The 115,343-nt window shown below is 70.7% G+C and carries 68 protein-coding genes and 2 pseudogenes (1 of these 70 cut by a window edge); 41 read left to right on the forward strand and 29 right to left on the reverse strand.

The features are described 5' to 3' along the window. Window position 1: 1 nt before the first annotated feature. A complete protein-coding gene (locus OG892_RS38450) occupies window positions 2-3,400 on the forward strand; it encodes a CARDB domain-containing protein (RefSeq protein ID WP_371631497.1) in 3,399 nt (1,132 codons plus the stop codon). A 104-nt stretch (window positions 3,401-3,504) separates the two neighbouring features. Here OG892_RS38450 and OG892_RS38455 read toward each other — a convergent pair whose 3' ends face one another. After that, on the reverse strand, window positions 3,505-4,341 hold the full coding sequence (locus OG892_RS38455) for an alpha/beta fold hydrolase (RefSeq protein WP_371631498.1): 837 nt from the start codon (window positions 4,339-4,341) through the stop codon (window positions 3,505-3,507). Further along, on the reverse strand, window positions 4,338-4,931 hold the full coding sequence (locus OG892_RS38460; protein WP_073733845.1) for a TetR/AcrR family transcriptional regulator: 594 nt from the start codon (window positions 4,929-4,931) through the stop codon (window positions 4,338-4,340). The genes OG892_RS38455 and OG892_RS38460 overlap by 4 nt, the downstream gene beginning before the upstream one ends. A 578-nt stretch (window positions 4,932-5,509) precedes the next feature. Between OG892_RS38460 and OG892_RS38465 the strand changes: the two genes are divergently transcribed. The 6 genes from OG892_RS38465 (at window position 5,510) to OG892_RS38490 (ending at window position 21,660) form a co-directional block, all read left to right on the forward strand. Next, window positions 5,510-6,343 (forward strand): sterol desaturase family protein, encoded by an 834-nt coding sequence (locus OG892_RS38465; RefSeq protein ID WP_371631757.1) that lies wholly within the window; start codon window positions 5,510-5,512, stop codon window positions 6,341-6,343. Between the two features lie 93 nt (window positions 6,344-6,436). Next, entirely contained in the window at window positions 6,437-15,862 is a 9,426-nt protein-coding gene (locus OG892_RS38470) for an amino acid adenylation domain-containing protein (protein WP_371631499.1), read from the forward strand. Then, the gene (locus tag OG892_RS38475; RefSeq protein WP_073733843.1) at window positions 15,852-17,528 is read left to right on the forward strand and encodes an NAD(P)/FAD-dependent oxidoreductase; all 1,677 of its coding nucleotides are present in this window, start codon (window positions 15,852-15,854) and stop codon (window positions 17,526-17,528) included. The genes OG892_RS38470 and OG892_RS38475 overlap by 11 nt, the downstream gene beginning before the upstream one ends. A 59-nt stretch (window positions 17,529-17,587) precedes the next feature. After that, complete coding sequence (locus OG892_RS38480; protein WP_371631758.1) at window positions 17,588-19,279, forward strand: phytoene desaturase family protein; 1,692 nt, start codon at window positions 17,588-17,590, stop codon at window positions 19,277-19,279. Then, a complete protein-coding gene (locus OG892_RS38485) occupies window positions 19,276-20,331 on the forward strand; it encodes an NADP-dependent oxidoreductase (protein WP_073733841.1) in 1,056 nt (351 codons plus the stop codon). Before OG892_RS38480 ends, OG892_RS38485 begins: the two co-directional genes overlap by 4 nt. Window positions 20,332-20,508: 177 nt before the next feature. Next, window positions 20,509-21,660: a cytochrome P450 gene (locus OG892_RS38490; RefSeq protein WP_371631759.1), complete on the forward strand. Its 1,152-nt coding sequence runs from the start codon at window positions 20,509-20,511 to the stop codon at window positions 21,658-21,660. Between the two features lie 39 nt (window positions 21,661-21,699). Here the strand turns inward: OG892_RS38490 and OG892_RS38495 are convergent, their stop codons facing one another. Beyond that, a complete protein-coding gene (locus OG892_RS38495; RefSeq protein WP_242436573.1) occupies window positions 21,700-22,629 on the reverse strand; it encodes a hypothetical protein in 930 nt (309 codons plus the stop codon). A gap of 232 nt (window positions 22,630-22,861) precedes the next feature. Here OG892_RS38495 and OG892_RS38500 point away from each other — a divergent pair, with 232 nt between their 5' ends. Further along, window positions 22,862-30,988, forward strand: a complete 8,127-nt coding sequence (locus OG892_RS38500) for a type I polyketide synthase (RefSeq protein WP_371631500.1) — start codon at window positions 22,862-22,864, stop codon at window positions 30,986-30,988. Here the strand turns inward: OG892_RS38500 and OG892_RS38505 are convergent. From OG892_RS38505 to OG892_RS38515, 3 genes are all read right to left on the reverse strand, one after another. Further along, window positions 30,963-33,257 (reverse strand): FAD-dependent oxidoreductase, encoded by a 2,295-nt coding sequence (locus OG892_RS38505; RefSeq protein WP_371631501.1) that lies wholly within the window; start codon window positions 33,255-33,257, stop codon window positions 30,963-30,965. The genes OG892_RS38500 and OG892_RS38505 overlap by 26 nt on opposite strands. 67 nt (window positions 33,258-33,324) lie before the next feature. After that, window positions 33,325-34,284 (reverse strand): aldo/keto reductase, encoded by a 960-nt coding sequence (locus tag OG892_RS38510; protein ID WP_371631502.1) that lies wholly within the window; start codon window positions 34,282-34,284, stop codon window positions 33,325-33,327. Beyond that, the gene (locus tag OG892_RS38515) at window positions 34,281-36,194 is read right to left on the reverse strand and encodes a hypothetical protein (RefSeq protein WP_371631503.1); all 1,914 of its coding nucleotides are present in this window, start codon (window positions 36,192-36,194) and stop codon (window positions 34,281-34,283) included. Before OG892_RS38515 ends, OG892_RS38510 begins: the two co-directional genes overlap by 4 nt. A 136-nt stretch (window positions 36,195-36,330) precedes the next feature. Here OG892_RS38515 and OG892_RS38520 point away from each other — a divergent pair, with 136 nt between their 5' ends. The 3 genes from OG892_RS38520 to OG892_RS38530 all read left to right on the forward strand — a co-directional run bounded on the left by OG892_RS38520 (window position 36,331) and on the right by OG892_RS38530 (window position 39,045). Next, window positions 36,331-37,155 (forward strand): amidohydrolase, encoded by an 825-nt coding sequence (locus OG892_RS38520; RefSeq protein WP_371631504.1) that lies wholly within the window; start codon window positions 36,331-36,333, stop codon window positions 37,153-37,155. Between the two features lie 100 nt (window positions 37,156-37,255). Then, window positions 37,256-38,254, forward strand: a complete 999-nt coding sequence (locus OG892_RS38525) for an acetylxylan esterase (RefSeq protein WP_371631505.1) — start codon at window positions 37,256-37,258, stop codon at window positions 38,252-38,254. Window positions 38,255-38,310: 56 nt separating this feature from the next. After that, window positions 38,311-39,045, forward strand: coding sequence for a GntR family transcriptional regulator (locus OG892_RS38530; protein WP_371631506.1), 735 nt, complete (start codon window positions 38,311-38,313; stop codon window positions 39,043-39,045). 61 nt (window positions 39,046-39,106) lie between these two features. Here the strand turns inward: OG892_RS38530 and OG892_RS38535 are convergent, their stop codons facing one another. The 6 genes from OG892_RS38535 to OG892_RS38560 form a co-directional block, all read right to left on the reverse strand. Beyond that, window positions 39,107-41,029 carry a right-handed parallel beta-helix repeat-containing protein gene (locus OG892_RS38535; RefSeq protein WP_371631507.1) on the reverse strand — a complete coding sequence of 641 codons (1,923 nt, stop codon included), beginning with the start codon at window positions 41,027-41,029 and terminating at the stop codon, window positions 39,107-39,109. Window positions 41,030-41,196: 167 nt separating this feature from the next. After that, window positions 41,197-42,117: a carbohydrate ABC transporter permease gene (locus tag OG892_RS38540; RefSeq protein ID WP_328694683.1), complete on the reverse strand. Its 921-nt coding sequence runs from the start codon at window positions 42,115-42,117 to the stop codon at window positions 41,197-41,199. Between the two features lie 18 nt (window positions 42,118-42,135). After that, window positions 42,136-43,101 (reverse strand): carbohydrate ABC transporter permease, encoded by a 966-nt coding sequence (locus OG892_RS38545; protein ID WP_371631508.1) that lies wholly within the window; start codon window positions 43,099-43,101, stop codon window positions 42,136-42,138. Continuing rightward, a complete protein-coding gene (locus OG892_RS38550) occupies window positions 43,080-44,330 on the reverse strand; it encodes an ABC transporter substrate-binding protein (protein WP_079193258.1) in 1,251 nt (416 codons plus the stop codon). The genes OG892_RS38545 and OG892_RS38550 overlap by 22 nt, the downstream gene beginning before the upstream one ends. Window positions 44,331-44,589: 259 nt before the next feature. Beyond that, the gene (locus OG892_RS38555) at window positions 44,590-46,527 is read right to left on the reverse strand and encodes a heparinase II/III family protein (RefSeq protein ID WP_371631509.1); all 1,938 of its coding nucleotides are present in this window, start codon (window positions 46,525-46,527) and stop codon (window positions 44,590-44,592) included. A 4-nt stretch (window positions 46,528-46,531) separates the two neighbouring features. Beyond that, window positions 46,532-47,806: an alpha-L-fucosidase gene (locus OG892_RS38560; protein WP_328864211.1), complete on the reverse strand. Its 1,275-nt coding sequence runs from the start codon at window positions 47,804-47,806 to the stop codon at window positions 46,532-46,534. A gap of 97 nt (window positions 47,807-47,903) precedes the next feature. Between OG892_RS38560 and OG892_RS38565 the strand changes: the two genes are divergently transcribed. Together OG892_RS38565 and OG892_RS38570 are read left to right on the forward strand one after the other, a co-directional pair. Beyond that, a complete protein-coding gene (locus tag OG892_RS38565) occupies window positions 47,904-48,713 on the forward strand; it encodes a ribonuclease activity regulator RraA (RefSeq protein ID WP_328864210.1) in 810 nt (269 codons plus the stop codon). A gap of 182 nt (window positions 48,714-48,895) precedes the next feature. Further along, window positions 48,896-49,990, forward strand: a complete 1,095-nt coding sequence (locus tag OG892_RS38570) for a DUF5954 family protein (RefSeq protein WP_371631510.1) — start codon at window positions 48,896-48,898, stop codon at window positions 49,988-49,990. 17 nt (window positions 49,991-50,007) lie between these two features. On the opposite strand, the gene OG892_RS38575 is transcribed toward OG892_RS38570, so the two are convergent. After that, window positions 50,008-50,529, reverse strand: coding sequence for a GNAT family N-acetyltransferase (locus tag OG892_RS38575; protein WP_371631511.1), 522 nt, complete (start codon window positions 50,527-50,529; stop codon window positions 50,008-50,010). A 135-nt stretch (window positions 50,530-50,664) separates the two neighbouring features. Between OG892_RS38575 and OG892_RS38580 the strand changes: the two genes are divergently transcribed. Genes OG892_RS38580 through OG892_RS38590 form a run of 3 tightly spaced genes read left to right on the forward strand, consistent with a single transcriptional unit; the run spans window position 50,665 to window position 53,188 of the window. Beyond that, window positions 50,665-51,135, forward strand: coding sequence for a MarR family winged helix-turn-helix transcriptional regulator (locus OG892_RS38580; protein WP_073733831.1), 471 nt, complete (start codon window positions 50,665-50,667; stop codon window positions 51,133-51,135). Continuing rightward, entirely contained in the window at window positions 51,132-52,550 is a 1,419-nt protein-coding gene (locus OG892_RS38585) for an MFS transporter (RefSeq protein ID WP_371631512.1), read from the forward strand. The genes OG892_RS38580 and OG892_RS38585 overlap by 4 nt, the downstream gene beginning before the upstream one ends. Before the next feature lie 47 nt (window positions 52,551-52,597). Then, window positions 52,598-53,188, forward strand: coding sequence for a cysteine hydrolase family protein (locus OG892_RS38590; RefSeq protein WP_371631513.1), 591 nt, complete (start codon window positions 52,598-52,600; stop codon window positions 53,186-53,188). A 173-nt stretch (window positions 53,189-53,361) separates the two neighbouring features. On the opposite strand, the gene OG892_RS38595 is transcribed toward OG892_RS38590, so the two are convergent. Next, a complete protein-coding gene (locus OG892_RS38595; protein WP_371631514.1) occupies window positions 53,362-54,201 on the reverse strand; it encodes an SDR family oxidoreductase in 840 nt (279 codons plus the stop codon). 92 nt (window positions 54,202-54,293) lie between these two features. Between OG892_RS38595 and OG892_RS38600 the strand changes: the two genes are divergently transcribed. After that, entirely contained in the window at window positions 54,294-54,713 is a 420-nt protein-coding gene (locus OG892_RS38600) for a helix-turn-helix domain-containing protein (RefSeq protein ID WP_328864207.1), read from the forward strand. A gap of 118 nt (window positions 54,714-54,831) precedes the next feature. Here OG892_RS38600 and OG892_RS38605 read toward each other — a convergent pair whose 3' ends face one another. Then, the gene (locus OG892_RS38605) at window positions 54,832-56,106 is read right to left on the reverse strand and encodes an RICIN domain-containing protein (protein ID WP_371631760.1); all 1,275 of its coding nucleotides are present in this window, start codon (window positions 56,104-56,106) and stop codon (window positions 54,832-54,834) included. 635 nt (window positions 56,107-56,741) lie between these two features. Here OG892_RS38605 and OG892_RS38610 point away from each other — a divergent pair. Together OG892_RS38610 and OG892_RS38615 are read left to right on the forward strand one after the other, a co-directional pair. Beyond that, window positions 56,742-57,122, forward strand: a complete 381-nt coding sequence (locus tag OG892_RS38610; protein ID WP_073733825.1) for an RNHCP domain-containing protein — start codon at window positions 56,742-56,744, stop codon at window positions 57,120-57,122. A 21-nt stretch (window positions 57,123-57,143) separates the two neighbouring features. After that, complete coding sequence (locus tag OG892_RS38615; RefSeq protein WP_371631515.1) at window positions 57,144-57,575, forward strand: RNHCP domain-containing protein; 432 nt, start codon at window positions 57,144-57,146, stop codon at window positions 57,573-57,575. Window positions 57,576-57,650: 75 nt separating this feature from the next. Here the strand turns inward: OG892_RS38615 and OG892_RS38620 are convergent, their stop codons facing one another. The 4 genes from OG892_RS38620 to OG892_RS38635 form a co-directional block, all read right to left on the reverse strand. Further along, window positions 57,651-59,936, reverse strand: coding sequence for a protein kinase (locus OG892_RS38620; protein WP_371631516.1), 2,286 nt, complete (start codon window positions 59,934-59,936; stop codon window positions 57,651-57,653). A gap of 294 nt (window positions 59,937-60,230) precedes the next feature. Beyond that, window positions 60,231-60,758, reverse strand: coding sequence for a DinB family protein (locus OG892_RS38625; RefSeq protein ID WP_328864203.1), 528 nt, complete (start codon window positions 60,756-60,758; stop codon window positions 60,231-60,233). 139 nt (window positions 60,759-60,897) lie between these two features. Beyond that, a complete protein-coding gene (locus OG892_RS38630; RefSeq protein ID WP_328864202.1) occupies window positions 60,898-61,572 on the reverse strand; it encodes an NUDIX domain-containing protein in 675 nt (224 codons plus the stop codon). Further along, window positions 61,569-61,952, reverse strand: a complete 384-nt coding sequence (locus OG892_RS38635; RefSeq protein ID WP_073733820.1) for a DUF4406 domain-containing protein — start codon at window positions 61,950-61,952, stop codon at window positions 61,569-61,571. The genes OG892_RS38630 and OG892_RS38635 overlap by 4 nt, the downstream gene beginning before the upstream one ends. Window positions 61,953-62,000: 48 nt before the next feature. Here OG892_RS38635 and OG892_RS38640 point away from each other — a divergent pair, with 48 nt between their 5' ends. The 4 genes from OG892_RS38640 to OG892_RS38655 all read left to right on the forward strand — a co-directional run bounded on the left by OG892_RS38640 (window position 62,001) and on the right by OG892_RS38655 (window position 64,767). Continuing rightward, window positions 62,001-62,759, forward strand: a complete 759-nt coding sequence (locus OG892_RS38640; protein WP_073733819.1) for a DeoR/GlpR family DNA-binding transcription regulator — start codon at window positions 62,001-62,003, stop codon at window positions 62,757-62,759. A gap of 351 nt (window positions 62,760-63,110) precedes the next feature. Next, complete coding sequence (locus OG892_RS38645; protein ID WP_143195049.1) at window positions 63,111-63,515, forward strand: hypothetical protein; 405 nt, start codon at window positions 63,111-63,113, stop codon at window positions 63,513-63,515. Window positions 63,516-63,817: 302 nt separating this feature from the next. Beyond that, the gene (locus tag OG892_RS38650; RefSeq protein WP_371631517.1) at window positions 63,818-64,321 is read left to right on the forward strand and encodes a hypothetical protein; all 504 of its coding nucleotides are present in this window, start codon (window positions 63,818-63,820) and stop codon (window positions 64,319-64,321) included. Window positions 64,322-64,635: 314 nt separating this feature from the next. Then, on the forward strand, window positions 64,636-64,767 hold the full coding sequence (locus OG892_RS38655; RefSeq protein ID WP_371631518.1) for a hypothetical protein: 132 nt from the start codon (window positions 64,636-64,638) through the stop codon (window positions 64,765-64,767). Here OG892_RS38655 and OG892_RS38660 read toward each other — a convergent pair. After that, window positions 64,764-65,177, reverse strand: coding sequence for a hypothetical protein (locus OG892_RS38660; RefSeq protein WP_371631761.1), 414 nt, complete (start codon window positions 65,175-65,177; stop codon window positions 64,764-64,766). The genes OG892_RS38655 and OG892_RS38660 overlap by 4 nt on opposite strands. Window positions 65,178-65,912: 735 nt before the next feature. Here OG892_RS38660 and OG892_RS38665 point away from each other — a divergent pair. The 3 genes and pseudogenes from OG892_RS38665 to OG892_RS38675 all read left to right on the forward strand — a co-directional run. After that, entirely contained in the window at window positions 65,913-66,773 is an 861-nt protein-coding gene (locus OG892_RS38665) for a heparin lyase I family protein (protein ID WP_328864201.1), read from the forward strand. 97 nt (window positions 66,774-66,870) lie between these two features. Continuing rightward, complete coding sequence (locus OG892_RS38670) at window positions 66,871-68,892, forward strand: PQQ-binding-like beta-propeller repeat protein (RefSeq protein WP_371631519.1); 2,022 nt, start codon at window positions 66,871-66,873, stop codon at window positions 68,890-68,892. 140 nt (window positions 68,893-69,032) lie between these two features. Beyond that, window positions 69,033-69,489, forward strand: a pseudogene (locus OG892_RS38675) (transposase); the annotation flags it as partial. Window positions 69,490-69,537: 48 nt separating this feature from the next. Here the strand turns inward: OG892_RS38675 and OG892_RS38680 are convergent. Next, window positions 69,538-69,915 (reverse strand): nuclear transport factor 2 family protein, encoded by a 378-nt coding sequence (locus OG892_RS38680; protein WP_024757633.1) that lies wholly within the window; start codon window positions 69,913-69,915, stop codon window positions 69,538-69,540. 84 nt (window positions 69,916-69,999) lie between these two features. After that, on the reverse strand, window positions 70,000-70,371 hold the full coding sequence (locus OG892_RS38685) for a hypothetical protein (protein WP_371631520.1): 372 nt from the start codon (window positions 70,369-70,371) through the stop codon (window positions 70,000-70,002). A 361-nt stretch (window positions 70,372-70,732) separates the two neighbouring features. On the opposite strand from OG892_RS38685, the gene OG892_RS38690 reads away from it, so the two are divergent. The 3 genes from OG892_RS38690 (at window position 70,733) to OG892_RS38700 (ending at window position 75,181) form a co-directional block, all read left to right on the forward strand. After that, complete coding sequence (locus OG892_RS38690; RefSeq protein WP_073733814.1) at window positions 70,733-72,256, forward strand: NAD(P)/FAD-dependent oxidoreductase; 1,524 nt, start codon at window positions 70,733-70,735, stop codon at window positions 72,254-72,256. After that, a complete protein-coding gene (locus OG892_RS38695) occupies window positions 72,253-73,638 on the forward strand; it encodes a glutamate-cysteine ligase family protein (RefSeq protein ID WP_371631521.1) in 1,386 nt (461 codons plus the stop codon). The genes OG892_RS38690 and OG892_RS38695 overlap by 4 nt, the downstream gene beginning before the upstream one ends. Window positions 73,639-73,831: 193 nt before the next feature. Beyond that, a complete protein-coding gene (locus tag OG892_RS38700) occupies window positions 73,832-75,181 on the forward strand; it encodes an FG-GAP and VCBS repeat-containing protein (protein ID WP_371631522.1) in 1,350 nt (449 codons plus the stop codon). Window positions 75,182-75,295: 114 nt separating this feature from the next. Here OG892_RS38700 and OG892_RS38705 read toward each other — a convergent pair whose 3' ends face one another. The 3 genes from OG892_RS38705 to OG892_RS38715 are packed head-to-tail and all read right to left on the reverse strand — an operon-like array spanning window position 75,296 to window position 79,000. Beyond that, window positions 75,296-76,312 carry a LacI family DNA-binding transcriptional regulator gene (locus OG892_RS38705; RefSeq protein ID WP_328864195.1) on the reverse strand — a complete coding sequence of 339 codons (1,017 nt, stop codon included), beginning with the start codon at window positions 76,310-76,312 and terminating at the stop codon, window positions 75,296-75,298. 55 nt (window positions 76,313-76,367) lie between these two features. Further along, entirely contained in the window at window positions 76,368-77,291 is a 924-nt protein-coding gene (locus tag OG892_RS38710; protein ID WP_371631523.1) for an ROK family protein, read from the reverse strand. Then, window positions 77,288-79,000 carry a class I mannose-6-phosphate isomerase gene (locus OG892_RS38715; RefSeq protein WP_371631524.1) on the reverse strand — a complete coding sequence of 571 codons (1,713 nt, stop codon included), beginning with the start codon at window positions 78,998-79,000 and terminating at the stop codon, window positions 77,288-77,290. The genes OG892_RS38710 and OG892_RS38715 overlap by 4 nt, the downstream gene beginning before the upstream one ends. Window positions 79,001-79,270: 270 nt before the next feature. Here OG892_RS38715 and OG892_RS38720 point away from each other — a divergent pair, with 270 nt between their 5' ends. The 5 genes from OG892_RS38720 to OG892_RS38740 all read left to right on the forward strand — a co-directional run bounded on the left by OG892_RS38720 (window position 79,271) and on the right by OG892_RS38740 (window position 86,797). Next, the gene (locus OG892_RS38720) at window positions 79,271-80,587 is read left to right on the forward strand and encodes an ABC transporter substrate-binding protein (RefSeq protein ID WP_371631525.1); all 1,317 of its coding nucleotides are present in this window, start codon (window positions 79,271-79,273) and stop codon (window positions 80,585-80,587) included. Continuing rightward, the gene (locus tag OG892_RS38725; protein WP_328864191.1) at window positions 80,584-81,525 is read left to right on the forward strand and encodes a sugar ABC transporter permease; all 942 of its coding nucleotides are present in this window, start codon (window positions 80,584-80,586) and stop codon (window positions 81,523-81,525) included. The genes OG892_RS38720 and OG892_RS38725 overlap by 4 nt, the downstream gene beginning before the upstream one ends. Window positions 81,526-81,527: 2 nt before the next feature. Beyond that, window positions 81,528-82,358 (forward strand): carbohydrate ABC transporter permease, encoded by an 831-nt coding sequence (locus tag OG892_RS38730; protein ID WP_371631526.1) that lies wholly within the window; start codon window positions 81,528-81,530, stop codon window positions 82,356-82,358. 95 nt (window positions 82,359-82,453) lie between these two features. After that, complete coding sequence (locus tag OG892_RS38735) at window positions 82,454-83,629, forward strand: glycoside hydrolase family 76 protein (RefSeq protein ID WP_242436567.1); 1,176 nt, start codon at window positions 82,454-82,456, stop codon at window positions 83,627-83,629. Window positions 83,630-83,707: 78 nt separating this feature from the next. Then, window positions 83,708-86,797 carry an alpha-mannosidase gene (locus OG892_RS38740; protein ID WP_371631527.1) on the forward strand — a complete coding sequence of 1,030 codons (3,090 nt, stop codon included), beginning with the start codon at window positions 83,708-83,710 and terminating at the stop codon, window positions 86,795-86,797. Here OG892_RS38740 and OG892_RS38745 read toward each other — a convergent pair. Together OG892_RS38745 and OG892_RS38750 are read right to left on the reverse strand one after the other, a co-directional pair. Then, window positions 86,695-87,607 (reverse strand): annotated as a pseudogene (locus OG892_RS38745) (SDR family NAD(P)-dependent oxidoreductase). The gene OG892_RS38740 and the pseudogene OG892_RS38745 sit on opposite strands and share 103 nt — an antisense overlap. Before the next feature lie 210 nt (window positions 87,608-87,817). Next, the gene (locus OG892_RS38750) at window positions 87,818-89,722 is read right to left on the reverse strand and encodes an RICIN domain-containing protein (RefSeq protein WP_371631528.1); all 1,905 of its coding nucleotides are present in this window, start codon (window positions 89,720-89,722) and stop codon (window positions 87,818-87,820) included. 291 nt (window positions 89,723-90,013) lie between these two features. Here OG892_RS38750 and OG892_RS38755 point away from each other — a divergent pair, with 291 nt between their 5' ends. Together OG892_RS38755 and OG892_RS38760 are read left to right on the forward strand one after the other, a co-directional pair. Continuing rightward, window positions 90,014-90,697 carry a TetR/AcrR family transcriptional regulator gene (locus OG892_RS38755; RefSeq protein WP_371631529.1) on the forward strand — a complete coding sequence of 228 codons (684 nt, stop codon included), beginning with the start codon at window positions 90,014-90,016 and terminating at the stop codon, window positions 90,695-90,697. Between the two features lie 117 nt (window positions 90,698-90,814). Further along, on the forward strand, window positions 90,815-91,357 hold the full coding sequence (locus tag OG892_RS38760) for a hypothetical protein (protein ID WP_371631530.1): 543 nt from the start codon (window positions 90,815-90,817) through the stop codon (window positions 91,355-91,357). Window positions 91,358-91,528: 171 nt separating this feature from the next. Here the strand turns inward: OG892_RS38760 and OG892_RS38765 are convergent, their stop codons facing one another. Next, window positions 91,529-92,260: an SDR family NAD(P)-dependent oxidoreductase gene (locus OG892_RS38765; protein ID WP_371631531.1), complete on the reverse strand. Its 732-nt coding sequence runs from the start codon at window positions 92,258-92,260 to the stop codon at window positions 91,529-91,531. A 94-nt stretch (window positions 92,261-92,354) separates the two neighbouring features. On the opposite strand from OG892_RS38765, the gene OG892_RS38770 reads away from it, so the two are divergent. Beyond that, window positions 92,355-93,203, forward strand: coding sequence for a LysR family transcriptional regulator (locus tag OG892_RS38770; RefSeq protein WP_371631532.1), 849 nt, complete (start codon window positions 92,355-92,357; stop codon window positions 93,201-93,203). 199 nt (window positions 93,204-93,402) lie between these two features. Continuing rightward, window positions 93,403-93,942 (forward strand): hypothetical protein, encoded by a 540-nt coding sequence (locus OG892_RS38775; RefSeq protein ID WP_371631533.1) that lies wholly within the window; start codon window positions 93,403-93,405, stop codon window positions 93,940-93,942. Window positions 93,943-94,031: 89 nt separating this feature from the next. On the opposite strand, the gene OG892_RS38780 is transcribed toward OG892_RS38775, so the two are convergent. After that, complete coding sequence (locus tag OG892_RS38780; protein ID WP_073733800.1) at window positions 94,032-94,856, reverse strand: SDR family oxidoreductase; 825 nt, start codon at window positions 94,854-94,856, stop codon at window positions 94,032-94,034. 685 nt (window positions 94,857-95,541) lie between these two features. Here OG892_RS38780 and OG892_RS38785 point away from each other — a divergent pair. From OG892_RS38785 to OG892_RS38795, 3 genes are all read left to right on the forward strand, one after another. Then, window positions 95,542-95,781: an MbtH family protein gene (locus OG892_RS38785; RefSeq protein ID WP_073733799.1), complete on the forward strand. Its 240-nt coding sequence runs from the start codon at window positions 95,542-95,544 to the stop codon at window positions 95,779-95,781. A 395-nt stretch (window positions 95,782-96,176) separates the two neighbouring features. Further along, entirely contained in the window at window positions 96,177-110,711 is a 14,535-nt protein-coding gene (locus OG892_RS38790; RefSeq protein WP_371631534.1) for an amino acid adenylation domain-containing protein, read from the forward strand. Continuing rightward, on the forward strand, window positions 110,708-115,343 hold the 5' portion of the coding sequence (locus OG892_RS38795) for an amino acid adenylation domain-containing protein (protein WP_371631535.1). It continues 2,933 nt past the right edge of the window; the window shows 4,636 of its 7,569 coding nt (coding positions 1-4,636); its start codon is at window positions 110,708-110,710; its stop codon lies off the right edge, out of view. Before OG892_RS38790 ends, OG892_RS38795 begins: the two co-directional genes overlap by 4 nt.

The following is a 115,343-nucleotide window of genomic DNA, read 5'->3' on the forward strand; positions in this document are numbered from 1 at the left end:
CATGAGATGGAAGCAATTCAGCTGGCGGCTCCTCATCGGCGCGGTGACAGCCGCACTGATGACGGTCGGAATCCTGCCGGTCACGGCCTCGGCGGCCGTATCGGGTCCCGACCTCGCCCTCGGTAAGCAGGCGACAGCCAGCGCATCGAGCGGTGCCTACTCGGCGTCGAACGTCACCGACGGCAGCCAGCAGACGTACTGGGAGAGCCCGGGGACGTTCCCGCAGTGGGTGCGGATCGACCTCGGGGCCCGGTTCGACGTGGACCAGGTGGTGCTGAAGCTGCCGAACACCTGGGAGGCGCGGACCCAGACGCTCGCCGTCCAGGGCAGCGGCGACGGCAGCAGCTACAGCACGCTGTCCGCGTCGGCCGCGCGGGTGTTCACACCATCGGCGGGCAACACCGTCACCATCGGCCTCACCGCGAAGCAGACGCGCTACATCCGGGTGCAGGTGACGGCGAACACCGGCTGGAACGCCGCACAGCTCTCCCAGGTGGAGGTCTACGGGACGAGCGGGGGCGACGACCCCGGCCCGCCGGTGACCGTCGGTTCCAATCTGGCACTGAACAAGCCGATCGCGGCCTCCTCGTCCACGCAGAACTTCGTGGCGGCCAACGCCAATGACGACAAGACCGGCACGTACTGGGAGTCGAACGGCTACCCCTCGACGCTCACGGTGAAGCTCGGCGCGGACGCCGACCTCGAAGCCGTCGTCGTCAAGCTCTCCCCGGACCAGGCCTGGGCGGCCCGCACCCAGGGTCTCCAGGTCCTCGGCCGCTCCCAGTCCGCCACCGGCTTCACCTCGCTGAAGGACCGGGCCGACTACGCGTTCAGTCCCACCGGCAACGAGAACACGGTGACGATCCCGGTGACCGGCCGGTACGCCGACGTCCAGCTCAAGTTCTTCTCCAACACCGGCGCTCCCGGTGCCCAGGTCGCCGAGATCCAGGTCGTCGGCACCGCCGCGCCCAACCCGGACCTGACCGTCTCCGAACTGAAGTGGTCGCCTGCCTCGCCCTCCGAGGGCGACGACGTCACCGTGACCGCCACCGTACGCAACACGGGTACGGCGCCGGCCGCAGCGACGACGGTCGATGTCAGCCTGGAAGGCGTGGTGGCCGGCAGCGCACCGGTGAGCGCCCTCGCAGCCGGTGCGTCGGACACCGTCTCCGTCGATGTCGGCAAGCGGCCGATGGGCACGTACAGCGTCTCGGCCGCGGTCGACCCGACCGACACGGTCATCGAGCAGGACAACACCAACAACAGCCGTACCGCTGCTTCGAAGCTCGTGGTCTCGCAGAGCCCCGGCCCCGACCTGGAGGTCGTCGGCATCACCTCCAGCCCGACTAATCCCGCGGTGGGCTCCGCCGTCACGTTCACCGTGTCCGTACACAACCGCGGAACCACCGCTGTGAGCGCGCCGACGGTCACCCGTCTTCTCGTCGAGAGCACCACGCTGAACGGTACGACCGGCGCGGTCCCCGCCGGATCCACGGTCACCGTGCCGATCAGCGGGAGCTGGACCGCGAAGAGCGGTGGCGCGAACCTGACCGCGACCGCGGACGCGACCGGCACGGTCGCCGAGACGAACGAGAACAACAACGTCTACTCCCGCTCCATCGTCGTCGGTCGGGGCGCCGCGGTTCCGTACACCGAGTACGAGGCGGAGAAGGGCGACTACCGGGGCACGTTGCTGACCTCTGACAAGAAGCGCACCTTCGGCCACACCAACTTCGCCACCGAGTCCTCCGGCCGCCAGTCCGTGCGGCTCAACACCACCGGAGAGTACGTCGAGGTCACCTCGACCGTCCCGTCCAACTCCATCGTGGTCCGCAACTCCATCCCCGACGCCGCGGGCGGCGGCGGGTCGGAGGCCACGCTCAGCCTGTACGTCAACGGCACCTTCGCCCGCAAGCTGACCCTCTCCTCCAAGCACAGCTGGCTCTACGGCGACACGGACAGCCCCGAGGGCCTGACCAACCGGCCCGGCGGTGACGCCCGCCGGATGTTCGACGAGTCCAACGCACTGCTGGGCCAGACCTACCCCGCGGGGACGAAGTTCCGGCTCCAGCGTGACGCGGGCGACTCGGCGTCCTTCTACATCGTTGACCTCGTCGACCTGGAGCAGGTGGCACCGGCGATCGCACAGCCGGCCGGATGCACCTCGATCACCACCTACGGAGCCGTCCCGAACGACGGGATCGATGACACGGACGCCATCCAGCGGGCCGTGACGGCGAACCAGAACGGTGACATCGGCTGCGTGTGGATTCCGCCGGGGCAGTGGCGGCAGGAGCAGAAGATCCTCACCGACGACCCGTTGAACCGGGGCCAGTACAACCAGGTGGGCATCAGTGACGTCACGATCCGCGGTGCCGGGATGTGGCACTCGCAGCTGTACACGCTGACCGCGCCGCAGGACGCGGGCGGCATCAACCACCCGCACGAGGGGAACTTCGGCTTCGACATCGACGACAACACCAAGATCTCGGACATCGCGATCTTCGGTTCCGGCACCATCCGGGGCGGTGACGGCAACGCCGAGGGCGGCGTCGGTCTCAACGGCCGCTTCGGCAAGGACACCAAGATCACCAATGTGTGGCTGGAGCACGCGAACGTCGGCGTGTGGGTCGGCCGCGACTACGACAACATCCCGGACCTCTGGGGACCCGGTGACGGTGTCGAGTTCACCGGGATGCGGATTCGCAACACCTACGCGGACGGCATCAACTTCGCCAACGGGACCCGCAACTCTACGGTGTTCAACTCCTCCTTCAGGAACACCGGGGACGACTCGCTCGCCGTGTGGTCGAGCAAGTACGTGAAGAACCCGTCGGTGGACGTCGGCCACGACAACCACTTCCGCAACAACACGATCCAGCTGCCCTGGCGGGCCAACGGCATCGCGGTCTACGGCGGCTACGGCAACACGATCGAGAACAACATCGTCTCCGACACCATGAACTACCCCGGCATCATGCTGGCGACGGACCACGATCCGCTGCCGTTCTCCGGGGAGACGCTGATCGCCAACAACGAGCTCTTCCGTACGGGCGGCGCGTTCTGGGGCGAGGCCCAGGAGTTCGGGGCCATCACACTGTTCGCGTCCGGTCAGGACATTCCGGGCGTCACGATCCGGGACACCGACATCCACGACTCGACCTACGACGGCATCCAGTTCAAGTCGGGCGGCGGGTCCGTGCCCGGCGCGAAGATCTCGAACGTCCACATCGACAATTCCGTCAACGGGTCGGGAATCCTGGCCATGGGAGGGGCCAGGGGAAGTGCGACTCTGACCGATGTGACCATCAGCGGCTCGGCCGACGGCGATGTCGTGGTCGAACCCGGTTCACAGTTCGTCATCAACGGCAGCGCCGGTGAGGCGTCCGCCAAGAAGTAGCTCCGGTCCCGTACCGGACACGACCCGGCCTCCGGCCGGCACGCCGTCGGCGCGTGCCGGCCGCAGGCGCGTGTGTCCGCAGCCATCACCCCCTGCCCCTGCCTTCAGGCGCGGAGGGCCTCGCGGAGGTGTTCGCCGAACTCGGCGGGATGCGTGCTGAGCCCGGTGTGCCCGCCCGGGAAGTGCCGGAGTTCCGTGCCGAGGCGCTCGGCCAGCAAGGCGGCCGGACGGTAGGGCAGCTCGCCGCGTGAGTCCCGGCCGCACGCCAGCACCAGCCGGTCCGACAGCGCTTCGAGCCGGTGGACGTCCGGTACGTAGGACATGAACGCGGGCACGATGCGTCCGACGAAGTACGGGAGGTCCGCCATCGTCCGCTCGGCCCGCGCCGCCGCTTGCGGTGGCAGCTCGACCGCGGCGACCGGCTCGTCGGTGGCACCGGCCTTCTTCAGCCCCGCAGAGAAGGCCGCCATCGCCGGACCGATCCCGTCCACGCGGAACGTCTCGGTGACGCGCGCGACGAGTGCGCGATGCGCGGGAGCGTCGGGGAGGACCTCCACCATCGGCGGCTCGTGCGCCACGACCCGCTCGACGGCCGCGGGACGGGCGGTGAGCAGATGCACGGCGGCGATCGCGCCGGAACTGCAGCCGAAGACACGGGCGGGCCCACCGGGGGAGAGCAGCCGCAGCAGGCGGAAGGCGTCGTCGGCGTGCTCGGCCACGCACTGCCCGGCCCCGGGGTCGTCCAGGGTGCTGCGCGACATGCCGCGGGGGTCGTAGGTCGCGACGGTGTATTCGGCGGCCAGCTCGCCGGCGATCGGGTCGAAGGACGCCGCGCCGCCCGTCCCGCCGGGGATCAGCAGCAGGAGCGGCCCGTGCCCGCGCACCTCGTAGTGCAGGGTCGCGCCGTCCACGCGAAGGCTGCCCACGGTCGGTTCGGTCATGCGGCGTCCCCTTCCCGGGACGGGGGCCAGTGCTCCAGCAGGGTGTCCAGGGCGTCGAGTGCCCGCACCCAGGACTGCTGAGGTGAACGCGCGTGCCCGAAGCCGCCCGCCGCCTCAAGGGCGACGAAGCCGTGGAACGTGCTGCGCAGCAACCGGACCGCGTCGGTCAGGTCGGGCTCCGCGAGTCCGTAGCCGCGCAGCATGCCGTAGGTCAGCTCGACCGCGCGCCGCGGTCCGGGTGCCTTCGCGGCCAGTTCGGGATCGATCTCGATGGGGGTCTGCGTCGCCATGTAGCGGCCCGGATGCTCGTGGGCGTACTCCCGCCAGGCGTCCGCGAACGCGACCAGCGCGTCCCGGCCCGCCCGCCCGGCCGTCGCCTCCGCGATCCGCATGGTCTTCTCGTCCGCCGCGAGCAGGGCGATCCGCCCGCGCAGATCCTCGAGACCGCGGACATGCGTGTAGAGGCTCGCGTCCTTCACCCCGAGCCGCCGCGCCACCTGAGACATGGTCACCCGGTCGAGACCGACCTCGTCGGCCAGTTCCGCGCCCGCGATCGTCACCCGTTCGACTGTCAGCCCGGCCCGCACCATGTGTCCTCCCCAAGGTCCTAATGGGTCTAGATATAGCCTAGGGCCCCTAGGTTCGGCAACCCGGGTTCCGTGTCGCCGGGGTCGGTCGCCGTGAGTCCGCCGGTGAGTCTGAAAGAAACGAAAAGAATACTAAGTAACCCACATTGGCGACAGCGGGGCCTCTCCCTATTTCTTCCGGACCGAACGTCCGGTTCAATGAGTTGAAGATCAGTCGAGGCGCTCGGGGGGAATCTCATCAAGTCACCGGTCGAGGATTGAAGCCGCTGCAGGCGGACAAGGATGTATCGGGTTCGTGCGGGACGCCTCATAAGAGGTCACCTCATCGAACCAGTTGAAATTCTCGGCTACCCACTTTCGCCCTCAAGGGTGCGTGGGTGCTTGCCATTCATTTTCCGTACGCCCCTGGGGATTTCGGCTTCCGCGCGAAGTCGAAAGCCCTGGTTCCCCTTGCGGCGGCGCAGGTGGCGCGGTCGGTCAGCATTTCCACGGAGGTGTTTCGGGTGTACGAATACGAACGGCGCGCCGACGGCTGCATCCGGCCCGCGCGACGATTATCGACGAGGGTCCATCCCCAGGAGATTCTCCGTTCCCTCGCTTATCCGCTGCTCCTTGCGGCCACCCTCTGCGTGGCCGCGAGTTCGCTGATCCTGGACTGGGATCCCGGCCGGGTCAGCCCGCTCTTCCTGGTGGGCACCCTCATCTACCTGGCCGCCCTGGAAAGGCTCATCCCGCACCGGCGCGACTGGCATCCAAGCCGGGCGGAATGGCGCTGGTACGGCGTCTACTTCCTCCTCACCATGGCCGCGAGCGCGCTGGCACAGCTCGGCGTGACGACCGCGGTCGGGAGGATCTCACCCGCCGATCCGGCGCTCCCGCTGTGGGCCGAGATCCCGGCCGCCCTGCTGAGCGGTTCGCTGGCCAGCTACCTGGTACACCGACTGGGGCACGCCAACCCGCTGCTGTGGCGGCTCCACGGGGTGCACCACGTACCGCAGAAGGTCAACGTCGCGAACAACGGCGTCAATCACGTACTGGACATCGTCCTCGCCCAGGGCGCCGTCCAGCTCACCCTGGCACTGGCCGGATTCTCCAGTCGCTCCGTGCTCGCCACCGGTCTGTTCGTGGCCGCACAGGGCTACTTCGTCCACGCCAACATCGACGTGCGCATCGGCAGGCTCAACCACATTCTGGCCAGCCCCGAACAGCACCGTCTGCACCACAGCACGGAGTTGTCCGAGGCAGGCCACTACGGCTCCGACCTGTCGTGCTGGGACCACCTCTTCGGGAGCTTCACCTGGCGGCCGGGGCGCGAGCCGGCCGCGGTCGGTCTCTGCGATCCCGCCTCCTTCCCCGGAACCGGCGAGATCCTCGGAAGCCTTCTCCATCCGTGGCGCCGTGCGAAGGGGGCCTGAGACGAGACCGTCCGACCCCGGGGCCCGGCCCCGCACCACAGACTTCGGCGCTGCCTCCCGGCAGCGTGACCACCTGATGAGGAGTGTGCGAACTTGGCTGACGCGATCAATGACGCTTCTACGGGCAAAGTAGCGATCATCGGTATCGGCTGCCGCTTTCCCGGCGAGGCATCGGACCACCGCGCCTTCTGGCAGAACCTGCTGGACGGCAAGGACTGCGTCATCCCGACACCCGCGGACCGCTACGACGTCACCACCCTCAGGAGCGGCCACCGGGACAAGCCCGGCCGCCTCGTGGGCGGCAGGGGCGGATACATCGAGGGCTTCGACGAGTTCGAACCGGCCTTCTTCGGCATCAGCCCGCGCGAGGCCGACCACATGGACCCCCAGCAGCGCAAGCTCCTGGAGGTGGCCTGGGAGGCCCTGGAGGACGGCGGCCAACGGCCCGCCGAACTGGCAGGCAGTGACACGGCCGTATACGTGGGTGCGTTCACGCTGGACTACAAGATCCTGCAGTTCGCCGACCTGAGCTTCCAGACACTCGCCGCTCACACCGCGACCGGCACCATGATGACGATGGTGTCGAACCGCATCTCGCACTCCTTCGACTTCCGCGGCCCCAGCCTCTCGGTCGACACCGCGTGCAGCTCGTCCCTGGTTGCCGTCCACCTGGCGTGCCAGAGCCTGAACAGAAGAGAGAGCGGTCTCGCGCTCGCGGGCGGAGTGCTCCTGCACATGGCACCGCAGTACACCATCGCCGAGACGAAGGGCGGATTCCTGTCGCCCGAAGGGCGTTCACGTACCTTCGACGCCTCGGCCGACGGCTACGTACGTGCCGAGGGCGTCGGCCTCGTCGCGCTCAAGCGGCTGGAGGACGCGCTGCGGGACGGGGACCCGATCCACGCGGTGATCGCCGGCACCGGAGTCAACCAGGACGGCCGGACCAACGGCATAACCGTTCCCAACGGGGAGGCCCAGGTCTCCCTCGTGCGCCGGGTCTGCGCCGAGGCGGGCATCACCCCCGGCGACCTGCAGTACATGGAGGCGCACGGCACCTCCACGCCGGTGGGCGACCCGATCGAGGCCAACGCCCTGTCCCGGGCACTCGCCATCGGGCGCGCCCCGGGCGCCGCCTGCTACGTCGGCTCGGTGAAGGCGAACATCGGGCACACGGAATCAGCCGCCGGCATCGCCGGGCTGATCAAGACCGCCCTCGCTCTCAAGCACCGCCGGATCCCGCCCCACATCAACCTCGAAAGGATCAACCCGGCCATCGACCGCGGCTCCTCGCCGTACGACATCCCCACCACGGTGACGGACTGGCCCGAACACGAGGGCCCCGCGCGGGCGGGAGTGAACGCCTTCGGCTTCGGCGGGACCAACGCCCACGCCGTCCTGGAGGAGGCACCCGCGCACACGGCGCGCGCAGAGACCGCCCGGCCCTCGCCGGCTGCCCGGCCCGTCCTGCCGCCGCAGGAGCGCGGCTGGAGCATCCTGCCCCTGACCACACGTCACCCGGACGCCCTCCCGCAGCTGGCGCGGGGCATCAGCCGCGAGCTTGCCGGAGAGCACGGCCCCGCCGTCGCACTCGACGACCTCGGCCACACACTCGCCCACCGGCGCCAGCACCTGGAATCACGTCTCTCCGTCGTCTACTCCTCCAGGGAATCCCTGGAGGAGGCGCTGGACACCTGTCTGCGGGGCGAACCGCATCCCCGGGTGGTGCAGGGGCGACAGCTGGATACCCCGGACCGCCGCCTGGTCTGGGTGTTCACCGGTATGGGCCCGCAGTGGTGGGCCATGGGACGCGGCCTGCTGGCCAGTGAGCCGGTCTTCCGGGACGCGGTCACCGCGTGCGACCGGGAGATCCGGAAGATCGCCGGATGGTCCCTGATGGACGAGATGGCGGCCGACGAGAGCCGGTCGCGGATGGCGGAGACCTGGCTCGCGCAGCCCGCCAACTTCGCCGTGCAGATCGGACTGGCGGCCCTGTGGCGTTCGTACGGCATCCACCCGGACGCCGTGGTCGGGCACAGCACCGGCGAGATCGCCGCCTTCTACGAGGCGGGCGTCTACTCGCTGGAGGACGCGGTCAGGATCGCCGTCCACCGCAGCCGGCTCCAGCACACCCTGTCCGGAACAGGCACCATGCTGGCCGTCGGGCTGCCGGAGGCCGAGGCCGATCGCCGGGTGCGCCCCTACGGAGACCTGATCTCCGTGGCCGCCGTCAACAGCCCCGCCTCGGTCACCCTGGCAGGGGACGGGACGGCACTGGCCGCGCTGGCCGACGAGCTGCGCACCGAACTGGTCTTCACCAAGTTCCTTGCGGTGGAGGTCCCTTACCACAGTGCCGCCATGGACCGGATCAAGGACGAACTCCTCACCGCGCTCGCCGGAATCGAGCCCCGCCCGGCGACGGTTCCGGTTCACCTGACGGGTCAGGAGGGCGTCGCGGAAGGCGTCGAGCTGGACGCCGGGTACTGGTGGAAGAACGTCCGCGACCGGGTGCGCTTCCACGCGGCCGTGGACCGGCTGGCCGACGACGGCCACCGGCTGTTCCTCGAAATCGGCCCCCATCCGGTCCTCGGACACGCCATCCGCGAATGCCTGGAGGCGAAGGGCCGCACGGGCGTCTCGGTACCGTCGGTGCGCCGCGCGGAGGACGAACCCGAGCGCTTCGCCGTGTCCCTGGCGACCCTGCACAACAACGGGTTCGACATCGCGTGGGACGTACTCCAGCCCGTGGGGCGCACAGTCCCGCTGCCCCGCTACCCCTGGCGTCGTGACCGGCACTGGACAGAGCCGGGAGCCGTCGCGCAGATCCGCCTCGGCCGGCTCGATCACCCTCTGCTGGGCCGCCGCACGGACCACACAGAACCGACCTGGCAGGCCCGGCTCGACACCGAGAGGCTGCCGTACCTGGCCGACCACCGCATCCAGGACTCCGTGGTCTTCCCCGCGGCCGGATACCTGGAGATGGCCGCACAGGCCGTGCGGGAGCTGACCGGGGGCACGGACGTCGTGCTGGCCGACATCGATCTGCGCAAGGCGCTCTTCCTGGCAGAGGACGACGCCCGCACGGTCCACCTCTCCGTGTCGCTGGAGGACGGCGGCTTCGTCGTCGCGTCCGCGGCGGCCGGACCGGAGACGGAGCGGGTGGTGCACGCCAGTGGGGTGGTCCGTACCGCGCAGCGCCGCTCGGCCGGAGCACCGCTGCACGCGGACCCGATCAGGGAACGGTGCCCGCGCCGGCTGGACAACCAGGAGTGCTACACCGCGCTGGCCGCGCTGGGCTACCAGTACGGTCCCGCCTTCCAGGCCATCGAGGAGGTCTGGATCGGCGCCGACGAGGTGCTGGCCCGGATCACTCCGCCCGCGGCGATCGGGGGCGGGGCCGCGGATCACCACATCCACCCGGTGCTGCTGGACGCCTGTTTCCAGGCTCTGCTGACGCCGCAGCTCCTGACCGGGGAGACACCGGCGCCGGGCACCGGCATCCGGTTACCTCTGTCGCTCGACGAGATGAGCGTTTCCCCCGTGGGCGACCGCACCTTGTGGGTGCACGGCACGGTGCGCCGCCACGACGGGGACGCGCTGGTGGGTGATCTCGCGCTGTACGCCGAGGACGGGACGGCGCTGGGCCGCATGCGGGGATTCCGCGCGGCCGACGTGGAGAAGGCCTCGGGGGCCGTCTCCCGCAGCACCATCGACTCCTGGCTCGCGGAGCCCGTCTGGACCGACCGCCCCTGGGCGGCGGCCTCCGGGGTGGCGGCCGAGGGATCCGGCACGGGCGAGCCGCAGGACTGGCTGGTCCTGGCGGACAACGGGGGAGTGGGGGACGCCTTCGCGGAGCTGGTGACCGCGCGCGGCGACCGCTGCCGCACCGTATGGCTGGACGACGCCGGCGACGGGCCGGAGCGGGGCGGAGAACTGCCCGCCGCACCGGACTGCGCCGCCCGGCTGGAACAGCTCTTCACCGAACTGGACCGCGAAGGTGAGGCCTTCCGCGGCACGGTCGTGCATCTGTGGAACCTGGATCAGCCCGGCATCGACGCCGCCGGGCGCCAGGATGTGGTGCGGGCCGCGGACACCGGGGCCTACTCCCTGGTCGCGCTCGCCAGGATCCTGCTGGCCCGGCAGACCGGCGGACGGCTGCACGTGGTCACCCGAGGAGCCCAGCCCGTCTCACCGGGCGAGCCGACCGAACCGCTCGGTACGCCCGCCTGGGGCGTCACGCGCGTACTCAGGCACCAGGAGCTGGCAGGCCATCGGGGCAAACTGGTCGACCTCGACCCCGCACGGGAGCCCGGCGCACCCGGCGTCCGGGCGGACGCCGAGGCACTCCTGCGCGAGTTCCTCGTTGACGACGAGGAAGAGATCGGGCTGCGCGGCGACCGCCGGGCGACCAGCCGCATCCGGCCCGCCGAAGGACTGACCAGGCCACTGCCGCTGCGCCTGCGGGCGGACGGAAGCTATCTCGTCACCGGGGCGTTCGGCGCCCTGGGCCGACTGTTGTGCCGGACGCTGGTGAAGCGCGGCGCCCGACGGCTCATCCTGATGAGCCGGACCCCCGTACCGGACCGCCACACCTGGCAGGAGACCGACCCGGCAACGGCGCAGGGCAGGGCCGTGGCCCTCCTCAAGGAGCTGGAGGCCGCCGGCGCGCAGACGGTCCTCGCGCCGGTCGACGTGACCGACGAACACGCGCTGACCGGCTGGCTCGACGCGCACCGGCGGGACGGGGCACCGCCCGTACGCGGCGTGTTCCACCTCGCGGGCCAGGTGCGGGACAGGCTGGTCCCCGACATGGACCGCACCACGTTCGACGCGGTGCTCGACCCGAAGGCCGTGGGGGCGTACCTGCTGGACAAGCACCTGCGCGACGAACCGCTCGAACACTTCGTCCTCTTCGCCTCGATCGCCTCACTGCTGACGACCGCGGGCCAGACCAACTACGCCGCGGGCAACGCCTTTCTGGACGCGCTGGCCCATCGGCGGCGCGCGCAGGGCCTGCCGGCGCTGAGCCTCGACTGGGGCCCCTGGGCCACCGGAATGATCGAGGAACTGGGCCTGGTCGACCACTACCTCCACAGCCGGGGCATGAGCTCGCTGTCCCCGGAAGCCGGGATGAGCGTCCTGGAACGCGTCATCGGACAGGACCGGGCGCAACTGCTCGTCGCCACCGTCGTCGACTGGCAGACCTTCCTGGCCTGGTACGACTCCCCGCCGCCGCTGGTCACCGAACTGGCCGCGGCCGCTCAGGAACACACCGCGGAGGAGGGAGGCGGAATCCTCGACGCCTTCCGCGACGCGGGAGAGGCGGACCGCCGCCGACTGGTCATCGACCGGTTCACGGCGATCACCGCCACGGTCCTTCGCTCCGCGGCGCACGAGATCGACCCCGCGGCCGGGCTCACCGGACTGGGGCTCGACTCGCTGCTCGCGATGGAGCTGCGCGCCAGGACACAGGCCGATCTCGGAATCGCCCTGCCGGTGGTCGCCCTGCTGAGCGGCACCTCCGTGGAGGAACTGGCCGGCCGGCTGTACGACGGCCTGACCGAACGGGTCGCGGCCGGTGGCGCGGGGGAGAGCGACGCGACGGCCGTCGAGGTGTTCACCGACGAGCTGAACCACCCCCTGACCCAGAACCAGAAGGCGCTCTGGTTCCTCAAGCAGCTCAACCCCGACGGCTACGCCTACAACATCGGCGGCGCGGTGGAGGTGCGCGCCGAGATCGAACCCGAGCTGATGTTCGAGGCGGTGCGCAGGCTCGTCGCGCGCCATCCGGCGCTGCGCGCCAACTTCCACCTGGAGGAAGGCCTGCCGGTGCAGCGCACGACCTCGGGCACGGAGCCCGACCTCGGCCTGTTCGACGTCCAGGGCCAGGGCTGGGAGGACATCCGGCGCACGATCATCCGCGAGTACCGCAAGCCGTACGACCTCGAACGCGACCCGCTCGTGCGGTTCAGGCTGTTCAAGCGCGGGCCGAGCCGCTGGGTCATCATGAAGGCCGTCCACCACATCGTCTCGGACGCGATCTCGACGTTCACCTTCATCGAGGAACTGCTCGCCGTGTACGAGGCGCTGAAGCAGGGCCGGGAACCCGCCCTGCCGCCCGTCGGCGCCCGGTACCTGGACTTCCTCAACCAGCAGAACCGGTTCCTGGCAGGACCCGAGGCCGGCGGAATGCTCGAGTACTGGCGCTCCCACCTGCCCGCGGAGGTCCCGCTCCTGGACCTGCCGGTGGACCGCCCCCGGCCCGCCGTGCAGACGCACAACGGCGCCTCGGAGTTCTTCGTGCTCGATACGGAGCTCAGCGCCCGGGTCCACGCGCTGGCACAGGAGCACGGCGTGACGCCGTTCATGGTGCTGCTCAGCACCTACTACATCCTGCTGCACCGCTACTCCGGCCAGGACCATGTCATCGTCGGCAGTCCGGTGACCGGCCGTACCCACCAGGAGTTCTCCTCGGTCTACGGCTACTTCGTCAACCCGTTGCCGCTGCACGCGGACCTGTCCGCGGGCCCCACCGTCGCGGAGCTGCTGGAGCAGGTCCGCAGGACGGTCCTCAACGGCCTGGACAACCAGGAGTACCCGTTCGTCCTGCTGGTCGAGGAGCTGGGCCTCCAGCACGACCCCAGCCGTTCGGCCGTGTTCCAGGCGATGTTCATCCTGCTCACCCACAAGGTGGCCACCGAGCAGTACGGCTACCGCCTGGAGTACATCGAACTCCCCGAAGAGGAAGGACAGTTCGACATCACCCTGTCGGTCTACGAGGACGAGGCGGAGGGGTGCTTCCACTGCGTCCTCAAGTACAACACCGACCTCTTCCTGCCCCGGACCGTCCGCCGCATGGCCGAGCACTACGTCCAGCTGCTGGACAGCATGACGCGGGCGCCCGCCGGACTGCCCACTCCGAGGCTGGAGATGCTCGGCGCCCAGGAGCGCGAGCAACTGGTCACCGAGTGGAGCGGATCCTCCCGGCTGCCGGCCGTCGCGGGACGGGAACCCGGCCGTGACCGGACCGTCCACCAGCTGATCGGGGACATCGCCCGCGCCCACCCCGAGGCCGTCGCCGTCTCCGTGCCCGACCTTCGGGGCCCCACGGAACACCTCACATACGGAGAGCTCGACCGCAGGGCCGATACCAGGGCCCGGCGGCTGCGCGAGCTGGGCGTGACCCAGGGTTCCGTCGTGGGGCTCTGCCTCGACAAGTCACCGGAACTGGTCGTCACCCTCCTCGCGGTGCTCAGGGCGGGCGGCGCCTACCTGCCGGTCCACCCCGACCAGCCCGCGGAGCGCGTCGCCCACGTACTGGGCATCGCGCAGGCCGCCCTCATCGTCGTCGACGACACGCGCGCCGCGTGGGCCGAGGGCCTGCCCGCCACCGTGCTGACCCCGGCGAGGCTGGGCGCCACGGAGACCGAGGGGCCCGCGCCGCAGGGGAGCACCGACCTCGACGCGCCCGCCTACGTCATCAACACCTCGGGGTCCACCGGCCGTCCCAAGGCCGTGCGGGTCAGCCATCGCAGCCTCGTCTCGGCGTACGCGGCATGGTCCGGGGAGTACCGGCTGGCGGACGCGGCACGCGTCCACCTCCAGATGGCCGAGCCCTCGTTCGACGTGTTCACCGGCGACCTGGTCCGCGCACTCTGCTCCGGCGGCCGGCTGGTCCTGGCCGACCGGGACCTGATCTTCGACACGAGCCGCCTGTACCGCACCATGCGGACGGAACGGGTCGACAGCGCGGAGTTCGTCCCCGCCGTCGTACGGGGCCTGATGGACCACTGCGAGCGCGCTGGCGAACGGCTCGACTTCATGAGCCTGCTGGTGGTCGGTTCCGATGCGTGGAAGGTGGCGGAGTACGAGCGGCTGCGCGGTCTGTGCGGTCCCGGTACCAGGGTGATCAACTCCTACGGCGTCACCGAGGCCACCATCGACAGCGCCTTCTTCGAAGGGCCCGCGGACGGTCTTGAGCCAGGTCTCATGGTGCCGATCGGCCGCCCGCTGGCCAACAGCACACTCCATGTCCTGGACGAACACGGCGAACCCGTCCCGCCAGGCGTGCCGGGCGAGCTGTGGATCGGCGGCGAGGGCGTCGCGATCGGCTACGCCGGTGACCCGGAACAGACGGCGCAACGCTTCGTGACGCGGCAACTGAGCCGCGAGCCGGGCGCCGCACCGGTACGGCTGTACCGGACGGGCGACGTGGCGCGCTGGGACACGCACGGCCGGATGCACCTGCTCGGACGCAGCGACCACCAGGTCAAGCTGCGCGGCCACCGGATCGAGGTCGCCGAGATCGAATCGCACCTGGCGGGCTGGCCGGGCCTCGCCCGCGCCGTGGTGGCCGTCCGCCCCGACGCGGCCGGAGAACCGATCCTCTGCGCGTACTGCGTGGCGGAGCCGGGACGGACACTGGACCGGCGGGCCGTGCGCCGCCATCTCGCGGGAGCGGTACCGGCCTTCATGGTGCCGTCCCATGTCGTCGAGCTGCCGGAGCTGCCGCTCACCGCGCACGGAAAGGTGGATGTCGCCGCGCTCCCGGTACCGGCCGGCACGGACCGGCAGCAGTCGTACGAAGCACCGGTGACCCTCTACGAACTCAGCATGGCCCGGCACTGGGAGGCGCTGCTCGGGATGGACCGGGCGGGGCTCGGGGACGACTTCTTCGAATCCGGCGGCAGCTCGATCAAGCTGATCGAGCTGATCCACCACCTGCGGACGGAGTTCGGCATCGGCGTCCCGGTCAGCCGCCTGTACCAGGCCACGACCCTGCACGGCATGGCCGCGGCCGTGGCGGACCTCGTCAACAACACGACCTCGGAGGAGCTGCCGTACCTCACCTTCAACCCCGGGCCGGGACAGCCCGTCTTCTGCTTCCCCCCGGCCGGCGGCCACGCGCTCGTCTACCGCGGTTTCGCGGCGCAGCTCCTGACGTACCCGATCGTCGCGTTCAACTATGTGCCCGGTGACGACAAGGTCGCCCGGTACGCGGATCTGGTGGAGTCCGTCGGGCCGGAGGGCCCCTGCCGGCTGCTCGGGTACTCGCTGGGCGGCAACCTCGCGTTCGAGGTGGCCAAGGAGCTCGAATCACGCGGGCGCGAGGTCTCCCACGTCGTGGTGCTGGACTCCCGCCGCATCCTGGAGACGTACGAGCCGGGCGAGGAGGGCGTAAGGATCTTCGAGGAGGAGCTGGGCCGGCATCTGTACCAGCACACCGGCTCGGAGATCGTCGCCAAGACCGTCCTCGAACACGCGGCCGAGTATGTGGGTTTCTGCGGCAGAACCCCCAACACCGGGACGGTGGCGGCCTCGGTCGGCGTCGTCACCGACGAGGAGAAGGCGGGCCTCTACGCCCCCGGCGCCCCCGGAACCTGGCACGGCAGCTCAACCGGCGGGACCCACGTCCTGCGGGGCTCCGGGACCCACGCCGACATGCTCGACCCCAAACACCTCCCGCGCAACGCCGCCCTGGTACGCGCCCTTCTCACGGGGGACGCCGACCATGCCGGATGAGGACGACTGGGACAGCCCGCACCGGACACCCGGCAGCGCGCCCCGCGTCATCGTCATCGGCGCGGGAGTGGCAGGCCTGTCCACCGGCTGCTACGCGCAGATGAGCGGGATGCGGACCCGCATCTTCGAGAAACACGTGCTGCCCGGTGGATGCTGCACGGCCTGGTCCCGCGACGGCTACCTCTTCGACTACTGCATCGAGTGGCTGATCGGCACCGCCGCGGGCAACGACGCCAACCAGGTCTGGCGCGAGCTGGGCGCGCTCGACGGCAAGACCGTCAGGAACTTCGACCTGTTCAACAAGGTCGTCGACGAGGACGGCAGGTCGGTGACCTTCTGGAACGACCCGGCCCGGCTGGAGGAACACCTGCTGCGCGTATCGCCCGCCGACGCGCGCCTGATCCGTTCCTTCTGCCGTGACCTGAGGAGGTTCACGGAGATCGAGCTGTACCCGTTCCTGACCGCGCCGGCCCTGCGGACCGTACGGGAACGGGCGGCGACACTGCGCACCGTACTGCCGGCGTTCCGCCTCTTCTGGCGCACCGCCGCCACCCCGATGCACCGGTTCGCGGACCGGTTCGAGGACCCGCTGCTGCGCAGAGCCTTCCGGAACATCTTCTTCCAGGACCCGGAGGGCTTCCCCCTGCTCCCGTACCTCTTCAACATGGCCAGCGCCTACCACGGCAACGCGGGCTTCCCGCAGGGCGGTTCGCTCGGCCTCGCCCGCTCCGTCGAGGAGCGGTACACCGGGCTCGGCGGGACGGTCACCTACCGCGCCCGTACCGAGAGGGTGCTGGTGGACAGCGGGCGGGCCGTCGGAATCGAGCTGCGCAACGGCAGGAGGTACTACGCGGATCACATCGTCTCCGCCGCCGACGGGCACACCACCGTCTACGAGCTGCTGGGAGGCAGATACACCGGCCCGAGGATCGACAAGCTCTACACCGAACTTCTGGAGCGCCCCGGAACGCTGTTCCCCGCCGTCGTCTCCGCGTTCGTCGGCGTCCATGGCGATCTCCCCGCCGGGGACGCTCACAGCACCACCTACCTGCTGGCGCCGGAGGAGGCCGCCGAACTGCCCGGCGCACTCCAGAACAGCCTGGTGGTCCAGCTGCGCTCGCGCTACTCGGACGGCTTCGCACCGCCGGGCAAGTCCGTGGTCCACTGCACCTACTTCAGCGACTACACCTACTGGAAGGCGCTGCGCCAGAGCGACCGCAAGGCCTACTGGGCGCAGAAACGCAAGGTGGCCGACTTCGTACGGCGGTTCCTGGGGCGGCTCTGGCCGGGCACGGCCGAGCGGATCGACCTGGTGGACGTGGCCTCACCGGCGACGACCCGGCGCTACACCGGAAACCACAACGGCTCGATCCTCGCCTGGAAGGCGTTCTCCGAAGCCGACGACGTGTCCGCCGGCCTGGTCGGCAAGGACCGGATGCGGCTGCCCGGACTCAGCGGCTTCTCCATGGCCGGCCAGTGGGTCGGCATGGGCGGACTGATCCGTGCCGCCTCCACCGGCCGCTTCGCCACCCAGTACCTGTGCGAGGAACTGGGTCTCCCGTTCAAGGCGTGGGAGAGCGGCGGCACCACCCCCTGGCACCCGGACAGACTGGGCAAGCTGCCCCAGCTCGACCGGTGGTCCTCCAAGGAGGGAACCGGCTCGTGAGGACAGACAGGAGTGAGACGAAGACGTCTGCGGCGGAGGCACCGCGCGACAGACAGACCATGATCATCATCGGCGCCGGGCTCGGCGGCCTCTCCACCGGCTGCTACGCGCAGATGAACGGCTACCGCTCCCAGGTGCTGGAGATGCACGAGATCCCGGGAGGGTGCTGCACCGCCTGGGAACGCGGCGACTTCACCCTGGACGCCTGTGTCAGCTGGATGCTCGGCAGCGGCCCCGGCAACGAGATGCACCAGATCTGGCTGGAGCTCGGCGCGCTCCAGGGCAAGGAGGTGCGCCACTTCGACGTCTTCAACATCGTGCGGGGGCAGGACGGCAGAGCGGTCTACTTCTACTCCGACCCGGACCGGCTGCAGGACCACCTCACCGAACTCTCGCCCGCCGACGCGAAGCAGATCCGGGAGTTCTGCCGCCAGCTGCGCTCCTTCCGCAAGGCGCTGGCCGTCTACCCGTTCCTCAAACCCGTGGGACTGATGGGGCGGGTGGAGCGATGGCGCATGCTGGCGTCGTTCGTCCCCTACTTCAACGCCGTACGCAAGTCGATCTCGGTGCTGATGTCGGAGTACTCGGCCCGGTTCAAGGACCCGCTGCTGCGGGAGGCGTTCAACTTCGTCCTGTACGAGAAGCACCCGGCGTTCCCCGTACTGCCGACCCACTTCCAGCTCGCCTCGCACGCCAACCTCTCGGCGGGCGTTCCCGAAGGCGGCTCGCTCGGCCTGGCCGAGTCGATCGAGCAGCGCTACCGCAGGCTCGGCGGCCGGGTCACGTACAACACCAAGGTCGAGGAGGTACTCATCGAGGACGACCGGGCGGTCGGTGTCCGGCTCAGCGACGGCCGGGAACTGCGCGCGGACATCATTGTGTCCGCCTGCGACGGACCCACCACGATGATGAAGCTCCTGGGAGGCCGCTACCTGAACGACGCCTACCGACGGCTCTACACCGAGACCCTCAACGAACCGGGCATGGTGTTCCCCGGCTACTTCACTCTCTTCCTGGGCCTGAAACGGCCCTTCCCCGAGGGCGAACCGTGCACGACCTATCTGCTGGACGAGGCGCAGGCGGCAGAACTGACCGGCATCCGCCACCGCAGCATCAACGTCCAGTTCCGCAGCCGCCACTACCCCGAGCTCTCGCCGGACGGGACGACCATCGTCTACGCCACCTACTTCTGCGACATCGCCCCCTGGCGAGCCCTGGACGAAGGCCCGGAACAGATCACCCGGAGCCGCGGCGGCCAGGAGCTCCACACCCTCCCCGTTCGGCACGGCCGCGGCTACTACGCGGCCAAACGGCGAGCACGCACGGCGCTCGTGAAGTTCCTGGAGGAGCGGTACCCGGGCCTGGAGGACGCCATCGCGGTACGTGACGTGTCCAGCCCCCTCACCCAGGTCAGATACACCGGCAACCACGACGGGACGGTCCTGGGATGGCAGCCGTTCGTGGAGAGCGGCGAAACCCTGGAGGAGCTCGTCAAGAAGCACGGCCCCGGGCTCCCGGGCCTGGAGAACTTCTACCTGTCCGGCGTCTGGGCGACCACGGGCGGGCTGATCCGCGCGGCCGCGGCGGGCCGGCACGTCATGCAGTTCGTCTGCCGCGACGACGGCAGGGCGTTCACCGCCTCCCTCGACGAGACCCGGCCGCCGCCGACCCATCTCGTCATTCCGGTCGGGGGGCTCCCCGCCGCCCGATCCGGATCCACCGGTGTGGAACAGGAACAGGAGCAGAAGTGAAGATCAAGGAATGGGTCGTCCGCGAACACGTCGAGGGCACTCCCGACGTCGACCGGATCTACGAGAAGGTCGTCCGCGACATCGACGTGGACCTCGCACCCGACGAGATGCTGCTCAAGACGCTCTACGTCTCGGTCGACCCCTACCTCCAGGGCATCGCCCTGGACACCCCACTGGGCCGGCACATGGGCGCCGACTCGATCATGGAAGTGCTGGATGCGGGTCCGCGGGCCGCACACCGGCCGGGTGACCTGGTGCAGGGGTTCGGCGGCTGGCGGTCCCACCTGGTCAGCTCCGGCGAGGAATCCCTGTGGCAGACGGGGACCTTCCCGATGGTGTTCCCCGCCTTCCGCCGGCTCGACCCGGGCTGGTACGACGACACGCTGCCCCTGGCGACGGCACTGAGCGCGATGGGCGGTCCGGGCATGACCGCCTGGGGCACGCTCGCGACGTTCCTCGACGCCGGACCGGGGGACACCCTGGTGATCAGCGGCGCGTCCGGCGCGGTGGGGACGCTGATCGGCCAGCTGGCCCGGCTCGCGGGCGCCCGAGTGATCGGCACCACGTCCAGCCCGCAGAAGGCGGAGTACCTCTCCCGGCTGGGGTTCGACGAGGTCGTCCTCTACCGGCAGGGCGACAGCGCCGACAGCGTGCGCGACGCGCTCGTCCGTGCCGCTCCGGACGGCGTGGACCGCTACTTCGACAACCTCGGCGGTGCCGTGACCGACGCGGTCTTCTCCATGCTCAACATCGACAGCCGGGTGGCCGTGTGCTGGCAGTGGGCGACCCAGGTCGGCCAGGACGCCGTGGGACCCCGGCTCCTGCCGTACATCATGTTCCCGCGGACCACCGTGCGCGGGATCTTCTCCCTGGAGTGGTTCACCGACGAGAACTGGCAGGCGCTCCGCACCGAGCTGGGCGACCGCGTCCGGCGGGGCGAGGTGGTCTGTGACCACACCCTCCACCACGGCTTCGACCGCATCCCCGCGGCCTACGGGAGCCTCTACCACGACCGCGGGGCCAACCTGGGGAAGGTGCTGGTCGAGTTGTGACGGGTCGAGTCGTGACCGTCCGGCCCAGCCCCTCCACGCCATTTCGGCCGCCCCTCCGCGCCATCTCGGTCCGGCCGTCCGCCGGTCCGCTTTCCTGTCGAACCAGCACAGCCAGGAGGTACTTTGTCCACCGCAGTCAGTGCCGGTCCCGAACCGCTGTCGGCGCCGCTCCACCGCATGGAGTTCGGCGTCCCGGGCCCGCCCCGGCTCACCGAGCTCACGGACGGGTCGCCGGCCTGGCTGGTCAGCCGGTATCCCGATGTCAAACAGGTGCTCAGCGACAGCCGGTTCGGCCGCGCCGAGCTGTACGCGCCGGACGGTCCGTCCGTCACCCAGGCACCGGGGCTGGTCAACGACCCGGACCTGATGTTCAACCAGGACGGCCCCGACCACCTGCGGCTGCGCCGCACCCTGCGCCGCGCGTTCACTCCGCGCGCGGTCGCCAGGTGGCAGCCCTGGATCGCGGCGATCGTGGAGCAGCTGCTCGACGGACTCGCGCAGGGGGAAGGGCAGGCGGACATCGTCGCGGAGTTCACCCTGCCGTTGCCGGTGGCCGTGATCAGCCGGCTGATGGGGCTGGACGAGTCCGCGCGTGAGCGGATGCGCCACTGGAGCGATCACGCCTTCACGGACGGCTCCCGCAGCGGTGACGAGGTGGGCCCCGCCATGGCCGAGTTCTCCGAGTTCGGCGCACAGCTCCTGGCGGCACGGCGGCGCGATCCCGGGGCCGATCTGGTGAGCGGACTGGTACGGGCCGCCGACGAGGAGGGAGACATTCCCGAGGCGCAACTGGTCAGCCTGGTCTGCGGGCTGGTGGTCGGCGGACACGACAGCACGATGACCATGCTCGGCAACTCGCTCCTCTACCTGCTCACCGAGAGGCTGGAGGCCTGGCCGCTCCTCGCGGCCTCCGAGGAGGAGGCCGGCACGGTGGCCGACCGCCTGCTCCACCTGATCCCCCTGGGCGACGACCGGGGAAGCACCCGCCGCGCCACCGAGGGCGTCGAGGTCGGGGGCGTGCTGATCCCGGCCGGGGCGGTGGTCCTGGCGGACTGCGGAATGGCCAACCGCGACCCCGCCGTCTTCCCGCCCAGCACCGCGGACGACCTGTTCGCACCCATGGAGGCACCCACCCTGTCGTTCGGCGCCGGACCGCACTACTGCCTGGGTGCCTGGCTGGCCAGGACGGAACTCCAGCTGGCCCTGCACCGTCTGGCGGCAAGGTTCCCGGGGCTCAGGCTGTCCCAACCGCCGGAATCCGTCCGCTGGCGGATGGGGACCACCTCGCGCAGCCCGGAACGCCTTGAGGTGAGCTGGCCACGGAAGTAGCCGGCCGGCTTCCATCACACCCTCATGTAAGTGAGTTGCTCAGGAGGGGCGCACGAGGTCCGTGACCGGGAACGAAACGGTGTCCCGGGCGGGACGGGAGAGATGGGCAGCGGTGTGGAAATGGCCGTCCGTCTCCTTCCCCCGAGGGTCCTCGCCGGCCGAGGTCACCGACTCGACGGCGAACTGCCGCTCCTGCGGACTGGTGAAGCGGCGCTGCACGAAGGTGTGGGGGGTGGCCTTCTCCGTGACCAGTCCGAAGGACTCCAGACACTCCGCGATGGGCCGATAGGAGCCGGTACGCAGCACCAGCGACGCCACCCAGACCGGAGCTTCGGCCGATTCCAGAAGTGGCCGGAAGGTGCGCGAGGACAGGAAGCTGGCGCCGCCGGTGACCGTGATCAGACGGATGCGCCGTGCCGCGCGCAGCAAGGCGGCCGACGGCGGCGCGACCTCCAGATTCTCCCCGAAGGCCTCGTCCAGCAGGCCCACCTCGCGTGCGTAGGCGACGGCGTTGGACGCCGCGTCGATGCCGAACACCGGGACCGCGTCCGGACGCCGCCTGGCTCGGTAGAACTCGCGGTCCCAGGAGGTCAGTTCGCCGGTGGTCATCGCGCATGCCCGGGGCGAGGTGTAGTGGTCGTAGAGGTCGTCCAGCGTCAGATCGTGGTTCAGCAGGGCCGCGTTGATGCCGTAGGAACAGCAGATGTCCAGCACCGCCCCGGCCCCCGTCGCGCACACACCGGTCGCGACCAGCCGGCGGTGGATCTGCTGGGCATGGTGCGGCGTCCGGTAGCCCAGCGGCCGGAAGGCGCCGAAAAAGGCCCGTGGATCTGGCCGGTCGTAGATCTCGTCGAAGGGCGTCATCGACTCCTGAGCCGCGCCCGGGGCGGCGGTACCGGCCGCCCCGCCTCCCGGCTCGGCGCCCTGCCCCTGGTCGTTGCCCGCTCCGTCCGATGCCCTGACCGTCACACGCGCTCCTCTGTCGGCCCGCCCCGCCCGCACCCGTCCCGGCCAGCATCGGTCCGAACCGCGGTAAACGGAACAGGCACCGGGCAGGCACGGACGGGAACGAGCCATCCGCCGGCCGACCGCCCCCGCGACCCGCCAACACGCCTGTTTCGAACGGGTGATGGGTTCACCCGGCTGCCGATCCATACTGGACCAACATCAACTACCGTCCGAAGAGGATGTGTTCGTCCCGGTGACTCCACGCGTAGCCCAGATCCGGCCACTGCCCGAGCTGCTCAGGGAGCATGCGCGCAACATCGGCTCCAAGGTCGCCTTCCAGGACTCCGTGTCCCGGGTGACCTACGAGGAGCTGGAGCTGCGGACCGGCCGACTGGCCGGCCGGCTGACCGGACTGGGACTGCTGCACGGCGAGCGGGCGGCGGTCCTCCTCGGCAACCGTGTCGAAGCCGTGGAGAGCGTTCTCGCTGTCACCAGAGCGGGCGCGGTCGGCGTGCCGATGGACTCGCGGAGCACCCGGGCCGAGCTCGCCCACATGCTGGACGACAGCGGATCCAGGGTCGTCTTCACCGACCGGCCCCATCTGGGCACGCTGCGGCCGCTCCTGCCGGAGCGCCCTCATCTGACCGTGGTACTCGTCGACGCGGGCGTTGACGACGCGGCGGCCGATACCGCGGGCACGCTCTCCTACGAGGACATGGCCGGCACCGGACCATCCGTCCCCGCTCCGGACGACCTCGGGCTCGACGAGTCGGCATGGCTGCTCTACACCTCCGGCTCGACCGGCAGCCCCAAGGGCGTGCTGTCCACACAGCGCAACCGCCTGTCCACCGTGGCCTCCGGTCTCGTCGGCGTCCTCGGGATGTCGAGCGAAGACCGGCTGCTCTGGCCGTTACCCCTCCACCACGCCATGGGCCAGATCCTCTGTGTCATCGGGGTGGCCACGACCGGTGCCTCCGCCGTGCTACTGCCGAGGTTCTCCGTGCCGGACGTGCTGGGTGAACTGCGCCGGACGGACGACCCGTTCACGCTGCTCGCCGGCGTGCCGACGACGTACGGCAAGCTCCTCGACGCCGTACGCGACGAGGGGCTGAGGGCCCCCGCGCTGCGTGGCTGTGTCAGCGGAGGCATGGCGGCCGCGCCCGCCTTCCGGCGCGACTTCGAGGAGACCTGCGGAGTCCCGTTCCTCGAGCACTACGGGAGCACGGAGGCGGGGCCCGTCACCATGCCGGTGCCGGGCGCCGCCCGGCCGGAAGGCTCGTGCGGCCGGGTGCTCCCGGGCACCCGGGCACGTATCGGCGACGGCGGCGCGAGCAGCGGCGAAGCCTTGGGGGAGGGCGAGCTGTGGGTTTCCGGGCCCGGGGTCATGACCGGGTACCACGGCCGGCCCGACGACACCGCGGAGGTCCTGCGCGACGGGTGGTACCGCACCGGTGACCTCGTCCGGATCGACGCCGACGGCGAAGTCACCGTCACGGGCCGGGTCAGCGAGCTGATCATCCGCGCCGCCGAGAACATCCACCCCTCCGAGGTGGAGGCGGTTTTGCTGGCCCTGCCGGGGATCAAGGACGCCGCCGTGGCCGGCCGGCCCGACGACGTACTCGGTGAGGTGCCGGTCGGCTACCTCGTGCCGCAGACGCCCGGCGCGCTCGACAGACGAGCGGTCCTGGCCGCCTGCCGCGAGCACCTGTCACCGTTCAAGGTCCCCGCCGCCCTCTACGAGGTGGCCGGGATCCCGCGGACCGCGTCCGGGAAGACCAAGCGGTACGCGCTCACCGACCTGCCGGCCAGGCCCCTGGAGGCGGCGGCCGGCGCCACCTCGCCCGCGGGGACGGGAGCGGTGGATCTGCCGGCCCTGGTGCGGGCCGAGGTCGCCGCCGTACTGGGCTGCGCCGTCGAGGAGGTGGAGCCGGGGACCGCCTTCCGCGACCTCGGCCTCGACTCGTTGACGTCCACCGTGCTGGCCGGTCGTCTCTCCGCGGCGACCGGCCTCTCCCTCTCGGAGGCCGTCGCCTTCGAGTTCCCCACCGCGCGGGACATGGCCGCCCACCTCGGGGCGCGGCTCACCGGCGAACCGGCCGGCGGACCGGCCACCCGCACCCACGGGGCCGGTACGGACGACGACCCCGTGGTCATCGTCGGGATGGCCTGCCGTTTCCCGGGCGGAGTGGAGTCCCCGCAGGACCTGTGGCGGCTCGTCGACGACGGAGTCGACGCCATCACCCCGTTCCCCACCGACCGGGGATGGGACATCGAGGGGCTGTTCGACCCGGACCCCGGGCAGGCCGGCCGGACGTACGTGCGCGAGGGCGGCTTCCTGTCCGGAGTGCACCGTTTCGACCCGGCTTTCTTCGGCATCTCGCCCCGCGAGGCACTGGCGATGGACCCGCAGCACCGGCTGCTCCTCGAAGTCGCCTGGGAAGCCTTCGAACACGCCGGAATCGACCCCGGCTCGGTGCGCGGGACGCCCACGGGCGTGTACGCCGGGCTGATGTACAGCGACTACGCCAGCCGGTTCGCCCGCACACCGGAGCAGGTGGAGGGCCACCTGGGCATCGGGAACGCGGGCAGCGTCGCCTCCGGTCGCATCGCCTACACCCTGGGCCTGGAAGGGCCGGCGATCACCGTGGACACGGCGTGCTCGTCGTCGTTGGTGGCCCTGCACCTGGCGGCCCAGGCGCTGCGCAGGGGCGAGTGTTCGCTCGCACTGGCCGGTGGCGTCACGGTCATGTCCGGTCCCAACTCCTTCGTGGAGTTCAGCAGACAGCGCGCGCTGGCCGCCGACGGCCGCTGCAAGGCGTTCGCCGCGTCCGCGGACGGCACCGGGTGGGCCGAGGGCGCCGGAATGCTGCTGGTGACCCGGCTGTCCGAGGCGCGGCGGTCCGGGTACCGGGTACTGGCCGTGGTACGCGGCTCCGCGGTGAACCAGGACGGCGCGAGCAACGGCCTGACCGCACCGCACGGACCGGCCCAGCAACGGGTGATCCGCCAGGCCCTGGCCGACGCGCGGCTGAAGCCCGCCGAGATCGACGCCGTCGAGGCGCACGGCACCGGCACCCGGCTCGGCGACGTCATCGAGGCCGAGGCCTTCCTGGCGGCCTACGGGCAGTCGGGAGCGAGGGAGAACCCGCTGTGGCTGGGCTCGGTCAAGTCGAACATCGGGCACACCCAGGCCGCGGCGGGCATGGCCGCTGTGATGAAGATGGTCCAGGCGATGGAGCACGGGGTGCTGCCCCGCACGCTGCACGCCGAAGAGCCGACACCGAGGGTGGACTGGTCCTCGGGCGCGGTCTCACTGCTCACCCGTCCGGTGCCGTGGCCGCAGACGGGCCGGCCCCGGCGTGCGGGCGTGTCGTCCTTCGGGATCAGTGGCACCAACGCCCACGTGGTACTTGAACAGGCGCCGGAGGCCGACCGGCCCGCCCCGGACAGCGGCCTCCCGGCCGAACGGGAGAGCTCGGAGCGGGCCGTGCCGTTCCCGCTGTCGTCGAGGAGCGCCGACGGGCTCCGGGCACAGGCCCGACGGCTGCACGCCGAAGTGGCCGCGCGCCCCGGCACGAGCCTGCTGGACTTCGGATTCTCCCTGGCCACCACCCGCGCCGCCTTCGAGCACCGCGCGGTGGCGGTCGCCGCAGACCGGGACGGCCTGCTCGCCGCCCTCGACGCGGTCGCCGAAGGGCGGCAGCGCCCCGGGGTGAGCACCGGCGGCCCCCGACCGGCGGGCCCCGTCGCCTTCCTGTTCACCGGTCAGGGCAGCCAGCGCGCCGGAATGGGCCGGGAACTGTACGAGACCCAACCCGCCTACGCCCGCTCCTTCGACGAGACCTGCGCCCTGCTGGATCCGCTGCTTCCCAAGCCGCTGCGGGAGGTGGTGTTCGCTGACGCGGGTGCGGAAGGACCGGAAGGAGACGGCCTCCTGCACACCACGCGGTACGCGCAGCCCGCGCTCTTCGCCCTGGAAGTGGCGCTGTTCCGGCTGCTGGAGTCCTGGGGCGTACGCCCGGACCTCGTGGCGGGACACTCCGTCGGAGAGCTGGCGGCCGCACACGCCGCCGGGGTCCTCTCCCTCTCCGACGCCTGCACACTGGTGGCGGCACGCGGCCGTCTGATGGACGAACTGCCCGCGGGCGGGGCGATGGCCGCGGTGCGGGCCGAGGAGAAGGAGATCGCCGAGTTCCTCGCCGGCCGGCGGCGGAACGTGGACATCGCGGCGCTGAACGGCCGCTCGGTGGTCCTCTCCGGCGACGAACCCGCGGTGCTCGAAGCCATGGCGCACTGGCGCGAACAGGGCCGCGAGACCACGCGGCTGCGAGTGAGCCACGCGTTCCACTCCGCGCGCATGGAACCCATGCTGGACGCGTTCGCCGAGGTGGCGCGGGGGATCACCTACTCGCCGCCGCTGCTTCCCCTGGTGACGGCATTGGTGGACCGGACCGCCACGGACGCGGAAATGTGCTCACCGGGATACTGGGTGGACCAGGTACGCCGCCCGGTCCGCTTCGCCGACGCGGTGCGGATTCTGCGGGAGCGCGGCGCGACCCATTTTGTGGAACTCGGCCCGGACGGTGTGCTCTCGGGCCTCGCACGGGACTGCCTGTCCGACATGCCCACGTCTGAGCCGACAGCCGGCGGAACCGAGCACGCACCCCAGGTCGTCCCGACGCTGCGCGGACGCCGGCCGGAAGCCGAGGCGCTGCTCAACTCGGCCGCCGCGCTGCACGCCCACGGTGTGCCCATCGACTGGCACGCCGTCTTCGCCGGACGCGGTGCACGCCGTACGGAACTGCCCAGGTACGCCTTCCAGCGCGGGCGGTACTGGCTGGAGGCCGACCGGCCGGAAACCACGGCCGAGCCGGACACCGCGCCTCATCCGTTCCTGCGCTCCGCCACATCGACAGCCGACGACGACGGCCTGCTGCTGAGCGGTCTGCTGTCACTCGGCGGCCACCCCTGGCTGGCCGGCCACGTAGTGCTGGACACCGTGCTGCTGCCCGCGACGGCGTTCGTCGACATGGCGGTCCACGCCGGAGACCGGGTGGGTGCCCCCGTACTGGAGGAACTCACCCTGACGGCGGCCCTGTCGCTGCCCCGCGACGGAACGGTCGAGCTGCAGGTGAAGGTGGCACGACCGGACGCGCGCGGCAGGCGGAACGTGGTCTTCCACGCACGGCCGCACACCCCCGGGTACGACGGACCCTGGACCCGCCACGCCTCCGGAACCCTCGCGCCCCAGGAGCTGCCGGAGCCCGCCGCCGCACCCGGCCCGTGGCCGCCGGAGGGCGCCGTTCCGCTGCCGCTCGACGCGGGGGCCGGCGAGGACTTCTACGACCGGCTCGCCCACAGCGGGCTCCGCTACGGCCCGGCCTTCCAGGGACTGCGGGCCGCCTGGCGGCTGGGCGACGACATCCTGGCCGAGGTCTCGCTCCCGCCCGGGGAACACGGCGACGCAGGCCGGTTCACACTGTATCCTGCCCTGCTGGACTCCGCGCTGCACACCCTGATGCTCGCAGGAGCCGCGCCGGACGACAGCGGGGTGTCCCTGCCGTTCGCCTGGAGCGGTGTGCGCCTTCACGCGTCCGGTGCCCGCCGGCTGCGGGTGCGGGTCTCCCCGACGGCTGAGAACGGGGCACGGCTGGAGCTGGCCGACGACTCCGGAACCCCGGTGGCGACGGTGGCGTCGCTGGTCCTGCGACCGCTGCCCCGCGAGCAGCTGAACGCGGTCCGGGCGCACGACGACTGCCTGTTCCGCCTGGACTGGACGCCCCTGCCCGCCTCCGCCACCGCATCGACTTCGCCGCCCACCTGGGGTCTCCTGGGCGAGCCCGGCCCGCGACTGCGCGAGACACTCCTGCGCTCGGACGTCCGGCCGACGCCGTACGAGGATGTCGCCTCCGCGGGCGCCGACGCACCGGCCGTCGTCATCGCCTGCCCGCCGCTCACCGGGAAGGACGGGGCGGACCGCGCGGCGGCCGCGCACCGCACCGCCGGATGGGCACTGCGGCTCGTGCAGGACTGGCTTGCCGAGGAACGCCTGGCCGACTCCCGCCTGGTCATCGTCACTTCGGGTGCCGTCATCACCGGTGCGGAGGCGGACGACCGCGCCGCGACGGGCGACGACGCTCTCGTCTGCGCGCCGGTATGGGGCCTGTTCCGCTCGGCGCAGACGGAGAACCCCGGCCGTTTCGCACTGGTCGACACCGACGACAGCCCCGCATCCGCGGGAGCCCTGGCGCAGGCCCTGACGAGCCCGGAACCGCAGACGGCCGTACGGGACGGAGCCGCGTACGTACCGAAGCTCGTTCCGGCCTCCCGGACGGCGACCGACGAAGGTCCGCCGTGCCGGCTGGATCCCGAGGGGACCGTCCTGATCACCGGAGGAGCCGGCTCCCTCGGCGTCTCCTTCGCCCGCCACCTCGTGGCCGAGCACGGCATACGCCATCTGCTGCTCGTCGGCAGGCGCGGAGCCGACGCGCCCGGCGCCGCCGAACTCAGCGCGGAACTGGCCGAGCTGGGTGCCGAGGTGACGGTGGCCGCGTGTGACGTCGCCGACCGCACCGCGCTCGCCGCGCTCCTCGCGGACGTCCCGGACAAGCACCCGCTGACCGGTGTGGTGCACACCGCGGGCGTGCTGGACGACGGCGTGATCCCGGCGCTCACACCGGAGCGCCTGGACCGCGTGCTGAGGCCGAAGGTGGACGCGGCGCTCGCGCTGCACGAGTTGACCCGGGGCAGCGACCTGGCGGTCTTCGCCCTGTTCTCCTCGGTGGCGGGGGTGTTCGGATCGGGCGGCCAGGGCAACTACGCGGCGGCGAACTCGTTCCTGGACGCGCTGGCACAGCACCGCAGGAGCACCGGCCTGCCCGGCACCTCCCTCGTCTGGGGACCCTGGCGGCAGAGCGGCGGAATGACCGCCGAACTGCGCGGCGCGGACCTGCGCCGGATGGCCCGTTCCGGTCTCGTCCCACTGCGGACGGAGGAAGGCCTCGCGCTCTTCGACACCGCCGTCGCCAGCCGGGACGCGGTCCTGGTCGCGGCCCGGCTGGACCCGGAGACCGGCGCGGCCCCCGGGGCGCCGCTCTCCCGCATGCCCGGCCACGGGCCCGTCCGCCGGGCTCTCGCGGAGCCGGAGGGCGGCGATTCCCTGCCGCGACGGCTGGCGGGCACACCGGCGGGCGAACACGGCGCTCTGCTCCTGTCGGAAGTACGCAAGGAGGCGGCGGCCGCGCTCGGCTACACCGAGGGGGAGTCCGCGGTCGAGGCGGACCGGCCACTGGCAGAACTGGGCCTCGACTCACTGGCCGCGGTCGAACTGCGCAACCGGCTCGCGAAGATGACGGAGCTCGCCCTGCCCGTCACGCTCCTGTTCGACCACCCCACCCCGCGTGCGGTCGCCGCCCACCTGGCGGAGCAGTTCTCCAGGAACGCCCCGCAGCCACCCGCCACCTCGACCGTGACGCAGAGCGGAGCGACGGACGGGGCTCCGGCGGGGAGCCCGGCACCGGGTGGCGCCGCTGCCGACTCCCTGTCCGCCCTCTTCCGCACGGCCTGCGCCCGGGGCAGGGCCTGGGACGGCATGGCACTCCTGACGATCGCCTCGCGCTTCCGCGAGGTCTTCGACAGCGCGGAAGCCCTCGGCACCCCGCCCGCGCCCGTCGCCGTCGCCACCGGATCCGCCCTTCCCCGGCTGATCTGCTTCCCGGCTCTCAGCGCGCTGTCGGGCCCCCACGAGTACGCCCGCTTCGGGCTGACCCTCCAGGGCCTGCGGCACGCCTCCGTGCTGCCGAACCCGGGATTCCTGCCGCACGAGGCGATGCCCGCCACACTGGACGCCTTCGTCTCCGCGCAGGCCGCCGCCGTCCTCGCGTGTGCGGACGGCGAGCCGTTCGTGCTGCTGGGGCGTTCGGCCGGGGGATGGGTGGCACACGCCGTCGCCGAGCACCTGGAACGCACGGGGGCGGGCCCGTCCGGCGTGGTCCTGATCGACACCTTCCCCGGCGACAGCGGGAGCAGAGCCGAGGACGGGCCCGCGCTCTCCGCGATGACCGTCGGCATGCTCGACAAGGCCGTCCAGTTCGCCCCGGCCGAGTGCGACCGGCTCACGGCGATGGCCGGCTATCTGGACCGGTTCTCCGGCTGGGAACCGGCGGAGCTGTCGGCACCCACGCTCTTCGTCCGGGCCGGGGACCCGCTGCCGGGCATCGAGGCAGCGGCCACCTGGACCCTGCCGCACACGGAAGTCACCGTGCCCGGGGACCACTTCACCGTACTGGAGGAACACGCCCGCACAACCGCTCTCGCTGTCCACGACTGGCTCAGCGAGCCCGCGACACTCCCACTCAGCGCCCCTCGCCGTACGCCTTGAGCGCGCTGACATGCGCGCGCGGAGCGCCGTGTGTCGCGTCGGCCACCAGGCGCAGCGCGCGGGTGGCGACCGGGGCGGCGAGCCGGTGCACGCGGTGGCGGCGCCGGTTCGCCGCCTCCGAGACCAGCGTGCGCCAGGTTCCGTCCGGTGACAGAGCCTGTAGGCGATAGGCGCGTACGAGTTCTGGCATCACCTCGAACGGGGTGCGGTGCCGGTGCAGGTTGTTGAGGTACTCGTCGACGTCGTCGTCGAAGACCACGCGTACTTCGGTGAGCGTCTGCTCCAGGTCCCAGTCCAGCCGCAGCCAGGTGCCGTCCGTGCCCGCCCCGATCAGCGCGTCCGAGGACCACATGTTCGGTCCGCCGTAAGGGCGTTGGAAGCCGCCGACCGCGTGGGAAGGGTGGAAGGCACGGGTGTCGGGGGAGAGCCGGAAGCAGAACGTGTGGCGGCGCAGGCCCCGTGCCTGCCACTCCAGCACCGCCTGCCCCTCCTCCTCCGGGATGTCGTGGTCGACCGCCGCGTCCCCCTCGGCCCTGCGGCGCAGCGCGAGCACCCCGTCGGTGCGGTGCGGGACGAGGACAAGAGCGGCCCCGGGGTGGGCGCGCACGATGACGACGACGTTGTGCGCGGCCGGAGGGCGGTGGCCGAAGTGGGCGGTGACCCAGTGCGGCCCCCCGGACGGCACCGCCACCGTGGTCGTCGTGAGGTGCCCCAGGGGCACGGCGTTCTCGGGGCGTCCGGTGTCCCACAGCTCGACGGTGAGCTCCGCCGGAGCGGTGTCGGTGTCCCCGTGGACGAGCAGGTCGACCGCCTCGACCGCGGGATCCGCGGGCAGGAGCAGCGCGAGGTCCCGGTCGAGCGGGTACCGCTCACCGGGCTCCGCGGCGGTCGGCCCGGCCGCCAGCCTGGACAGGTGGGAGGAGGCCGTGGCCACCGCGCCGAGCGCCAGGTTGCCGGGGTCGTCGTCGGCGACCCCGATGACGGAGGCGTCCTGCCGAAGCAGCGTACGCCGCACGGACTCCGGTTCCTTCAGGGCCAGTTCGCGTGGGGTAAGCCCCGTGCCGACACACAGCGCCGCGGCCGTTCCCGCGGCCTCGCCGAGCGTGGCGCAGGTCGCCATCACCCGGGTCGCGCCGAACGCGATGTGGGTCGCGGAGATGTTCCGCCCGGCGAACAGCAGGTTCGACACGTTCACCGAGTACAGGCAGCGCAGCGGGATGTGGAAGACGCCGTCCGCGTACCGCTGGCGGGCACCCGGCTCGTCCGCGTACATGCCCTGCACCGGATGCAGGTCGACCGACCAGCCGCCGAACGCGACCCGGTCCTCGAAAGGGCGCTGCTCCAGGATGTCCTGCTGGGTCAGGACGTGGTCGCCGACGAAGCGCCGGTACTCGCGCTTGCCGGGGAGGCTGCCGACCCACTCCAGGGTCAGGTTTCCGGCGTCGGGGAACTCGCCGGAGTTCTTGATGTGGTCCCAGATCCCGAGCACGACCCCCTGGAGTTCGTCGCGGATGCGCTCGTTGTCGTGGACCGTGTCCAGCTCCCCGCCCCACTCGATCCACCAGTAGTCGCAGCCGTTGTCGCCGGTGCGCAGCACCCGGTTGCGCAGGATCGGAGTGGAGGCGAGGTCGCGGGCGTAGAAAGGTGCCACGAACTTGACCGGGCGGCCCGTGTCCTTGGTGTGGAACAGGATCGTGGAGCCGAGCAGCGCGTCGTCGGCCTCCTCCGGCGCCCACGGCTCCCCGTGCTCGGCGCGCGCCTCGCGGCCGATGCGGTAGCGGGCTCCGGCCAGGTGACCCAGCAGTCCGTCGCCCGTGCAGTCGAGGAACTGCTCCGCGCGGAAGGTGATGCGGCGTTCGGAGCCCATCATCCAGCCCGTGCAGCCGCGCACGCTGCGCGCGTCGGCCGGGCCTTCCGCCTCGACCTCGCGGACGTCGGTGTTCAGGTACAGGTCGAGCAGGGGCTCGGCGAGGACCGCGTCCAGGACGACCTGGTCCCAGTAGTACGGGTTGCCCTCGGGGTTGCGGTACTGGTTCTCGGTGTACAGCTCGCCCATGATGCCGCTCTCGCGCGCCCACCGGTGCACCCCGTGGGCGGTCGCCCCGCACACCCAGACCCGCACCTCGCTGCTGGAGTTTCCGCCCAGGACCGGACGGTTGTGAATCAGGGCGACGCGGCGCCCGAGCCGGGCCGCGGCGACGGCCGCGCAGACGCCCGCCAGCCCGCCACCGACGACGACGATGTCGTGCCGGGTCTCTTCTTCGCGCACGGTAGGGGACTCCTCTGTGGAACGCGACGGGATACGAGGGGGTGTGCGGCGTTCCGCCGCCGGCCGGCTACGGGACGAGCTCCCGCGGTACGAAACCCTCGTCGGCCAGGCACTGCCACAGCTCAGCGGGTACGGGGAAGCGCGCGGCGGCCACGTTCGCGGTGACCTCTTCGGCGGACCGGCAGCCGAGGACGACGGAGGTGACGGCCGGGTGGAGGGCGGGGAACTGCACGGCGGCCGCCGTCAGCGGCACGTCGTGGGCGGCGCACAGTTCGTGGCAGCGCCGGGCTCTGGCGAGGGTCTCCGCCGGAACCGGACGGTAGTTGAACATGGCGCCGGGGGAGGGGTCTGCGAGCAGCCCCGTGTTGAACACGCCCCCCACGACCACCGCGGTGCCGGTCTTGGCGCACAGCGGCAGCAGGGTACCCAGCGCCTCGTGGTCCAGGAGGGTGAACCGGCCCGCGATCAGCACGACGTCGACGTCGAACTCCGCGACGTGGGCGGCCATCGGTGCGCTGTGGTTCATGCCGAAGCCGATGGCCCGCACCAGTCCCTCCTCGCGCAGCCGCCGTACGGCGGGATACGCGGTGCGGCGCACCTCGTCGGGGAAGTCGTCCGGGTCGTGCAGATAGAGGATGTCGATGTGGGAGCGGCCGAGGCGGGTCAGGCTCGACTCCAGGGAGGCGCGGATGCCGCGCTCCGACCAGTCGGGGACGACCTCGCCCGGGGAGCCGTCGGGCCGGGGCCGCAGCAGCCATCCGGTCTTCGTCGAGATCACCGGCTCGCCCACCCCGGCGGGCCCCAGGAGCCGGCCGAGCCGTGCCTCCGCGAGGCCGTGGCCGTAGCGGGGCGCGGTATCGAAGTAGGTGATCCCGGCGTCGCCCGCCGCACGCAGCGTCCCCGCGGCCTCTTCCTCGGTCACCTCCGTGAACAGGCCGCCGAGCGGTGCGGTGCCGATGCCGAGGCGGGGCAGGTCGAAGGGCAGCCGGGTCGCGGCCCGGTCTCCGGTGAAGAACGCGTCGCTCACGCTGTCTCCCAAGGTGACGCGCAGGCCGCACGGGCGCCGCGCACGGACATCGTCAGGGTCAGCCGCACGCGGGTCGCGGCCGGCAGTTCGACGCGGCAGTACGGTCCGTCGACCGGCACCGGGGGCCCCTCGTCCACGCGCGCCGTTCGGATCAGGTGCTCGGCGAAGGCGCCCGCCTGTACGAGCACCGACCGCGCCGACGGTCCCGTGTTCACCAGCTCCACCACGGTGTTGCCGGGCCGGATGTCCGTCACCAGCGCCGCCGTGTCGGACGGCAGCCCGGGGCGGCGCTCGGTGGCGTCGTGGTAGCGCAGGTGCAGATGGGTGAGGCCGCCGTTGTAGAGGATCTGCGGCGAACCGGTCGTCAGCTGGAGCAGCGCCTCCGTGACCACCGGGTTGAGATGCTGCCAGTGGTGGATGCCCAGCGCGTCCGGGCCGGTCGCCGGGTCCAGCGGATCGCTCTCGATCGCCGCCACCCGCTCCGCGCTGGAGTCCAGGGCGGAGCTCAGCATCCGCTCGGGGAAGTCCGGATTGCGCCCGTGCAGGAACTCGTACCAGGGCTCCTCGTGTCCCGCCTCGTCCTTGATGCGCTGCGTGTGCACGGCCGACCAGTCCCAGCCGGAACCGGCCCGGAGCAGTTCCAGACGTTCCCGGTCGGACTCCTCGCGGCTGAAGTGCCACAGGGCCATGGGGAGCTGGGTGGGCATCACGGTGTGGTCGAACCAGCCGGAGTCGTTGTGCCGCTGCGGCACCATCAGGGTCCGCTCCGCGGTCATGGACCGCAGGTGCGGGTCCCAGCGCTCGCCCAGCGTTCCCCGTTCGTCAGGGCGGCGCTGCTCGGACTGGCGCAGCACCGCGTCCAGCGGGTTGCGGGCCAGGTCCAGATAGCCGGGCTCGCCGGTCAGGAACGCCGCGTTGGTGGCGCCCACGAGAGCGCCGGAGGCCACCGAGGACAGGCCGTGCGGCCAGGACCAGCCGTAGTGGCCGCCGTACCAGCGGCCGTCCAGGTGCCCGCCGACGGTTCCGTCGAGCCCCACGTTGTCGGGCAGCACGTCACGCCCGGCGAGCCGCTCCTGCCAGGCGCCGGTGTACGCGGCGACCCAGTCGGCGTACCGGTCCTCCCCGGTCAGCAGGCAGGCGTTGGCCGCCAGCCCGGTGGCCGCCAGGTTCACCAGGGTGTCGCCGCGCCCCATCCGGTCCCACATCGCCCGGCCGTAGGCACGCGCCCGCTCCGGGTCGGCGGCCAGCTCGTCGAAGTGCGTGACGCCGTCGATGCCGTCCAGCGGCAGACCGTACGGGCGCAGCGCCAGGCTCCACGGGAAGAAGGCGTCCTCGTCCGCGAACCCCCAGCGCGGCCCCTCGGCACCGTTGTGCGGGGCGCGCACGATGCGGTGGACGGGGTCGTAGTTCGGGCCGTCCGGCAGGTAGAGGTCCGCGAACCGCGCGGCCAGCCGGCGCAGCTCGGGGTCGGCCGGGTCGGCCAGGCACAGGCCGTAGAAGAGCAGCAGGCCCTCGCCCTGGTGGAACCAGTCGTAGCCGCGCTCGTACCCGTCGGCCAGCATGTTCATCTCGGTGAGCTGCGCGGTCACCCCGCGCCAGTGCCGGCGTGCCGCGGGCAGCAGGTCTGCGCTGCCGCCGAGGAGGTACAGCGTCGGCCAGTTGAAGAACGGCTCGTAGAAGTCGTCCACACCGTCCCGGCCGTCCAGCCCGACCCCGAGCCGGTCACGGAAGATCAGCCGCCCGTCGCCCTCGGTGTAGCGGTCGGAGAACAGCCGCCACGCCTTGTCCAGCGCGGCGAACAACTCCCTTTCGAGCAGCGCCCACCGAGGCATCTCGGTCACCGGCCGGACCGCGTACAGCACCGGCCCGTGCGCCGGCGGCGCCCCGTTCGACCTGTCGACCCCGCGCATCCACGACTCCCGCCCTCGAACCGACATCAGGACCATCGGGCTCAGATAATCGCCCATCGATAGCCGATGGCTAGACTCACCGGCATACGGCCGAGGTGTCAATACACCGGACCCGGCCGATGTGAGGAGGACGACCGTGATCGACTGCCATGTCCATGTGTGGGACCCGGCCGACGGGTTCCCGTGGATCCGCCCCGGAACACCACTGCACCGGCCCTACGCGGAAGCCGAGTTGGACGCGTCAGGGGCGGAGCTCGATCTGACCGGCGCGATCCTCGTGGAGGCCTCCCGCGGTGACGCCGGAGAGACGTACGCACTGCGGGAACTGCGCCGGAGGCGACCGGACCTGATCGCCGGCTACGTGGGCAACCTCCACGTCCACGGCGACGCCGGACCCGGCGCGTTCCGTGCGCTCCTGGACGAGTCCGGCGACACCCGCCCCAATGGAATGCGCCTCGGCGGACCGGACTGGGCGAGCACCCCCGAGCCGGCCCGCGCCCTGGTCCCGGTGCTGGCCGAGACCGGCCTTGCCCTCGAACTCAACCTGTACCGCGGTGCGTTGAGAACCGCCGCTGAGGTGGGCGAACGACACCCCGAACTCGCGCTGGTCGTGGACCACTTGGGCAACCCGCCGCACCTGGCCACCGGTGATCCGGGGGAGTGGTACGCGGACCTCGAACGCGCCGCCCGGGTGCGTAACGTCCACGTGAAGATCTCCGGCCTGCTCACCCAGCAGCACGGCGTGCCCGACATTCAACTCGCGGACCTGGTAAGGCATGTGGTGGATGCGCTCGGTCCGGAACGCTGCCTGCTGGGTTCGGACTGGCCCATCTGCCTGACGCGCGGCACCCGCGCCGACTCGCTCGCCGCCTCGCGCACCGGACTCGCACACCTCACCCCCGCGCAGAACCGGCACCTCTCGCGGACCACCGCGGAGCGGGTGTACCGGCTGCGCGGTTGACAGCCTTCGCGGCACCCTGATTCGATTCTCTCGATGATCGATAGGCGATGACAGTGGCCCGCAGCCGGCCCCGCCGGCCCGACCGACGCGGAGATTCGACATGGCTCTCTTCGACCTGCCCCTCGACGAGCTGGAGAAATACCGTCCCGAGCTGCCCGAACCCGCGGACTTCGACGCGTTCTGGCAGGAGACACTCGCCCAGCAGGACCCGAACGGCCCGGCCGTCACCTGGACCCCCGCGCACAACGGCCTGGCCACCATCGACACGTTCGACGCGACCTTCGCCGGATACGGCGGCAGTCCCGTACGCGGCTGGCTGCACCTGCCGGTGACCCGTACCGGACCGCTGCCCGCCGTCGTCGAGTACCTCGGCTACAACAGCGGTCGCGGGGCCCCGCACGAGAAGCGGCTGTGGGCGGACGCCGGATACGCGCACTTCGTCATGGACACCCGGGGCCAGGGCGCCGAGACCCCCGACGCGGACCCCGCGTCCGGCGACATCGCCGCACCCGGCTTCCTCACCCGCGGCGTGCTCGACCCGCGCCGCTACTTCTACCGGCGCCTGTACACCGACGCCGTACGCGCGGTGGCGGCCGTCCGCAGTCACCCGGAGGTCGACCCCGCCCGCGTCGTGGTCACCGGCACCAGCCAGGGCGGCGGCATCGCGCTTGCCGCCGGGGGACTCGTCCCCGACCTGGTCGCCGTCATGCCCGACGTGCCGTTCCTGTGTCACTTCCCGCGCGCCACGACGCTCACCGACAAGCCGCCGTACGCGGAGGTCGCCCAGTTCGTGAAGTCGCACCGGGAGCACGCGGCGACCGTCAGCCGCACCCTGGCCTATTTCGATGCGGTGAGTCTCGCGCGCCGGGCGAACGCCCCTACGCTGTTCTCGGTGGGGCTCATGGACCACATCTGTCCCCCCTCCACCGTGTACGCCGCGTTCAACCATTACGGCGCGCTGCGGAATGTGGATCAGGCCGACAAGGAGATACGGGCGTACCCGTTCAATGATCATGAGGGCGGCGGCCCCGCCCACGAAGTCGTCAAACTGGAATGGCTGGGGAAGCAGTGGGGAAAAGCACGCGCATTCCATCGATAGGCGATGAGCGCGTATAGTGTCCCAACTGGCCTCCCCCAACGCAGGAATGGGAATTCATGGCATCGAACGCGTCGGCGGGATTCGACTCCACACTGGCCACCAACAAGGACCGGTTCCGAAAGGCCCTGATCTCCGACCAGGTGTACGAGCTGCTGCGGCAGGCCGTCGTCGACGGTGACCTCGCCCCGGGCGACCGCGTGGTCGAGTCCGAGATCGCGCGACGGCTCGGGGTCAGTCAGGCGCCCGTCCGGGAGGCGGTGAAACAGCTGGCCCGGGAGGGCCTGCTGATGCATGTGCCGCGTCGCGGGCATTTCGTCGTCGAGATCTCGGAACAGGACGCGGAATACGCGCGCCAGGTGCGCGAGCCGCTCGAACGGCTCGCGGCTCAGCTCGCCGCGCAGCACATCACGAAGGATCAGCTGTCCGAACTCGACGCGCTCGTCGAGCGGATGCGCAAAGCCGTGACGGTCAAAGACGTGGGTGTCTTCAGGGACGCCGACATCGAGTTCCACACACTGGTCAGCCAGGCCGCCGGAAATCCGTTCCTGGAGCGGATGTGGGAGGTCATCGAGCCCAGCTTGCGCACCCTGCGGGCCATTTCCGATCCGCTGTTCGCCGGCGACTGGTCCGCGATGGCCGACGAGCACGGCCGCCTGGTCAGACTGCTGCGCGACGGGGACGGCGAGGGGGCGGCCGTCGCGTTCGCCGACCACGCGGCGGGCCGGGGTCCTGTTCCGGACGCCCGCGCCGCGAAGAAGACGCGCGCGAAGGCCGCCGCAGCCCGCGACTGATGTACCCGGCATGGGGAAGGCCCGGACCGAAAGGTCCGGGCCTTCCCCATGCGCGGGAACGTCAGCGCCGCGCGCCCGCCGTCCACTTCGGGGCGCCGTACTGGTAGGCCCCCAGGCTGGGCGCCGGGTCCGTGGAGCCGTCATTGACGCCCGGCAGCGCGATCGCCGCGTTCCTGGCCGGAGAGCCCGCAGCCGGCCGGTAGTCGTGGGCGGTCGCGTCGACGAAGAGCGGGTCGGTCTCCGCGGGGAGGTTGTTCGACATGACGAGACCGCCGTCGGTGGCGCCGTCCATACCGGCGATCTTCCCGATGTTGTTGTAGATCTTCGTGCCCGTCGACTGGTCGGGTCCCTTCACGTAGAACAGCGTCATGCCGCCCGTATTGTTGTAGACGCCGTTGTCGTGCGAGCCCGTCCCCAGACCGTTGAGCATCACCGTGCCCTCGCGGTTGCCCCAGCCCACGTTGTTCGCGATCACCAGGTCGCTCTGGCCGTTGTCCGCGTAGACACCGGAGATGCCGAACGTGGAGGAGGTCGTCTTCGGCGCCGGGTCGTGCAGCACGTTGTGGTCGATGGAGGTGCCCATCATGTCCGCGCTGCAACAGGTGTAGACCGCGGCGACGTCCAGGCTCAGCCGGGCGTAGGCCGAGATGTCGTTGTACGCGATGACGTCCTTGCCCGGGTCGAGACCCGCCACGCTGTTCCACTGGAGGTTGATCCCGCTGCGTCCGACCCGGGAGATGGTGTTGTGGGTCACCGTCTGGCTGTTGCCCTGCACGGCGATACCGGCCGCGTAGGTGCCCATGTAGTCGACGTCGTGGATGACGTTGTCGCTCGCCGTGTTGTTCTGTCCGCGCAGCGCGATGCCGTTGCCCGCGCTCAGCGACAGATCACTGTTCACGACCTTGTTGCCGGTGCCGTCCACGATGATGCCGCTGTCACCGACGCCGCGCGTGACCGTACTGCCGCAGTCCGTCGCGCCCTTGGTGATGTCCGTGTAGTGCGACAGGTACGTGCCCTTGATGCCGTCGAGCGTGACGCCGGTGGTGGTGGCGCCCGTCTTGACCGTCGAGGCGAACAGGCCGACGCCGGCGACCGTGGTGTGGCTGGTGTTCGTCAGATCGAAGCCCAGGGTGCGGCGCTTGGCCTCGACGGTGTGGGTGGCGGGGTCGTCGGTGCTGTACACGTACAGGCGATGGGCGGCGGGGTCGTAGAACCAGGTGCCGGGGTGGGCCAGTTCGCCGATCTTCCCGGCGAGCGCGTACCGGGTCTCCTGCGGGACCACCTTGTGCACGCACGGCGGCGCCGCGTCGAGGGTCACCGAGCCGGCCGTCGAGCCGGTCACCTTGGCGGTGGCGGAGACGTACCAGTAGCCGGTGAGGGCCCGCGCACCGTCCCAGTAGCCCGCCGGGCGGGTCTGGGCCGGGTCCGCGATCGTGGCGTCGGCGCTTCCGGCACCCGCGTACTGGAGTACGGGGTCCAGCGGGTCGAGGCCCGGGTACGGCCACTGGGCCTCGACGTCCATCGCCCTGTCGGTGAACACCTGCACGGTGCTGACGTCGCTGCCCAGGTCCACATCCGTGGAGTAGACGTGTCCGGCCGCGACGGCGTCGGCGAAGTCCGAGCCCGGCGCGTACGGATCGCTCTGGCCGATCGCGGTCACGTCCGCGGCGGTGACGGGCTGCCAGCCGGTCACCCGAGAGGCGCCGCTCACCGTCACCTGCGCGCCGGGTGCGGCCCGGTAGGTGATCGGCGCCTGCGCCGTGCCGGAGCGGGCGGGCACGACCGTCTCCTCGTACGTCCCCGAGTTGATCAGGCACGTGTCGCCCGGCTGCATGAGATCGGCGCAGCGCTGGATGTGGCGGAACGGTGCGGCCGAGGTGCCGGCCGCCGTGTCCTGGCCGTTCGTCGCCACGTAGTACGTCTGCCCGTCCTGGGCCGCGGCCGGGTGGGCGCCGGCCATGACCATGCACAGGGCCGCGAACATGGTGGCGGCCTGCCACGGCCGGGTACGCGGATGCGGGGCGCGTGCCCTCCACGGCGTCGGTGGGAGCGGTGGTACCGGAGTTGTTGGGGGGATCGGCATTCCAGGGTCCTCTTCTCGGTCCTTCTGGGGTCCTTCAGCTGTCCTTCGGGGGGATGCGCCGGGCCGGGTCAGCCCTTCACGGCGCCCACGGTGAGGCCGCTGATGATGTGGCGCTGCATGTAGATGAAGAAGATGACCACCGGGGCGATGGCGAGCAGCAGGTTCGGGAAGACCTTCGTGAGGTCCGTCGAGTACTGGCTGATGCCCGCGTAGATCGCCGTGGTCACCGTGTAGTGCCCGGACGACGGGCTCAGCAGGATCTGCGGGCTCACGAAGTCGTTCCAGATCCCGATGGAGTTCAGGATCAGTACGGTGACGACCGCCGGCCGCATGAGCGGGAAGATGATGGTCCAGAACGTCCGGTACCGGCCCGCTCCGTCGATCGTCGCCGCGTGGTCGATGTCCACCGGGATGGTGCGGATGAATCCGACGAACAGGAAGATGCTCACGGGCAGCGTCGAGGCGACGTCGTGTGCCACCAGACCGGTCACCGAGTTCGCCAGGCCGATCTCCCGGAGCACGTAGATCACGGGAATGATCACGGCGGCGCCCGGGATGAACGTCCCTGCCAGGAAGTACAGCATCACCAGCTGTGTGCGCTTCTTCAGACTGCGGGCGATGGCGTACGCCGCCGGGCCCGCCAGCAGGATGCACAGCACGTCCACCATCACGACGAGGAAGAGCGTGAAGCCGTAGCCCCCAATGACGTTGAACTGCGGACTGGTCACCGCGGCCGACAGGTGCTTGAGCGTCAGCCCGCTCAGCGGGATGCCGAACGGGTTGTCCAGGATGTCCTGCTGCGACTTGAACGCGTTCACGAGGAGCAGGTACACCGGCACCATCATGACGACGAGCAGCCCGCCGAGCATGATCCAGCGCAGCGGTGAGCGGCTTTCACCCTGATCGGTGCGGCCCGGCAGCCCGTCGGGAGCCGACGGCGGCCTCGCCTTGGCCTTGTGGGCTTTCGCCTCTCGGGCCTTTGCCTCCATTACGACCACCACTGGCTCCTAACCTGTCGCAGCTTGATCTTGGCGGTTGCGCAGCGCCGTCACGACGAGGGCGAGCACGGCGGACACGATCATGAGGAAGACCGCCTGGGACGTCGCGTAACCGACCTTCGTGCCCTCGAAGGAGCGGGCCAGAATGAGGTAGGTGAACGTCTGCGTGGATCCGGCCGGGCCGCCGCCGGTGAGGCTGACGATGATGTCGTAGGCGCGGATGAGGCCCACCAGGTTGAGGATCGTCGCCACGGTCACCACCGGAGCGATCATCGGGACGACGATCCGCAGGTTCGTCTGCCGCTTCGTCGCCCCGTCGATCGCCGCGGCCTCGAGGAGCTCGGCGGGCACCGTCTGCAACGCCGCGACGAACAGCACCACGTTGAACCCGAACCCGGCCCACACGATGACGGCGATCAGGGAGATCAGCGCCATCTTCTCGTCGAACAGGAAGCCGATCGGCTCGATGTCGAACTTGGCGAGCGTGTTGTTGATGGCCCCGTTGGTGCCGAGGATGGCCGCCCACAGATAGCCGAGGACCAGGGCGCTGATCACATGCGGGAAGTAACCCACGGCCCGGAAGAAGGAGTTGGCACGCGAACGGCCCTTGAGGATCAGGGCGTAGATGAGACCGAGACCGACCATGAACACGGTGCCGGACACGGCGATGACCGCGGTCACGTACCAGGCCTGCGAGGAGCTGGGGTCGTCGAACAGGTGCCGGTAGTTGTCCAGCCCGATGAACGAGACCGAAGAGAAGCCGTCCCAGTCGGTGAGGCTGAGATAGATCGCCACACCGACCGGGACAACCGTCAGCACGGTGTACAGCAGGACGGCCGGCCCCATCAGGCCGAGGGAGACCGCCGCGGCGCGCACCTGGGCGCTGCGCCGGCCGGCCTGCGAGGGGGGAGCGGGGGTCACCGGGGCGGTGTCGTTGAGCGGCCCCGGCCGCTTCAGCGCTGCGAGTTCCACCACTTGTCCAATCCGCCGGCGGCGTCCTCGGGAGAGGTGCCCGTGTACAGGGACTGGACCTGCTTGTTCAGTTCGTCACTGAACCCGGCGATGGGCTGGTTCGCACCGGACTTCACGATCACCGAGGGGGTCTTGTCCAGGACCTTCTGCACGGAGGTGCCGAGGCTCGACATCTTGTAGCTGAACCCGGCACGCAGGTTGCCGTCGGCGGCGAGCTGGCTCTTGATCGCTGCCGGGTCGGTGACGGCCCACTTGACCAGGTCCGTCGCCTCGGCCTTGTGCCGGGACTTGTCGATCACGACGTACGGGTTGGAGATGTTGCCGAATTGGCCTGACGGGTAGGCGCCGTCGGTCGGCATGCTGAAGACGCCGATCTCGTCGCTCTTCTTGGCTTCGTCCGCGGCGGGTACGAAGTACGACCCCATGATGTACATGGCGGACTTCCCCTTGAGGAAGGCCGTCTGCCCGTCGGCGTACGTGAGACCGAGCGCGCTCTTCTTCAGGTAACCGGCGTCGATCCACTTCTTGTACTGCCCGAAGTAGTCGACGTAGCCGCTGTCCGCGAAGGAGGCCTTGCCGGCGATGCGCTGGGCCGTCCACTTCGGCTCTGCCGTGAGCACGCCCGCGTCGGCCATCATGGAGAACTGGCTGCCGGTCACCCACTGCCCGGCCGTCTGCAGCGGTTCGTATCCGGCCTTCTTCAACTTCCCCATCGCGGCGGTGAACTGGTCCAGGGTGCGGATCGAGCCCGCGTCGACCCCGGCCTTGGTGAAGGCCTGCTTGTTGTAGAAGACCAGCGACTGGATCTGCTCACCGACACCCACCACATACCGCTTGCCACCAAGGGCGTACTCGTCGGCCAGCGGCGTCTTGGCCGTCCACGGCTGGTCCGAGAGGTCGGCGAAGAGGGACTCGGTCTCGGTGGTGGGGGTGATCTGCTGGGCGACGTCCGGCGGGTCGCCGGCCGCCAGGTCCTGGGTCAGCTTCGCGTTCGCCGAGATCGTGCCGGTCAGTTCCAGATCGACCTTCACCTTGGGATGGGTGCGCTCGTACCGGGCGAAGAGGTCGTTCCAGTACTTCTCCGTCAGGTTCGGCGTGATGTTCACGATGACGCGGAGGGTGGTGGTGCCCCCCGCGCCCTCGTCGGACGTACCGCCGCCGCAGGCGACGGCCGAGGCCATCACCAGAGGAGCGGCGGCGAAGGCGCAAACACGGCGCCAGACTGCTTTCATCGGACACGCTCCGTTGCGTAGTCGTGAATAATCGATAGCTACTGTCGGTCGGGAAGTGCGGTTCGGAAATGCTGCGTGGTGGAGTGGGGTGCCGCGTCGCGCCGGGCGGGGAGGCCGGCGGGCGTCGGCGGGCGGTCGGCGGCCACGGACCCTGGAGATACGGGGTCCGGACGCCTTCGCTCTTCGCTAATCGTCTATCGATTGCTGATGCTATGGCGGGCATCCCACAATGTTCAAGAGTGCTGCCGTAACCTGTTGTTCAACCGGCCGGCTCCCACCGCACCACGGCCCTCCCGGCGTTGCCCGGAGCCCGCACGGTCAGCGTGAGACGCGTCAGGAACGCACCCCAACTCGCCCTGAGCAGGGGATCGTCGAGTTCCACATGCTCGGTCGAGGCGGCGGCGAAGGCCGCGTCCCAGTGCATGACGACTCCAGAACCCTCCGCTGTCACCCGCGCCCAGCCGTCCCCCAGCTCGACGTGACCGGACAGCAGGTGCCGGAGCCGTACATACGGGAGCCGCCCCCGCCAGGTGTCCTCGACGGCCACGTACGCGGCGGCCGCCCCGGTCGAACGCTCCAACCGCACCGTCCTGTTCCAGCTGGTCAGCGGACCGGCCGGATAGGCGCCGCTCAATTCCGCGCTCAGGATGCTCCGCTCGCCCTCGCGGCGCACGGCCACCTCGCGGGCGGTGAACTCCCGCCCGGGGGACTGCGGGTGTCCCGGCTCGGGAACGTTGTGCCACGCGCTCCGGAAGGGCCACGCCGTATACCGGTCGGGCCCGAACGTCTGCGTGGTGTACCGAGGCCGGCCCGCGTCGACGACCAGCGGCCGGCCGTCCACCGCCACCCAGTACGAACCGACGTCGAGGTGGTTGTGGTGCTCGCCGTTGTGGCCCGCCTTCACCGCGACCGTCAGCCCCCGGGTGGACGCCGCCTCCTGACGCGCCACCAGGACCTCAAGACGAGGCAGCCACACCTCGGCGGCCAGCCACGGGGAGCCCTCGTCCGGAGCGGACTGCGCGGCGACCGCCCCGCACCACCGCGGATCGGCGAGCGCCGCCAGCGCCCGGCCGAGGCCCGCCCGGGGCGGCGCGGGGTCGCCCTCCTGCCGGGCGCCCGCCACCGCGTGCGCCGACGTCTCGGGCCGGCCCAGGCGCACACCCCACCGGTACGGCACGTGCCAGGGCCGGTCACCGGACAGCCGCGGCGGGGCATCGCCCACGTTCACGTACCAGCTCCCGCCCAGATGCATCCGCTGCGGGTACCGCAACAACTCCGCCAGCAGGGGGAGTTCCCGTGCGTCGAGTGCGGGGCCGCCCACTCCGGCGAGCAGATCGAGTACCTCCAGGACCCGGCACGCCCCCGCCCACCAGTACGCGATCCCCTCGTCCACGCCCCCGTCGTCCGGGAGGACCGCGACGTAATGGTCGAGCCCCTCCACCACGAGCCGCACCAGGCCGGCCCGCCGCGCCTCGTCCTCGCACAGCAGCAGCGCGCACGCCAGTACCGCACTGTGGATCCACGGATTCCAGTTGTTGGCGTTGCCGTCGGCGCCGATCCACCGCCAGTCCCGCACCCGCTCGAACGGGTCCAGGACCCGCAGATCCACCTCCCGCCGCAGCCGCCGACGGAGCCCGGGGGCCCGCCGCTCCAGATGAGGCCCCAGCACGTGGTCCGCCCACGCGAACAGCGCCGCCACCTCGGCCGCCCCCAGATCCAGATACGGCTCGTCCGCATCGGGCAGCACCTCGCCGCGCGCCGCCGTGAACCGGTCGTGCGAGGCCCAGCACCAGGTACTCGCCTCCGCGAACCGCACGAGACCGTCCACCGCGGCGTCCAGATACGGGCACACCTCGCCGGCGTCGGTCGCATCGGCCACCTCGCCGGTCAGCACCGCCGCGAGGACCAGCCGGGAGACCCGCTCCTGCAACTCCCAGGCCCGGTCCTCATACGCCCCCCGGTCCCCGTCGCGCGCCGCGCGGGCCCAGGCCCCCGCGGTCAGCCGCGGCTCGGGGCGCTCCAGTTCGGCCCGCGCACCGGCGATCACCCGCTCGCGCACGGGGTGCGGCACCCTGTCCCAGACCTCCCGGCACGTCACGTCCGGTACTCCGACCCGGCCCGCCGGATCGCCCAGCAGTCCTGCCAGCTCAGGGCCGAGCGCCGACCGGAACGACGCCCCCAGAATCCCCGTCGTCATCCGCCTAGACCTCCCCGTTCTCAGCGGCGCCGGGGTCCTCGTCCAGTTCCAGTTCGATCACCGGCAGCAGGACATCGGGCCGGGCCGTCGGCAGGGTCAGGGTCAGCGTCCCCGCCGGTTCGCCCGGGGGCGTCATGTTGGTGTGCTCGTGTCCGGCGCCGTCCACTTCGTGGAAGCCGATCTCCGAGCCGTCGTGCAGGAACTGCGCGTACCTGACCCGCCCCGCCAGTCCCGGAAGGTGTACGTGCTTGAGCGGCCAGGCGAGCAGATGAAGGTACAGATGACGGCCGCGCCGCGTGTACAGGGCGTTCGCCGGCGGGGTCAGTCCGCTCGGCCCCGCCCCGTGCACGGAGCGCGAGTGCGGCACCGTCCAGGAACCGATCGCCGCCAGGGTCTCCCGCGCCCGCGGGTCAAGGGCGCCCCGCCCGGTCGGCCCGACGTTCAGCAGGAGGTTCCCGCCGCAGGCCACCGACTGCACCAGCATCCGCACCAGCAGCGCGGGATCCTTGTAGTCGTGGTTGTCGCGGTCGTACCCCCACGAACCGTTGAGCGTGTGGCAGGCCTCCCACCGCACCGGCACACCGTTGCGCTCCAGCGGCCGCTCGGGCTGGTACTGCTCCGGGGTCACGTAGTCGCCGGGTATCCCGAGCCGGTCGTTGACCAGAATGCCCGGCTGCAGGGCGCGGACCGTGGACATCAGCTCCTGCGCACCCCAGTCCGCGGAGGTTTTCGACGGATAGGTGAAGTCGAAGAAGAGGAGGTCGATCTGCCCGTACCCGGTCAGCAACTCCCGCACCTGCCCATGGAGGTAGTCGCGGTAGGCGTTCATGTCACGCGGCTCGTCCGCGGCCTCGGTGGAGCGCAGCGGATGGTGCTCGTCGACCGTGAAGCCGGGGTGATGCCAGTCGAGCAGTGAGTAGTACAGGCCCACCCGGAGCCCCTCCTCCCGCATCGCCGTCACGAACTCCCCGACCAGGTCACGCCCGTTCACCCGGACCGAGCTGTAGTCGGTCAGCTCCGACTCGAACAGGCAGAATCCGTCATGGTGCTTGGCGGTGAGCACCGCGTACCGCATGCCCGCCTCCTTCGCGGCCCGTGCCAGCGCCCGCGCGTCGAAGAGGTCCGGGTCGAAACGGCTCAGATAGCGGTCGTAACTCTCCTGGTCCATCAACTCCCGGCTGCGCACCCACTCATGACGTGCCGCCAGACTGTAGAGGCCGAAGTGGACAAAGAGCCCGAAGCGTTCGGCTTCGAACCAGCCAGGTGACGTGGTGGTCACGAAAAAACTCCTGACACATTGACAGTACTAATCGATTAACTGTTATCTACCATCGATAGGCGATGATGTCACTGGCGCTGTGTACGGAGGCAAAAGCATGAACCCGACCCGGGATCACGGAGCACCGTCGACAGAGGAGATCCGGACGTACGCGTCGATGCGGGCACCGATCCACACCTCGGAGTACGTGCGGCCCACCGCACGCATGGTGGAGGCCCTCGGCGAGGTCAGCGCGGCCACGGCCTGCGCGAAGCTCCACCAGATGGGAATCACAAGGACGTTCATCGACGGCCCGGTGCCGCTGCACCGGGAGCCCGACGTGCAGATCACCGGAGGTGCCGTCACCCTCCAGTTCCTGCCGAGGCGCGAGGACGTCTTCAACGGTGCCGAGCAGGAGGACGCCGAACGGGAGACGGCGCTGTGGAAGGTGCTCGAATCCATCCGCCCCGGCGACGTGCTCGTGGTGTCGGCCCAGGGCAGCCACTACACCGGCTGCCTGGGCGACATGCTGGTGCGCTACTTCAAGTTGAAGGGCGGTGCGGGGATTGTCGTTGACGGGCGGATCCGGGACGCGGCCCGGGTGCGCGCGCTCGGCGTCCCCATCTGGTGCACGGGCGTCACCCCGCACTACGCCTCGCAGACCGAACTCTTCCCGTCCGCGTTCAACGTCCCGGTGGGGGTCGGCGGCGTCCTGGTGGCCCCCGGCGACCTTATCGTGGCCGACGAGGACGGGGCCGTCGTGGTCCCGCAGCACAGCGCGGTGCCGCTGGCCGAGGACTCGATCCGTCATCAGGACCGGGAGGAGTTCGCGCGCCGCCGCCTCGACGAGGGCGCCCGGCTGTCCGACTACTACCCGCTCACGGCTGAGACGTTGCCCGAGTTCCTGGCCGCCCACCCCGCCACCTGAGCCACCCCGCCACCTGAGCCGGTCCGCCACCTGAGCCGGTCCGCCGCCGACCGCGGGTCCGGCCAGGCTCCGGCCCCTGGCCCGCGGTCGGCGGTGGACCGGAAATGCGACAAGCATCCACGTCCTCGACCGAGCTGGTGAATCCAGGACGCGGGCGCTCCCTTGCCGTCAGGATGAGGGGCATGAACGAAATGGGTGCGGGGCCGGCCGACTGGCCAGTGGTGGTGAGGGTTCCGGTGGAGCCGGTGGAAGCCGCGATGGAGGCCGACGCTCTTGACGCGGCGCTGCACAGCACCTTGGCCGTCAGAGGGCCGCTGTTCGGGGTGGCCACGCAGAGAACGGGCGACGGGCGGCGGTGGCGGGTGGCCGTAGAGGTCACCCACGGCTGTCCGCAACAGGCCCGGGATTCACTGAACTCCCTGCTCTGGTTCCGGGCGAAGGACGAAGCCGAGGACAGGGCCGAGCGGCGGGCGCTACTGGCGGCGGTTGCCCGGCTGGAGAGCGAACGCGTCGACGAGCTCACCGTGCTCGACACCCGCTACCGCGTGGTGAGGGCCGAGGAGTACGCGGGCATGGACGCGAACGGTGACATCGAAACGCCGCGGCCGACCGACCCCGAACCCCTCACCCCCGACTGGGGCCCCGGCACCCACGGTCCGAGGGTCGACGCGGACCTGGTGCTGGATCCGGACGCACCCCTTTCCCCCGTCCAGGCCTCCGAGCGGCTGTCCCTGCGCTCGCTCGTCTACACCGGCACCAGGTTCCCCGACTCCGTGCTGGGCGACTCGGTGCGGGCTGTGGAGAGCCACCCCGATGTCCTGCTCATGCCCGCGGCCTTCCAGGTCGTGGAGCGGTCCGGCACCAGGTCCTGGAGGCCGGGCAGCGCCCTGCACGTCAGCGCCCACGACGCACGCGTCACGCTGTACTTCTCCCTGATGTGGTTCAGACCACGCCTGCGGGGCCTGATCTCCCACGAGGCCCCCCGAGACGTCGACGCGCACACCGCCACCACCGAGGACGCCGCCGCAGCGGCGGAGCTGGCGGCATTCGCCCAGGCCGCGGACCGGCTCCGCGCGGGCCGGCTCAACCAGGTCGAAGTCCCGGGCACCGCGCTCCGGATCGTCCGCACCCGCCGCCTGCTGCGCTGGGGCCCCGACGGGCCGGAAGGCCCACGCCCTTCTGACACCAACACCCAGGAGCCCGAAGTCATCCACCCTCGCCTCGACGAGGACGGCGTCGTCCATTTCGAGGAGTCCGCGCAGGAGGAAGCCTCGTGACCATGTGACGAAGCGGATCAGCGCCGAACCGGGCCCCCACCCGCAGCGCGCTGCATGCAGACCAGCTGATCCCGTTCGTCCCACGACCGGGTGACGGTGAAGCCGAGCCGTTCGTACAGGGCGATGGCCCCGGTCCGCCATTCCCATACCGAGAGCCGGACGGTGTCCACGCCGATCTCCGCGGCATGGGCCAGCGAGGCGTCGAGCAAGGCGGACGCGATGCCCCGGCCGCGGAATTCGGGATCGGTCCAGAGCCTCTTGATCTCCGCCTGCCCGTGGGCGGGGGAGGTCACCACCACGCAGCCCACAGCGGCGTCCCCCAGGAGGGCCACCAGCACGACATCGTCGGCGAACGCGGTCCCGGGGTCGGCGATCTCTGCCCGGTACCGATCCGGCAGCCCGGCCGCATCGGCGACCGGCTGGCCCTTCTCGGCCTCCGTCCGCAGATGGTAGGCCGCCAGCAGCGCGGCCACCCCGTCCACGGCCAGAGGTGTCGGGCCAGGCCAGCGGACGACGGAGAGCTCACGGTGATCAGTCATGACGCCAGCATCACACGGCGCCCGTGCCCGCATGCGGGAGGCAGGCGCCACCCGTCCGGAGTCCCCGGCCGCTCTACTCCATAAAACAACCCAAGTAACTTGGCAAAGTTCCTTGGGTTGTTTTACGCTGGACCCATGACCGAGAACCCCACGCCGCAGGAGTCCGCCGCTACGGCGCAGCGCCTCAACGACGCGATCAAGCGGCTGCGGGCCCGGCTGCGCACCGAATCAGGGCAGCACGCGACGGGCCTGAGCGTGACCCAGCTCGGCGTGCTGGCGAGCGTCGTGCGTGAGGGGCCCGTCACGGCGGCCCGGCTGGCGGCGGCCGAGCACGTCAGCGCACAGGCCATCGCCCAGAGCCTCGCCGTCCTGAAAGCGGCGGGCCTGGTCCACGGTGAGGCCGACCCCAGGGACGGCCGCAAGAAGCTGATGAGCGCCGATCCGTCCGCGGCCGAGCTGATCGACAAGCTGCTGGCAGGGCGCGCCGCCTTCCTGGCGCGCGCCATCGGCCATGTCGTCGCCGCGGACGAACACGCCGACATGGACAAGGCGATCGAGCTGCTGGAGCGGCTGGCCGACGCCGACCTGCACGAGGGCACTCCATGAGAACCGCCGCCACAGAGACCGAGCCCGCGATAGGCACGTCCGCTCCCAAGCCCTTCGGCCGACGGTTCACCGCACCGCTCTACGTGGGTTCCAGCCTCAACCCGATCAACAGCTCCATCATCGCGACCGCGCTGGTGCCGATCGCCGCAGATCTGAACGTGGCGGTGGCAGCCACCTCGGTCCTGGTCTCCTCGCTGTATCTCGCAAGTGCGGTGGCTCAGCCGACGGCCGGCAAACTCGCCGAAGTGCTCGGCGCCCGCCGGGTCTTCCTCGCCGGTATCGTCCTCGTCCTCGTCGGAGGGGTGACCGGCGGCCTCGGCCAGAACATCGCGATGCTCACCGTCGCCCGGGTTCTGATCGGCCTCGGCACCTCTGCCGCGTTTCCCTGCGCCATGGTGATGATCCGCCGCCGGGCCGGCGAGGCCGGTCTCGACCGGCCGCCCGGCGCGGTGCTCGGCGGACTCGCGATCGCCGGTATGGCCACCGCTGCCGTCGGCCCGCCCATCGGCGGCCTGATCGTGGGCGCGGCCGGCTGGCGCTGGGCCTTCCTCGCCAACGTACCGGTGACCGTGATCGCCCTGCTGATGGCCCTGCGGTTGCCCAAGGACCCGGGCCTGGAGCGCGCGGACAGCGGATTCCGACGGATCGCGCACCGCATCGACCTCATAGGCATCATCGGCTTCGCCGTCACGATGACCTCCCTGGTCGTCTTCCTGATGGGCCTGCCGCAACCGAACTGGCTCGCGCTGACGGTCTTCGTCGTGGCCGCGGCTCCCACAGCCCGGTGGGAACTGCGACGAGCCGCACCATTCTTCGACCTGCGTGGGCTGGCTACCAACGGCGCGCTGACCCGCACGTACCTACGCCAGGCACTCACCCTGCTCGGCGTGTACTCCGTGATGTTCGGCCTGACCCAGTGGATGGAGGCCGCCCACGGCCTGTCCGCCGTACAGACCGGACTGGTACTGCTGCCGATGGGAGCCGTCTCCGCACTGCTGTCGAGGCCGCTGGCCGCCCGCAACCTGGTGCGCGGGCCGGTGGCCGTCTCCGCGGTGAGCATGCTCCTCGGTTCGGTCGCCATCATGCTGCTCGACTCCGACAGCCCGATGTTCGCGCTCGTACTCGTCTCTCTGATCTTCGGCGTCACGACGGCCACCACCACCGTCGGGAACCAGACCGCCCTCTACAAGGCCGCGCCGGCCGACCAGATCGGCACCGCTTCCGGACTGTTCCGCACCTTCGGCTACCTCGGCACCATCACCTCGTCCGTCATCGGCGGCATCGCCTTCCGGGACGGCGTGAGCGACCACGGGCTGCACGTTCTCGGCGTCGTACTCGTTGTCGCCGGCCTCGCCGCACTGCTCCTGACCGTCCTGGACCGCAGCCTGATGCGCCCCCGCGGCGCGGTCGTCTGAATCGCGGGCGCCGCCCCGAACCCCCGTACCTCTACAAGGAGACACCTATGACCATCGCCGCCCTTCCCGCACTCGTTCCCGAGCGGACCGCGCTGCTCGCCATGGACTTCCAGAACGCAATCGTCCCGCTCGCTCCCGAACCCGACGCACTTCTCGCACGGGTACAGGACGCGATCGCCTCTCTCCGTGCCGCCGGCGGCACCGTCGGACACGTCCGCGTGGCATTCACCGAAGACGACTGGGAAGCCGTACCCGAGCGCAACGCCTCCTTCAGCGCGGTCGCCGCGGCGAAGGCGATGCACCACGAGCACGACGCCACACAGATCCACCCAGCGGTCGCCCCGCAGGACGGCGACATCGTCGTACGCAAGATCCGTTTCGGTGCCGCCTCAACCACCGACCTGTACGACCAGCTGGCCGACCGGGACATCGACACACTGGTCCTCGCCGGGATCAGCACGAGCGGCGTTGTCCTGTCCACACTGATGGACGCCGCTGACCGCGACTACCGCGTCTACGTACTGTCCGACGGTGTCGCCGACCGCGACCCTGAGGTGCACGGCGTGCTCGTCGAGAAGGTCTTCCCGTCCCGGGCGCACGTCATCGACACCGCCCAACTGCGTGACCTGCTGCGTTGAGCAGCCCCCGAAACAGCCGGAAGCGGGCAGGCCGAACTGCCCGCCACCCGGTCCGCGCCGTTGCTCGACGTCAGTGAGGAGCGAGGACGCCAGCGAGGAGGTGCTGGGCGGGGGCGCCCCGTGCGGCCGTGGTCATACGACATCGCACGGGGCGCCCCCAGCGGGGTGATGCCTCAGCGGAAAGCGGCGATGTTCCGGGCGACCCAGTCGCTGAAGGGGCGCGGGGCGCGACCGAGGACCCGTTCCACGTCCGGGCTGATCCGCAGTTCGGCCGGGTTCGGAGCGGCGATGATGTCCAGGGTGTCGTCGGCGAGCTCCGGCGGCACGAACCGGGTCATCGCGGCTCTGGCTTCCTCGCGGGTGAGTTCGTGGAACCGCACCGGCGAGCCGAGCGCGGCGGCGATGGCCGCCGCCTGCTGACGCGGGGTGATCACCTCGGGCCCGGTCAGCTCGTAGATTCCCCCGGCGTGCCGGTCGTCCAGCAGGCAGGCCGCCGCGACCTCAGCGATGTCCAGCGGGTCGACGATCGGAGCCCCGACCTCTCCGAACGGCGCGGCGACCGTCCCTTGCGTACGGACGGACTCCGCCCAGCCCAAGGCGTTGGAGGCGAAGCCGCCCGGTCGCAGGACGGCCCAGTCCAGGCCGGACCCCCTCAACGCGTCCTCCAGCGCGCGCACCGCGATCCGTGAGGGTCCGAGCGGCCTGGTCGCCACGCCTTGCGAAGACAACAGGACGACCCGGCCGACCCCGGCGGCCGCGGCCAGGTCGATGATCTCGGCCGGCCTGGCGCCGGGGGAGTGGAGGTCGCCGGACAGCAGGAAGAACAGCGCCTTCGCCCCGTCCAGTGCGGGGGAGAGGCTTGCGGGGTCTGTCAGGTCGGCCGCCACATGCCGGACTCCGTCCGGCACCGCCGCCGCGTGCCGGGACACCGCAGTCACCTGCTCGCCGGCCTCGGCCAGGGCCTGCGTCAAGGGCCGGCCCACATTCCCGGTTGCTCCGGTCACCACGATCATGTTCAGCTCCTAGTCGGTTGTGCACTGCGGGGATTGACGCTAGGAGACGGGCTTACTTTTCGTAAGAACATACCTAGAGGTAAGCTCCGAACATGACGGAAGGCATGCAGCTCACGCAGGCCGGTGCGAGCGATGGGTATGAGGTGTTTCACACCGACTGCCCCGCGCGCGACATGGTCGACCATGTGACCAGCAGGTGGGGCATCTGGGTGCTGATCTCCTTGCGCAGCAACGACCTTCGGTTCTACGAACTGCGCAACAGCATCCAGGGCGTCAGCGAGAAGATGCTCTCCCAGACACTGCGCGCACTGGTTCAGGACGGTCTGGTCCGGCGGGAGGTCGAGCCGACGTCGCCGCCCCAGGTCACCTACGGGCTCACCGAGTTCGGCAGGCACGTCAGTGAACCTCTGACAGACCTGTTCGACCGGATCACGCAGCGGATGTCCGCCGACGGCGCGTCCGCTACGGAGACCGGCGGCCACCCGGCGGAGCGCCCGTCACGGAGCGGCTGAACGCAACAGGTGCTCGTACGGCAGGTTCGTGAGGTGGGGCCCGGACGCCCGACTACGCCTCACGCGAGGCGTAGTCGGGCGACCGGATTCAGCCCGGATCGCGTAGGGCGGCGAGGCGTCAGGCCTTGACCAGGACGTACGTACCGGAGCCGTCCTGCCTCCCACTGCTGTACTGGCGCAGGGGCTGGCCCTCGGCGTACCGGTCGTGCCCGATCATGTAGCCGGTGTACTTGTTCTGGACGCCGATGTTGTCGGAGCCGGGAACATCCCGGTAGATGTAGAACCGCTGGAGGTCGTCCGACTTGCAGTCGGCCTGCACCAGCGGAGACCCTTCGTCGCCCGCGGTCTGCTCGGCGATGGCCAGGCACTTGTTGCTTGAGTGATTGACGAGGATCTGCTCGGCGGCGCCGTTGACCTCCGGCCCGTGGCACAGCTGCCACTGGTCCAGGTTCAGGCTGAGCACCGTGGAGGGCTTCAGCTGGACGTTGTCACCCTGCAGGAAGCCGGGCGCGGTCCAGAACAGGGACCGGTCGGCTGTGCCGATCTTGTAGTAGCCCGCGTCGCAGGTGAAGCCCGGCGCGACGTCGGCGCCGGCGGACCGGCCGGCCGGATTCGGCTCTGCCGCCTTCCCGCCCCTCGCGGCCTTTGCTGCTCCTGCCGGTGCGGATGCCTTCACCGCCGGTGCGTGTCCGGCCCTGGCCGCCACGGTCCCGCAGTCGAGGAGATCCTGAGCCTTGCGCATGATGCTGTTGGCTGGCACCGCGTCCTCGCAGCGCACCGCGCCCTCTTCGAGCGTCGTGTACGTGGTGTAGCTGCCGTTGCTGGGACCTGCCACCCACTTCAGGCCGAAGGTGCCGTCGCCCAGGTCGACACGGTTGCAGTTGAGGCTGCCGTACTCGCCCGTTACCTTCTTCGTTCCCTCGTAGAGGGCGTAGTAGCCGGGCTTCTGGAAGTTCCACGTGATCGACTTCGAGGTGCTGCCGGTGGAGGTGTAGGACATCTGCACGTCCAGGCCCACGGACGCGCCGGCCTTGCTGAGGGCTTCGACCTCGAAGCTGCTCTCGATACTGGTCTTCTGGCCGACCGACACCGAGATGACCGTCTGGGTGCTGGTCTCGACCGTCTGGGAGCCCAGCGAGCCATCGGTGACGTACCAGCCCTTGAAGTGCGTGATGGTCGGGGCGACTTCGACACTCTGGATGAACGGGTGGCGTTTGCCGAGGTCGGCGGCCGTACAGGCCTCACCGAGCTCGGCCTGGGCAGCGGCGGGCCCGGCCGGCGCGGCGGCTGCCGGCGTGGCGGCGAAGCTCATGGCGGCGATTCCGGTGGCGGCTGCGGCCGTGAAGGCTATGAGCCCTCTGCCTAAGCGGCCGGTCCACCTTGTGTGACGCATCGTCTGTTCTCCCCCTTTGGCCGGCCCGCGCGAGGGCCGGATCCGGCCGGTGTGGTGTGGTCGTGTGATGGCGCTGAGCGCGAGTGAACATAGCGTCACCGGTAACGGCAGGACGACGCCGAAATCGGCCAGTGAGATCATGCCGGGCGGAATGGCCTGTTCTCGGTCGGTTTCGCGCGGGCGTCAGCCGTGCTCACCGTGATGGACGTCCGTCAAAGCGGATCAAGCCCAGGCAGGGAGGGACGACCCTCAACCGGAGGTCGGAGCGGGGCGTCGGACGGCACGTCGGCGCCGCTCACCGAGGACGCGGCGGTGTCCAATAATCCGTTGGCACCGGCCCGGGCGCCGTTGTTACTCTCGTGAAGTTCCTTCAGTCTGCTGTGGGCCATCTGCGCCCTGGAAAAGAGATTTTGTGTTCCGGCCCGCGCCGAGCGCGCTTCGCTGCACCGCCTGACCGTCCGTCTCCTTGATTCCGTCCCTCGCGGACGGTGACCGGACGTGATTTCTCCGGTGCTCCGACCCAGCCCACTCCCATGCCGGCAGCCATGCCGCGACGTTTGGGGTGGGTGGGTTCATCGAGGCCGCTCGGCCTGCTCTTGCTGTCATTACAGACCTCCCAGCAAGGAGCACCCCGGGTGTCCAGCACTGAAAAGATTCTCTCAAGCACTCCACACACCCTTCTGACCAGCACCTTCTCCTGCGCGTGGTGCGGCCGGACCGTGTCCACCGCCGCCGGTGACGGCACACGACGCAATCACTGCCCGTCGTGTCTGCACTCCCAGCACGTCCTCGACCGTGCTGAGGGCGGCGCCAGTGACTGCGAGGGCCGGATGGCCCCGATCGCCGTCGCCGTGCCGCGCACCGGCGAGTGGATGGTCATCCACCGTTGCGTGCGCTGCGACGAGCTCACTTCCACCTCCGTCTGCGCCGACGACAACCAGCTCGTCCTGATGCGGATGGCCGTGCGGCCACTGGCACAACCACCTTTCCCGCTCGAAGCGTTCGGCGACCTCTGAACCGGGAGGAGAAGGCCGACCATGCCGAGACGAGCGAAGAAGCCCCGTGGCCGTGCACAGGCAGCGCGGCGCCCACAGCGGCACAAGGACGTCCTGCACAGCGAGGCAGGACACCGGGGACACGACTTCCGTTGCGCGGGCTGCCGGCTGGAGGTGTCCCTGGACGCGCCCGGCACCACGCACCGCAATCATTGCCCGAACTGCCTGTCCAGCCTGCACGTCGACCGACGCGTACCGGGCGACCGGGCCGCGGACTGCCGGGGCCGGATGGAGGCACTTTGCCTGTCGGCACGGTCCGACGGCGAGTGGATGATCATCCACGAGTGCTTGTCCTGCGGTGAGCTCAGCGCCAACCGCATCGCCGGTGACGACAACGCACTGGCTCTGCTGCGCCTCGCACTCAAACCTCTGCGGGATCCAGGCGCCGCCCGGCGCATACAGCTCGCACTGTGACCCGGCCGTCACTCGCGGCGTCGCGTCCCGGGACGCCGACGCCACGATGCCCGGGGGCCCGGCCGGCATCCGGCATCACCCGGTGAGACGGACGGCGCGCAGCGTCTCCTGGGGGTCCAGGAAGGCGAGCATCCGGCCCGAGGCAACGGGAGCGCTCTTGCGGATGCTCGACTTGAACTCGCCCTGCCACAGCGTGCGGCCGTCCGCGGAAAGGAGGACGCGGACCGCCTGCCGCTGCTGGAACAGTCTCGCGGTGTGTGGGTGACGGATCATGGTGTAGTCGCCCGCGGAGTCGATCCTGAGGTCCTCGCCACCCTTGAATCGCCAGCGCTCCGCACCGTCTTCGGCGCCGAGACAGACCGCGCCGTCGGATGTGGGCAGAACGAAGCCGCCGGGAGTGGACACCGGTTCAAGATCGCGGTCCGCAGCGCCGGCCTCGCCTTTGAAGGCCCACTTCTGCTTCCCGGTGCGGACGTCGATGGCCGTGGGGCTGCTGCGCTCGCCTTCAAGGCGTGGGAGCAGGAGGGTGGTGCCCGAGAGGGGAGCAGCCGGGGGAGTCTCGCTCCTGCTGCCGTCGCTGCCGGGTACGGCCCTGATCTCGGACAGCGGGATGCGCCACTTCTCGCCTCCCGTGCGGGCACTGCGCAGGACGAGGTCGATGCGCTGCTTCTTGCCGTGCTCGTGGAAGAGGACGGCGTCGTCCGTTCCCCGCGGCGCCCCGACGTACGTTCCGAGGTCGCTGTACAGGTTCATGCGAGGCTGCGTCCAGAGCTTCCTTCCTGTCGCGCCGTCGAGTGCCGTCGAGCCCACGAGCGCCAGGTCCCCGATCGTCGTGATGCCTCCCGGTCCGGACACCGACTGGCGCCAGCGTTCCTTCCCGGAACGTGCGTCGAAGGCGGTGATGTGCTGTTCGTTGGGGTCGTCACTGCCGAAGAGGACCAGTCCTCGGTCGAGAACATGCAGGTCACGGTCGTCCTTGTCGTACGCCTCCAGCTTCCAACGGGTCCTGCCGGTCGTGCCGTCGAGGGCGTACAGCACCGGAATGAGGTCCTCGGGCAGCTGGGCCAGCGCGATCACGGTGTCGCCGCCGTCGAGCGCGACCGCCTGTGAGCGTCCGTGCAGAGGCCACTCAAGGCCGAGGTCGCGCTTCCACAGATGCTTGCCGCTATTGAGATCGAACGCCTGGATCAGGGCACTGTCATGGGCGGGTACGAAGCAGAGTCCGCCGGACCGGACGGGCTGGTCGTACCCCGCTCCGTCCGAGCCGGGGTCGTAGGACCAGGCGAACGGGTCGTGTTCGGGACTGCCGGTGAGGTAGACGCCCGCGGAGACGCCGACCGCGGCCACGGCGGCGACTCCGGCGCCGCGCCGAAGGAGTCCGCGGCGGCTCAGCGGGGTGCGACCGGCTGCCCCCGGGGTGTCGGCACGCGTGGCAGTGACGGTGGGAGCTGCCTCGGGCGGCACCGCACTGTCCGCCTGCCCGGGGCGCGGGGACGGCACAGGCGCCGTGCGAGGTGCCCGGCCCTCGCACTCGCGCAGCGCGTCGGCGAGTTCGGCGGCCGATTCGTACCTGTCACGGGGATCCTTCGCCAGCAGGCGCAGAATCAACCGGTCCCAGCCGGGTGAGATGCCCGGCGCCACGCTGCTCGGCACGGGTGGCACGTCGTTGAGGTGCGCCGTCAGAAGCCCGAGGGTGTCGGGTGCGCCGAACGGCAGCCGCCCCGTACGGAGTTCGAACAGGACACAGCCCACCGCGTAAAGGTCGCTGCGCTCCTCCGGGTAGCCGCGGGCCTGCTCGGGCGCCATGTACGCGGCCGTGCCGACGACGAGTCCGGTGCGGGTCAGCCGGCCGTCGGCGGCCGAGGGGTCGGCGGCTCGGGCGATGCCGAAGTCGAGGACCTTCACCCGGGCCGACGATGCGACGAAGATGTTGGCGGGCTTGATGTCACGGTGCAGGACACCGACGGCATGCGCCTCCGCGAGTGCCTCGCAGATCTGGACGCCCCAGCGGGCCGCGTCCGCCCCACTGAGCGGTCCGCGACGGACGGCGGCCTCCAGGCCCTCGCCGCGCAGCAGCTCCATGACCAGGAATGGTGTATCGCCCTCCGGGGTGGCTGCCGTGCCCAGGTCGTGCACGGTGACGATGTGCGGATGCTGCAGAGCGGCGGTGATCCGCGCCTCACGCAGGAAGCGGGCGCGTGCCTCGTCGGCGGTGCTGCCGCCGCCCCCGAGCACCGAGATCACCTTCACGGCTACCGCCCGCCCCAGAACTTCGTCGCGGGCCTCCCAGACTTCCCCCATCCCGCCCTGTCCCAGCAGCCTGACGAGCCGGTACCGGTCGGCCAGTATGCGATCCACCACGGCTCCAAGTCCCCCAGATCGCAGCGCGATTCCAGCAAATTGATCGCAGCGTAGCTCCAGCATCGGGCGTACGCACGGTCGGGTGCGGCGAAGCCGCGGACGCAGGGGGGCCCGGAGCTCGGCGGACCACCGCGTGGTGCAGGGGCCCGGTGAAAGTTGTGTGATCAGCTCGTCGCCGGCCGGGCGGGCTTCCAACCCCTCAGAAAGAGAGTCCTGTTGTCGTCACGGCTGGTGACGGTGTCACGGCACCACTGGTGAACAGAGCCGGCCGAACACGCTGTCGCCAACCGCATTTCACGCCCCGGAGACGCCGTCGATGCGCTCTCGGATCAGGTCGGCGTGGCCGTTGTGACGTGCGTACTCCTCGATCATATGGACCATGATCCAACGCAGCGAAACACCTCCGTCACCTACGTGGCCGGCTTCCTGCTCGGACAGCCGACCGGAGTCGTCCAGCGAGGCGGCAGCGATGAGCTCACGCCCTCGAACGATCTCTGCCCGCCAGACCGTCACGGCCTCGTCGAGTCCTCGGCCATCCTCCAGTGCGAAGCCGTCGAGGTTGCTCTCCCCGAAGACTGCCTGCACGTCCTGGCCTGCGAACACGCGCTGGAACCAATTACGTTCCACCTCGGCCATGTGCTGGACGAGGCCCAGCAGTGTCATCGACGACGGCGCAGCCGAGGCCAGCCGTAATTGATCGTCTTCGAGGCCCGAACACTTCAGGGCGAGAGTGGCCCGGTGAAAGTCGAGCCACGATTCCAGCATGGCGCGCTCGCCGGCATGCGCGGGTGGGACAGGGCGTCCATCCGGTGTCGAAGCCATGCCAGGACCCTGGCACACGCCGCCATGAGCTTCGCGGGCCTTCGCTGGAAACGAACATGCTCGCCACTTCGGGAAGCACCTGGGCCGTCCTGGAAACCGAACGCTCTGCTTCCCGGGCGTATCCGGCGAAGGCGGACTCTCAGACGCTCGGCTGTCGGGCGAAGGGCCCGGACAGGGCTGCCCATTGCAGGAGCAGGATGGTTTTCCCGTCGGTGATGCGTCCGTCGCGGATCATAGCGAGGGCCTCGGCAAAGGGAAGTTCGAGGACTTCGATGTCCTCGCCCTCTTCCTCGAGGCCTCCGCCCGCGCCGGTCCGGTCGGCCGGGGTGTACGGGGCGGCGAAGAAGTAGAGGCGCTCGGTGACGGATCCCGGGCTCATGTAGGCGTCGAGCACGTGGGTGAGAGGGCCCAGTCTGATGCCGAGTTCTTCGGCGCTCTCGCGGCGGATCGCGGTGTGCGGGTCTTGTGCGTCGAGCAGTCCGGCCGCCGCCTCGATGAGCATGCCGTCGGGGTGGCCGTTCACGTAGGCCGGGTAGCGGAACTGGCGGGTGAGCAGGACGCGGCTGCGTTCGGTGTCGTAGGGCAGGACGACGGCGCCGTTGCCGCGGTCGTAGGTCTCGCGCTGATGGGTCTCCCACCGTCCGTCGCGGCGCCGGTAGTCGAAGGTGGTGCGGCGCAGGACGTGCCATCCCTGGGAGGTGAGTTCGACATCGCGTATCCGAACGTCGGGGTTGCGGTCGAGGTCGCGTCCGGCGAGGTGGAGACCGGTGCGTCCGCGGTGATCGGGGGTGTCGACGCCCAAGCTGCTCGTCACATGCTCTCCTGCGGGGTGCGGCGCGGAATCTCGGCGACATCGTGGTAGACGGGCAGGCCGCGGCAGCGGGCGGTGGCGACGTCCTGGTCGGCGCCGACGGATTCGCCCGGCAGGCGCAGAACGGCGTCGCAATGGGCGAGCAGTCGGTCGGCGGTCGGGTAGAGCACCTGGTCGGCGAGGCGGTCGGTGGGGCCCGCGCCGGCGGAGCGGAGGACGGGCAGGGCGATCCATTCGCCGATCACGGGCAGATGTCCGGCCGCGAAGACGGGCCAGGCTGCGGTTTCCAGGCGGGCGAGGTTGGCGGCCATGGCCTGCGGGGTGCCGTCGGTGCCGGAACGGTAGGGGCCTGCGATGAGGATGAGCAGGGGCTTGTGGGGCATGGCGGCTAAGATACATGCATAATCGTGCAAGAACTGGAAGGAACGTGAATGCTGGCTGCTGAACGACGCGAGCACCTGCTGGATCTGCTCGCCCGCACGGGAAAGATCGTGGCCAAGGACGTCGCCGCCGAACTGGGCATTTCCGAGGACAGCGTGCGGCGTGACCTTCGCGATCTCGCTGCCGAGGGGTTGTGCCAGAGGGTGTACGGTGGCGCGCTGCCCGCGTCTCCCGCAGTGGTGGACTACGACGCCCGGCAGGCGGTGACCCCGGACAGCAAGCGGAAGGTCGCCTCAGTGGCCGCCGCGCTGGTGCGGCCGCGCGGCTCGGTGATCCTCGACGGCGGCACCACCGCCCTCGCCGTGGCGCGGGCGCTCCCGAAGGACCTCGCCTGCACGGTGATCACCCACAGCCCGACGATCGCCACGGCTCTGATCGACCATCCGCGGGCGGAGCTCTTCCTCCTCGGTGGGCGCGTCTTCAAGCACTCGGCGGTCACCTGCGGCGCCGCCGCGGTCGAGGCCGCGCAGAACGTCTCCGCCGACCTGTGCCTGCTCGGCGTCACCGGCGTCCATCCCGAGGCCGGACTGACCACGGGGGACGCCGAGGAGGCGGCGATGAAGCGTGCCCTGTCCGCGCGGGCCGCGGACACCTACATCCTCGCCTCCCGCGAGAAGATCGGTACGGCCTCGCCGTACCGCGTCCTGCCGTGGGAGAAGATCACCGGGCTGATCACCGACGCCGATCCGCACGACACGGCCATCGGCCAACTCAGGACACTCGGCGTGGAGGTCCTCGTAGCCCAATGAGACCCGAATCCGGGATCTCGGACCGGCAGCAGCGCCCTCTGAGATGCTGAGCCCGGGGCGTAACTCTCAACGCCCGCAGATAGATTGCTCGTTCGGCAGATCCCGGCGGCCTGCTCATCGGTGGACGAGCAGTTCTGCCGATGCCGCGCGTTCGCTGCCCCGGTTGGCTGGTGAGACGAGACGCAGCGCTTCGGCCGCTGAGGATCGCGTTCCGACTTCTCCGCGAACCCGTCGCGTGGGATTCTGCGCGTGGCTGGGGGTCGCGCTGCTCGCTACAGCCGACACCAACTGAACGAGGCGCGATCCTCAGGAGATGCTGTCCAGCCCGGTGTCCTTGGGTAGATTCCGTGAGTGACGTACTACGCGGACTTGACGCCGTACACGTATGACAGGGACAACTGGGCGAGAGGCGAGACGGGGGCGGGAATCTGGCGTGATGTCCCTCTGATCAATGTGGGCTGGCTGGAGCACGGGCAGCCTTACGAGCAGGGCGATCCTCCTTCCGGACTGGCTGCAGTGCTGATTCGGATGAGCCGGACGCATCGAGCCCATCAGACTCGCGGCTTCCACTCCTGCCCGTTCTGCGCTTCGCGGATACTCGGCAGTCGCGCCAGTCACCCGCAGGGGAGTGCGGAGATATGGGTGATGGGCAGAGGTGTCGCCTACGCTGCTCCGGAACTGATCGCCCACTACGTCGGGGACCATGGCTATATGCCGCCAACTGCCTTCATCCAGACGGTTCTCGCCACCGCCTGAACGCACGGGTGACGGGGCTGTCCAGGACTGCTCCGATGCCGTGATCACACTCACCACATCGTGATCATCACTCGGGCAGACCCAATGCCGGGACGAGCTCCGCAGCTGAACTCATCGGGGCAGCCGACAGTGAGCAAGACCGGGGGAAGTCGTGAACCGACCACTGCTGTTCCTCGATGTCGACGGGCCGCTCAATCCCTATGCGGTCAAGCCGGAGATGCATCATGCAGGTGTCCGCGGGGTCCCTTTCGGTAGGTTCACCGAGCCCAAGGACGTGGGCGTCAGGTGCAGAGCGGAAGGGGATGAACGTGGCAGTTGAGCGGCTCGACTCGGAGTGGGTGGACAGCTGGTGCAAGCGGGTTTCCGCAGCACTCGAACCCCTGATGTCGTCGTTCTTGGAGACCCACGGGTTCCCGCCTGGTGAGAACGCCATCGCGCCGGCGACAGACGAGAGCCACGGGGCGACGGGCGCGCTCGTGGACCTGACGCCCATCCCTTCCGACCTGACCACCCTCTACTGGGTGATCAGTGAGATCTCCTTGCCGGACATCGAGAACGGATACTTCATCCACTCTTCCGCGACGGTCGCCGAGCACTTCCGTGAATACGGGGCCGCCGAGGTGGACGACGAGTCGCCCGGCATTGTGTTCGCCAGTGATGGTGGTGGCCATCTGTTCGCCGTGGCCACCAGCGGGCGTGTTTGGAGGTCGACGACCGCGGCCTGGTTCGACGACTTCGAGGAAGCTGCCGTATCCGTCCAAAAGTTCCTGGAACAGATCAGTCAACGGATCGCCGATCAGTGCTGACGGACGCGGTTTCCCTTCAGCGACGATCACCTTCGAGGGCGGCGATCCGCTTGTCGGCGAATCGTAGGTTCGAGCGGGCGCCTTCCAGCCGCTCCTGCAGCTTGCGATGCTCCTGGGTGTGCTGGTGAACGCGGTGCTTGAGGTCGGTGTTCTTGCTGGGTTCGGTTCAGCTCGGCCTCGGCGCTCAAGGCTCGCTCCCGCCAGGACGCCTCGATGCGATCGTGCGGGTCCTGTCCGAGTCGGTCATGCGGCTGCGGCTGTTTTCGACTGCGGACTTCACGAGGTCGCGAGCGTTGGTGTTCTCGTAGCGAAACGTGGCCGACACTCCCCGCTCGCTCGGCGATGGCCCGGACGGTCAGGCGTCCGCGTTCCCGGCGGAGTCGGCCGATGGCCTTCTCGACCTGGGTGAGCTTGTCCTGGGTCTGCTGCCGACGGGCACCGGCTAGGAGTCCGAGCGCAGACCCAGAGCGCTGTGCTGAATCAGCCCGGCCGGAGCATCGGAACCCGACTGCCGACGCGTCAACTCGACCAACTTCGAACGGAGATCCGTCGCCGGCTCGCCAAGCACGATGGCGCTGATCACCAACTCAAGCATGACGCAGTCGTAGGCATCGTCCGTACCCCGGTAGCGTTCGGCGTCACGTTCGACTACGGCACTGTCGATCCGCCATCCACCGCCATCAACAGGCGCGAAGGTCGCCGCGAAGGTTCCGTTACCAGTCCAGCTTCGGTGCAGGAAAACGACCTCGCCCTCCGTGAAGACGTCCCACTTCTCGTCCATGTCCCGCGACGCGTAGCCGAGCTGGATCCGCTTCCAGCCTTCATCTGACCAGACCCGCTGAGGCAGCTCCCGCATCGACTGAGGAGCTGATATCGACTGGATACGGCCGGAGAACGTGGACCGGGTTACACGTTCGTCAGCAGACATGGAGTGATCCTACGGACGAAGCCGAGCGTCCCAGCATCCCGTCTTCCACGGACCTCACTGTGAAACGACCTGTGGCACCAGCTGAGCTCGTCGTCGGTTCTTCAGATGGCCCCGTACTACAGGGAGCCGCGATCATTGCGGGGCAAACCCTAAGTCTCCCTGATCCTCTGGCGGCGACAGAGGGCACTCAGCCCGTTGCCGAGATCCGTCACCTCGGTCCAGTAAGGAGAGTCGGGACTGCGCTGGGCCTGTCCGTCCGGAACCGCACGCGGTCCGGGCAGGGTCCGTCGGCACCGGCCGCATCGGACCGCGTTATGCCTCCAGCCGCACACCATTTGGCCGCCAATCGATATCGTATGCCATCGGAAGCGGGCACCCTTGGGTGGATGAGGTTGTCGGATCCACTGACCAGGATCGGCATCTGCCTGCAGATACATGCCAAGAACCCTACCGTGCCTTGGCTTGAACTAAGTTTCGCCGCCGGTCTTCCGGTTTCATTCGGAACCATGTCAACATGCAGGCAGCTCAAAGGCGCTCCCCACGCCCGCAAAGCGATGTCGATTCATCGTTTGAGCTTCGGTCGCATGATGTGACGGTGCCGGATTGGCGCCATCTGTGCGGCTTCGACCGGTTCTCGCAGCCCCACGATGTCGAGGAGTACAAATGATCAAGGCCCTCAAGGTGTCGGCCGCCCTGTGCACAGGCGCCCTGCTGGTTCCCGTTCTGGTGTCGTACGCGGCAGGAACCGAACCGGAAGGCGCCCCGCTCGCCGGTTCCGCCCCCGCGCGGTCCGCCACTGACACCCCGGAGAACACAGAGAAGCTGAAGGTGGACTACGAGAACGGAGCCCTGAACTCCGGAGTGGACGGCCTGAGCACGACGCACGCGACGGCGTCGGACGCTTCCGGTGTTGTGCGGCCCGGTTCCGGGAGCTCGTACGCGGTTCAGCACAAGGTGACGCTCGGCGACGCGGGATACGAGTCCAACGGCGCGCCGCGGAGCGAGAGCGCGACGGATCTGCTCCCCTCCGGGCAGTTCGACGTCGGTGACGTGCACCGCTATGAGTTCAGCGTGCTGCTCAAGGACTGGAAGACCTACACGCCTGGTGACAGCGACTCGGGCGACATCGTCTTCCAGGGCAAGTACGCGGGTGGCAACGTCCCGGCGTTCTACCTCATGGCGAAGCGCAACGAGGTCGCGTTCCGGTCCCCGCACCTGAATCAGCAGACCACGGTGGTGCCGGACCTCCGTCCGTACGTGAACAAGTGGATGAGCTTCCGCGTGGACGCGCGATGGACCACCGACGAGACGGGCTACTTCAAGGTCTCCGTGCGGCTTCCGGGCGAGTCCGGCTACAAGTCCGCTGTCTCGTACGAGAACGTGCGCACGTACCAGCCGGAGAACCCGGCCGAGCACGGCTACATCAAGTGGGGGCTCTACCGCCCCTCGGAGTCGATCGAGAACGGTGACGTACCCACGCGGATCGTCCAGCACGACGACATTCGCATTCTCGACCTGTCCTGACGCGGATCCCAGCAGCTCCAGCAGCTCCTGCAGCCCTTTCGGCAGCTGCATCTCCGCGCCCCGGATCAGCAGACTCAACACCCCCCTTGGAGTACAGATGACCCATACCCGTTCGCTGAGCAGGCGCCGGCTGATCCAGGCCGGTGGTGCCCTCGGGCTGGCCACCGCCGCCGGATCCCTTGTCGCCCCGCAGGCCGGAGCGGCAGCCGAGGTGGCGGCCACGACGGAGGTGACGGATCTGGGGCCGGGGCTGGTCCAGTTCTCGCTGATGAGCGGGTTGCTGGTCGGCGACACCGTCTACGTCGGCTCGCGCAACCTGGCCCCCTCCAGCGTCGTCGGCTTCCATCTGCCGAGCAGGAAGGTGGTGTCCTCCACCGATCTCGACGCGGGGCCGGAGCCCTCGATCCAGGCGCTGGCGGCGGACCCCACCGGCCAGTACCTCTACATTGGTGTCCTCGTCAAGTCCGATCAGGGCAAGCCGAATCTCTACCGGTGGGATCTGAAGACGCCCGACAAGCCCGCCGTGCCCATCGGCAGGACCGAGGACCGCGATATCCGGGACCTGGCCGTCGCCCCCGACGGCACGGTCTTCGCCGTGGGGGGCGTCCCGGACAAGCCGCCCGTCCTGTGGCAGTACGACCCCACCACAGGTGCTGTGACCAATCTGGGTGCCCCTGATCCCAAGGCGACGCTGGCCAGGGCGGTCGCGGCCACGGACACCACCGTCTTCTTCGGTGCGGGCAGCGTCCTTTCCGGCGGGAGCGGCGCGAGCAAGGCGTCCCTGTACGCGTTCGACCGCAAGAGCCGCACGTTCACCTCGATCGTGCCCAAGGAGATGGAGAAGGACCCCAGCCTGCGGGAACTCGCCGTCCAGGACGGGAAGCTGATCGTCGGCACGTCGGGTGCGGTCGATCCCGCGAAGCTCGCCGTGATCGACCTGGATGACTTTTCCTCCTACAGCGTGGTGAAGACCGAGGGCGCTGTCATCAAGGCGTTCACCTCCGACGCCGAGCGGATCTACTTCGCCTCAGAGACGGGAGTGGAGGCCTACGCGAAGGCCGACGGGACGATCTCCCACGTTGAGTTCACCGGGCCGGATCTCGGTGAGATCTGGGGTCTTGACCACGCCGACGGAACGCTTGCTGTCGTCTCGGGCTACGGTTTCGTGGCCGAGATCGATGTGTCGGCCAAGACCTCGGTGATCACTGACCTGCACGAGGCGGGAGCCAAGGCCGGACCACAGGCAGGCATGGGGATCGCCGCCGGACACGGGTATGTCTACCTCGGCGGCAACGGCGCCATCGCACGGCACAACCTCAGGACCGGCGAGGTCGTCAACCTGATGGCACCGGGCGAGGCCAAGGACGCCGAAGTGATCGAAGGCCTCCTGTACACCGGCCAGTACAACGCGCAGGGCATCTGGCGATACGACTCCTCCCGGCGCCGGCAGCCGCAGCAGGCGGCGAAGTTCCCCAGCGAGCAGAACCGTCCGCTGGACCTCTCGTGGGACCCGGACAACAAGCTGCTCCTCGTCGGCGTGCAGTCCGATACCGAGGGTGGCGGCGCCCTGTGGACGTACTCTCCCGGGACCGGAAAGTCGGCGTCATACGTCAATCCGATCGACGACGTCCAACTCGTACGGGCGGTGGCCAACCGGGACGGCGTCGCCTACCTGGGCGGTGACAACGCAGCCAAGGAGGGACCCCGCGCCACCGTCGTCGCCGTCGATCCGGCCACCGGCAAGGAGCGGTGGCGCGTCGACACGGAGCAGCCGGCGGGCGTGGCGGCGCTGGCGGTCCAGGGCCGGAACCTCTACGGCCTCACCACCAAGGGAGGGCTGTTCGTTATCGACGTGAGGGCGAGGAAGGTGGTGCACACCGCGGACGTCAGCAGTGTCAGCGCGGGCTTCGCGGCCATGGTCACCAACCGGGGCACGGTCTACGGCGTCTCGGACACCACACTCTTCCGCTTCCATCCGAAGACGTTCGCCGTCACCACGGTCGTCGCCGACATCAACGGTGCCTGGTACAGCGGCCCGCATGTCAACGTCCACGAGGGCCTGCTCTACACACTCCGCGGTGGCAACCTCGTCGCAGTCGACGACAGGCCGTCGCACTGACCCTGCCACGGGTTCGCCGATCCGGCTCGGACGCGGGTCGCGGCTCCGGGAGGAGGTGTTCGCAGTGACGTCCCGTCTGGCAGGGGCTGCAGCAGATCGTGCGCCGGGGCAGCACCAACGCGGTGCGCTTTCGGCGCGCGATGACGCTGCTGGCCTCGGCCGGCGGGAATCGGGTGCCGGTGATCGCCCGGCTGATGGCGGCCGACGAGAACACCGTGCGTGAGTGATCCACCGGTTCAACGAGATCGGCCTGGCCTGCCTGGACCCGCGGTGGGCGGGAGGCCGTCCCCGCCTGCTCAGTGAGGACGACGAGGACTTCGTCGTCCAGATGGCCACCACCCGCCCCACCAAGCTCGCCCGGCCTTTCAACTCGCTGGTCGCTACGCAAACTCGTCGCCTACCTGCGTACAGTCCACGGCCGAGTGATCCATCCGTATCGGCCGCGAGGCATTACGCGGCCTGTTCGCCCGCCGTGGAGCCACCTTCCAGCGCACCAGGACCTGGAAGGAATCCACCGGCCCGGACCGCGAGGCGAAGCTGGAACGGATCGAGCACGTCCTGGACCGCTTCCCCGACCGCGTCTTCGCAGACCCGGAGCCCCGAACGGGGCCGGTTCAGAAGAGGACGGCGCCAGAGAGGAATGACTCAGGAGGCGGACGGCTCGATCTCCCCCGCGAAGACGATGACCTGGTCGATGAGGCTCCGCCGCAGATGGACGACGTCCGTTCCCGCCAGGCGGGGGCCTCCATCCGGCGTCGTGAAGACCCACTGGTACCGGGCCCACTCGTCCGGCATGTCCACCGCCGAACAGCGCACCATCGTGCCGGTCCCCGCGGGGTGGCGCCGGATGTCCAGCACGAACCGCTCGACCGCCTCGATCCCCTCACTGCGGCCCAACGGTCCCCAGAAGACCACGTCCGAGGTGAGGGCCTGGGAGAGCAGCGCAGTCACATAGCTGTCGTCCGATGCGTTGAACGCGGAGATGAACGTGTCGATCGCGGATCGCGCCGTCTCTTCCTGCATGCACCAGTAATACCACCCGCCTCGCGGACCGCGCTCGTCCCGTGAGCCGTCTCCCGACCACGGTGAACCAACCCGGTCACAGCACTAGGCAGGTAGACCCCAGACGGCGTCCGACCGGTTGACGATCTTTCGAAGTTCGCGGGCGCCACGTGGCGGCAGAGCCTGCATCACCGTGTCGAGGAGAGCTCGGGCCTCGAGAGGGTCCCCGCAGCAGTACCAGTGCACGTTGCCGCACTCGTAGTCGTGCCACAGAGCACGTTCTGTCTGGTGGACGTAGTCCTTCCACAGGGCCACAGCCGTGCTGACGTCGCCCGGCCGCAGATAGTTCCGGGTGCGCTCGAGCTCGATGATCTCGGACAGGGCACGCAAGGACAGCCCGTCGATGACGGGCCGCGCACCCGTTGTCCGGTGGTCGCCGGCGGTGGCACGGCCCCGCCCTGGCCGCCTACGCGGCATGGACCTTTCGGTTCGTCGTCATGCGGTACATGGTGCCACGGCCGCGAACGGAATCTCGAACGGATTTCGCCCCCAGGCACTCGCCTGCACACCTCGGTCCTGAGGGCGTAGCGGTGTCGTTGGTATCGCTCCGGAGGGACGACTCACGACGACTTGCGGCGAAATGGGTCCGGTCTCCGGGCGAAGTCGTCAGCGGCCGAGCGTTTCGGCTGCGGTGCTGATGACCATTCATATTCTGTGCTCATGGTCTTGGCGAACATTGTTGGGCGGGCGCAGACCATCTGTTTTCGGAAGGCCAACCCAAAAAGAGGAGCGTGGAGGGTTGTTCGATCGATGTTTTGCGTTTCCGGATGAATTACGTGTGGCTGAGCGGTCCTACCCAGCGCGTGTCGGAATCATCGGCGGCGGGCTGGCGGGGCTGGTTTCGGCCTATGAACTCCAGCGGCGTGGGGTGGACGCCGTGATCTATGAACGAGCCGGACGCCCCGGGGGACGGGTCCGCACGCACCGGTTCTGGGACGGCACATACGCCGATGTGGGCGCGATGCGCATCCCGGGGAACCACGAATGCGTGCTCCACTACGTGCGGGAGTTCGGGCTGCAGACCCGCCCCTTCATCAACCTGAATCCGGACGGCTATTACCATCTGCGTGGCCGGCGGGTGCGTTTGAGCCAAGTGCAGCAACTTTATTCGGCCTACGGTATCGATGCCACAGGCCGGGACGGACCGAGAGCGTGGTTGGACAGCGTGCTGCGTACCGCGTGGGACGCGCTCTCTCCCGCACAGCAGCTGAGCGTCCTGGAAGGCGACTGGCAGGACGCCGCCCTGGACGAGTTGATGTCGACCTCCTTGTGGCAGTTCGCACGCCGGGAATTCTCCCAGGACGCCTGGGACCTGCTCGGGCACACCAGCGGACTGGTCCACTACGAGCACGCCTCCCTCCTTGAAGTGCTCGTCGACTACTTCGGTCTCTTCCACGCCGCACCCCTCGAAATCAAGGGCGGGATGGATACGCTGATCCGCGAGTTCGTGCGCCGCCTGAGGCCGGGCACGCTCCGCCTGTCCACGCGTATCGACGCCGTACACCTGTTCTCCGACACGGCACGGATCAGCGGTCAGTGCGTGGGCCGACCTGTCGACGAGTCATACGACGCCGTGATGGCCTGCGTCCCGCTGACCACGCTCGACCAGATCGCCATCACCCCGGAGCTGCCCCACCGGCAGGCACAAGCGGTCCGCAGTCTCACCTACGCGAGCAGCACCAAGACCCTGGTGCACCTGCGCCGGCGAAGCTGGGAGATCAACGACGGCATCTACGGTGGCGGGAGTTTCACCGACCTCCCCATTCAGCAGTGCTGGTACCCGTCGGACAACGCCCGTGCTTCCCCCGTCGCCGGTGTGCCCTCGTCCCAGCGGCTGACCGCCCGGAGCACCGAGCTCTCACACGAGCCAGGGGTACTCACGGGCGCCTACCTCTGGGGCCCGCACGCGCGGCGCTTCACCACGTTGACGCCGGCGGACCGCGACCGGATCGTGATGCGAAGCCTGGAACAGCTGCATCCGGGCATCTGCGACGACATCGACGACATCCTGCACTGGGACTGGGACAACCAGCCCGGTATGAGCGGCGGGTCCTTCGCCTATCTCGCTCCGGGCGAGCACACGAGATACCTCGGCGGCCTCGCGACGCCGCACCCGGCGAGCAACCCCCGCCTCTTCTTCGCGGGCGAGCACCTCTCGGCCGCCCACGCGTGGATGCAGGGCGCCGCCCAGTCCGCGCTGCACACAGTCGGCCGCTTGCTCGATCGCCTGTCCACCACCGAGGCAGGGCTGGACGCGCACCGGGAAGAGGAAGCCCTCATCAGACAAGGAGCGACGTCATGAGCACGCAGGACCAGCAGAACAGCCGCGGCCGTCCGCCTCTGCACATCCCGGACCTCCACAAGGCCTTCCTCGCCCCTCCGGGCACACGCGAGCGCATCGGCCTCGAAGTCGAGGCAGGTGTGCTGGACGAGACGACCGGTCTCGCCGCTCCGTACGACGGGCCACACGGCATGGCCGCCCTCCTGCAGCAGGTAGTACAGAAGTGGGGCGGTTCACCACAGAGGGCCGGGGACGTCCTGACGGGAGCTCACCTCCCGGACGGGACGAAACTGACGCTCGAACACGGCGGCCAGCTCGAGTACTCATCGTCTCCCACGGACAACCTCGTCACGCTCGTGACGGCCATGCGCCGCACCATGGAAGACCTGGCCGGCCTCGCCCAGCAGCACGGACTGGCCGTCGTCCCCGGCGGGAACCTCCCTTTCAACCAGGTCGACACCGCCACCTGGGTCCCCACCGTGCGCGGCGGAGTCATGCGAACGTACTTCGCCGGACTCGGCCCGGAAGGCGAGGGGGCACCGCACATCATGAAGCTGTCGACCTCGACCCAGACCACCCTGGACTACCTCTCCGAGGACGACCTGGCCTCGAAGCTCCGCGTCCAGGTCGCCGCCTCGCCCGTCGTCGCCGCGCTGCTCGTCAACTCGCCGCTGTACGCGGGACAACTGGACGGGGTCCTCTCCCACCGCTGCCGCGACTGGCTCCGTATGGACCCCAGGCGCGTCGGTTCCCCGGGCCCCGCACTGCGGACCCCGCTCACGGCGGAGGCCCTCACCGACTGGGCACTGGGCCTGCCCATGATCTACCGCCACGGCCCCAGCGGCTACCGCCTTGCCGGCCCCCAGACATTCGCACACCACCTCCGCGAGGGCTTCGACGACGGCACCGCTCCGGACTGGGACGACTGGCTCTCCCACCTCGACCAGGTCTATACCACCGTCCGGGTCCGTCGGACCCTGGAGACCCGCGCGCCGGACGGCCCGCCGTACCCGCACATTCCCGCGGTCCCGGCCCTGTGGACCGGACTGACGTATCACCCGCCTTCGCGTGCGGCCGCCTGGGAGCTTCTCCGGCACTACACGCCCGAGGAGGGCAACGCCGCGCAGCGCGCCTTGCCCACGGACGGACTGGCCACCCGGCTGGGCGGAGACACCGTCCGCGACCTGGCGGGCCACCTGCTCACCCTGGCGCGCACGGGTCTGCGGGCCCGCGTCCAAGCCGGGCTCGAACAACCAGAGGTGCTCGCCTACCTCGACCCGCTCGACGAGATCCTGGACACGAACGAAACGTTTGCCGAGCAGACCGCACGCCACTGGCAGACCACCTACCGCAACGACCCCGCCCGCTACATCGCGGCACATCGAATCCCACCCGCCACCTGACGCGGAGCAGCGCATCGCCCGGCGGAACGGCCGGGCGGGACCACGCGTCGTTCACGCCGGCGCCGGGTGGGCCGGCAGGCCTTCCACCCGTGGACCGGAACGGGGCGGGGGAGCGGGACCGTCGTGCATCACCCCCGTAACAAAGTGATCCACTTCCTTGTGCGGGCCGCCTCCATGCCCGTGAAGTGGGCTGATGCACTTTTCGACAGCAGGCGGTCCGTTCTTCCGCCACCTGCGCATGCGGCATGCGGTGGCGGCTTCCCTCGTAGCGGTGGCGCTGGTGGCCTACCTCGTCCTCCTCCCGTCCGACGGCCCGCGCTCGGTGCCCAGCAGCCCCTGCAGACCCGCCGGTTCGGTCGATTCGGTGCGCGAGGACACCCCCGCGAACCCCGACCTCGACGGGGACGGCTACGCCGACCTGGTGTACGAGAACTCCGACACCGAGAACTTCGACGTGGTCGTCGTGCCCGGTTCCGGGCACGGCCCGGACCACGACCGTACGACCGTCCTCACCCGCGACGACCTCGGTGTGCCGGACGACATCCAGACGGGCGACGACCCGTGGCAGCCCACGGTCGCCGACCTGGACGGGGACGGCCACGCCGACCTCGTAGTCAGCGGCGCCGCCCGGATCCTGTGGGGAGGCTCCAAGGGCCCGCAGGCCGGCGGAGCGCGCGGGCGCGTCCCACTGCCGGGCAGCGGATACAGCACCGCGCCGATCGCCGGCGACTTCGACGGGGACGGCCACACCGACCTGGTCGTCTTCAGGTCCTCCAACGAGGACCAGGAACTGGTCGTCCTCAAGGGACCGTTCAAGCGCTCCGGCGCCCCCGCCCGGACCGTGGAGATCCCCAGTCCGGTCCGCGAGGGCGCGTCACCCGTGCTCGTCGCCGGGGACGCGGACGACGACCACGCCACCGATCTCGCGGTCTACGACTCCCCGTGGGACCCGCCCCTGCTGTTCACCGGCGGCGCCCGTACTCCCGGCGGCCTGAGCAAGGAGCCCGAGCGGCTGCCAGAGGGCGAGAACGTCGTCTTCGGCGACTTCGACGGCGACGGGCGACGCGACGTCGCCATCGGCCGGAGCTTCGTCGACGGCGATGACGAGCTCGACACACCCCACCGGCGCGGCCAGGTCAGCGTCCGCTACGGCAAGGAGCCGGGGAAGTGGGTCACCATGGACGGCGGCGACTACAAGGAGGGCTTCGGCACCAGGCTCGCCACCGGAGACTTCAACGGCGACGGCTGCGACGACCTGGCCGTACAGCTCACCAAGAAGAAGGAGACGGGGGACGCGCGGATCGAGGTGCTGCGGGGCGGCTCGGAGCAAGGGCTCGGGTCCAAGCCCTGGCGCGCCACCAAGCGCTCCGTGCCGGGTGACTACGGCCCCGCCGACGGCTCGCTCGTCACCGTCCACGACTGGGACGGCGACGGCCGCGCGGAACTGGCCCTTTTCGGCGGGGACAAATGGTGGATCACCGACGGCACGGCCCGCGACGAGGCGTCCTTCCCGTTCACTCCGGGCAAGGGCCGGCGTTCGTAGGTTCAACCCGGTTCGGCAGCCGAGCGTGCGCGCGCGGCCGTGCCGCCGATGTCCCGGAGGTCGACGGCGTCCAGGACATCGGCGGCACGGCGCGCACCAGCTGCCGACGCCGGGTCAGTGCGTCCCGTAGCGGATGACGTGGGTGGGGACGACGGTCCTGCGGGCAGGGATCGGCCCGGTGGCCGAGCCGTTGATCCGGTCGATGAGCATCTGGCCCGCCCGCCGGCCGATCTCGTCGGCGTCGTACGAGACGATCGTCAGCGGCAGGCCGAGGACGTCCGCGAGGTCGAAGTCGTCGAAGCCGGCGAGTGCGACCGGCCTGCCGAGCTCCCGCACGGCGCGGATGGCGCCCTGCGTCAGGCGGTTGTTGGTGCAGAACAGCGCCGTCGGCGCGTCCGGCGCGTCGAGCAGCGCCCGGGCGGCGGCCTGCGCGGTGGCCACATCGGTGAGCCCGCGCCGCACCCGGCTCTCGGCCGGTTCGATTCCGGCGCTCTCGTGCGCGGCCCAGTAGCCGCGGAACCGCTCCGCTCCGGTGTAGAGCGCGGGCGGGTTGCCCAGGAAACCGATGCGGCGGTGGCCGTCCGCGATGAGCTGTCCGGTGGCCTGCTCTGCGCCGCCGAAGTCGTCGACCAGAACGCAGTCGGCATCCATCCCGGCGGGCGGCCGGGACGCCAGCACGATCGGCATGCCGCGCAGCGCCGCGGGCGCCAGATGGCGGTGACTGCTGCCCGCCGGGACGACGATCATGCCGTCGACCTGACGGGACGCCAGGTCCTCCACGAGCCCGCGCTCCTTGTCGACCTGTTCCGCGGTGTTGCTGAGCAGCACCCGAAGACCGTGCTCGGACGCCACCTCCTGCACACCGAGCGCCAGACGCGAGTAGAACGGGTTGGCGAGGTTGGTGACGACCAGCCCGATCATCCCGCTGCCGCCCAGCCGCAGACTGCGCGCCGTCTCGTTGCGCCGGTAGCCGAGCGACTCGACGGCGGCGAGCACGCGCTCGCGCGCCGTCTCGCTGACCCGGGCGTCGTTCTTGAGTACCCGGGAGACGGTCATGGCGCTGACACCGGCGCTGGCGGCCACGTCGCGCATCGTCGGGGCGGCGCCGTCGCCCGACCGGTGCTGTGCCATGGGCGGTTCTCCTGCGGGGTCGTCGGGTGGCCGGTGGGTCGCGAACGCCGTCATTCTAGGTCCGTACCGGGGGAGCGGCGGCCCCGTGCAGAGCCCAGTGGGCGGCGCCGATGAGCGGTGCTTCGGCAGGGCGCATGGCCGTGACGGTCACGGGCGCGGTCCCGGGGGCCCACGACTCGAAGCCTTCCCGGACGGCCGGCTCCACGAGGTCCCAGGAGCCGGTCATCGAGCCCCCGACGACCATGAGGTCGGGCCGGAACCGTTCGCACCAGGGAGCGAGCGCCCGTCCCAGTGCGCCGAAGCAGTGCCGGACCGTACGCAGGGCGTGGGCGTCCCCGGCGCGGGCCGAGCCGGCGATGTCGTGCACGTCCGGGAGCGGTCCGGTGCCGGGCACGGCGGCGGTCCGGGCGTAGAACAAGCGGATCGCCCGTCGCGAGACCACCTCCTCCAGCGGGAGCCCGTCGACGGCGAGCCGGTGAACCCTGCCGTCGGGCGGCACGTCGGGGCCCGACACGACCGGGTGCCCGCCGTCCAGGAAGGAGGAGCCGACGCCGGTGCCGAGCGTGATGCACACCGCCCTGCGCCGCCCTGCGGCCGCGCCCGCCCGGTACTCGCCCATGGCGAAGGCATCTGCGTCATTGACGAAACTGATGCCGCTCGGGGCCCCCGGGAGCCGGCCGAGCAGCTCCGCGCCCACGTCCACACCGTGCAGCGACTCGAACTTGCCGATTCCCCGGAAGCGCCCGACCCCCGTGGCGTAGTCGAAGGGACCCGGTATCGCCACGCCCCAGTGAGCGGCTTCCGGGACGTCCACGCGGTGGGCGACCGCGGCGATCGCGTCGAGGAGTTCGCGGGCAGCCGCGTCGGCGGGGACCGGTTGCCGTACGGCCGAGAAGGGGGCGGGCAGCCGGGCCCCGGTGTCGATGACGGCGGCCGTCACATGTGTGCCGCCGATCTCCAGCACGGGAACGTGGCTCATACCCGCGTCACCAGGGACTTCACCACGTGCACCGGCCCGCTGCCGACCGGGTGCAGCCGGTAGGGGCCGACGGACGCGGGCACGGTGAGGGTCTCGGCGAAGGCGAGGTCATGACGGAGACCGCCGGCGGTCTCCACGACGATGCCGTCACCGGCCGAGACGTTGAGGATGTGGAAGCGGCCCGCGGTGTCGTCCTCCGCGGCCTCCGGTCCCTCGATCACGAAGCGGTGCACCGCGTAGAACATGTCGGGCAGGGCGCCGACGACCTCCTCGCGCCAGCCCCGGCCCTCGCGCAGGGTCCGCGGCTGCTGGACGAGGTCCTTCAGGACGTCGTCGCCGCGCCGGGAGGTGTCGAGGTTGGCGAAGGCGTGCGCGTACGAGAGCGGCCGCGGCGCACCGGAGACGCCCCTGCGCAGCCAGTCGTAGAAGCGCAGCGAGTAGAGGTAGGGCGTGGCGCTGATCTCCAGGACGAGGTTGCCCTCGCCGGACGAGTGCGGGGTGCCGGCCGGGATCATGAACAGCTGCCCGGCGTCCGACGGGTGCTTCATGACGTGCTCCTCGACGCGCAGCGGGAGCCCGTCCGCAGCGGCCGCCTCGACCTCCTTGCGCATGACGTCCACGTCAGTACTGTCCCGCAGGCCGAGATAGACCTGTGCGCCGGGTTCGCTCGCGGTCACGTAGTACGTCTCGTGCTGGGTGTACGGCCAGCCGAAGGTCTCCCGCATGTACTGCTCCTGCGGATGCAGGTGCAGGGACAGGTTGCCGCCGCCGACCGTGTCGAGGTAGTCGAAGCGGATGGGGAAGGACGTGCCGTAGCGGCGGTGGACGTCCGGGCCGAGGAACTCCTCGGGGTGGAGTTCGCAGAGCAGCTGGAAGGGGATCTCCACCTGGGCAGTCTCGTCCTGGCCGACCAGGATCCCGGCCTCGGGGGCGATGAGCTCGTAGCCGAGGGCCGTGTTGCCGTTCGGTGGCTCGAAGCCCAGCTCCCGCACGGCCCACTGTCCGCCCCACGGGGTGGAGTTGAAGAAGGGGCGGGTGCGGACGGGACCGGTTGCCAGAGCGGCGAGGGTGGCGCGCACGGCGTCGCCGTCCAGCGAGGCGGGACCCTGCTCGCCCTGAAGGTCGACCCATCGGTCCACCCGGTGGGCGACGGCGTCGCGGTGGCGGTCGCCGACAGGCCAGTCGGTGTAGAAGAGGCTGCGCAGCTCACCGGGGGTCCCGGGACGGCCGAGGTTGGCACCGAGCGGCAGTTCTCCCCGGGTGACCGCCTCCTCCGCGTACCGCTTGGGCAGGTCGGCCCACCACAGCAGATCGGGCTCGGCGAGGGCGGCTCCCGGGCCGAAGACCAGCAGGACGCCGGCCTGCGGGCGTCGCTGGAGAGGCGGCTTCTCGAAGAGGTCGCCCATCGAGAACTCGGCGAGGGGCAGGAAGAACGGGTCCGCGTCCGGGCCCGGGACACAGAGCCGTTCGACGGCCGCCGCGGACCAGAGGTCACGCACGTCGCACAGGGCGACCTCGGTGCCCCGGACGCGGAGGGCGGCGGCGAGGGAGCCCGCGGCCTCCTCCCAGTCCAGTGCGGCGGGCCCGTCGAGGGCGAGGACGGTGGCGGCCGTCGGCAGGGCCGCCGCGGCGGCCGCCCAGCCGGTGACGACGGTTCCGCCGGTGGCGGCGTACCGAGGGTTGCGTTCGTAGGGACGGGGCTGGTGCACAGATGCTCCTGAGGACGGGGACCGGCAAGCGGCTGAATGGTATCGATAACACTCCACGTGAACAAGGTGGGCGAGATGATGACCAGTAAGTACCCGCCCTGAAGTGCAGATCTGTAGAAGTGCAAGAGAAACCCTTGTCTCGACCTCATGGTGTCGTTAACATCCTGGCAATCCGGAGCGCGGAGACGAACGGCGTACGCGCATCCGGTGGATCTCCACACCGCGCCCCGGAGCCACGGATCCCCCGGGGGTCCAGAGGGAAGTGAACCCATGAGATCAACCGGCGGGACGACAGAGCAGTCGTCTCCCCCGCTCCGCCGACGCACCGTGCTGGCGGGCCTCGGGGCCGGCGCGGCGACCGTGCTGGCCGGCGGCTGCGCGCGGGGCGACAGCACCGCCTCCATACCGGGCACGACGTCACTGGCCAACGACAACGCGACCTGGGACGCGGGCTATGTCGCGGCCGGACGCGAGCTGAAGAAGCTCACCGGCTACGCGCTGCGCCCGCTGTCCAACCCGAACCCCACCGCCTACACGCAGGTCACGCAGATCTCCCTGCAGACGACCAAGGCGACGGACCTGATCAAGTGGCAGTCCGGCTACAACCTCAAGCAGCTCGCCCGCACCGGCAGCCTCAGCGATCTGACACAGGTGTGGGAGGCGTACGAGCGCAAGGGCTGGGTCACCAAGTCCCTGCGCGACGCGATGTCCTACCGGGGCTCCGTGTACGGGGTGCCCCTCTACCAGTCGTACTACGTGCTGTTCTACAACACGCGGTTGTTCGACAGGCACAGACTGCGGGCGCCGGAGACCTGGGACGAGCTGCTGCACAACGCGGAGGTGCTCAAGAGGGCCGGCGTCACCCCGTTCGTCGCCACGCAGAGCGGCAACTGGCCCGCGTACGAGTGGTTCGAGGAGCTCATCAGCAAGGTCGACCCGGTCTTCTACGCCGACCTGATCGCCGGCCGGGCCCGGTACACCGATCCGCAGGCGCACAAGGCCATGCAGATCTGGCAGGACTTCATGAAGAAGGGCTGGATGACCCCGGCCGACTTCGACCAGAACAACGGACCCGCCGCTCTGAAGACCGGCAAGGTCGGCATGTTCCTGCACGGCTCCTGGCAGTCGCAGGGACTGGCGGCGGCGGGGATGAAACCGGGAGAGGGCTTCGACGCCTTCGTCCTGCCTCCGGTCGACGCCTCCACGAAGCGATCCGTGATCACCGAGGCGGGCGTCCTCGCCGTGCCGGAGAAGGCCGTGTCGCGCGACGCCGCCATGGCCAACGCCGCCCACTGGCTGCACCCCTCCGTCCAGCGGGTGTGGACCGACTTCCTCCAGGACGGCTCGGCCAACCCGCAGGCGGTCACCTCCAATCCGGTGCTCGCCCGCCTCCGGAAGAGGGCGCAGCGCGAGCACTGGACCGAACTGCCCCGCTACGGACAGTCCGGGCCGCCCAACCTCATGCAGGGAAACACCGATGACCTGGGAGCCTTCATGACGCAGGCCATGTCGCCCGAGGCGACGCTGCGCAGTATGGCCGGCCGCGCCTCCAAGGAGTGGGCAGCCTGGAACAAGGACGAATCATGACATCGGCGGTCGACCGGCGCCCCACGGCGGCCCCCTCATCCGTCCCGTCGCCCGTACCCCCGGTGCGCACACCTCCACGCAGGCTGAAGGACAGGCTGGCCGGAGCCGGCTTCCTGGCGCCCGCCGTCCTGTTCGTCGCAGCCCTGCTCCTCACCCCGTTCGCGGTGACGCTGTACCGGAGCTTCTTCAGCGACGGCCGGGTCTCCGGCTTCGACTGGTTCACCAACTACGGGCTCTTCCTCAGCGATCCGGTCCTCGCGAAATCCATCGAGAACACCCTGATGTGGGTGGTCGGCACGGTCGCCCTGCCGCTGGTCCTGGGTCTGGGTATCGCCGTCATGACCAACGGATCCGGGTGGTCCCGGGTGGCGCGGCTGCTCGTGGTCCTGCCCTACGCGATCTCCGGCTCCGCCGTGGCCGTCGTGTGGAACTTCATCCTCACCACGGACGGCGCGGCCAACCAGGCCCTCCAGGCGCTCGGCCTCGGCTCGTTCGCCCAGGGCTGGCTGCTCGAATGGCCGGGCAACACCCTCGTCATGATCGTCGCCAACACCTGGCAGTCCACCGGTGTGGCCGTGATCCTCTTCCTGGTCGGTCTGCAGACCATCCCGCCGGAGACCCTGGAGGCCGCGTCCCTCGACGGGGCCGACGGCCTGCGGAAGTTCTGGTACGTCGTCATGCCGCAGCTGCGGACCGTCTCCGTGATCGTCGTCGGCAGCAGCCTGGTCAACGGGCTCAAGTCGTTCGACCTGATCTGGGTGCTGACGCAGGGCGGCCCCGGCCGCAACTCCGAGACGCTCGCGGTCTCGATGTACCAGGAGACGTTCCTCGCGCTGCGTCCCGGCGCCGGGGCGGCGGTCGCCGTCGTCCTCACCGTCATCGTGCTGCTGGCCTCCTGGCTGTATCTGCGGCGCCAGCTGACCCCGAAAGGCGCATGAGCATGTCCACCCGCCGTATCACCGCCGGCACCGCCGTCCGCAACACCGTCCTGGTGCTCGTCTCCCTCCTCTGGGCCGTGCCGACCTGGCTGCTGGTGGTCAACGCACTGGTGCCCGCCGCCGAGTACGGCGGCAGCCCGCACTGGCTGCCGCACGGGGGATTCGGCCTGTTCGACAACATGTCCCAGGCGTGGACCCGGGCCAGGCTGGGCCCCGCGATGGGCAACAGCCTGCTGTACGCGGTGACCAGCTCGGCCGCGGCGATCGTGGTCGCCACGACCGCCGCGTTCGCCACCGTGATCATGCCCGTGAAGCGCAAGGCACTGTGGTTTTGGCTGATCTACTCGGGCACCCTGCTGCCCCTCCAGGTCTTCCTGCGGCCGCTGTTCCTCGCTTACGCGCGCACCGGCCTCTACGACGCGCAGATCGGCCTGTTCGTGGTCTATGTCGCGGTGGCGATCCCGTTCGCGTACTTCATCATGCGCAACTTCGCCCAGACCCTGCCCGGTGAGGTGATCGAGGCCGCGCGGCTGGACGGCGCGTCCTGGTGGCGGGTCTTCTGGCAGATCCACGTGCCGCTGTCCAGGTCCGCGATGGTCGCCGCGTTCGTCTTCCAGTTCGTCGCCGTCTGGAACGACCTCCTCTTCGGGATCACCCTGTCCACCAGCCGCAACATCCGTCCGGTGATGGCCGCGCTCGCCGAACTCCAGGGCAACTACTCCAACGTCGGCCCCCCGGTCGTACTGGGCGGAGCGCTCCTCGTCTCGCTGCCGACCGTCGTCCTGTTCTTCTCCGCTCAGCGGTTCTTCGTCAGCAGTCTCAAGCTCGGCTGACCCCGGCCGCCGAGGCGGCACGCGACAGCCCGCCCGCCGCCTCGGACCAGCGGCCCCCGCCCCGACGCCCCGAGCCGAACCCGAAAGGCACCCCGGTGAAGATCCCCGCCCGCACCGCCCTCGCGCTGGCCGCCGCCCCGCTGCTGTGCGCCGCCCTGTGCCCCACGCCCGCTGCCGCCGCGCAGCCGGCGGCGAACCCGTGGAAGGACCGCGCGGTCCACACGTACGACGCACTTCAGAAGCACCTGTACCAAGGGGCGGAGGCGCACGGCCTGTACATGGAGAAGTTTCCGCGCCAGGGCGCCGACAACGCCCACTCCTACCTCTGGCCGATGCGCGAGGCGGCGGCCGCGACGGTCGATATGGCCGGCCTCCCCGGTGAGGGCGGGACCTACACGGCGGACGCGGCCGAGCGCTTCGCCACCCTGGAGCTCTACTTCGAGCCCCGCGACGGCCGGCCCGGCTACGACTCGTACCTCCCCGCACCGCTCGGCCAGGGCGGCGACGTCTTCTACGACGACAACTCCGTGGTGGGCCTTTCGCTGCTGGACCAGTACCGCGCCACCGGGGACACCAGCTACCTCCACCGGGCGGAACTGACCTTCGACATCGTCGGCCGAGGCTGGGACGACGACCCGGCCAAGGAGTGCCCCGGCGGAATGGACTGGGTCGACTCCCCGGCCAACACCATGCGCGCCGCCAACGTGACGGGCCTCGCCGCGGAACTGGCCGCCCGCCTCCACCAGGAGACGCACAAGAGCCGCTACCTGACGAGCGCCCAGAAGTGGTACGAGTGGAACTGGTCCTGCCTGCGCGAGTCCCCGGGCCTCTACCGCAACAGCCGGGGTGACGACGGAACCGTCGACCCCACCCTGTGGAGCTACAACTCCGGTGCCATGGTCGGCGCCGCGACGACGCTCTACCAGGTCACCGGGGACCGCTCCTACCTCAAGCGCGCCGTGCGGGACGCGGACGGCTCGCTCGCCTACTGGAAGCAGGGCGAGCGTCTGCACGACCAGCCGGCGATCTTCGACGCGATCTACTTCGACAACCTCCGGATCCTGGCCGCGGTGCACCCCGGCCAGGACTACCGGCAGGTGGAGAAGGCCTACGCCGAGCGCACCTGGAAGGAGAACCGGGACCCGTCGAACGGCCTCTTCCGCTTCCAGCCCTCGGGCGGCGGCGACTACGACGCGTCCGCCCCGGCGGAGACCCTCGAACAGTCCGCGATGGTCCAGATCTTCGCGGGCCTGGCCACCGACGGCTCCTGACCGTAAACCCCGCCGTCCGCCCCACGTCCTGCTACTCGCCCCCGAACCGGCACCACGCCAGAGCGGAGAAGCCTCTCCATGCCCCGCCCCGACCTGTCCCGCCCCTCCTGGTGGGACTCCGACATCGCCCGCGACATCCTGCGCGACCGTGGCGTGAGCGCCACCGGCGTCCTCGGCGGACACACCGTCCGGCTCTCCTGCGAGCCACTTCTGCGCCATGACGGCGACGGCGGACTCCTGCAGTCCGTACGCGTACGGGCCGGCCGTCCCCTCACGCGGGCCCACGTCACCACCCTGTCCGGTACGTCCGTGCGCTGCGAGCTGATACCCGGCCCGGACGGCGACACCCGGCTGCTGGTCCCCGAGGTGGACTCGCCCCTCGCTGTCCAGGTGGAACTGCCCGAACTGGCGCCGGGCGAGCGCGTCGAGGTGCTGCTGACCCCCCAGCGGCACTGGACCCTGCACCTGGTGCAGCACGCCCACCTCGACATCGGCTATACGGACCCGCAGGGCACGGTGCTCGCCGAGGGCCGCAAATACCTCGACTCCCTCCTCGAACTGTGCCGCGCGACGGACGACCGGCCCGACGCCTCGATGTTCCGCTGGGCGGTCGAGGGCTTCTTCAGCTTCGAGAACTGGTCGGCGAACCGTCCGCCCGAGCAGGTGGCCCGGTTCCTGGAGCGGGTGCGCGAGGGCCGTATCGAGCTGACCGCGATGCCGTTCAACCTGCACACGGAGACCTGCTCCACCGACGAACTGCACGAACTCCTGCGACCTGTACGGGAGTTGCGTGAGCAGCACGGCATCGACATCACCACGGCGATGCAGACGGACGTCCCCGGTCAGGTCGTCGGGCTGCCCGACGTACTCGCGGACAGCGGCATCCGCTATCTGTCGGTGGCCCACAACTGGGCCGGGCGGGCGGTACCGCACCACAACGGCGGCGGGGAACTGCCCCGGCTGTTCAGGTGGCAGGCGCCGAGCGGACGCAGCGTGCTGGTGTGGCGCACGGACACCCCGCACGGGCTGGCGTACATGGAGGGCTCGATCCTGGGCTTCGACGAGTCCTTCGACCGGGTCGACGACCTCCTGCCCCACTACCTGTCGGCGCTGGCCACCCACCAGTACCCGCACGAGGGGCGCGGCATCCCCGGCTTCCCGGTCCTGGACGAGGAGTTCAAGGGCGACCCGTACCCCTGGGACATCCTGCACCTGCGGGTGCTGGGCAAGTTCGCGGACAACGGTCCGCCGCGCCGGGTCATCGCGGACACCGTGAACCGGTGGAACGAGGAGTGGGCCTTCCCCGCCCTTCGCACCTCACGCAACGAGGACTTCTTCGCCGACGCGGAGGCCCGTTACGGCGACCGGCTGGAGACCTTCGAAGGCGACTGGAGCGACTGGTGGGTGGACGGGGTCGGCGCCGGTGCCGTCCCGCTCGCGGCCACCCGTGACGGCCAGGCGGCGCTGGCCGACGCCCAGTCGGTGGCCGGTCACGCGGAGATCCTCGGCGCGGCGGGCGCCGGGATCACCGCGGCGGCCCCCGACGTCTACCGGGCGGCCTCCCTGTTCAACGAGCACACCTGGGGCGGCGGCGACCCGTGGACGCACGGCGATCACGGGCATGCGTCCGGGGAGCGCCAGTGGCACTGGAAATACGCGCAGGCGCTGCGCGCCCACGACGACGCGAAGACGCTCCTCGACGGTGCCGGTGCGGCCCTCGGCGGCCGGCTCCCGCCGCGTGCGGGCACCCTGGCCGGCTACTACGTCACCAACACGTGCAGCTGGACCCGTTCGGAGACGGTCCGGCTCTTCCTCCCCGAGAGCACGGTCCTGCTGGAGGACCCGGTCCGGGTGCTCGACGCGCGCGACGGCTCACCGCTGGACCACACCGAGGAGGCGCAGACCAACGAACTGCACCGGGCCGCGGGCCGTTTCCTCCTGTTCCGGCTCGCCGATGTGCCCGCGCACGGGGCGGTGCGCGTGGACATCGTCGCGGGGGAGGGGACATCACCCGCCGCCGCGACGGACGACGCGCAGTCCACCGTCCTGGAGAACGAGTTCCTCCGGGTGAGCGTCGATCTGCGGTCCGCGTGGATCGGCTCGGTCACCGACAAGCGCACCGGCCGGGAACTGGTGCGGCAGGACGCCACCCTCGGGCTCAACGGCTACATGTACGACGAGTACGCCACGGCGGGCGGCTTCAACCACCAGTCGAGCAAGACCACCGCGAACGGCTCGATGCACCTCCTCGCCTCCCGCACGGCTGCCCCGCCGGCCGCGCTGGTGGACCGCTTCCGTGACGCCACCGGCGAGACCCTTGTCTACGAGTGCGCACCGGCCGGCACCGAGCTGCTGCGCGTACGCGTCCATCTCCCGCACGGTCAGGCCCGCATCGATCTGGAGAACCGGATCGTGAAGCGCGCGACGCTGACGAAGGAGAGCGCGTTCTTCGCCTTCCCCTTCGCGATGCGGCAGCCGGCCGTCCGGATGGAGGCCACCGGAGGCATGACGGGCACCGGTCTGCCGACCGTGCCGGGGTCCGCACAGCACATGCGCGCGGTGCGGCGCTGGGTGAGCTTCGAGGAGGACACCGTGGTCGCCGCGGTGGCCACCCAGGACGCCCCACTGGTGCAGGTGGGCGGGATCGCGATCCCGTACGCGCCCTATCCGCAGTCGCTCGCCCAGGACGAACCCGGCACCCTCTTCTCCTGGGTCCACAACAACATCTGGGACACCAACTTCCCCTCAGAGCAGGCCTTCGACCACGTGTTCCGCTACAGCGTGGCCATGGGGGAGGCTCCGCACATCACCGGACCCGAGCTGGGCATGCGCACCGCGGCCGCCGGCAGCCGCCCGCTCCTCGCCGTACGCGCCCTGGCCGAGGAGACCGGGGAACCGGCGGCCGGCTACGGACTGCTGACCGTCAGCGACCCGAGGGTCCGTGTCGTCGGGCTCACCGTTCCCGCCCCCGGACAGGTGCTGGTCAGGCTCCAGTCCTACGCAGAGGAGCCGGTCACCTGCCGGATCACCCCCGGCTTCCCGGTCACGGAGACGGTGGCCGCCGACTACCTCGGCGCCGCCGGTGCGCCCCTGGAGGCGGACGCCGGGGGCGCACCGGCCATCGACGTGCCGACGCTGGGGACCCGGGCGGTGCTCCTGCGCCTGTAGCCGCCAGGTGCGGGTTCGGACCGCTGCCGGAGCACGCCGCCCGGTGGGCCGGGGCGTGGACAGTCACCGCTGTCCACGCTCCGGCCCCTGCCCCGAGAGGCGGGCATCACCGGTACACGTCCGCGTCCACCGGCTCGTCCGCGTTCTCGGAATCGATCAGGAAGCGCCAGCAGTCCGGGCGCGAGCCGTCCAGGTCGGGTGAGCGCCACCGCGGTCCCACCGTGCGGCTCCAACTCGTGAGCGAGCACGAACGCCATGCGCAGCACACTGTTCTTGACCAGCTCGTAGAAGTACGAGTTGCGGTAGCGCGCCGCGTTGTACGCCGATGTTCCATCGGTCATCTCGACCACGAGCCCGCCCGGCCGGCGCACCAGCAGCGGCAGCAGGAAGTGGCTGGTGACCGCGTGGTCTCCACGCCCAGCCGGAGCAGCCGCAGCCCGTTGTCGAGGTCGTGTTCCCACACCGGTTCATCGAACGCGAACAGCTTCTCACCGCCCCAGATGTCGTTGACCAGGACGTCGAGCCGGCCCTGCTCGGCATCGATGCGTCCGGCCAGCGCACGGACCTCCTCGGCCACCAGATGGTCGGCCGGCACCGCGATACCGGTTCCGCCCGCAGCGGTGACGAGCTCCGCGGTCTCCTCGATCGTCTCGGGCCGGTCGTACTCCGAGCGCCGCTCCCGCGTCGTGCGCCCGGTGACGTATACGGTGGCGCCCGCGGCGCCCAACCGGACCGCGATGCCGCGCCCCGCGTGGCACCCGCGACCAGGGCGATCTTCCCTTCGAGGTCCGGTTCCGGTGTTCCGGGCATGAATCCCATGGAGTTCCCTGTCTGTCCGCACGGCTTGGCCCGCGCTCCGTTGTCGGCGCCGACCGTCCCGCCATGCTCGACCCGAAACCCGACATCTTGTGTCGTATATGCCGGGAAGGACCCCCGCGAGTCGTTCTGCTCGCGGGGGCCCTCCGCTCCGGCGGCTGCCGGGCCCGGCCCGATGGCCGTGGCCCGCCCGGACCGAACGCGTCAGCCGCCCAGCGAGAACGCCTGCGCCGATGATCCGTCGCAACTCTGCTGCGACAGCCTGGCCCCGTCGGCGGTGGAGGCGCCGTCCACGGACAGGCACTTGCCGCTGTTGCGTGCGACGAAGCGGTACCGCCCCGCCGTGCCGGCGGACTCCGCCTTCCACTGCTGGTTGGCGCCTCCCACGTACGTCCACAGGTGAACCCTGGTGCCGGCCGCGGTGGCACCGGGGCCGCCGTCGACGTCCCACACCTTGGTGTTGTGCCGGTTGACGACCTGGTAGGTGCCGTCCCCGACGGGCCGGAACTGCCAGCTCTGGTTGGCTCCGGTGCCACAGCTCCACTGCTGGAGCGCGGTTCCGTCGGCGGTGCCCCAGTCGGCGGCGTCGAGGCAGGCACCGCTGCCGATGTTACTGACCCGGTACCAGGCGGCCGGATCGATGGAGCCCTCGGCGGGCGGCTCCGTCGTGCCGCCGTCGGTGCCGCTCCACACGAAGGTGGCGACCGCGCCGGCGGGCAGTGTGTAGACGAGGGACTTCCCGTTGTCGGTCAGCGAGAACCGCTGCGCGCCGGAAGCGGTGTTGACGACGTACGCGGCACGGGTGCCGTCAGGGTTCTGGAAGGCGACGTTCTCCACACCGCCGTTGCCCTGGCTGGTGGAGCCGATGCGGGTGGCGCCGGGCCTGACGAACTTGCTGACGTGGCCGAGGACGTAGTACTCGGCGTTGCGTGTGACGTTGCCGCCCGCGATCTCCACGACTCCGTTGCAGCGATCGGCGCAGCCGCCCTGGTGCGGGCCGCCGTTCTGGTCCAGGGCGAGGTTCCAGTCGACGACCGTCTCGCCGCCGTTGCGCATGTTCTGCACGACGAGGTTCTCGGCGTGCCACTTGAGGGTGTCGGCGAAGGTGGTGGACCGGTCGGCGCTCTCGGTGCCGGAGCACTCGGTGAAGAAGACACGCTTCCCCACGTCGATGACCTGCTGCTGCGCGGCGGGAGTTCCGCCGTAGCAGTGGAAGGCCGCGCCGATCACCCGGTTGATGCCCTGGGTCCCGTTGAACACGCCGATCGGGTAGTCGGGGTGGTCCCAGTTGTGGTCGAACGCCAGGAGATTGGTGGGCAGGCCGGCCGAGGTGAGGGCGCGGTCGAGCACCTTGATGAAGTCGGCCTGCTGCGACGACGTCATGGTCATCGACGGGTAACTCGCCGCGAACTCCGGCTCGTTCTGGACGCTCAGGTCGGTGAGGGTGATGCCCTGCTGCCCGTACGCCTGGATCGCCTTGACCAGGTAGTCGGCGTATGCCTGATAGCTCTCGGGCTTGAGGCTGCCGCCGTTGAGGGCGTTGTTGGTCTTCATCCAGGCGGGCGGGGTCCAAGGGGTGCCCATGAAGCGGATCGAGGAGTTGACCGCTGTGGCCTGCTTGAGGACCGGGATGATCTCGGCCTTGTCCCGGTCGATGGAGAAGGACCCGGGCGTGTCCTCGTAGGTGTAGAGGCTGCTGTCGGCGTTGAAGTCGCTGCTGCCGAGGGGCTGGCGCAGGTAGGTGAGCCCGATGCCGTCACCGCCGGTGGAGAACAGCGAGCCCATGAGCGCGTCGCGCTTGTCCTGTGGAAGGCCCTGGATGAGGTGGGCGGAGGCGCCGGTGACCGAGGCGCCGGCCCCGGTGAACCGCTGGCCCTTGCTTGTGCCGTCGATGCGTATGTCGACGGGCTGCGCCGATTCGTCGAACGGGACGGTGCCCTCTGCGGAGAGCTTCTTTCCGCCGTCGGGGGTGGTGACCCATACCTGTGCCGTGGGGTCGGCGGCCTGCGCGGCTGTACCGCTGCCGGCCAGGCCGATGGCCGCCGCGGCCATCACGAGGGCGGCGCCTGCGGCGCGCGTCCGGGGGCGGAGGGGACTGGCGTGGAACATGTGCGGCTCTCCTTCGGTCGTGTCGCTCGTGTCGCTCGTGCCTGTCGTTCCTGTCGTTCCTGCGGGGAGGCGCGGCTGCCGTCGGGTTCCGCCGCCGGCCGCGGGCAAGGACATGCCGTATCCCTTCCGGCCGTGGCGGGGCGTGTTCCTGGGGAGGACGGCGATATAGAAGCACACCTACTAAGTGGTTAGTAAGTGGTCGGTCCGGCTTTCCTCCTCCGCCTCGACGGGCCCCTGGTCAGCGGCGCGGGCTCAGCGCCGCACCGAAATTCCAGCCCTTAAGCTGTGCCGGTGAGCAACCAGTCAGCGGGCGGGCGTGGCCGAGCGGCCACGCCCCGCACGCCCCGAAGCCCGGAAGCCCGGAAGCGGCAGCGGGACATCCTGCACATCGCGACGGACGCCTTCGCCGCCCGCGGCTACAACAACGCCTCGCTCGCCGAGATCGCCGACCGGGCCGGGCTGACCCAGGCAGGGGTCCTGCACTACTTCCGTTCCAAGGCGCTCCTGCTCACCAGCGTCCTCGAACTCCGCGACCAGACGGACATCGAGCAACTGGGCCCCGACCGTCCTCACGGACTGGAGTTCCTGCGCCACCTGGTCGACACCGCGCTCCGCAACGCCGAACGCGAAGGCATCGTCCGCCTCTACGCAGTCCTGTCGGCGGAGTCCGTCACGGACGACCATCCGGCGCAGGACTACTTCCGAGACCGGTACGAGGGTCTGCGAGGGTTCGTCGCCGACGCGCTTCGCGAGGCGTGCGACGTGGCCGACGAGGATGCGAAGAGGGCCGACGACGCGGCCAACGCCGTCATCGCCGTGATGGACGGTCTGCAGGTGCAATGGCTGCTGGCGCCCGACACCGTGAACATGGCGGCCTCGACCGACCTGGTGGTCACGGCCCTTCTGGCGTCGCTCGCGCCCCACAAGTTCGGCCCGAGCGACACCCCGAAGCCGGACAGGGCCGGGTTCCAGTAACCCAGTCCGGCCACCCCGACGATGTGTCCGTCCCGCCCGAACCGCCTCCAGCCGGCACTGCCGGCCCTACGCTGGTCCGGGGCGCACCCTCACCGCCCCGGACCCTGGGAGACCTCTGTGGCACAGCCCGTAGAAGCCGGCCCGACCCCGCCGTCGTATCCGCCGAGAACCCCGCCGCCACCGAAGAAGCCGCCGAACCCGCCCCGGCCGAATCCGCAGGACCCGAAGAAGGACACCGCGGCCGACACGGTGGTGCCGACAGCGCGGCGCGGCGCGGGCATGCGGAACCGGCGCGGCAGAAACTGGGTGCTGGAGTCCGCCCCGTGGGCGGCGGGCAAGGCCCGGCCCGCGGTCGTGGAGCAGTTGGGGTCGTGGGGCTACCGGCCGGCCACGACCGTCCTGAACGCGGTGGAGGAGGTCACCACACTCCTCGTCGAGGCCGCAGTCGCCGACGGCGGCACCAGCGTGTCCGTACACCTGTCCGACCAGGACGGGCACGCATGCATCCTCGCCCTCTCCCACTGCCCCGGGCTCACCACCAGCCTCGACGAAACGGGCCAGGACGTTCTCCACAGCATCACCGCACACCCGCCCGTGACCGGGTGCGGAACGGACACCGGACCGGACGGCCGCCGCATCTGGGCCGTCCTCACTCTCTGACCGGCGCCCCGCCCCGCACCGACCGACAACGCGGGCCACTCACCACCCACGCCCCCTACGGCCCTGGCTGATCTCCCCCCGGCCCGCCAGGGCTTCAGGCCGTCTGCGCACGCAGAGAGAGCCCCCCACCGGAGGCCGCCTCGTCCGGCGGCGGTCAGCCACCGTGCGTATTCACCAGGGCACTTCGCCGGCGTCCTCGAAGAACTTGCCGGTCGGACCGTCGTCGGGCAGGGTCGCGAGTTTGATGGCGATCGCGGCGCCCTGCTCCGGGGTACGCACACCGCGGAAGCCGTTGAGGTCGGTCGCGACGTAGCCGGGGCAGCCGGCGTTGATCAGGATGTTCGTACCGCTCAGTTCCCGGGCGTACTGGAGGGTGACAGCGTTCAGGAACGTCTTCGACGGCGCGTACGCCACGGCCACCGGACCTGTTGTCTGCTCAGCCGTGGTCCCCGACTGCCGGGTCAGGGAGCCGACACTGCTGGACATGTTCACGATCCGTGGTGAGGCGGAGCGGCGCAGCAACGGCATCATCGCGTTGGTTACGCGGATGACGCCGATCACGTTGGCCTCCACGACCGTCCGGATGACGGCGGGATCGACCCGGGTGGGCTCCTGCGGCATGCCGCCGGTGATGGCCGCGTTGTTGACGAGCACGTCGAGGCGCCCGGCCTGCTCCTCGATCAGCCGTGCGGCGGCGGTCGCGCTCGCGTCGTCGGTCACGTCCAGCGGTACGCCGAACGCGTCGACGCCGCCCGCGCGCAGCCTCTCCACCGCGGCGCTCCGTCGCTCATCGTCGCGGGCGCCGATGCCGACGCTCCAGCCGAGGGCGCCCAGGCCCGCGGCGATCTCGTAGCCAATTCCCTTGTTCGCGCCGGTGACCAGCGCAATCGTTCGTTCGCTCATGGGAACCATGCTGTCCTCGGAGCTCGGCGGAGTCCAAGACCGATCGGGTGGACACCGATACCGACAGGGTATTGATTCCGGATACCGTGGCGGCATGGAGACCCGGGAACTGCGCTATTTCGTCGCTGTCGCCGAAGAATTGCACTTCGGGCGCGCCGCGCAGCGGCTCAAGATCGCGCAGCCGCCTCTGTCACGGGCGATCCAGCAGCTCGAACGCCGCCTCGGTGCAGCGCTGCTCGATCGGACCAGCCGCACCGTTACGCTGACCGAGGCCGGCTCGGTGCTGTTGGTGGAGGGCAGGGCGGCCCTCGACGCGGTCGACGCCGCCGAACGCCGGGCCCGCCGCGCCGCACTTTCCGCGACCGGCAGCCCCGGGCTGGTCCTGGTCACGAAAGCCAGTGCGTCCAGAGAACTGCTGGCGAATCTGCTGGACACGTATGCCGCCAAACCCGGCGCGGTCCCCATCGACGTCATCCTGTGCGGCCCGTCCGAGCAGCAACGACTCCTGCGCCAGGGCCGGGCCGACGTGGCCCTGCTGCACCGGCCGTTCGACTCGACGGCCGGGTTCGACGCAGAAGAGCTCGGCACGGAAGGCCAGGTCGTGGTCCTGCCGTCCGGACATCCGCTCACCTCCCGGGCCCATGTGCGCATGGCCGATATCAGCGATCTGCCTGGCCTGCCCCTGCCGCGCTGGCCCGACCCCGACGGTACCTACCCGCCCGGCCCCGGCCCGCAGGTCCGCGACCACGCGCAGTTGTTGCAGCTCGTCGCACTCGGTCGTGCTTGCGCGGTCTCACCGGAGTCGTGCCGAGCCCAACTTCACGGCGACCTCGCGGCCGTGCCCGTGCTGGACGCCCCGACAGTCACCACCGTGATCGCCTGGCCGCCCCACAGCCGGTCCGGAGCCGTCGCCGACCTTGTCCGGACTGCGACGGGTCTCTAAGGGCTGCCCCGGCTCACTACCCTGCCCGCCAACTCACGTGCACAGCATGATGAGTTCACTGTTCACTGGACTTTTCGTGCTGCGATGGGAGGCGGGCCGGTCGGCGAGAGAGGCACGGCGGCGGGGTTCGTAGCTGCACGATGGCGGCGATTCGCGTCCTCGGTGCAACGCGACGTTCCTGCTTGGCTAGGGTGCAACCATGGCCACCGCCCGCGCCCACGAACCCGTCCTGCTGGACCCCAAGGGTCCGGTGATCACTGCAATCGCGTGCACTGTGGGCGCGGTTCTGTTCCTCGGTGCGGGAGGGGTCTTCGTCTATGTCACCGTCCGCACTGTCGCCGACCTCGATGAGACCGGCAACGGGTGGGTGTGGGCCGGCGCGGGCCTCGCCCTTGCAGCGGCGTTCGTCGCCTGCGTCGGGTTGTCCACCATCCTCTTCGCCCGTGAGGAACGGCGGGCCACGCTCCAGCTCGCCGCCCTCGGCGTCGACGCGACCGCCCTGGTTCTGGCGGTTGCCTCAGCCCCGCCGACCAACGACTACCACCACCAGGTCCGGCTCCTGATGCGTATCAGCGGCCCCGGTTTCGAACCCTTCGAGTGCGGCAACGAAGTCCCGAAGTACCGGTTCGGCGGCGCCACGCAGGGGACCGTGCTGCCGGCCCGGGTCAACCCGGTCACCCGCGCGTTCACCATCGAGCGACCGCCTGCGCCCCCGGCCCCCGCAGCCGGAGACGCATAGCGGGGACGCGGACCGCTTCCCGTGTTTGGTCGTCGTTTCACATGGCGAGGTGCGAGCGGCGGCCGGCGGGCAGGGCCTCCGGCCCCGGCTCAGCCCTGCGCCAGCTCCGCCACGGGCTGCCACTTCTCCCACACGGCGAGTCGCTGCTCGTAGTCGGCCTTGGCGATGCCCAGCGGCGCCGCGCCGAAGAAGCAGCGCAGCGGCGGCTCGTCGGCGTCGACGATCTCCAGCACGGCGGCGGCGGACGCCGCAGGGTCGCCCGGTGTACCGACACGCTTGCGGCGCTGCTCCTGCACCTCCTTGTGGAAGTCGGCGTACGCGGGCAACGGGTCGGACGTGCTCGATGACGAACCCGCCCAGTCGGTGGCGAAGCCTCCCGGCTCGATCAGCGTGACCTTGATGCCGAACGGCGCCACTTCCTGGGCCAGCGCCTGGCTGATGCCTTCGAGCGCCCACTTCGACGCGTGGTAGATCCCGACCAGCGGGAAGGCGCTGATGCCTCCGATGGAAGAGACCTGGAGAATATGGCCGCTACCCTGCTCGCGCAGCAGCGGCAGTGCCGCCTGGGTGATCCACAGGGCGCCGAACAGGTTGGTGTCCAGTTGTGCGCGCGCCTCGGCCTCGGTGAGTTCCTCGACCAAGCCGAAGTGGCCGTAACCGGCGTTGTTGACCACCACGTCAAGACGCCCGAACCGTTCGTGCGCCTGCTGTACGGCGGCGAAGCCGGCGTCACGGTCCGTCACGTCGAGACGTAGAGGCAGCAGCCGTTCTCCGTACTTCTCGCGCAGGTCACCCAGTGTGGAGAGGTCGCGCGCGGTCGCGGCCACCGAATCGCCGCGTTCGAGGGCGGCGATGGCCCACTCCCTGCCGAAGCCGCGCGAGGCGCCGGTGATGAACCAGATCTTCTGCGTCATGGTGTGCTCCTCCAGAAACCCGTCATCCGCTCGGACAACATCTCCCGCCAGACAACACCTTCGAGTGGACTCGAAGGCAAACGGTTCGGTGCGTGGCGGCCGCCGAAAACGCTGAGATCGGCTGTGCCCCGGCCGACGGCGGGCCGGTCTCACGCCGTGCGACGGACGCCCCTTTCCCTCACCTTGGCTGGGCGGGGACGGGGCGCAGACGGGGCGCGTACCCGGCGTACGGGAGCGCGGTGTGATCTGGGTGTGTCAGAACGTCAGCGGGCGTACGCCGCCGGTTATCCAAATTTGAACGGGTCGTATTGAGTGATACTCGCACAATAGGGACATGGGGTGGCTGAATGTTTCTGTTGTGATCCCACTGGCATATGTCTCGGGGGTGTCTCGGCCGTTGTAGGCCCATTGGGTACTCGCGGGCAATGGGCTGAATTTGCATCTTCGGCCGTCGAAGGTCCTCTATTGTGATTGGCGTGAGCGAGCCAAGTCGGGGGAGTCCGGCTCGGTCATCGGTGTAACGTCGGTATCCCGAGGCGTAACGAATCTTCGCCCGCGTGGTCGAGATATCGCACCGTGAGGGGCGGGCGGTTCGGCGGGTCGCTGCGGACGTCGATTTGCGGCGCGCCCGAAAAAGGCTGATGAACATGCCGTGGAAAGTGTGAGAACAAGTGGGGGGACGGTCGTGACCAATCCTTTCGATGACGAGTCGGGGCGGTTCGTGACGCTGGTGAATGGCGAGGGTCAGTACTCGCTGTGGCCGGCGCACATCGAAATCCCGGGCGGCTGGAGCGTGGGCGGCCCGGAAGGATCGCGTCAGGAGTGTCTGGACGCGATCGAGGCCGGGTGGACCGATATGCGGCCCACCAGCCTGGTGCGGATGATGGAGGCCGACGCCGGACAGGGGACGCGTCCGAGCCCTTGATGTCGCCGTGGACGGCCACCAGGCCGAGCATGTCCGGCGCTCCAGTCCGATCGCCTTCGCTCGCAATCGAGCAGAATCGATCAGGCTGGAGCGGTAATCGTTCACGCATGGCGCATGAGCGATCATGTTGCCTTTATTTGGCTTTCGTGAATCATTGATGGACTGCCTGGCGGATCGTCCTCGATATGTGAGGTCAGTGGAGTGACTGTCGATGGAGTGACTGCCGATCCACTGGGTCGGCAGGGGCTCCATCAGTATCGATGCCAAGGGTTCGGCGACGTTTCTCTCTGATTTCATCTGCCCGCTTTCGGCTGAAGGCGATGCGTCGGCGCGGGCGATTTTGTCGCGCCCTCTTCGTCCCCCCGTAAAAACTCTCCCCGAAGGTGTGATCCGGCATGCGCGAAAACAACTCCGACTCCTCAGGCCCTGTTTCCGAAGATTTGTTCGGGGTGACCGCGGCTCAACAAGGGGTCTGGTACGGGCAACTGGTCGATCCACAGAGCCCCAAATACAACATCGGGGAATGCGTCGAGGTTCGGGGCGGCCTCGACGAGGTGTTATTCGCCGCCGCGCTCGACCGGGCCGCCGCACTGTGCGACAGCCTCAACACCGTGTTCGTCACCGAGGACGGCGCGGTCCGCCAGCGTGTCGTCCGCCGCTCCCCGGACGCGACCAGCCTGCTCCGCCGGGTCGACCTGTCCGATGCCGACGACCCCATCGGCGCGGTCGAACGCTACCTGGCCGACGACATGGCCGCCGTCGACACGATCGAGGCCCCGTCCCACCACTTCGCCCTGCTCCGCATCAGCGACCGACTGCACTACTGGTACGTGAGGTTCCACCACATAGCCGTCGACGGCCTCGGCGGCTCCGTTTTCACCCGCACCGTGGCCGACCTCTACGGGCGCGCGGTGCGGGGCGAGAACCTCGACACGGCCGAGGTGCCCGCCGCGTCCCTGCGCGGTCTCGTCGCCGACGAGGCGGCCTACCTCGAATCGGACCGCTACGAGGCCGACCGCGCCTACTGGACCGGCCGATTCGCGGACCTGGCCGCCGATCGCGCCGCATCGGACCCCCACGGCACTGCTGACACGCACGCCGGCCGGGCGCTCATCCGCCGGCGCACCGACGCTCCTGCGCCGGTCACCCTCGACGCACCGGAGATCCGGCTGCACACCGGCGATGCGCTGCCCGTCGCCGTCCTCGACGGCCTGCGCACGATCGCCTCCGCCAACCGCACCACGTGGAGCGCCGTCCTCGTGAGCGCGGTCGCCGCCTACATCGGCCGGGCCACCGGAACGCAGGACGTCACCGTGGGCCTCGCCTCCAACGGCCGTCACAGCGGACTCCGCCACATCGTCGGCATGACCTCCAACATCCTGCCGCTGCGCCTCACCGTCACCCCCGAGATGACGGTCAGCTCCCTCGTACGCGCCGTCGCCGCCGAGATGCGCGGCGCCCTGCGGCACCGCCGGTTCTCCCGCGAACAGCTGGCGCGTGAGCTGAACATGGCCGACGGCGCGGCCCGCCTCACCGGTGTCGTCGTCAACATCATGGGCTACGACTACGACTTGGACTTCGCCGGCAGCCCCGGCGCCTCCCGCGTGCTGTCCGTCGGACCGGCCGACGACGTGTCCTTCTTCGTCTCGGAACGGGCCGATGACAAAGGGCCGTTGATCGGATTCGACGCCAGCCCGGAGCTCTACGGGATGGAGGACGTGCGGCTGCTCCAGCAGGCCGTCGTCTCCTTCCTGTCCGCTCTCGCCGACGCGGACCACGACCTCCCGCTGTGCGACCTGCCGTTCCTCGACGAGGCCGCCACCGAGGCCCTCCGCGCACAAGGGCGCGGTGCCGCCATGCCGCCGGAGGCCGTGGCATCGAGCCTGCCGGAGGCCTTCGGCGCGCAGGCCCGCCGGACGCCCGACGCCCCTGCCGTGGTGGACGGCGCGGACACGCTCACGTACCGGGAGCTGGCCGGAGCGGCGGAGGACCTCGCGGGTGCGCTGGCCGGCTGGGGCATCGGCGCCGAGGACGGCGTCGGCGTGCTCGTCGGCCGCTCGGCGGCCGTGCTCTGCGCCACGCTCGGCGCGGTCCGCGCCGGAGCGGCGTACGTACCGATGGACGCGGCCTGGCCCGGCGAACGGCTCGACCGCGTCAGGGAAGCGGCCCGCGTACGCGCCCTGGTGGCCGACGAGGCGACGGCCCGGCAGCCCTGGGTGCGGGAGCAGACAGCCGCGGGTCTGCCCCTGATCGTCCTCGACGCGCTCGGCGGTGTCCTGCGCGGCGCCCCGCCGCGGCCGGGACCGCTGCCGCGCACGATCCGCGGTGACCGGCTCGCCTACGTGATGTTCACCTCCGGGTCCACCGGACTCCCCAAGGGTGTCGGCGTCACCCACGCCGACGTCCTCGCGCTGGCCGCCGACAGCACCTGGACGGGCGGCGTCTGCGACGCGGTGCTGATGCACTCGGCGTACGTCTTCGACGCCGCCACCTTCGAGATCTGGGCGCCGCTCCTCAACGGCGGCCGCGTGGTCGTCGCGCCCCCCGGCGTCCTGGAGGCACGGGGCCTCCACGACACGGTCGAGCGGCACGGAGTCACCGCGCTGTTCCTGACGACGGCCCTGTTCAACGTGATGGCCGAGGCGGACCCGGCCGCGTTCGCCGGGCTCCGCATGGTCGCCGCCGGCGGTGAGGCGGCGACGCCGGACCTGATGCAGCGGGTGGCCGCCGCGACGCCAGGCACCCGCGTCCTGCACGTCTACGGCCCCACGGAGACCACGACCTTCGCCACCCGCCACCCGGTCGCCCCCGGTATCGGGGGCGTTCCGCCCATCGGCCGGGCCCTCGACGGGATGCGCCTGTACGTCCTGGACGACACCCTCGCCATGGTGCCGCCCGGTGTCGTGGGGGAGCTGTACGTCGGCGGCCACGGCGTCGCCCGCGGCTACCAGGGCAACCCCGCGCTGACGGCCACCCGGTTCGTCGCGGACCCGCACGACGCGTCGGGCCGCCGGATGTACCGCACGGGCGACCTCGTGCGCTGGAGCGCTCGCGGCGACATCGAGTACGTCGGGCGGGCGGACGGCCAGATCAAACTCCGCGGTTTCCGCATCGAGCCGGCCGAGACCGAGAACGTCCTGCTGGCCGCCCCGGACGTACGGGCCGCCTGCGTCGTGGTCCGTGAGGACATACCGGGCGACCGCCGGCTCGTCGCCTATGTCGTACCGGCTCCCGGTACCCGGCCGGACGCTTCCGCCCTGGCCCGCCGAGTGGGCCGCGCACTGCCCGCGTACATGGTGCCCTCCGCGTTCGTGACGCTGGACGCACTGCCCCTGAACCCCAACGGCAAGGTCGACCGGCGCGCTCTGCCCGCACCCCGCGCCGTCACGGCCGGGGGCCGTGCCCCGCGCACCCCCTACGAGGAGGTCCTGGCCGGTCTCTTCGCCGACATCCTCGGCGTGGCGGCGGTCGGTATCGACGACAACTTCTTCGCTCTGGGCGGCCACTCACTGCTCGCCACCCGTCTCACCGGCCGGGTGCGGACGGCCCTGGGCGCCGAACTCGGCCTGGGCACCCTCTTCGACCACCCCACCGTCGCTTCCCTCGCCGCGGTCCTGGACACCGCCGGTGCGACCCGGCCCGTCCTCTCCCCGCAGCAGCGGCCCGAAGCGGTGCCGCTGTCCTTCGCGCAGCAGCGCCTCTGGTTCCTCAACCGGGCGGAGGGCCCCGACAGCAGCTACAACGTCCCGCTCGTCCTCGAACTCGACGGCCCCCTGGACGCGGACGCCCTGCGCGGCGCCCTCGCCGACGTGGTCGCCCGGCACGAGAGCCTGCGCACGGTCTTCGCCGAGCACGACGGCGTCGCCCGCCAGGAAGTCCTGGACGCGGACGCCGCCGCCTCGCTCGTCCCCCTCGCCGTCGAACAGCCCCGGGCCGACGACAACGCCGGCAGCTGGACCGAGGAGACGGTGCGTCACCTGACCACCGCACCCTTCGACCTCGCGGGCGACACCGCGATCCGGGCCCATCTGCTCCGCCTGGGGACCGACCGCCACGTCCTCGTCCTCGTCCTGCACCACGTCGTCGCGGACGGCTGGTCCCTCGCCCCGCTCAGCCGCGACCTCACAGCCGCCTACCGCGCCAGGAGCGAGGGCACGGGCGGCGGCGGCCCGGACTGGGCTCCGCTGCGCGTGCAGTACGCCGACTACGCCCTCTGGCAGCGCCGGCTGCTCGGCGACGACAGCGACCCGGACAGCCTGGGCGCCCGACAGGCCGACTTCTGGAAGGAGGCGCTGCACGGCGCCCCCGACCTGCTGGACCTGCCCCTCGACCGCCCCCGCCCGGCCGTGCCCAGCCACCGGGGCGACGCCGTCCCCTTCGAGCTGCCCGCCGCCGCGCACGCCGACCTCACCCGGCTCGCCCGCACCGCCGGCTGCACGCCCTTCATGGTGCTCCAAGCGGCCCTCGCCGTGACGCTTCAGACCCACGGCGCCGGTTCCGACATCCCGCTGGGCACCGCCGTGGCCGGACGCACCGACGAGGCCCTGGACGACCTGGTCGGGTTCTTCGTCAACACCGTCGTCCTGCGCGCGGACCTGTCAGGCGACCCGCCGTTCCGGCAACTCCTCGACAGGGTCAAGGAGTTCGACATCGCCGCCCTCAGCCACGGCGACATCCCCTTCGAGCGGATCGTGGAGGCCGTCAACCCCGAACGGTCCGGCGACCACCACCCCCTCTTCCAGACCATGCTGGTCCTTCAGAACCAGGAGCGTACGAGTCTCGATCTGCCGGGCGTCACCGTCCACGACCGGTCGCGGCACCGCGGGGGCAGCAAGTTCGACCTGACGTTCTCTCTCACCGAAGTGACGGGACCCGCAGAAGAATCCCGGAGCACGAGATCCGCCGGAGTCACCAGACCCGCCGGGACCGGGGGACAGGCCGACCCGCCGCGGAGCGCCGCCACGGGCCCCCTGCCCGGCGCCGCAGACGTCGGCGGAGGCATCCGCGGCTACCTGGAGTACGCGACCGACCTCTTCGACGCCGCCACCGCGCGCGCCCTGAGCGCCCGGTTCGCCCACGTCCTCACCCTGGCCGTGGCAGACCCGGGCCGGCCCATCAGCGACCTGGACCCGCTCACCCCCGCCGAGCGGGACCGCCTCCTGGCGCGGGGACGCGGAGCGGAGCGGCCCCTGCCCTCCCGTACCGTCACCGAAGCGGTCCGGGAACGGGCCGCGCGCGAACCCCGTGCCCTCGCCGTGCGCGACGCGCACACGAGCCTCACCTACGCCGAGCTCGACGCACGCGCCGACACCCTCGCCCACCTCCTGCGCGAACGCGGCGCGCGCCGTGAGACCAGGGTGGCCATCGCGGCGCCGCCCTCCGTGGACACCGTCGTCGCCATGCTGGCCGTGCTGCGGGCCGGCGCCGCCTACCTGCCGGTCGACCCGCAGTACCCGGCCGCCCGCATCCGCCACATGCTGGCGGACGCCCGCCCCGTCCTGCTGCTCACCACCACGGACGTCCACGCCGAGCTGTCCGACTGCGGCGTACCCTGGCTCGCCCTCGACACCCCGGCCGCTCCGGTCACGGGCCGTGCCGGGCGCATCCTGGACACACCCCACCCGGCGGACCCCGCGTACGTCATCTACACCTCGGGATCCACCGGCCGCCCGAAGGGCGTGGTCGTCTCGCACGCCGCACTGGCCAACCACATGGCCTGGATGGCGGGGCACCTGGCGATCACTCCGGACGACAGGGTGCTCGCCCGCACCTCCTCCAGCTTCGACGCCTCCGTGTGGGAGCTCTGGCTCCCGCTGATGAACGGCGCCGAAGTCTGCCTGCTGCCGGACGGGGCCAACACCGAACCCCGCGCCCTGGTCTCCTGGATGAGCCGATTCGGCGTCACCGTCGCCCAGTTCGTCCCCTCCCACCTGACCCTCGTGCTCACCGAGGCGGCGCACGCCGCGCCGCTCCCCGGCCTGCGCGCCGTGCTGTGCGGCGGCGAACCGCTGCCGCGCGCTCTCGCCGACGAGGTCGCCGAGCTGTGGCGGGCCGAGGTGCACAACCTCTACGGACCGACCGAGGCCACCATCGACGCCACCGCCCACCGGATCGACGTGCCGGGAGACGGCGGGCACGCGGAGTCCGGCACACCGTACGAGACCGTGCCGATCGGCCGCCCCGTCGACACCATGCGTGTCTACGTCCTCGACGGCCGGCTGCGGCCCGTCGCTCCGGGCGTCACCGGTGAGCTGTACCTGTCGGGTCCCAACCTCGCCCGCGGCTACCTCGACCGCCCCGGCCTGACCGCCGCGCGATTCGTCGCCGACCCGTTCGACGGGGCGGGCGCGCGGATGTACCGGACGGGCGACCTCGTGCGCTGGAACCACCAAGGTCTGCTCGACTACGTCGCACGCGCCGACGACCAGGTGAAACTGCGGGGCTTCCGCATCGAGCTGGGCGAGGTCGAGGCCGCACTGCTGGCGATGCCCGCCGTCACCGCCGCCTGTGCCGTGATCCGTGAGGACACACCGGGCGTGCGCCGCCTCGTCGCCTACGCCGTCACCGGCGACCCGGCCCAGCGCCCCGTCACCCTGCGCGACGCCCTCGCCGAGAACCTGCCGCACTACATGGTGCCCGGTGCCGTCGTCATCCTGGACGACCTCCCGCTCCTGCCCAACGGCAAGGTGGACCGGCGCGCCCTGCCGGAGCCCCCGCGGGGCTCGGACAACACCGACGGAGCGGGGCGGCACACCCTCCAGGAAGGCCTGCTCGCCGGCATCTTCGCCGACGTTCTGCGGCGGCCCCTGGTGGGTTCGCACGACAGCTTCTTCGAGCTGGGCGGGCACTCGCTCCTCGCCATGCGCGTCGTCAGCCGCGTCCGCGCCGTCCTCGGTGCCGAGATCGCCGTACGCACCCTCTTCGAGCACCCGACCGTCGCGGGCCTGGCCCGCGTCCTGGACACCCGGAGCCGGGCCCACCCGCCGGTCGTACCCGCGGCGCGGCGGCCCGATCCGCTGCCGCTGTCCTTCGCGCAGCAGCGCCTGTGGTTCCTCAACCGGTTCGAAGGACCCAGCTCCGCCTACAACATCCCGCTCGTCCTCGAACTCGACGGGGCCCTGGACACCGACGCCCTGCGTGCCGCGCTGCGTGATGTCGTGGAGCGGCACGAGGCGCTGCGCACCCTCTTCCCCGAACGCGACGGCGTTCCCCATCAGGTGGTCCTTCCCACCGGGACCGCCACACCCCGGCTGCCTGTCGTGAGCACGGCACCCGCGGATCTGGAGGCCGCCGTCCTGGCCGCCGTGCGCGAGCCGTTCGACGTCGTCACGGACCCGCCGCTGCGCGCCCTCCTCCTGCGGTCCGCGCCCGGCCACCACGTCCTGGTGCTCGTCCTGCACCACATCGCGGGCGACGGCTGGTCCCTCGCCCCGCTCGCCCGCCACCTCGGCGAGGCCTACGAGGCCCGTCTCACGGGCCGGGAGCCCGAACCGGCGGCCGGCACCCCGCTCCAGTACGCCGACTACACCCTCTGGCAGCACGCCGCCCTGGGCGACGGCGTCGCACCGCAGAGCGTCCTGCGGCAGCAACTCGACCACTGGCACACCGCCCTCGCGGGACTGCCCGGCCTCATCGACCTCCCCCTGGACCGGCCGCGCCCGGTCACCACCGACCCCTCAGGAGCCGTCCACACCTTCGACGTTCCGCCCGCCCTCCACGCCCGGCTCCTGCGCCTGGCACGGGAGTCGGGAAGCAGCCTCTTCATGGTGCTCCAGGCGGCGGTGGCCACCCTGCTGCACCGGCAAGGCGCGGGGGACGACATCCCGCTCGGCTCACCCGTCGCCGGCCGCACGGACGAGGCACTGGAGGAGCTGGTCGGGTTCTTCGTCAACACGCTGGTCCTGCGCACGGACCTGTCGGGCAACCCGACCTTCCACGAACTCCTGCTGCGCGTGAGGGAATTCGACCTGGCCGCCTACGCGCACCAGGACGTGCCCTTCGAGCGTCTCGTGGAGAGCGTCAACCCCGTCAGGGCGCGCAACCACCACCCGCTGTTCCAGACCATGCTGGTCCTGCAGAACCAGGAGACCGCCCTCCCCGGCCTGCCCGGCCTCAACGTCGAGAGCCGGCTCGTCCACAACGGGCTGAGCAAATTCGACCTCACCTTCGCCTTCGACGAGGAACGCGACGACGGCGGCCTCAGCGCCGGGATCGAGTACGCCACCGCCCTCTTCGACCGGTCCACCGTCGAAGCCCTCGCGGACCGCCTGGTCCGGCTCCTGGAGCAGGCGGCCGCGAACCCCGCCCTGCCCCTGACGGGCTACGACCTGATGACACCGGACGAGCACGCCCGCGTCACACACCGGGGCACCGGCGGAGCTCTGCCCGCGCACACCGAGGACGCCACCCTGCCCGCGCTCTTCGCCGCCCAGGCCCACCGCGTACCGGACGCCGTGGCCGTCACCGGCTACGGCGGCGCCCTCACCTACGCCGAACTCGACCTGGCCTCCGCCGACCTGGCCCGCGCCCTGGCCGGCCTGGGCGTCCGCCCCGAGACCGGGATCGGCGTACTGCTCTCCCGGTCACCGGCGGTCGTGACGGTGTCGCTGGGCGCGGTCCGCGCGGCCGGCGCGTACGTCCCGCTGGACGCGCGCTGGCCCGCGGAGCGGCTGGAACAGGTGGCCGCAGTGGCAGCCGTGCGGGTCCTCGTCGTCGACGAGGACGCCCTCGCCTCTCCCTGGGTGGTACAGACCGCGCGCCGGATTCCGGTCGTGGTCGTGGACCGGCTCGGCCGGATCCTCCGCGGCGCGCCCGAGCAGCCGGGACACCCCGCAACCGTACGGAGCCCCGGCGCCCTCGCCTACGTCATGTTCACCTCCGGCTCCACCGGCCTGCCCAAGGGCGTCGGAGTCACGCACGCCGACGTGGTGGCGCTGACAGCCGACTCCGCCTGGCAGGGCGGCGCCGCCGACGCCGTCCTGATGCACTCGGCGTACGTCTTCGACGCCTCGACGTTCGAGATCTGGGCCCCGCTGCTGCACGGAGGGACGATCGTCGTCGCACCGGACGGCGTCCTGGAGGCCGGCGCTCTCGGCGATGCCGTGCAGGAGCACGGAGTGACCGCGGTCTTCATGACGACGGCCCTGTTCAACGTGATCGCCGAAACCGATCCGGGTGCCTTCACCGGCCTCCGCCTCGTCTGCGCCGGAGGAGAACTGGCCTCACCGGACGCGATGCAGCGGGTCGCGGGCACCGCGTCCGGCACGCGCGTCCTCCATGTGTACGGACCCACCGAGACGACCACCTTCGCCACCCGCTACGACGTGCCGGCCGGCCTGCCGTCCGGTCCGCCACCCATCGGGCGCGCCCTGGACGGCATGCGGCTGTACGTCCTGGACGGCTCCCTGGGCCAGGTCCCGCCGGGCGTCACGGGCGAGCTGTACCTCGCCGGACGCGGCGTGGCACGCGGGTACACCGGCCTCCCCGGCCTGACCGCCACCCGGTTCGTCGCCGATCCGTTCGACCCGTCGGGCGGCCGCATGTACCGCACCGGCGACCTCGTGCGGTGGACCCGCGACGGACAGATCGCCTACGTGACCCGCGCCGACAGCCAGGTGAAGCTGCGCGGCTACCGCATCGAACTCGGCGAGATCGAGGGGGTGCTGGCCTGCTGCGAGGGCGTCGCCGACGCCTTCGCCGTCGTCCGCGAGGACACCCCCGGCGACCGGCGGCTCGTCGCGTACGTGGTGCCCGCGGGCGGGGCGCGCCCCGAACCCGCCGAGCTCGCCCGAGCCGTCGGCCGGTCCCTGCCCGCCTACATGGTGCCCTCCGCGTTCGTCCTGCTGGAGGCCCTGCCGCTGACCGTGAACGGGAAGGTGGACCAGGGCGCCCTGCCCCGGCCCGCGCACCACGCGCCGGTCCGCGGGCGCCCCGCCCGCACCGCGCGCGAGGAGATCCTCTGCGGACTCTTCGCCGATGTGCTCGGCCTCGACGGGGCAGGTGCCGACGACGACTTCTTCGCCCTGGGCGGCCACTCCCTGCTCGCCACCCGGCTGGCCGCACGCATCCGCACCGCGCTCTCCGTCGAGGTCCAGGTCAAGACCGTCTTCGAGCACCCCACACCGGCCGCGCTCGCCGCCACACTGGACGGTGCGGAGAAGGCCAGGAACCGGCTGGAGCGTGCTCCGCAGCGACCCGATCCGCTGCCGCTGTCCTTCGCCCAGCAGCGCCTGTGGTTCCTCAACCGGTTCGAGGGGCCCAGCGCCACGTACAACGTGCCGCTGGTGCTGCGCCTGGACGGCCCGCTCGACGCGGAGGCCCTGGAGAGCGCCCTCGCGGACGTCGTCGAACGCCACGAGAGCCTGCGCACCGTCTTCCCCGAGACCGACGGCGTGGCGCGCCAGCTGGTCCTCGACGCCAGTGGTGCCGACCTCGACCTGAGCCCCCGCGACACCGACCCCGCCCGCCTGGACGAGGTACTGACCGCCGAGGTCGCGCACACCTTCGACATCGGCACCCAACTACCCGTGCGGGCAAGGCTGCTCCGGCTCGACGCCGAATCCCACATCCTCGTGCTGCTCGTCCACCACATCGCGGGCGACGGCTGGTCCCTCGCCCCGCTCGCCCGCGACCTCGGCGACGCCTACCGGGCACGCGCCGAGGGCGAGGAGCCGGCCTGGACGGAACTCGGCGTCCAGTACGCCGACTACACCCTGTGGCAGCGCGCGCTGCTCGGCGCCGAGGACGACCCGTCGAGCCAGGCAGCCCGCCAGCTGGACTTCTGGCGCACCGCACTCGCCGGAGCCCCCGACCTGCTCGACCTGCCGTGCGACCGAACGCGCCCCGCCGTCACGGCGTACGGCGGCGAAGCGTTCGCCTTCCCTGTCGACGCGGACACCCACCGGGCCCTCGCGGAACTCGCCCGGTCCCGCGGAAGCAGCCTCTTCATGGTGCTCCAGGCGGCCCTGTCGGTTCTGCTCTCCCGGCACGGCGCCGGTGAGGACATCCCGCTCGGCACCGCCGTCGCCGGACGCACCGACGAGGCACTCGACGATCTGGTGGGCTTCTTCGTCAACACCCTCGTCCTGCGCACCGATCTGTCCGGAGACCCCACCTTCGCCGAAGTCATCGACCGAGTAAGAGAGTTCGACCTCGCCGCCTACGCCCACCAGGACGTGCCGTTCGAACGGCTGGTGGATGCCCTCAGCCCGGTGCGGGCCCAGAACCACCACCCGCTGTTCCAGACCATGCTCGTCCTCCAGAACCAGGCGGACACCAGCGTCGACCTGCCCGGTCTCACGGTGACCGGGCAGCCTGTGCACACCGGCATCAGCAAATTCGACCTGACCTTCACCTTCACCGAGACGCGCGACGGCGAGGGCCGGCCCGCTGGACTCGACGGCATCCTGGAGTTCTCCACCGAACTCTTCGTTCCCGCCACCGCTCACGCCCTGGCCGCACGTCTGGCCCGCCTCCTGACCGCGCTCTCCGCAGACCCCGGCCGGCGCGTCCACGCGGTCGAGGTCCTGGAGACGGCCGAGCGGCAGAGCCTGGAGCGGGCCGCACACGGCACCGCCCGGCCCCCGACCGCGCGCACCGCGCCCGAGGCGTTCCGCGGGCAGTCCGCCAGAACCCCTGCGGCGATCGCCGTGCGGGACGGCGCGCACCGGCTCACCTTCAGTGAACTGGACTCCCTCTCGGACGACTTGGCACACCATCTGCACGACCGGGGCATCGGCCGCGGCGACCTCGTCGCCCTCGCCCTGGAAGGCACGGCCGACCAGGCCGTCGCGATGCTGGCGGTGGCCAAGGCCGGGGCCGCCTACCTGCCGGTCGACCTGGAGTACCCCGAGGCGCGGATCACCTACATGCTCGACGACGCCCGCCCGGCGCTGCTCCTCACCCACGGCACCCGCGCCGCGCGGTACGCGGCGTCCGTCCCCTGCCTCGCGCTGGACGTCCGCTCAGCCTGGTCCACAGGGCGCGGGGCCCCGCCCGGCGCCGGACCGGCCCCGCTCGACGCGGCGTACGTCATCTACACCTCGGGCTCCACCGGCCGCCCCAAGGGCGTCGTCGTCACCCACGCGTCCCTGACCAACCACATGGCCTGGATGGCCGGTCACCTCGCGCTCATCGACGACGACCGGGTCCTGGCACGCACCTCCCCGAGCTTCGACGCCTCGGTCTGGGAGACCTGGCTGCCGCTGCTGCACGGCGGCTCCACCTGCCCCGTGCCGGTCGCCGCCAACCACGACCCCGCCGCCCTGCTCGCCCGCATGCGCGACGCCGGGGTGACCCTCGCCCAGTTCGTGCCCTCGCACCTCTCGGTCGTCCTCACAGAGACCGGCCAGGAGGAGGCGCCCGAGACGCTGCGAGCCGTCCTGTGCGGAGGCGAACCCCTGCCCATGTCCTTGGCCGAGCGCGCCGGACAGGCCTGGCGGGTCGAGGTGCACAACCTGTACGGCCCCACAGAGACCACCATCGACGCCACCGCCCACCAGCACCGGAGCGGGGAGCAGGCCACCACGGCGGGGGAGGCGGGCGTGCCGCTCGGGCGCCCCGTCGACAACACCCGCGCCTACGTCCTGGACGCCGGGCTCCGGCCCGTACCGCCGGGCGTCACCGGAGAGCTCCACATCGCCGGTGAAGGCCTCGCCCGCGGCTACCTGGGTCGCCCGGCCCTGACCGCCACCCGGTTCGTCGCCGATCCCTACGGCCCCGCCGGCAGCCGCATGTACCGCACGGGAGACCTCGTAAAACGGGACGCAAGCGGCCTGCTCACCTACGTCTCGCGCGCCGATCACCAGGTCAAGCTGCACGGCTTCCGCATCGAGCTCGGCGAGATCGAGGCCGCGCTCACCGGGCTCGACGGCGTCGCCGCCGCCTGCGCCCTGGTCCGCGAGGACCGGCCGGGGGAGCGGCGCCTGGTCGCCTACACCGTTGCGGACCGGCGCGGTGACAGCGAGCCCCTCACGGACAGCGAACTGCGGACCCGGCTCGCCTCCGCCCTGCCGCCGTACATGGTGCCCGCCGTCTTCGTCGCCCTCGACGCGCTGCCGCTCCTGCCGAACGGCAAGACCGACCGCAGGGCCCTGCCCGCCCCGGCGCGCCCCGCCGCCACCCGGCCGGGCGGGCAGCCGCGCACACCGCAGGAACGGGTCCTGTGCGACGTCTTCGCCTCCGTCCTGCGCACCCCGGCCGTCCGCACGGACGACGACTTCTTCGCGCTCGGCGGCGACAGCATCCTCTCGATCCAGCTCGTCAGCCGGGTCCGGGAGGCGGGGTTCGGGGTCACACCCCGCGACGTCTTCGTCCACCGCACCCCCGAGGCCATCGCGGCCGCCGCCACCGCGCTCGACCAGGACACCGCCGCGCAGGCCGACCAGGGCACCGGCGAGATGCCGCCGACACCCATCGCCGCCTGGCTCCTGGAGCGGCCCGGCACCACGGACGGCTACAACCAGTCCGGAGTACTGAGCACGCCCGTGGGGGCCGAGGAGGACACGCTCGTCGCGGCCCTCCAACTCCTCATCGACCACCACGACATGCTCCGTCTGCGCATCACCCGCCCGGCCGGGGGCGAACCCGTCCTCGAAGCCCTGCCACCCGGCGCCGTCCCGGCCCGTCGCCGCTTCACCCGCGTCGACATCGCGGGTCTGGACGCGGCAGCCGCCCGCGCCGCCACCACAGAGGCCGGCGAACAGGTACGCAAGCGGCTGCGGCCCGCAGAAGGGAACGTGCTCGAAGCCGTCTGGTGCGACGCCGGACCGCACGCCCGTGGCCGGCTGCTGCTCGTCGTGCACCACCTCGCCGTCGATGCCGTCTCCTGGCGCATCCTCGCCGCGGACCTGGCCCGCGCGTGGCAGACCCTCACCGAAGCCGACACCGTAGGAGAGAGCCCTGCCGCCGCCCTGCCCGCCGTCACCACGTCCTACCGAAGCTGGGCGCACCTCCTCGCGTCCCAGGCGCGGAGCACCGAACGGGAAGCCGAACTGCCCCTCTGGCAGGGCGTGCTGAGCACCCCGGACCCCCAACTGGGATACCGGCCGCTCGACCCACACCTGGACACCGCCGACGGCACCCGCACCCTCGTTACCCACCTGCCCGCCACCTGGACACAGTCGCTGCTCACCACCGCCCCCGGCGCCTTCCACGCGGGTGTGGACGACATCCTGCTCACGGGCCTCGCCCTCGCCGTCCGCACCTGGCGGGCGGAACGGGACGCGGGCCCCGGCGCGTCCCGGCCCGCCGGCACCGGCGTCCTCATCGACCTGGAGAGCCACGGCCGCGAGCAGATCGCCGACCACATCGACCTCTCCCGCACCGTCGGCTGGTTCACCAGCCTCTACCCCGTCCGGCTCGACCCCGGACCCGTAGACGCCCGCGGACCAGGAGGCTTCGACGCCGCACTGGTCGAACGGGCGGTCAAACGCGTCAAGGAACAGCTGCGGGCCGTGCCCGACCACGGCGTCGGCCACGGAATGCTGCGCCACCTCAACCCGGCGACCCGCCCCCGGCTGACCACCGGGACAGAGCCCCAGATCGGCTTCAACTACCTCGGACGGTACGCCGCTTCACACGGCGCGCCGGACGGCGGAACGGGCGCCGACTGGGACGTACTGCTCGACGGCGGCGGGCCGCGCGGCCAGGACCCGGACATGCCCGTGCACCACGTCCTCGACATCAACGCGCACACCGAGGACCTGCCGGAAGGGCCGCGACTGGTGACCCGCTGGACCTGGCCCAGCGACCTCCTCAAGGAGGAGGACGTGGGGGTGCTGACCGACGCGTTCACGCGGGCGCTGCGCGCCATCGCGGACCACGCCGAACGGCCCGACGCGGGCGGCTACACGCCGTCCGACCTTCCCCTGGTATCGCTCAACCAGGCCCAGATCGACCGACTGCAGAACAAGTGGGGTGGACGCAAGTGACCGGTTTCCAGCTGGAGGACGTACTACCGCTGACGCCGCTTCAGGCAGGCATGCACTTCCATGCCCTGTACGACTCGCACGCCGTGGACGTCTACACCGCGCAGTTCGTCTTCGACCTCGAAGGCCCCGTCGGCGTCCCCGTGCTGCGCGCCGCCATCGGCAGCCTGCTGCGCAGGCACGCCAACCTGCGGGTCGGCTTCCTCCACGAGGGCCTGGACGAGCCGGTGCAGGCCGTAGCCGCCGAGGTGCCGGTGCCACTGGAGGAACTCGACCTGACCGGTACGCACTCCACGGGCACGACAGAGCAACGCCTCACCGCGTTCCTCGCCGCCGACCGCACCCGCCGCTTCGACCTGACCACCCCGCCCCTGATGCGGTTCACCCTGGTGCGCACCGCTCCGCAGCGCCACCGCCTCGTCATGACGAGCCATCACATCCTGTTCGACGGCTGGTCGATGCCCCTGCTCGTGCGGGAGCTCTTCGAGCTGTACGCGACCGGGGGCGACGACAGCGCCCTGCCGCGCGTCACCCCCTACCGCAGCTATCTCGGCTGGCTCGCCCAGCAGGACCGCGCGGCCGCGCTGGACACCTGGGCCACCGCTCTGGCGGGGATCGAGGCGCCGACCCTGATCGCCGGACCCGGCCGCGCGGGCGCGCCGGACTCCGCCGAGCTGCCCGAAACCCTGGTGCTCGAACTGGACGCGGCCACGACGGCCCGGCTCCGCGAGACGGCCCGCGCCCACCGCCTCACCCTCAACACCCTCGTGCAGGGCGCCTGGGGCCTGCTGCTCGGCCACCTCACCGGACGCCCCGACGTCGTGTTCGGCGCCACCGTGTCCGGCCGGCCGCCGGAGATCCCCGGCATCGAGTCGATGATCGGCCTGTTCATCAACACCGTGCCGGTACGGCTCCGCCCGGAGCCCGGCGAAACCCTGGCCGCGCTCCTGACCCGGCTCCAGGAGGAACAGGGCCGGCTCCTCGACAGCCAGCACGTGGGCCTGAGCGAGATCCGGGGCGTCACCGCACTGGACGAACTCTTCGACACCCTCACCGTGTTCGAGAACTACCCGATGGACGACGAGGCCCTGCGCACCGCACAACGGGGACTGCCCGGACTGGCCGTCACCGGATTCAGCGGTACGGACGCCGCCCACTACCCGCTCACCCTCACCATCGCCCCGGGCGACACCCTGAGGATCACCTTCGGCTACCGGGCCGCCGTCCTGGACCACGACGACGTCGCCCGGACGGTCGCCCGCATGCGGCGCCTGCTGACGGTGATGGCGCAAGGGCTCGACCGCCCCGCCGACGGCGTGCCCGTCCTCCTGGACGGTGAGCGCGAGACACTGCTCTCCCAGGGGTACGGCGCCGACCTGGCCGCCGACGCACTGGACATGAGCATCCCGGACGCAGTGGCGGGGTACGCCGCCCGGCACCCGGACGCGGTGGCCGTGTCCGGCGCGGGCGAGCAGCTCACCTACCGGCAGCTCTGTGACCTCTCGGACGGTCTCGCCGGTTCCCTGGCAGCGGCCGGGACCGGCGCAGAGGACGGCGTCGGCATCCTCGTAGCCCGGTCGGCCGCCACCGTCACCGCCTCCCTGGCCGCCCTGCGCGCGGGCGCCGCCTATGTGCCCCTCGACCCGCGCTGGCCGGTGGAACGGCTCCGCCGGGTCGCCGAGGTGGCCGCCGTGCGTGTCCTGATCGTCGACGAGAGCACTCGCACGCACCCCTGGGTACGAGAACTCGGCCCGCACACAGCCGTGCTGAGCATCGACGCCGCCGGCCGCGTCGAGCGAGGTGGCCCGGCCGGTCCGGGCGCTCTCCCCGCGGTCACGGGCGGCGCCCGGCTCGCGTACGTGATGTTCACCTCCGGCTCCACGGGCCTGCCCAAGGGCGTCGGCGTCACCCACGCCGACGTGACCGCCCTCGCCTCGCACCGGGCCTGGCAGGACGGCGCGGCCGACGCCGTCCTGCTGCACTCGGCGTACGTCTTCGACGCCTCCACGTTCGAGATCTGGGCCCCGCTCCTCAACGGGGGCCGCATCGTCGTGGCGCCCGAGGGCACGCTCCAGCCCGCCGTGCTCAGGGACCTCGTCACCCGGCACGGCCTGACGTCGGCGTTCCTGACGACGGCCCTGTTCAACGTCCTCGCGGAAGCGGACCCGGGCGCCCTCGGCCTGCTGCGTACGGTGGCCACCGGAGGTGAGGCCGCCGCACCCGGCGTGCTGCAACGCGTCGCCGCCGCCCACCCCGGCACCACCGTCCTGCACGTATACGGCCCCACCGAGACGACGACCTTCGCCACCGTCCACCCCGTCGGCCCCGGCGACGCTCCCACCGGTGCGGCGTCGATCGGCCGGCCGCTCGACGGCATGCGCGCCTACGTCCTGGACACGGCGATGCGACCCGTACCGACCGGCGCAGAGGGCGAGCTGTACATAGCGGGCGCCGGAGTGGCGCGCGGCTATCTGGGGCGGCCCGGCCTCACCGCCACCCGATTCGTCGCCGACCCGTTCTCCGAAGCCGGGGAGCGCATGTACCGCACCGGCGACCTCGTACGCCGCGACGCCGACGGCCTCCTACACTACGTGGCCAGGTCCGACCAGCAGATCAAACTCCGCGGCCACCGCATCGAGCCCGCCGAGATCGAGACCGTGCTCCGCACAGAGCCGTCGGTGCACGCCGCCTGCGTCCTGGTCCGCGAGGACCTGCCCGGCGACCGCACCCTCACCGCCTACGTCGTCCCCGCACCCGGGCGGCCCGCCCCGGACCCGGACCTGCTCGCCGCGCACGTGGGACACCACCTGCCCGCCTACATGGTGCCCTCCGTCATCCAACCGGTCGACACGCTGCCGCTGACCCCCAACGGCAAGCTCGACCGGGCAGCCCTGCCCAGGCCGGACGGCCCGCCCGCCGCGCAGGGCCGGCCGCCGCGCAGCGCAGTGGAGGAGATCCTCGCCGGTCTCTTCGCCGACGTGCTCGGCGTGGAGCGCGTCGGCATCGACGACAGCTTCTTCGCCCTGGGCGGCCACTCCCTGCTCGCCACCCGCCTGGTGGGCCGTGTCCGCGCCGCCCTGGACACCGAGACCGAGATCCGCACCCTCTTCGAGAACCCCACCGTCGCCGCACTCGCCACCGCCCTGGCGGAATCGGGCCGCCCGCCCCGCCCCGCCCTCACCCCGCAGGAACGTCCCGCCACGATTCCCCTCTCGTACGCACAGCAGCGCCTGTGGTTCCTCCACCGGCTCGAAGGCCCCTCCGCCACGTACAACATCCCCTTCGCCGTACGCATCGACGGACCGCTCGACACGGAGGCCCTGCGCCTGGCCCTGCACGACGTCGTCAGGCGGCACGCGGCCCTGCGCACGGTCTTCCCCGAAGGCGACACCGGACCGCACCAGCACATCACCGCCCCTGATGACGTCCGGTCCCCGTTCGCCTGGGAGGCGATCGACGAGGACAAGATCCGCCACCGGATCAATGCCGCCACGGCCGAGCCGATCGACATCGAGCACCGCCTCCCGCTCCAGGCGACCCTGTTGCGCCTGGCCGACGACGCCCACGTCCTGGTGCTCGTGATCCACCACATCGCCGCCGACGGATCCTCCCTCGCGCCTCTCGTCCACGACCTGGGCGCCGCCTACCGGGCCCGGGTCCGCGCGGAGGAACCCGCACTGCCCGCGCTGACTGTCGACTACGCCGACCACACCCTCTGGCAGCGCCGCCTCCTCGGCGACGAACACGACCCGGACAGTCTCGTATCGCGCCAACTCGACTACTGGAAAGCCGCACTGGACGGCCTTCCGGAGATGATCGAACTGCCGTGGGACCGGTCGCGCCCGGCCGTACCCCGGCACACCGGAGCCACCTACGACTTCGCCGTCGGCCCCATCATTTCCAGGCGGGTCGCCGAACTCGCCCGGACCAGCGGATGCAGCGCCTTCATGGTCCTCCAGGCCGCCCTGTCGACCGTACTGTCCCGGCACGGCGCCGGCGACGACATCCCGCTGGGCACGGCAGTCGCCGGACGCACCGACGAAGCCGCCTCGGAGCTCGTCGGACTCTTCGTGAACACCCTCGTGCTGCGCACGGACCTGACAGGCGACCCGACGTTCCTCGAACTGCTCGACCGCGTGAAGGACTCCGACCTCTCCGCGTACGCACATCAGGACGTCCCCTTCGAGCGTCTGGTCGAACTGCTCAACCCCACGCGTTCACAGAGCCACCACCCGCTCTTCCAGACCATGCTCGTCCTGCAGAACCACGCGCCCGCTGCCGCCATCGACCTGCCGGACCTGACCGTGAGCGGCGTACCGGTCGTCGCCGGGGTCAGCAAGTTCGACCTGTCGTTCACCTTCACCGAGACGTACGACGACAGCGGCGCCCCGGACGGCATGCGGGCAGCGGTCGACTACGCGACGGAACTCTTCGACGAGGCGACGGTCCGCGGCCTCGCCGACCGGCTCGTCCTGCTGCTCGACGCCGTCACCGCGGACCCCGAGCGCCCCCTGCACACCTACGACGTACTCACCGCCGCCGAGCGCACCCGCCTCACCGACTGGGGGACCGGGCCCGCCGAGCACCACCCCGCGTCGACGGTTCCCGCGCTCTTCGAGCAGTGGGTCCGGCGCA

The sequence above is a fragment of the Streptomyces sp. NBC_00341 genome, assembly GCF_041435055.1.
Lineage (GTDB): Bacteria > Actinomycetota > Actinomycetes > Streptomycetales > Streptomycetaceae > Streptomyces.

Coding starts and splice junctions, on each gene's coding strand:
- OG892_RS38650 (WP_371631517.1), top strand. CDS start 63,818: ATGAACGTGGCAGTTGAGCGGCTCGACTCGGAGTGGGTGGACAGCTGG.
- OG892_RS38575 (WP_371631511.1), bottom strand. CDS start 50,529: ATGACTGATCACCGTGAGCTCTCCGTCGTCCGCTGGCCTGGCCCGACA.
- OG892_RS38585 (WP_371631512.1), top strand. CDS start 51,132: ATGAGAACCGCCGCCACAGAGACCGAGCCCGCGATAGGCACGTCCGCT.
- OG892_RS38525 (WP_371631505.1), top strand. CDS start 37,256: ATGGCTCTCTTCGACCTGCCCCTCGACGAGCTGGAGAAATACCGTCCC.
- OG892_RS38660 (WP_371631761.1), bottom strand. CDS start 65,177: ATGCGGGAGCTGCCTCAGCGGGTCTGGTCAGATGAAGGCTGGAAGCGG.
- OG892_RS38665 (WP_328864201.1), top strand. CDS start 65,913: ATGATCAAGGCCCTCAAGGTGTCGGCCGCCCTGTGCACAGGCGCCCTG.
- OG892_RS38670 (WP_371631519.1), top strand. CDS start 66,871: ATGACCCATACCCGTTCGCTGAGCAGGCGCCGGCTGATCCAGGCCGGT.
- OG892_RS38695 (WP_371631521.1), top strand. CDS start 72,253: ATGAGCACGCAGGACCAGCAGAACAGCCGCGGCCGTCCGCCTCTGCAC.
- OG892_RS38580 (WP_073733831.1), top strand. CDS start 50,665: ATGACCGAGAACCCCACGCCGCAGGAGTCCGCCGCTACGGCGCAGCGC.
- OG892_RS38680 (WP_024757633.1), bottom strand. CDS start 69,915: ATGCAGGAAGAGACGGCGCGATCCGCGATCGACACGTTCATCTCCGCG.
- OG892_RS38535 (WP_371631507.1), bottom strand. CDS start 41,029: ATGTTCGCGGCCCTGTGCATGGTCATGGCCGGCGCCCACCCGGCCGCG.
- OG892_RS38640 (WP_073733819.1), top strand. CDS start 62,001: ATGCTGGCTGCTGAACGACGCGAGCACCTGCTGGATCTGCTCGCCCGC.
- OG892_RS38790 (WP_371631534.1), top strand. CDS start 96,177: ATGCGCGAAAACAACTCCGACTCCTCAGGCCCTGTTTCCGAAGATTTG.
- OG892_RS38730 (WP_371631526.1), top strand. CDS start 81,528: ATGTCCACCCGCCGTATCACCGCCGGCACCGCCGTCCGCAACACCGTC.
- OG892_RS38700 (WP_371631522.1), top strand. CDS start 73,832: ATGCACTTTTCGACAGCAGGCGGTCCGTTCTTCCGCCACCTGCGCATG.
- OG892_RS38530 (WP_371631506.1), top strand. CDS start 38,311: ATGGCATCGAACGCGTCGGCGGGATTCGACTCCACACTGGCCACCAAC.
- OG892_RS38550 (WP_079193258.1), bottom strand. CDS start 44,330: ATGAAAGCAGTCTGGCGCCGTGTTTGCGCCTTCGCCGCCGCTCCTCTG.
- OG892_RS38780 (WP_073733800.1), bottom strand. CDS start 94,856: ATGACGCAGAAGATCTGGTTCATCACCGGCGCCTCGCGCGGCTTCGGC.
- OG892_RS38720 (WP_371631525.1), top strand. CDS start 79,271: ATGAGATCAACCGGCGGGACGACAGAGCAGTCGTCTCCCCCGCTCCGC.
- OG892_RS38555 (WP_371631509.1), bottom strand. CDS start 46,527: ATGACGACGGGGATTCTGGGGGCGTCGTTCCGGTCGGCGCTCGGCCCT.
- OG892_RS38685 (WP_371631520.1), bottom strand. CDS start 70,371: ATGCCGCGTAGGCGGCCAGGGCGGGGCCGTGCCACCGCCGGCGACCAC.
- OG892_RS38455 (WP_371631498.1), bottom strand. CDS start 4,341: ATGACCGAACCGACCGTGGGCAGCCTTCGCGTGGACGGCGCGACCCTG.
- OG892_RS38625 (WP_328864203.1), bottom strand. CDS start 60,758: ATGGCTTCGACACCGGATGGACGCCCTGTCCCACCCGCGCATGCCGGC.
- OG892_RS38615 (WP_371631515.1), top strand. CDS start 57,144: ATGCCGAGACGAGCGAAGAAGCCCCGTGGCCGTGCACAGGCAGCGCGG.
- OG892_RS38635 (WP_073733820.1), bottom strand. CDS start 61,952: ATGCCCCACAAGCCCCTGCTCATCCTCATCGCAGGCCCCTACCGTTCC.
- OG892_RS38475 (WP_073733843.1), top strand. CDS start 15,852: ATGCCGGATGAGGACGACTGGGACAGCCCGCACCGGACACCCGGCAGC.
- OG892_RS38570 (WP_371631510.1), top strand. CDS start 48,896: ATGAACGAAATGGGTGCGGGGCCGGCCGACTGGCCAGTGGTGGTGAGG.
- OG892_RS38725 (WP_328864191.1), top strand. CDS start 80,584: ATGACATCGGCGGTCGACCGGCGCCCCACGGCGGCCCCCTCATCCGTC.
- OG892_RS38750 (WP_371631528.1), bottom strand. CDS start 89,722: ATGTTCCACGCCAGTCCCCTCCGCCCCCGGACGCGCGCCGCAGGCGCC.
- OG892_RS38705 (WP_328864195.1), bottom strand. CDS start 76,312: ATGGCACAGCACCGGTCGGGCGACGGCGCCGCCCCGACGATGCGCGAC.
- OG892_RS38595 (WP_371631514.1), bottom strand. CDS start 54,201: ATGATCGTGGTGACCGGAGCAACCGGGAATGTGGGCCGGCCCTTGACG.
- OG892_RS38775 (WP_371631533.1), top strand. CDS start 93,403: ATGGCCACCGCCCGCGCCCACGAACCCGTCCTGCTGGACCCCAAGGGT.
- OG892_RS38515 (WP_371631503.1), bottom strand. CDS start 36,194: ATGCGCGGGGTCGACAGGTCGAACGGGGCGCCGCCGGCGCACGGGCCG.
- OG892_RS38710 (WP_371631523.1), bottom strand. CDS start 77,291: ATGAGCCACGTTCCCGTGCTGGAGATCGGCGGCACACATGTGACGGCC.
- OG892_RS38590 (WP_371631513.1), top strand. CDS start 52,598: ATGACCATCGCCGCCCTTCCCGCACTCGTTCCCGAGCGGACCGCGCTG.
- OG892_RS38605 (WP_371631760.1), bottom strand. CDS start 56,106: ATGCGTCACACAAGGTGGACCGGCCGCTTAGGCAGAGGGCTCATAGCC.
- OG892_RS38450 (WP_371631497.1), top strand. CDS start 2: ATGAGATGGAAGCAATTCAGCTGGCGGCTCCTCATCGGCGCGGTGACA.
- OG892_RS38460 (WP_073733845.1), bottom strand. CDS start 4,931: ATGGTGCGGGCCGGGCTGACAGTCGAACGGGTGACGATCGCGGGCGCG.
- OG892_RS38765 (WP_371631531.1), bottom strand. CDS start 92,260: ATGAGCGAACGAACGATTGCGCTGGTCACCGGCGCGAACAAGGGAATT.
- OG892_RS38600 (WP_328864207.1), top strand. CDS start 54,294: ATGACGGAAGGCATGCAGCTCACGCAGGCCGGTGCGAGCGATGGGTAT.
- OG892_RS38490 (WP_371631759.1), top strand. CDS start 20,509: ATGGAGTTCGGCGTCCCGGGCCCGCCCCGGCTCACCGAGCTCACGGAC.
- OG892_RS38770 (WP_371631532.1), top strand. CDS start 92,355: ATGGAGACCCGGGAACTGCGCTATTTCGTCGCTGTCGCCGAAGAATTG.
- OG892_RS38480 (WP_371631758.1), top strand. CDS start 17,588: ATGATCATCATCGGCGCCGGGCTCGGCGGCCTCTCCACCGGCTGCTAC.
- OG892_RS38565 (WP_328864210.1), top strand. CDS start 47,904: ATGAACCCGACCCGGGATCACGGAGCACCGTCGACAGAGGAGATCCGG.
- OG892_RS38540 (WP_328694683.1), bottom strand. CDS start 42,117: ATGGAGGCAAAGGCCCGAGAGGCGAAAGCCCACAAGGCCAAGGCGAGG.
- OG892_RS38740 (WP_371631527.1), top strand. CDS start 83,708: ATGCCCCGCCCCGACCTGTCCCGCCCCTCCTGGTGGGACTCCGACATC.